The sequence below is a fragment of the uncultured Nostoc sp. genome, from assembly GCF_937863485.1.
In the GTDB taxonomy this organism is placed as follows: Bacteria; Cyanobacteriota; Cyanobacteriia; order Cyanobacteriales; family Nostocaceae; genus Nostoc.
The window spans coordinates 1-97536 of sequence record NZ_CALMFY010000165.1 but is presented as its reverse complement, the minus strand read 5'-3'; the positions used below and the strand labels follow the sequence as shown (position 1 = coordinate 97536).

Annotated in this window: 84 protein-coding genes and 5 pseudogenes; 43 read left to right on the top strand and 46 right to left on the bottom strand. The window is 41.7% G+C overall.

Translation table 11 applies throughout. From position 1 onward, the window contains the following. Positions 1-574 precede the first annotated feature (574 nt). Complete coding sequence (locus tag Q0541_RS21920) at positions 575-1087, bottom strand: DUF6174 domain-containing protein (RefSeq protein ID WP_298915275.1); 513 nt, start codon at positions 1085-1087, stop codon at positions 575-577. Between the two features lie 254 nt (positions 1088-1341). Here Q0541_RS21920 and Q0541_RS21915 point away from each other — a divergent pair, with 254 nt between their 5' ends. Further along, on the top strand, positions 1342-1527 hold the full coding sequence (locus Q0541_RS21915; RefSeq protein ID WP_298915272.1) for a DDE transposase family protein: 186 nt from the start codon (positions 1342-1344) through the stop codon (positions 1525-1527). A 99-nt stretch (positions 1528-1626) separates the two neighbouring features. Here the strand turns inward: Q0541_RS21915 and ctpC are convergent, their stop codons facing one another. From ctpC to Q0541_RS21900, 3 genes are all read right to left on the bottom strand, one after another. Continuing rightward, on the bottom strand, positions 1627-2910 hold the full coding sequence (gene ctpC / locus Q0541_RS21910) for a carboxyl-terminal processing protease CtpC (protein WP_298915270.1): 1284 nt from the start codon (positions 2908-2910) through the stop codon (positions 1627-1629). Positions 2911-3168: 258 nt separating this feature from the next. Further along, positions 3169-4395 carry a (E)-4-hydroxy-3-methylbut-2-enyl-diphosphate synthase gene (gene ispG / locus Q0541_RS21905; RefSeq protein WP_298915267.1) on the bottom strand — a complete coding sequence of 409 codons (1227 nt, stop codon included), beginning with the start codon at positions 4393-4395 and terminating at the stop codon, positions 3169-3171. 256 nt (positions 4396-4651) lie between these two features. Then, positions 4652-5221, bottom strand: a complete 570-nt coding sequence (locus tag Q0541_RS21900) for an SMI1/KNR4 family protein (protein WP_298915264.1) — start codon at positions 5219-5221, stop codon at positions 4652-4654. A gap of 199 nt (positions 5222-5420) precedes the next feature. On the opposite strand from Q0541_RS21900, the gene Q0541_RS21895 reads away from it, so the two are divergent. The 3 genes from Q0541_RS21895 (at position 5421) to Q0541_RS21885 (ending at position 7019) form a co-directional block, all read left to right on the top strand. Further along, entirely contained in the window at positions 5421-5639 is a 219-nt protein-coding gene (locus Q0541_RS21895) for a hypothetical protein (RefSeq protein ID WP_118163017.1), read from the top strand. Further along, positions 5636-5920 carry a type II toxin-antitoxin system YoeB family toxin gene (locus Q0541_RS21890; protein WP_298915253.1) on the top strand — a complete coding sequence of 95 codons (285 nt, stop codon included), beginning with the start codon at positions 5636-5638 and terminating at the stop codon, positions 5918-5920. Before Q0541_RS21895 ends, Q0541_RS21890 begins: the two co-directional genes overlap by 4 nt. Before the next feature lie 61 nt (positions 5921-5981). Next, positions 5982-7019: an isochorismatase gene (locus tag Q0541_RS21885; protein ID WP_298915250.1), complete on the top strand. Its 1038-nt coding sequence runs from the start codon at positions 5982-5984 to the stop codon at positions 7017-7019. A 98-nt stretch (positions 7020-7117) separates the two neighbouring features. On the opposite strand, the gene Q0541_RS21880 is transcribed toward Q0541_RS21885, so the two are convergent. Then, positions 7118-8011 carry a M23 family metallopeptidase gene (locus Q0541_RS21880; protein WP_298915247.1) on the bottom strand — a complete coding sequence of 298 codons (894 nt, stop codon included), beginning with the start codon at positions 8009-8011 and terminating at the stop codon, positions 7118-7120. Positions 8012-8236: 225 nt separating this feature from the next. Here Q0541_RS21880 and Q0541_RS21875 point away from each other — a divergent pair, with 225 nt between their 5' ends. After that, positions 8237-9445, top strand: coding sequence for an HhoA/HhoB/HtrA family serine endopeptidase (locus tag Q0541_RS21875; RefSeq protein WP_298915244.1), 1209 nt, complete (start codon positions 8237-8239; stop codon positions 9443-9445). Between the two features lie 326 nt (positions 9446-9771). Here the strand turns inward: Q0541_RS21875 and Q0541_RS21870 are convergent, their stop codons facing one another. Beyond that, positions 9772-10119 (bottom strand): DUF760 domain-containing protein, encoded by a 348-nt coding sequence (locus Q0541_RS21870; RefSeq protein ID WP_273764562.1) that lies wholly within the window; start codon positions 10117-10119, stop codon positions 9772-9774. A gap of 104 nt (positions 10120-10223) precedes the next feature. Here Q0541_RS21870 and Q0541_RS21865 point away from each other — a divergent pair, with 104 nt between their 5' ends. Further along, positions 10224-10418, top strand: a complete 195-nt coding sequence (locus tag Q0541_RS21865) for a hypothetical protein (RefSeq protein WP_298915242.1) — start codon at positions 10224-10226, stop codon at positions 10416-10418. A 46-nt stretch (positions 10419-10464) separates the two neighbouring features. Here the strand turns inward: Q0541_RS21865 and scpB are convergent, their stop codons facing one another. After that, positions 10465-11007 carry an SMC-Scp complex subunit ScpB gene (scpB, locus tag Q0541_RS21860; protein WP_298915240.1) on the bottom strand — a complete coding sequence of 181 codons (543 nt, stop codon included), beginning with the start codon at positions 11005-11007 and terminating at the stop codon, positions 10465-10467. A 188-nt stretch (positions 11008-11195) separates the two neighbouring features. Further along, the gene (gene ispD, locus Q0541_RS21855) at positions 11196-11879 is read right to left on the bottom strand and encodes a 2-C-methyl-D-erythritol 4-phosphate cytidylyltransferase (RefSeq protein ID WP_298915236.1); all 684 of its coding nucleotides are present in this window, start codon (positions 11877-11879) and stop codon (positions 11196-11198) included. A gap of 69 nt (positions 11880-11948) precedes the next feature. Between ispD and Q0541_RS21850 the strand changes: the two genes are divergently transcribed. After that, positions 11949-12908, top strand: a complete 960-nt coding sequence (locus Q0541_RS21850) for a glycosyltransferase family 9 protein (protein ID WP_298915233.1) — start codon at positions 11949-11951, stop codon at positions 12906-12908. A gap of 425 nt (positions 12909-13333) precedes the next feature. Here Q0541_RS21850 and Q0541_RS21845 read toward each other — a convergent pair whose 3' ends face one another. Together Q0541_RS21845 and Q0541_RS21840 are read right to left on the bottom strand one after the other, a co-directional pair. Next, the gene (locus Q0541_RS21845; RefSeq protein WP_298915231.1) at positions 13334-14248 is read right to left on the bottom strand and encodes an aromatic alcohol reductase; all 915 of its coding nucleotides are present in this window, start codon (positions 14246-14248) and stop codon (positions 13334-13336) included. Between the two features lie 380 nt (positions 14249-14628). Beyond that, positions 14629-15099 carry a CRR6 family NdhI maturation factor gene (locus Q0541_RS21840; protein WP_298915287.1) on the bottom strand — a complete coding sequence of 157 codons (471 nt, stop codon included), beginning with the start codon at positions 15097-15099 and terminating at the stop codon, positions 14629-14631. A gap of 403 nt (positions 15100-15502) precedes the next feature. On the opposite strand from Q0541_RS21840, the gene Q0541_RS21835 reads away from it, so the two are divergent. Further along, complete coding sequence (locus Q0541_RS21835; RefSeq protein WP_298915229.1) at positions 15503-16849, top strand: glutamate-cysteine ligase family protein; 1347 nt, start codon at positions 15503-15505, stop codon at positions 16847-16849. 425 nt (positions 16850-17274) lie between these two features. After that, entirely contained in the window at positions 17275-17721 is a 447-nt protein-coding gene (locus tag Q0541_RS21830) for a Fur family transcriptional regulator (RefSeq protein WP_298915227.1), read from the top strand. 1268 nt (positions 17722-18989) lie between these two features. Here Q0541_RS21830 and Q0541_RS21825 read toward each other — a convergent pair. Together Q0541_RS21825 and Q0541_RS21820 are read right to left on the bottom strand one after the other, a co-directional pair. Next, a pseudogene (locus tag Q0541_RS21825) lies at positions 18990-19378 on the bottom strand (hypothetical protein); the annotation flags it as partial. Continuing rightward, on the bottom strand, positions 19315-19455 hold the full coding sequence (locus Q0541_RS21820) for a hypothetical protein (RefSeq protein ID WP_298915290.1): 141 nt from the start codon (positions 19453-19455) through the stop codon (positions 19315-19317). The gene Q0541_RS21820 and the pseudogene Q0541_RS21825, both read right to left, overlap by 64 nt. Positions 19456-19598: 143 nt before the next feature. Between Q0541_RS21820 and Q0541_RS21815 the strand changes: the two genes are divergently transcribed. From Q0541_RS21815 to Q0541_RS21800, 4 genes and pseudogenes are all read left to right on the top strand, one after another. Continuing rightward, complete coding sequence (locus Q0541_RS21815; protein WP_298915225.1) at positions 19599-21380, top strand: DUF3685 domain-containing protein; 1782 nt, start codon at positions 19599-19601, stop codon at positions 21378-21380. A gap of 57 nt (positions 21381-21437) precedes the next feature. Next, a complete protein-coding gene (locus Q0541_RS21810) occupies positions 21438-22148 on the top strand; it encodes a phosphatidate cytidylyltransferase (RefSeq protein ID WP_298915223.1) in 711 nt (236 codons plus the stop codon). After that, positions 22148-22354, top strand: coding sequence for a hypothetical protein (locus Q0541_RS21805; RefSeq protein WP_298915221.1), 207 nt, complete (start codon positions 22148-22150; stop codon positions 22352-22354). Before Q0541_RS21810 ends, Q0541_RS21805 begins: the two co-directional genes overlap by 1 nt. 21 nt (positions 22355-22375) lie before the next feature. Continuing rightward, positions 22376-22503 (top strand): annotated as a pseudogene (locus tag Q0541_RS21800) (P-loop NTPase); the annotation flags it as partial. Positions 22504-22510: 7 nt separating this feature from the next. Here Q0541_RS21800 and Q0541_RS21795 read toward each other — a convergent pair. From Q0541_RS21795 to Q0541_RS21780, 4 genes and pseudogenes are all read right to left on the bottom strand, one after another. After that, the gene (locus tag Q0541_RS21795) at positions 22511-23965 is read right to left on the bottom strand and encodes an NAD(P)/FAD-dependent oxidoreductase (RefSeq protein ID WP_298915218.1); all 1455 of its coding nucleotides are present in this window, start codon (positions 23963-23965) and stop codon (positions 22511-22513) included. Between the two features lie 286 nt (positions 23966-24251). Further along, positions 24252-25379 carry a threonine-phosphate decarboxylase CobD gene (gene cobD, locus Q0541_RS21790; RefSeq protein WP_298915215.1) on the bottom strand — a complete coding sequence of 376 codons (1128 nt, stop codon included), beginning with the start codon at positions 25377-25379 and terminating at the stop codon, positions 24252-24254. Positions 25380-25405: 26 nt separating this feature from the next. Further along, a complete protein-coding gene (locus Q0541_RS21785) occupies positions 25406-25690 on the bottom strand; it encodes an HU family DNA-binding protein (protein WP_103137906.1) in 285 nt (94 codons plus the stop codon). A 649-nt stretch (positions 25691-26339) separates the two neighbouring features. Continuing rightward, positions 26340-26984: pseudogene (locus tag Q0541_RS21780) on the bottom strand (Uma2 family endonuclease). A gap of 127 nt (positions 26985-27111) precedes the next feature. Between Q0541_RS21780 and Q0541_RS21775 the strand changes: the two are divergent. After that, entirely contained in the window at positions 27112-27789 is a 678-nt protein-coding gene (locus Q0541_RS21775) for a Uma2 family endonuclease (RefSeq protein ID WP_298915204.1), read from the top strand. Between the two features lie 151 nt (positions 27790-27940). Here the strand turns inward: Q0541_RS21775 and Q0541_RS21770 are convergent, their stop codons facing one another. From Q0541_RS21770 to Q0541_RS21755, 4 genes are all read right to left on the bottom strand, one after another. Beyond that, positions 27941-30124, bottom strand: a complete 2184-nt coding sequence (locus tag Q0541_RS21770; protein WP_298915201.1) for a type IV pilus secretin family protein — start codon at positions 30122-30124, stop codon at positions 27941-27943. A gap of 167 nt (positions 30125-30291) precedes the next feature. Then, the gene (locus Q0541_RS21765) at positions 30292-31068 is read right to left on the bottom strand and encodes a pilus assembly protein PilO (RefSeq protein WP_298915197.1); all 777 of its coding nucleotides are present in this window, start codon (positions 31066-31068) and stop codon (positions 30292-30294) included. Beyond that, positions 31065-31841 (bottom strand): PilN domain-containing protein, encoded by a 777-nt coding sequence (locus Q0541_RS21760; RefSeq protein WP_298915284.1) that lies wholly within the window; start codon positions 31839-31841, stop codon positions 31065-31067. Before Q0541_RS21760 ends, Q0541_RS21765 begins: the two co-directional genes overlap by 4 nt. Before the next feature lie 284 nt (positions 31842-32125). Further along, complete coding sequence (locus tag Q0541_RS21755; RefSeq protein ID WP_366941913.1) at positions 32126-33241, bottom strand: type IV pilus biogenesis protein PilM; 1116 nt, start codon at positions 33239-33241, stop codon at positions 32126-32128. Positions 33242-33433: 192 nt separating this feature from the next. Here Q0541_RS21755 and Q0541_RS21750 point away from each other — a divergent pair, with 192 nt between their 5' ends. Then, a complete protein-coding gene (locus tag Q0541_RS21750) occupies positions 33434-34732 on the top strand; it encodes a sugar ABC transporter substrate-binding protein (protein ID WP_298915194.1) in 1299 nt (432 codons plus the stop codon). Between the two features lie 16 nt (positions 34733-34748). Here Q0541_RS21750 and Q0541_RS21745 read toward each other — a convergent pair whose 3' ends face one another. From Q0541_RS21745 to Q0541_RS21735, 3 genes are all read right to left on the bottom strand, one after another. Then, entirely contained in the window at positions 34749-36047 is a 1299-nt protein-coding gene (locus tag Q0541_RS21745; RefSeq protein WP_298915191.1) for a folylpolyglutamate synthase/dihydrofolate synthase family protein, read from the bottom strand. Positions 36048-36374: 327 nt separating this feature from the next. Continuing rightward, positions 36375-36500: a photosystem II protein Y gene (locus Q0541_RS21740; protein WP_273764542.1), complete on the bottom strand. Its 126-nt coding sequence runs from the start codon at positions 36498-36500 to the stop codon at positions 36375-36377. A gap of 211 nt (positions 36501-36711) precedes the next feature. Continuing rightward, the gene (locus Q0541_RS21735; RefSeq protein ID WP_298915185.1) at positions 36712-37239 is read right to left on the bottom strand and encodes a gamma carbonic anhydrase family protein; all 528 of its coding nucleotides are present in this window, start codon (positions 37237-37239) and stop codon (positions 36712-36714) included. Positions 37240-37478: 239 nt separating this feature from the next. On the opposite strand from Q0541_RS21735, the gene Q0541_RS21730 reads away from it, so the two are divergent. The 4 genes from Q0541_RS21730 to map all read left to right on the top strand — a co-directional run bounded on the left by Q0541_RS21730 (position 37479) and on the right by map (position 42486). Continuing rightward, a complete protein-coding gene (locus Q0541_RS21730) occupies positions 37479-37991 on the top strand; it encodes a TIGR02652 family protein (protein WP_273764540.1) in 513 nt (170 codons plus the stop codon). 136 nt (positions 37992-38127) lie between these two features. Beyond that, positions 38128-38571: a VOC family protein gene (locus Q0541_RS21725; protein WP_298915177.1), complete on the top strand. Its 444-nt coding sequence runs from the start codon at positions 38128-38130 to the stop codon at positions 38569-38571. Between the two features lie 142 nt (positions 38572-38713). Continuing rightward, positions 38714-41575 (top strand): pitrilysin family protein, encoded by a 2862-nt coding sequence (locus tag Q0541_RS21720; protein WP_298915174.1) that lies wholly within the window; start codon positions 38714-38716, stop codon positions 41573-41575. 83 nt (positions 41576-41658) lie between these two features. Continuing rightward, a complete protein-coding gene (gene map / locus Q0541_RS21715; protein WP_298915172.1) occupies positions 41659-42486 on the top strand; it encodes a type I methionyl aminopeptidase in 828 nt (275 codons plus the stop codon). A 259-nt stretch (positions 42487-42745) separates the two neighbouring features. Here map and Q0541_RS21710 read toward each other — a convergent pair whose 3' ends face one another. After that, a complete protein-coding gene (locus Q0541_RS21710; protein ID WP_298915170.1) occupies positions 42746-44245 on the bottom strand; it encodes a hypothetical protein in 1500 nt (499 codons plus the stop codon). A gap of 208 nt (positions 44246-44453) precedes the next feature. On the opposite strand from Q0541_RS21710, the gene Q0541_RS21705 reads away from it, so the two are divergent. Beyond that, positions 44454-45857 carry an amidase gene (locus Q0541_RS21705; RefSeq protein ID WP_298915167.1) on the top strand — a complete coding sequence of 468 codons (1404 nt, stop codon included), beginning with the start codon at positions 44454-44456 and terminating at the stop codon, positions 45855-45857. 2 nt (positions 45858-45859) lie between these two features. Continuing rightward, positions 45860-46573, top strand: a complete 714-nt coding sequence (locus tag Q0541_RS21700) for a Crp/Fnr family transcriptional regulator (protein WP_298915160.1) — start codon at positions 45860-45862, stop codon at positions 46571-46573. Between the two features lie 6 nt (positions 46574-46579). Here the strand turns inward: Q0541_RS21700 and Q0541_RS21695 are convergent, their stop codons facing one another. From Q0541_RS21695 to Q0541_RS21675, 5 genes are all read right to left on the bottom strand, one after another. Further along, positions 46580-46771 carry a hypothetical protein gene (locus Q0541_RS21695; protein WP_298915158.1) on the bottom strand — a complete coding sequence of 64 codons (192 nt, stop codon included), beginning with the start codon at positions 46769-46771 and terminating at the stop codon, positions 46580-46582. Further along, a complete protein-coding gene (locus Q0541_RS21690; RefSeq protein WP_298915156.1) occupies positions 46752-46910 on the bottom strand; it encodes a hypothetical protein in 159 nt (52 codons plus the stop codon). The genes Q0541_RS21695 and Q0541_RS21690 overlap by 20 nt, the downstream gene beginning before the upstream one ends. A gap of 437 nt (positions 46911-47347) precedes the next feature. Then, the gene (locus tag Q0541_RS21685; RefSeq protein WP_298915155.1) at positions 47348-47686 is read right to left on the bottom strand and encodes a DUF433 domain-containing protein; all 339 of its coding nucleotides are present in this window, start codon (positions 47684-47686) and stop codon (positions 47348-47350) included. A gap of 73 nt (positions 47687-47759) precedes the next feature. Beyond that, positions 47760-48311 (bottom strand): GNAT family protein, encoded by a 552-nt coding sequence (locus Q0541_RS21680; RefSeq protein WP_298915153.1) that lies wholly within the window; start codon positions 48309-48311, stop codon positions 47760-47762. Positions 48312-48401: 90 nt separating this feature from the next. Then, the gene (locus tag Q0541_RS21675; protein WP_298915150.1) at positions 48402-49268 is read right to left on the bottom strand and encodes an aldo/keto reductase; all 867 of its coding nucleotides are present in this window, start codon (positions 49266-49268) and stop codon (positions 48402-48404) included. A 386-nt stretch (positions 49269-49654) separates the two neighbouring features. On the opposite strand from Q0541_RS21675, the gene Q0541_RS21670 reads away from it, so the two are divergent. Beyond that, the gene (locus Q0541_RS21670) at positions 49655-50191 is read left to right on the top strand and encodes a hypothetical protein (RefSeq protein WP_298915147.1); all 537 of its coding nucleotides are present in this window, start codon (positions 49655-49657) and stop codon (positions 50189-50191) included. A gap of 100 nt (positions 50192-50291) precedes the next feature. Here Q0541_RS21670 and Q0541_RS21665 read toward each other — a convergent pair. Beyond that, positions 50292-50510 (bottom strand): annotated as a pseudogene (locus tag Q0541_RS21665) (RNA-guided endonuclease TnpB family protein); the annotation flags it as partial. A gap of 159 nt (positions 50511-50669) precedes the next feature. Here Q0541_RS21665 and Q0541_RS21660 point away from each other — a divergent pair. Together Q0541_RS21660 and Q0541_RS21655 are read left to right on the top strand one after the other, a co-directional pair. Further along, positions 50670-50933 (top strand): DUF3146 family protein, encoded by a 264-nt coding sequence (locus tag Q0541_RS21660; RefSeq protein ID WP_069070640.1) that lies wholly within the window; start codon positions 50670-50672, stop codon positions 50931-50933. A 131-nt stretch (positions 50934-51064) separates the two neighbouring features. Then, the gene (locus tag Q0541_RS21655; protein WP_298915142.1) at positions 51065-51442 is read left to right on the top strand and encodes a hypothetical protein; all 378 of its coding nucleotides are present in this window, start codon (positions 51065-51067) and stop codon (positions 51440-51442) included. On the opposite strand, the gene Q0541_RS21650 is transcribed toward Q0541_RS21655, so the two are convergent. The 3 genes from Q0541_RS21650 to ntcA form a co-directional block, all read right to left on the bottom strand. After that, on the bottom strand, positions 51422-51874 hold the full coding sequence (locus Q0541_RS21650) for a Holliday junction resolvase RuvX (RefSeq protein ID WP_298915139.1): 453 nt from the start codon (positions 51872-51874) through the stop codon (positions 51422-51424). The genes Q0541_RS21655 and Q0541_RS21650 overlap by 21 nt on opposite strands. Before the next feature lie 146 nt (positions 51875-52020). Next, positions 52021-53508 (bottom strand): DUF3084 domain-containing protein, encoded by a 1488-nt coding sequence (locus Q0541_RS21645; RefSeq protein ID WP_298915136.1) that lies wholly within the window; start codon positions 53506-53508, stop codon positions 52021-52023. Between the two features lie 168 nt (positions 53509-53676). Beyond that, positions 53677-54348: a global nitrogen regulator NtcA gene (gene ntcA, locus Q0541_RS21640; protein ID WP_010998529.1), complete on the bottom strand. Its 672-nt coding sequence runs from the start codon at positions 54346-54348 to the stop codon at positions 53677-53679. Between the two features lie 380 nt (positions 54349-54728). On the opposite strand from ntcA, the gene fabI reads away from it, so the two are divergent. The 5 genes from fabI (at position 54729) to Q0541_RS21615 (ending at position 61801) form a co-directional block, all read left to right on the top strand. Continuing rightward, a complete protein-coding gene (gene fabI / locus Q0541_RS21635) occupies positions 54729-55505 on the top strand; it encodes an enoyl-ACP reductase FabI (RefSeq protein ID WP_298915056.1) in 777 nt (258 codons plus the stop codon). 67 nt (positions 55506-55572) lie between these two features. Further along, positions 55573-56214 (top strand): imidazoleglycerol-phosphate dehydratase HisB, encoded by a 642-nt coding sequence (gene hisB, locus Q0541_RS21630; protein WP_298915053.1) that lies wholly within the window; start codon positions 55573-55575, stop codon positions 56212-56214. A 153-nt stretch (positions 56215-56367) separates the two neighbouring features. Next, complete coding sequence (locus Q0541_RS21625) at positions 56368-57351, top strand: ABC transporter ATP-binding protein (protein ID WP_298915050.1); 984 nt, start codon at positions 56368-56370, stop codon at positions 57349-57351. Between the two features lie 239 nt (positions 57352-57590). Continuing rightward, positions 57591-59069, top strand: a complete 1479-nt coding sequence (locus Q0541_RS21620) for an SLBB domain-containing protein (protein ID WP_298915047.1) — start codon at positions 57591-57593, stop codon at positions 59067-59069. 1307 nt (positions 59070-60376) lie between these two features. Next, positions 60377-61801 (top strand): choice-of-anchor Q domain-containing protein, encoded by a 1425-nt coding sequence (locus Q0541_RS21615; protein WP_298915044.1) that lies wholly within the window; start codon positions 60377-60379, stop codon positions 61799-61801. A gap of 1291 nt (positions 61802-63092) precedes the next feature. On the opposite strand, the gene Q0541_RS21610 is transcribed toward Q0541_RS21615, so the two are convergent. The 7 genes from Q0541_RS21610 to Q0541_RS21580 form a co-directional block, all read right to left on the bottom strand. Then, positions 63093-65300, bottom strand: coding sequence for a polysaccharide biosynthesis tyrosine autokinase (locus Q0541_RS21610; protein ID WP_298915041.1), 2208 nt, complete (start codon positions 65298-65300; stop codon positions 63093-63095). A gap of 536 nt (positions 65301-65836) precedes the next feature. Continuing rightward, positions 65837-67030: a glycosyltransferase family 4 protein gene (locus Q0541_RS21605; protein ID WP_298915038.1), complete on the bottom strand. Its 1194-nt coding sequence runs from the start codon at positions 67028-67030 to the stop codon at positions 65837-65839. A 164-nt stretch (positions 67031-67194) separates the two neighbouring features. Next, on the bottom strand, positions 67195-68283 hold the full coding sequence (locus tag Q0541_RS21600) for a glycosyltransferase family 4 protein (protein ID WP_298915037.1): 1089 nt from the start codon (positions 68281-68283) through the stop codon (positions 67195-67197). A 143-nt stretch (positions 68284-68426) separates the two neighbouring features. Further along, on the bottom strand, positions 68427-69653 hold the full coding sequence (locus tag Q0541_RS21595) for an O-antigen ligase family protein (RefSeq protein ID WP_298915034.1): 1227 nt from the start codon (positions 69651-69653) through the stop codon (positions 68427-68429). 148 nt (positions 69654-69801) lie between these two features. After that, positions 69802-70899 carry a glycosyltransferase family 4 protein gene (locus Q0541_RS21590; RefSeq protein WP_298915031.1) on the bottom strand — a complete coding sequence of 366 codons (1098 nt, stop codon included), beginning with the start codon at positions 70897-70899 and terminating at the stop codon, positions 69802-69804. 290 nt (positions 70900-71189) lie between these two features. After that, on the bottom strand, positions 71190-71372 hold the full coding sequence (locus tag Q0541_RS21585) for a hypothetical protein (RefSeq protein ID WP_298915028.1): 183 nt from the start codon (positions 71370-71372) through the stop codon (positions 71190-71192). A gap of 73 nt (positions 71373-71445) precedes the next feature. Further along, entirely contained in the window at positions 71446-72888 is a 1443-nt protein-coding gene (locus tag Q0541_RS21580) for a sugar transferase (RefSeq protein ID WP_298915025.1), read from the bottom strand. A gap of 1692 nt (positions 72889-74580) precedes the next feature. Here Q0541_RS21580 and Q0541_RS21575 point away from each other — a divergent pair. Beyond that, positions 74581-80496 carry a non-ribosomal peptide synthetase gene (locus Q0541_RS21575; protein ID WP_298915020.1) on the top strand — a complete coding sequence of 1972 codons (5916 nt, stop codon included), beginning with the start codon at positions 74581-74583 and terminating at the stop codon, positions 80494-80496. A gap of 286 nt (positions 80497-80782) precedes the next feature. Beyond that, positions 80783-81964: an aldo/keto reductase gene (locus tag Q0541_RS21570; RefSeq protein ID WP_298915018.1), complete on the top strand. Its 1182-nt coding sequence runs from the start codon at positions 80783-80785 to the stop codon at positions 81962-81964. A gap of 91 nt (positions 81965-82055) precedes the next feature. On the opposite strand, the gene Q0541_RS21565 is transcribed toward Q0541_RS21570, so the two are convergent. Next, positions 82056-83384: a hemolysin family protein gene (locus Q0541_RS21565; protein WP_298915014.1), complete on the bottom strand. Its 1329-nt coding sequence runs from the start codon at positions 83382-83384 to the stop codon at positions 82056-82058. Between the two features lie 240 nt (positions 83385-83624). Here Q0541_RS21565 and mfd point away from each other — a divergent pair, with 240 nt between their 5' ends. From mfd to Q0541_RS21525, 8 genes and pseudogenes are all read left to right on the top strand, one after another. Then, the gene (gene mfd / locus Q0541_RS21560) at positions 83625-87140 is read left to right on the top strand and encodes a transcription-repair coupling factor (protein ID WP_298915011.1); all 3516 of its coding nucleotides are present in this window, start codon (positions 83625-83627) and stop codon (positions 87138-87140) included. A gap of 123 nt (positions 87141-87263) precedes the next feature. Continuing rightward, complete coding sequence (locus Q0541_RS21555; RefSeq protein ID WP_298915008.1) at positions 87264-87527, top strand: hypothetical protein; 264 nt, start codon at positions 87264-87266, stop codon at positions 87525-87527. Further along, on the top strand, positions 87511-87807 hold the full coding sequence (locus Q0541_RS21550) for a type II toxin-antitoxin system RelE/ParE family toxin (RefSeq protein WP_366941911.1): 297 nt from the start codon (positions 87511-87513) through the stop codon (positions 87805-87807). The genes Q0541_RS21555 and Q0541_RS21550 overlap by 17 nt, the downstream gene beginning before the upstream one ends. Before the next feature lie 49 nt (positions 87808-87856). Next, a pseudogene (locus Q0541_RS21545) lies at positions 87857-88151 on the top strand (TRCF domain-containing protein); the annotation flags it as partial. A 292-nt stretch (positions 88152-88443) separates the two neighbouring features. Next, positions 88444-88686 (top strand): hypothetical protein, encoded by a 243-nt coding sequence (locus tag Q0541_RS21540; RefSeq protein ID WP_298915005.1) that lies wholly within the window; start codon positions 88444-88446, stop codon positions 88684-88686. Between the two features lie 102 nt (positions 88687-88788). Then, positions 88789-89409, top strand: a complete 621-nt coding sequence (locus tag Q0541_RS21535) for a restriction endonuclease (RefSeq protein WP_298915002.1) — start codon at positions 88789-88791, stop codon at positions 89407-89409. A gap of 247 nt (positions 89410-89656) precedes the next feature. Continuing rightward, entirely contained in the window at positions 89657-89860 is a 204-nt protein-coding gene (locus Q0541_RS21530) for a type II toxin-antitoxin system HicB family antitoxin (protein WP_298914999.1), read from the top strand. Beyond that, entirely contained in the window at positions 89857-90072 is a 216-nt protein-coding gene (locus Q0541_RS21525; RefSeq protein WP_298914996.1) for a type II toxin-antitoxin system HicA family toxin, read from the top strand. Before Q0541_RS21530 ends, Q0541_RS21525 begins: the two co-directional genes overlap by 4 nt. A gap of 1 nt (position 90073) precedes the next feature. Here the strand turns inward: Q0541_RS21525 and Q0541_RS21520 are convergent, their stop codons facing one another. Continuing rightward, positions 90074-90544: a DUF29 domain-containing protein gene (locus Q0541_RS21520; protein ID WP_298914994.1), complete on the bottom strand. Its 471-nt coding sequence runs from the start codon at positions 90542-90544 to the stop codon at positions 90074-90076. Here Q0541_RS21520 and Q0541_RS21515 point away from each other — a divergent pair. From Q0541_RS21515 to Q0541_RS21505, 3 genes are all read left to right on the top strand, one after another. Next, positions 90543-90974, top strand: a complete 432-nt coding sequence (locus Q0541_RS21515; RefSeq protein ID WP_366941912.1) for a TRCF domain-containing protein — start codon at positions 90543-90545, stop codon at positions 90972-90974. The two genes, Q0541_RS21520 and Q0541_RS21515, sit on opposite strands and share 2 nt — an antisense overlap. 151 nt (positions 90975-91125) lie before the next feature. After that, positions 91126-91575: a hypothetical protein gene (locus Q0541_RS21510; protein ID WP_298914989.1), complete on the top strand. Its 450-nt coding sequence runs from the start codon at positions 91126-91128 to the stop codon at positions 91573-91575. A 142-nt stretch (positions 91576-91717) separates the two neighbouring features. Continuing rightward, positions 91718-92395 (top strand): hypothetical protein, encoded by a 678-nt coding sequence (locus Q0541_RS21505; RefSeq protein WP_298914986.1) that lies wholly within the window; start codon positions 91718-91720, stop codon positions 92393-92395. Positions 92396-92588: 193 nt separating this feature from the next. Here Q0541_RS21505 and Q0541_RS21500 read toward each other — a convergent pair whose 3' ends face one another. Together Q0541_RS21500 and Q0541_RS21495 are read right to left on the bottom strand one after the other, a co-directional pair. Further along, positions 92589-93140, bottom strand: a complete 552-nt coding sequence (locus Q0541_RS21500; protein ID WP_298914983.1) for a hypothetical protein — start codon at positions 93138-93140, stop codon at positions 92589-92591. A gap of 374 nt (positions 93141-93514) precedes the next feature. Next, positions 93515-94492, bottom strand: coding sequence for a cyclase family protein (locus Q0541_RS21495; RefSeq protein WP_298914980.1), 978 nt, complete (start codon positions 94490-94492; stop codon positions 93515-93517). A gap of 526 nt (positions 94493-95018) precedes the next feature. Between Q0541_RS21495 and Q0541_RS21490 the strand changes: the two genes are divergently transcribed. Then, a complete protein-coding gene (locus Q0541_RS21490; protein WP_298914977.1) occupies positions 95019-96008 on the top strand; it encodes a PHB depolymerase family esterase in 990 nt (329 codons plus the stop codon). A 163-nt stretch (positions 96009-96171) separates the two neighbouring features. On the opposite strand, the gene Q0541_RS21485 is transcribed toward Q0541_RS21490, so the two are convergent. Next, a complete protein-coding gene (locus tag Q0541_RS21485; RefSeq protein ID WP_298914974.1) occupies positions 96172-96621 on the bottom strand; it encodes an Hsp20/alpha crystallin family protein in 450 nt (149 codons plus the stop codon). A gap of 628 nt (positions 96622-97249) precedes the next feature. Next, the coding region (locus tag Q0541_RS21480; RefSeq protein WP_298914969.1) for a hypothetical protein at positions 97250-97536 on the bottom strand (287 nt) is incomplete at its 5' end.

Sequence of the window (97536 nt, the reverse complement as noted above, 5' to 3'; positions counted from 1 at the left end):
TGGCTCCCCTACATATACTTAGATTTTTTCACGCAATCAAATCGGATTGCTATAGATGTTCTACTTTCAATACCTGTCTCAAAAAATTAGATAGTTCATTTGATATATGTTGGATCTCGGCTTGTATTTTTATTACTAGTTATTCCCGAATAGGAGTACTGTCCCTGACATTGCTTTTAACTCTGAGACATTCGCACAGCAGCACATAGAAAGGGAGCATCCCAAATGTGCAAAAATCTTGATAGCCCTCATCCCCTAACCCCTTCTCCCATGCTTGGGAGAAGAGCAATTTCTCCCCTCTCCCACGTTTGGGAGAAAGGCTGGGGGAAGAGAGTTAAAGTAGCCTTCATTGGGATGCTCCCCATAGAAACTTGAACGCCAGCAGTCAATAGACCTCTTGCAAAAGTCAAAAAATCAGGAGTGTCATTTTGAGCGGAACGCAGTGGAGAGAAAAATCTCACTACTCTGTTTAACTACGCTCGATATGACAATTTAAGCATTTATGCAAGAGGTCTAATGATGTAGGTAAGCATACCTATTGCCTTAATATCTAATTTTTTGGTTGCAGCGGCGGCTATTTAATTACCTTAAAATTCTCAATTGTGAGATATTTTTCTTCATCAGCTATCTGACTGTTGTAATCGATATCAATTTGGGTTGGAAAGCCGTATTGAGGATTGTACCGCACATTCAGGCTGAAGGCTTTACGGTTGATCGCATCTTGAATCACATCAAACAGCTTAGGAATTGTGTTGTAGTTTTGAAAAAATTCTGGATTAACTGGTTTACCCGTAGCTACAGAAGTAATGGAAATTGTTTGACCATTACGTACTTTAATGACTACTGGTCCCCTAGCGTCGGCTATACAAAAGCAACTATTGCTCAATGTATATTCATAGTTGGAAATATTTCGCCGATTCCAGAAACTGCGATTGAATTCTAATCGCTTTTCTAATCGCTTTAAATTCCAGTTATTACTCGCTGGCGATTGTACTTGTGCTATCTCTATGGGAGATTTGGACATTACTGGTAGGTTCAGTCCGAAAGATAGTAATAACCCCGCACTGATAATGATAGGTAAACGCATATCAATCAATTGAATTTAACAAGTATTACATATGTATTATATATTAATTGATCTACTTATTTAAGTACACTTTATATTTTTATTAAAATTCTTTAGTGGGTAGCCAAGGGCAAATAGCAAATTTCTGGTTGTAAGGAACTGGTTGTAAGTGTAGTCTATAGCTAAATCAGATCCGACACAATCGCATACACGGGAGAATATTTTTTGCATGCCTTAGAATTTTTACTGTAAAAAACAAAGTTTTTATTTCAAGTATGAATGATTCACAAACTTGGTATATTGTCAAACGTTCTGTTGGTAATTGCGAAATCCTCCCCAGCGATAAACTTGGCGACGATAATCTAGAGATTATAGAACAGTGGGGGCCTTTTAGTTCGCAAGAAGAAGCGATCGCTCGGCGTGTCGGACTTATTAGGGCTGGGAAGTGCCAACCAGTTTAAGTTAAAAGTTAGGAGTTTGGAGTTAGAAGTTATGAGTTGACAATCATGGTTTTTATTCCTAACTCCTCACAATTGACTCCTAACTTTATTCCTAACTCTTCATTTTTCTGCTGAAGCTGTGCTCTTAGCAGCAATTTTTTTACCTATCACTTCCACTGCTTTAGCGAATTGGGGATCTGCTAAGGTAGCGAGTTTGTCACGTTCATGGAGCCATAACTCCTCCATCTGCTGTTTGGTCAAATCTACCTTCACATCTGGAGCAATACCTTTATGATTAATATCTGTACCGTTGGGGGTATAGTAATGAGCAATTGTTACCGCTAATCCTGAGCCATCTTCCAAGGGACGCACCGATTGCACTAGTCCCTTACCAAAGGTTTGAGTACCAACCAAAGTAGCACGCTTGTTGTCCTGCAAAGCCCCTGAGAGGATTTCACTTGCACTAGCTGAACCTTTATCTACCAGAACCACCAACGGTTTATTCGTCAAGGCGCGTCCATTTGCCTCTTCTTTTGATGCCTCTCCTTGGCGTTCAACGGTGGAGACTATCTTACCTTTATCTATCCACATTCGGGCAATGTCTACACTGGAGAAGAGTAAGCCACCTGGATTACCACGCAGATCCAGAATATATCCAGCTACCTGCTTGCTTTCTAAATCTTTGATAGCGATTTGCATTTCTTGACCAGCATTAGCGCTGAACTGATTCAAGCGAATGTACCCAAGGTTACCTGCTGGAGTTTTCTTTTGGGAATACTTAACTGAATGGATTTCAATGTCCGCCCGCTTGATGTCAAATTCTTTTGTCTGAGTGTCGCGCTGAATCGTTAGGCTGACTTGCGTTCCTGCTGCACCTCGAATCAGGGATACTGCCTGATTAATATCCATCCCCTTGGTATTTTTGCCGTCGATTTTGAGGATGACATCTTTTGCCAAAATACCAGCTTTAAAGGCTGGTGTATCTTCGATTGGCGCAATTACAACCAGTTGCTTCGTTTTTTCATCCTGACTGATTGTGATCCCAATCCCTGTGAGTTTTCCAGAGGTCTCCACTTGCATACTCTTGAATTCCTCTGGATTCATAAATCGGGTGTAGGGGTCTTCTAGCTTTTTCAGCATTTCCCGAATCGATTTATACGCTTCCTGCGGATTACTGTAGGACTTGCTCAAGTACTCCTTACGAACAGCCTGCCAATCTACCTGATTAAAAGTACCGTCTACATATTGGCGCTGAACAATTTGCCAAACTTCATCTACCAATTCTTTAGGACTTGCTTTAAATAAAGCCTGACCTCGCGAGTGAATGCCAAGGCTAGTAACAGCGATCGTGGAGAGTGTCACTACCGTAGCACCCAAAACAAGCCTACTTTTTGTAATCACCATAATGACAGCTGCGTCAGAGGGAAAATATATAGTCAGTATGCTCAATCTAACACAGGCTACCACTGTACAGATGGAGGATGTATTCCTAATTTCAACAAAATACTTGACAATCCGGTGACCTTGGTAGTTTAAAGATACAAAATTTTTGGGACTGGGATACAAAAGGCAAAGGGTCAGTTCTTGCTGGGGGCAAGGGGGAGAATGAAAATTACCTCTTTACTCTCTGCTCTCCTGTTTCTTCCCCAGTCCCCAGTTACCTTACGGTTCTACCCAGCGATCATCTGCTTTAATTAGGTTAATTAATTCCTCTACACCTTTATCTTCTGAGACTTTTTTAATTTCTTCTCGGCCACGATACAAAGAAATATAACCAGGTGTTTTGCCAACATAGCCATAGTCAGCATCTGCCATTTCTCCGGGGCCATTGACAATGCAACCCATAACTGCCACATCTAATCCAGTCAGGTGTTTAGTGGCTTCCCGGACTTTGTGCAGCACTTCCTCTAGGTTAAACAAAGTGCGTCCACAGGAAGGACAAGCGACGTATTCCACCATCGTTTTTCGCAATCCCAAAGCTTGGAGAATGCTGTAGCAGACAGGAATTTCTTTTTCTGGTGCTTCTGTAAGTGAGACGCGAATTGTATCGCCAATGCCATCAGCAAGTAAGGTAGCAATACCAGCCGTGGATTTAATTCGTCCGTATTCGCCATCACCGGCTTCTGTAACGCCTAAATGTAGCGGATAATCCATACCCAGTTGATCCATGCGCTTGGCCATAAGGCGATAGGCGGCTAGCATCACTGGTACTCGTGAGGCTTTCATGGAAATTACCAAGTTGCGAAAATCCAAAGATTCACAGATGCGGATAAATTCTATTGCAGATTCCACCATGCCTTCTGGGGTGTCACCGTAGGTAAATAGCATCCTTTCAGCGAGGGAACCGTGATTTACCCCAATTCGCATCGATTTACCTTGATCCCGTAACGAAACTACCAGAGGTTCTAAGGTTTCGCGGATTTTATCGCCAATTTCGTCAAATTCGGTTTTAGTATACTCAGTTCGATTAAGGTTTGGCTTTTCAAACACATACAAGCCCGGATTAATCCGTACTTTCTCTATGTGCTTGGAGACTTCCAGAGCGATTTTCAGCCCATTGTGATGGACATCTGCCACAACTGGTATATCTTGGTAAGTTTTAATTAATTTTTGTTTAATTTCTGCTAAAGCTTTAGCATGAGCCATACTCGGAACTGTGACACGGACAATTTCGCAGCCAATTTCGTGCAGACGACGAATAGCAGCCACGGAACCATCAATATCAAGAGTGTCTTCGTTAATCATTGACTGCACCACTACAGGGTAGCCGCCGCCAATGGTGACATTTCCCACCTTTACAGGACGGGTTTTACGCCGCTTGATAGTTGTATCAAAAGTGGGTTGATCTACTGTGGTATTGGAAGTTGTAAGAGTCGGTAGAGTTTGCATAACCCTATCAGGTAAATTTGCTGTAGCTAAAATATCAGGTTTGATAAGTCTCTGTTTCCCAGATTGCCACAGCTAGGGCTTTTTTGGGCAATTAAGTCGAAAAAAAATGGAGAATGAGACAGCAGAAGAAATAATGAGCTATTCAGAGGTTTTGCTCATTTTTAATAATATATTGCTTAAAAATCCTTTTAACTGAGTAGTTTGAGTAGCGATCGCTTTAACCCGCCTAAGTTGCGTTGCTCTAGATTTACAGACATCAGATATCATCCGCTTTGACTATACGTCCGTATTTATGGGAGAAAACATATTGGCCAGATTCTAAACCAGTGGCATATTCCTCTAGCCAGTTCTGAAAACTTGAAGCGACGAGTTCTCGAATATCGTTGTCATGCCACATCTGAATAATTTGTCCAACTTTGCCACCTTTAGCAGGAGCTAAGTCTAGACAATCGTGATTGCCATCACCGTCATAGGTTAGTGGTATCCATAACGGACTCCACCAATCTGTACAAATTCCTATTCCTGGTTCTGGCTGACTTTCACAACCATCGAAATTACCTGCGTCTAGAAGTTCCTTCCAAACTTGCCATTCATCTTGAATACGTTCAAGAGATAGAAATTCTCGTCCATTAATCAGCCCATAATTGTAGCCTGATTGTCCATTATGGATACGGTAAGAACTCTTGACATCATCAGGAAACTGTATCAGCAGAGCGTCTTCTACTGCCTCGATCTGACTTTCTGATGCTCCAGGGTTCAATGTATCAAGAACTTGTGGAGCATTAGCTTTGAGCCAGAATTCTATTCTTGTCCAAATTTCCTGCATACTTGTAGCTGCCTTGAATATAAATATTTTGTCTTATGGTTGGTTTACAGATGAGTGATTAGATCGACGGTTGGTGATGTTGCGAAGTTTGGATGAGAGCGATCACTAAATTTATTTCATAATACAAATATACTATTTAGTAAACAGATTACATACATTACCAGCTAAATTAGACTTATCACCAAATTCTTTGACGCCCATGCTAGAAAAAACATCTACATTCCAGAAAGCCATAGAAGCAGTAGAAGCGTTAGATCCAGAAGCTCAGGCTATTCTTGTAGATATTATCCAAAAGCGCCTCAAACAACAGCGACGGGATGACTTATTAAAAGAAATCGCGCAAGCAGAAAGTGATTATGCTCAAGGCAATGTCCGGCGTGGTTCAGTTGCAGATTTGATGGCGGAGTTAGACGAGTGAACAATTTGGTTTGGAGTCCGACTTTTGTTCGTGCTTTTAAGCGTCTAGTCAAGAAAAATCCAGAATTACGTTCTCAAATTGAGCAAATATTACAACAAATCGCTGAAGACCCATATCAACTCAGTTTACGTAGTCACAAGTTAAAAGGTGATTCATCGGGTAGATACTCATGCTCAATTGATTATCGTAATCGAATTTTATTTAAATTTGTTACAAATCCTGAATCACGAGAGGAAGAAATTTTGTTGCTAACTTTAGGTTCTCATGATGACGTTTACTAAATTCATTCATTATTTTTAAATAAGGCAAGCCTAATAATTAAAAAATAAGTACAGATTTTAAATGAACACCCAAACAACAACCCAACTACCAATTCCCCCACACTTTAACCCTGAAGAAGTGGGCGAAGTCTGGCGTGTACCTTACCAAGAACGTGCCGCCGAAGCTGAAATCTGGGCAAAACAACATGATATCAAACCTGCATCTTTAGATAAAACTCGCATTTGCTTACTATTAATTGATGTCCAAAATACCTTCTGCATCCCCGGCTTTGAATTATTTGTAGGTGGAAAATTTGGGAATGGGGCGGTGGATGATAATGTCAGATTATGTGAGTTTATTTATCGCAACTTGGGAGTAATTACCAAAATTGTACCCACCTTAGACACCCACACAGCAACACAAATTTTTCATCCCATCTTTTGGGTGAACGCCGCCGGAGAACATCCCACCCCAGCAGCAACTAGCATCACACCAGCAGATATTCAACAAGGTATCTGGAAAGTTAACCCAGCAGTTGCTAACAGTGTTACAAATGGGAATTATAAATTATTAGAAAAACACGCTTACCATTACCTTAAACAACTAAGTCAAGATGGGAAATATCCGCTCACTGTTTGGCCTTATCATTCTATGTTGGGCGGTATCGGTCATGCTTTAGTCTCATCGGTAGAAGAAGCGATATTTTTCCACGGCATTGCTCGTCAAAGTCAGACGCAATTTGAAATCAAAGGTGAAAATCCCTTAACAGAAAACTATTCCATCTTACGCCCAGAAGTGTTAGAAGATTTTGAGCAGCGTCCACTTGCTCAAAAGAACACGCAACTGATTAAGCAACTTTTAGAATTTGATGCAGTAATTATTGGTGGTCAAGCCAAAAGTCATTGCGTCGCCTGGACAATTGACGATTTATTAACAGAAATTAAACAGGTAGATGCTAGCCTTGCTCAAAAAATCTATCTCTTAGAAGATTGCACTTCTCCTGTTGTTGTTCCCGGTATTGTGGACTACACAGAACAGGCAGATGCAGCATTTGCAAGGTTTGCAGAGGCAGGAATGCACATCGTAAAATCTAGCGAAAATATAGCATCCTTTTTTTAATGCAAAGGCTCGTAAAGGTTCGGTAGAGGAACACAGAGATTTCTTCTGCGTTCCTACCCTGCAAGAAGGCGAAGCGCCTATGCGTTTCAAAACGAACCTTATTTCTTCAAATAACCCTTTGGATCTTCTGCTACCCAACCCAAAGATGAGCTAGAACGCACTTCAAAATGGAGATGCGGTTGGCTGGAACTTGGTTGTCCACTAGTGCCTACTGTTCCCAGTAAGTCTCCTTTTTTCACTTGCTGACCGACAGTAACTTTGATACTGTCAAGCTGGGCATAGCGGCTTTGGAGTCCGCCACTGTGGTTAATAATAACCAACTTGCCATAAGTACCTTGATCATTAGCAAAGGCTACGGTTCCAGGAGCGATCGCCAGCACATTAGTACCCATTGCTGCTAATAAGTCAACACCACTATGAAAGAAAACTTGACCTGTCGCAGGATTAATTTGCCAGCCATAAGCTAATGCTACAGTTGCCACTTGTGCCAAAGGATATCCAGACAGAGATGCACGGTTTGGCGTTCCTGTATCAGTAGGTAAAGGGGACTTAGTTACAACACCATTGGGCGACCAATTTACCCCCGGAACAAACACAATTCTGGGGTCTTCTTGGCAACCATTCACTTCAAAAAGGCTATCAGCACGAACTTTGTATTTTGCCGCCACTTGTCGCCAAGTTTCACCGCGAGGCACTTCGACTACAACCCCATTGTAGGGAGGAATTTGAAGTACACTACCAACGACTGCAATCGCACCGTTCTGCAAAGCTGGATTCATGCCGATAATAGTTGTGGGAATGAGATTGTAGCGCTGCGCTATGCTCGCCAAAGTTTCGCCACGAACAACTTTATGGCGTTGGAAGCGAGATAGGGCTGGAGTTGGGCAACCACCTACAGCAGCATTAGCACTGTTAGTGTTTGGCACTATGGATACTAGGCCCAAGGCGCTAACTAAGCTACAGAGAAACAGTTGACGAAAGGGTAAAGTCATGTATACAGGTCAGGAGCGCATTAACTTTAGATTTTAGATGGGAAGAGTGGGGAGGGGGGAGATGAAGGAGCAGGGGAAGCAGGGGGAGATGAGGAGGACAATACAGACAGGGAGAATAACTAATGCTCTATGCCCAATTCCTTATAAATTGATCTGTCCACTTGCCGTTAGCTTGACTACACTTAGAAATTAGCAACTGCATTGCTGTCCTTAAGCAGAATGATTATGAAGTTATCTTTAAAGCAACTGGGCGTTTATGTATTTTTACTGGTGTTCGGCTGTGGTGCAGGTTTGTTTGGGAGTCGTTATCTCTTGCTACAAAATCCCTCGTTCCAACAGTTAAGAAATGTGACAATGGCTTTGCCTCCAGAATCCATAGTTCCAAATTCTCCTAATGCAGCTATTGGGGCTACTGGAGGCGAGAATGTGAATTTTATTGCGACGGCAGTACAAAAAGTTGGCCCGGCTGTGGTGCGAATTAATGCCACCCGCAAAGTAGCCAATCCGATCTCTGACGCTTTGAAAAATCCCCTCTTGCGGCGATTCTTTGGAGAGGATGAGCAACCAATTCCTCAAGAGCGTATTGAGCGCGGTACAGGATCGGGATTTATTTTGAGCGAAGATGGAGAATTACTCACCAACGCTCATGTGGTAGCAGATACAGATACAGTACTAGTAACCCTCAAAGATGGTCGGAGTCTAGAGGGGAAGGTGGTAGGAGTTGATCCTGTGACAGATGTCGCAGTGGTGAAAATAAAAGCGAATCATTTACCGACAGTGAAGCTGGGCAATTCGCAAAACTTAATACCAGGAGAATGGGCGATCGCTATTGGCAATCCTCTAGGTTTAGATAATACTGTCACTATTGGCATCATCAGCGCTACAGATCGCACCAGCACTCAGGTAGGTATCCCAGATAAGCGAGTCAGCTTTATCCAAACTGATGCCGCAATTAACCCTGGTAATTCTGGTGGCCCCTTGTTAAACGCCCAAGGCGAAGTGATTGGTGTTAACACTGCCATCCGCGCTGATGCTCAAGGACTCGGTTTCGCTATCCCCATTGAAACCGCCGCCCGCATCGCCAATGAACTTTTTACCAAAGGGCGTGTGGAACATCCCTTCTTGGGTATTGAAATGGCAGACCTTTCTCCGATCAAAAAACAGCAGATTAATCAAGAAAATCAATTGAACATTCAGCAGGACGCTGGAATTGTGATTAGAGGAGTCACAGACGATTCCCCAGCCAAGCGCGGAGGACTGTTTCCTGGAGACGTGATTCAAAAAGTTAACGGTAAACCAGTCAAAACCTCAGCCCAAGTTCAGAAGTTGGTAGAGGCCAGCAAAGTTGGGGACATTTTAGTGATCGAAGTCAACCGCAGCGGTAAAATTCAAACCTTTAAAGTGCAATCAGGTGCTTATCCTGAAAGGAAGTAGTCAAGGTAATTCGTAATTGATAACTAACGCTCGTTCCGACGCTCAATTACTCGCTCTAAGCGAACGGCGTCTCTAAGAGTTGCCATGCCGTTGGCGAACGTCAACAGCGTCTCGCCTTAGGAGAAGAGAAGGCTTTACGCTGCGCTATTGCTACCGCAATGCTTTCGTAATTCGTAGTTTTGATCAGTGCTTGCTCTGCACCCTCACTGTGTTGTAGACCACCAAATTAGAGATTTTGGTGGTAGCTGTGTACCCTCTTAATTACGAATTACGAATTAGTAATTATTTGGTCAATAGTCTCAGAATATTTGACTACTGACTATTGATTATTGACCATTAGACAAATGCTCTAACTGCATTCTTTGTTCCATCTGGCGCAGAAAATACCCTGTCATCATGGCCGACGCTAAAAGCCCAGCTAAATTCTCCCGATCTGTAGTGATTTGCACGTTGAAATTTTCTACAGGGAGCATTCCCACTAGCCCTTGGACATTTTGGGAGATGATTTGTTTAATTTCGGGGCTGGCGGACTGAGCAATCCTCGCTAAAACATCAGGAGACTGATGCTGTAGATATTTGAGTAACTGATTGGGGTATTCCTCAGAGTGGTCGGAAAGAAGTTGATTAGGGTGTTCCTCAGAGTTGTCATTCAAAAAGTCAGGATTAAACACCATTGGCAGTTTTATTTAGCTTAATTGCTAACTCTACTTTAAACCATTGTACAAGGGTAGTGCATTCACTACGGGTATAAGCCTTTAAAAGCAGAGGGCAGAGGGCATTGGGGAGCCAGTGCGTTGCAGAGGTTCCCTCCGTTGTACCCCTACGGGGAAGCAAGCTTGGCGCAGCGTCTCCGACAGGAGAAGCAACTGGCGTCATTGGGCATTGGGCAATTCAATTTTGGATAATGGAATTGACGATAGCGCAGCGTAAAGCCTGCGGCATGGCAACTCTTAGAGAGCGTCTTTTGGATTAAATTTCAATTCTTTAATCTAAAATCCAAAATCTAAAATCTAAAATTCTTACTCCCCACTTTCTACTCCCTTCAGTTCTAGTTCTAGTTCTAGTTGTTCTTCCTTCTGGCTGGTGGAAAGTATTTGCGGGAGTTGTTCGATTTGGAAATACTGGTGAAATTTCGGCGTTACTTGGAGCGAGTAGGAGCGAGAATCGCTGTCTCGGCGCTTTCGGATGAAACCAAGTTCGACGAGTTCTGGAACGTGCTGATATACTCCTGAACCGCGCAGGTTAATCAAGTCGCTCTGGAGGATGGGACTATTGAGGGCGATCGCTGCCAAAGTCCGCAATGCCCCTACTCCCAATTCTACTGGTATCATCGTTTGCACTAAATCATGAAAATCAGACCGTAGTTGCAAACTGTAACCATCTGGGGTTTCTATTACTTCTAAAGCGCTATCTCGGTGGGCATAGTTGTCCATTAGTTCAATTATGCCTTCTTTGACAGTGGCGCGATCGCACGCGGCATACTCGGCGATTTCGCCGAGCGACAAGGGTTTACCCTTTAAATAGAGAATTGCTTCTATCTTCGTCGCTGTGGCTGTAATCATTTAATCATCAGTCATTGGTCATTAGTTACTAGTTATTAGTTACTAGTCATTAGCAGATGACAACTAACAATCAACAAGTGTGTGGCATTATATCCTAAATTTTCAAAATTATTGTTGAAACTCTCAAATTGGGCATGGGGCATGGGAAAAAACCTAGAGAAAGTTTCCCCTCTACCTGTTCATTTTCATCAAAAGCCTCTACTTGTAAGAATAAATTCTGCGATCGCTAAATCTTGTCGAGTGGTCACTTTTAAATTTGTCTCCTCTCCCTCGACAATTCGGACTTCAATACCGCACCTTTCAAACAAAGCGGCATCGTCAGTTACTTCCCAACCTTGACGGACACCTTCAGCATGGCACTGTTTCAACAACTTGACATCAAATCCTTGGGGAGTTTGTGCCGCCCACAATTGTCGTCTATCGGGTGTTTCTTGAATTATGCCTTGTTGATCAACAACTTTGATGGTGTCTTTGACGGGTACACCAGCAATTAAACCGGGACAGTGGCGAATCGCCTCGGCACAAGAGTTAAATAAATCTGAAGTGACAAGGCATCTGGCCCCATCATGAATCAATACTTGTTCTGCGGCTACTGGGAGGGACTGCAAGCCATTGTAAACAGATTCTTGACGGGTGGAGCCACCTTGAATCAATTCCACTGGTTTAGTCAGCTTGAGATCGGCGATAATTGCTTTCAAGTCAGACCAATCAGCAGGCTGGTAAATAATTCCGATCCAATTAATTGTACTTGCGGCTTCTGCGGCTAATAGAGTCCAAGCAATAATTGGTTGCGATCGCAGTTTCAGTAGGAGTTTATTGCGGTTACTCCCCATTCTTTTTCCGATTCCCGCAGCTGGAATTAGTAAATACACAGAATTCCTCAATCTTTAAGCTATATATTTTCCCCTAAAATAGGGAGCGAGTAAGCGTCAATAAATATTATGCGAGTAGTAGCCCTTGTACCAGGCGGAATTGGCGACCAAATTCTCTTCTTTCCGACTCTAGATGACCTGAAGCGCCATTACCCTAATGCTCAGATAGATGTCGTTGTTGAACCGCGGTCAAAGGCTGCCTACCGAGTGAGCAAGTCAGTTCACGAGGTGCTGAACTTTGATTTTCAAGACCGTAACAGTCTGGCAGATTGGGGTAACTTAGTAGGTGTAATTCGCGATCGCGAATACGATGTTGTCATTGCTGTGAAGCAAAGTTGGTTGCTGGGTCTTTTGCTCTGGTTGACAGGAATTCCCATACGCATTGGCTACCAAGGCAAAGGTTCGGTTTTTCTGAGCCACACTGTGCCATTCAAACCATCCCAGTATGCGGCGGCAGTTTATCATGATTTGCTCCAACCATTGGAAATAAATAGCCCTGTCCCAGAGTTAGCAGTAAATGTGCCAAAACCAGATATTGAGTGGGCACAAAAGGAACAAAAACGCTTAGGGGTGCATGAAACAGGGTATATCTTGATTCATGGCGGTTCTGGCCAGTTATCCCAGGCTAAAGAACCGGATAAAATCTACCCTGTCGAGAAGTGGCATCAAATTATTCAAGCCTTCCAACATAAGCAGCCGGATCTGCCTGTGGTGGTTATTAAGGGACTTGATGATCAGCAGTTTATGCGATCGCTTCTGGAGTCTTCTCCAGATATCAAGGTGACTGCCCCAGATGATATTGGCAAGTTAACTGCTATAATCGCCGGGGCTAATTTGATGTTGTCTACTGATAGTGCGGCACTACAACTGAGCGTTGCAGTCCAAACCTATACTATCGCCCTATTTGGCCCCAGCGATCCAGCTAAGTTGTTGCCGAAAAACGATAAATTCCTGGCCATTGAATCCCCAACGGGAAAAACGGCGGATGTTTCACCAAACGCAGTTTTGGAGAAAATTTTGGGTGGCTAAACCAGCAGTTTGTCCCAATTTCTGCAATCAGTCTATTGGATATCCAATGTAGTTATGCGTTTATTAAATGACCGCAAAACCTGGACATGACGGCTAGATTTTGCGGTCATTCAGTATTAAAAAATACGCTAGAAAACTAGATTTTTCTCTGCATTTATGCTGGAGAGGACTAAATCCATGTGCCATTAGTAGTTTGTAAAGAAATAATTGATGGTTAAGGATTGTTCGTAGTTTGCGTTTTAGCGAAGACAGCGCAAACTACGAACTTATCAAATCAAAGTTGACTGTGCCAATACTAGTAATCGAATATAAGGTAAATAAGATAATAAGTTTATGACTAAAAGTAATAATCATTTCTTCAAGAGGCTCCCAGGTTTTTGACTGTCTCCGTATTTCGGACAGTGGAATTGACCGTAATCATGCACTCATCTCTTCAAATTCTCCCTTAACCACCTCTCAACATCCACAACCTCCTTCCCATTTTTCCAATTAAAGCTTTTCTCCAAATCCCAACTCACACCCCTCCCTTCTGCAAACACGACCCTATACTTCTTAAGCGAATTCTCTGGATCTTTCGCCAACTCCCTCTTTAAAAACTCCACACTCCACTTTTCCCTCCTCACCTCCCTACCCAGAAGGCTCTCCACAATATCCGCCACCCGCCCATACGTCACTGTATCCCCAGCCGTAAACACTACCTCATTCCTGAACCTCGGATTCTCCATAAAGACAATTTCCGCTGTCAGTGTCCCAATATCCTCCGGTGTTGTCACCGTTACAGCCGTCTCCCAGCTTCCTAGCGCTCGTACAACGGATTCATCTAAATCAACAACCCCAAAGAATCTCTCAAAGAGAAAACTCGTAAACATCCCCGTAGACACTATCACCCATTCCGTTTTGCTTTGGCCTCGCAATAAATCTCTTACGTCTAATTGCACGTCGAATAAATCTTGGGCTGAACCTCGGCCAATAACATCATAATCCACCCCAAATTGCCACGGTAAATACCTCGCCACGCCCGCATTTAGGACTGCATAAGCGATTTTCAGTTGGATACTACTTCCAGCTACAAAGCCCACACAACTAATGACAGTATGATAGGGTCTGAAAAGGGCAGATAGGTCGGAACTAGAGCTGTTAACAATATCTCCAGGGAGAAACCTGATGCCAAGAGCTTTCAGTTTGTCTAATTCGGTCTGCTTTGTCGGTGTGCTGGGAAAGTTTATTGTGCTTTGGCGGAGGAGAACGGTGATGGTTGTGTCTGTTGGGGCGAGTCGTGCGAGATTGTGCAGCATAGAGAGGCCAAGTTCGCCTGCGCCGAGGACGAGGATGGAGGTCATGATTAATGAATACGAGGGTAACGTTTTATCTCAAGCAATCCACGATTTAAATACAGTAGTCGTTGCACTTAGTACAGTTTTGCGTAAAAACGTAGCGTTTTTAATGCAGGAGAACGCATTAACATTTTAAGGGAATACATTGGCATTGTATGGAGATGCATTAACAAAGCAAGCCAACGCATTAACAATGTAAGCCGACGCATTAACAATGTAAGCCGACGCATTAACAATGTAAGCCGACGCATTAACAAAGCAAGCCGACGCATTAACAAAGCAAGCCAACGCATTAACAAAGCAAGCCAACGCATTGGTATTGCAGAATATTGCTAAATTTAATTCGCTACGAATTAATGAAATGCTGTACTTAACGATTTAGCGATTTAAAATATCTCAAAAAAAGCATCATCTAATTCATAACCCAGCATTTGGGCCATAGACTTCAGCCGCGATAGGCTGGGGATGCCCTGTTGTTTGAGCCAATCACCTAAAATAAAGATTTTATGCATCAAAAATATTTCTAAGGCTTCAGGATTGTACTGAATGCCTTCTTGAGAACTGAACTGGTGTGGTACAAGCATGGCAGCATACCGAACAAACTCTCCAGCTTTCCAATCTAGTAAAAATGCTAACCAGGGGTATTTCGCATCTAGGCGCACAAACCACAGCCGCACCTCTGGAATTTCTGAGAGTTCCCGTGGATCGCCAGGTTCGAGATCGTATTTGATATCAAAACATAGCTGCTGTTCATGGGATGCTACCCCAGCTTGCAGCAGTTGTTCAATCACCGTTGACGCAGGCGACAGATCCAGATTGTTAATGAAGTCATTATTGAGTGCGATCGCGATTGTCATTGATTCAGCAGCCACTTTCTTGATGCTCAACTGTAGGATCGACAATCTACAGTAGCAGCTTTCAGGGATTGACGCTAGATTGACCTTTAATTGCACAAACCAAAGTTGGCAGTCTCAACGCTTTGGCTGTGCATAATTGCCTCGCTGGGGATGCTTCTCGATTTTGGCTTACCCTTACAAGACCTGGATACCAGTTGGTGTTTTGCTTCGATGTTCTAGGTAGCCTTCAAGACGAGCGACAGGAACCAAGCGCCCAACTAAACTGTTAGCACCTTGGGTGGTTTAGGAGATTTAGCTTTCAAAATCCGAATTGGGATGTATAGACGGGGAATTAGAAGAGGTAAAAACACTTTATGATCCGTGATGACAGCAGGTAAAATATTATGCTCTTGTGGAGGTCTAGATGAATGTATTAAAGCGTCGTATTGGTCTTGAGCAAGAATTTTTTCTGGTAGATGAGACTGGTTATCTGAGTGAGCGCGCCGATGAGTTTTTGGAAGCTTGTCACTTAATGGCGGAAACACAAGGTTTAAACCCAAAGTACTTTGTGCCAGAATTCGTCAAAAGCATGGTAGAAATTAACACACCTCCTGCCGACACTGGTACAGAACTAGCAAGAGTTTATCTCAAAAATCTCAAATTGGCGCTTTCTGTGGTGCAACAGATGGGTTTACGCCTTTACCCTCTGTCTAGCTACCCTTTGCACATTACACCAGTTATGCGCGATCAGCCTAATTACCATATCCAAGCGCGGACTGTCGGCTATGAGAAATTTTTACACGCCGGCAAATGTACAGGTACACACCTGCATTTGGAAGTCCCGCCTGGGGTAATTGACCCTGATGTTGCAGTATCCTACAACTCGACATCGAAAGAGCGAGAAGAACTACTAAATATCTATAATTTAGCTACAGCTTGCGACTCAGCACTCATTTCTCTGACGCGGGCGTGTCCCTTTTATGAAGGACAGGCGATCGGATTAGCCGCGCACACAACTCGTTATCGAGGTAGTGAAACCTTTGGCTGGGAAGGAGTTTACACTGATTTACAGCCAGTCGGCGGACTCATGCCTTATGCATTGAGTGTGGAGGGTTTAGTTGAACAGCAATTTGCTCGTTATTATACTTGGTTGCAAGCGATGGAAAAAGCTGGAATTGAACCGAACCTGTTCAAAGAAGCAGGAGTCAGCTTACTCAAGTCATCTTGGAATCCAGTTAGACTCAACAATCTTGGCACAGTGGAAATCAGATGTATAGATAGTAACTATCCTTCAGTAATTTTAGCTGTAATTACACTGCTTGAAAAGGCGGCTGATCGAGTCAGGCGTGAGAAATTAACAGTTAGACCAGCGAAAGAAATGCAGATATTTGAAGTAGTTGGCGATCGCCTATATGTACCAGATTTTGAATATCTATCAGGTGAATTGCTCTATACTTCAGCTACAGAGGGAGTTAAAAACCCCAAAGTTAAGGCTTATGTCGATTCAATTTTGCAGTTTGCGAGCGCTGCGGGTGGCGAAGGAGCAAATTTTCTGGCGAAATTGAGCAAACACCTCGATCACTATCAGACGATAGAAGCTGGAATATTGCAAGAGTTTACCCCAACAACTGCTCAACTTCCATTAGATGACGGTTTGCGTTTAGTGCGTGAATGTTGTGACAAGCTAGAGGCACAAGTTTCATGGATAGACACAGAAAATCCCTTAGCAGCGTTGGATGCTGATGAAGGATTGTTACTACAGCAGCATTAATCGAAACAGAGTGCAAAGTTTTTCATAAATACTTGAGGGTGTAAGAGGTAGTTGCCGTTACAACTACCTCTTACACCCTTACAATGATTATATTACAATAATTACTTATATTTAAATAGAAATTGCTACACCATCAACATAGTATGTGATTAGAATTAGCCTACTTGGAAAAGGCAACGCCTGTCCCAAGGTGGACATTTATAGCAATTTTAAGTTAAAGTTGTAATGAGTTTGTTTTAGATAAAGGTTTAACAAAGTAGCCGTCAACAACCAAAAAAATCATTATCGCCACCTGTTACTTCCGCAGCATCAAAAGCCAAAACACAAGTACAGGTAAAAAAGCGCTGTGCAATATGATTGCATATATTAAATAACCAATAAACGTTGAAATGGGAAAATTCTCCTAACAGTTAAGAAGCTGTAATATGCAAAAACAAACAATTCCTACAAAACAAATTCGTTCTCTAGAAGATGCCCTTGAGCAGTGTCAAATCCTGGGTATGCGCGTTAGTCGTCAGCGTCGCTTTATTCTGGAATTACTTTGGCAAGCAAATGAACATCTTTCTGCTAGAGAGATTTACGATCGCTTGAACCAACAAGGCAAAGAAATCGGTCATACCTCTGTTTATCAAAATTTAGAAGCATTATCTAGTCAGAGCATCATTGAGTGTATTGAACGTTGTGATGGGCGTTTATACGGCAATATCAGTGACTCTCACAGTCATGTCAACTGTATAGATACAAATCAAATTCTTGATGTTCATGTGGAACTCCCAGAAGATTTTATCCGCAAAATTGAAGAACAAACAGGAGTACGGATTACTGACTACAGTATTAACTTTTTTGGCTACCGCAACCCGCAAGAAAGCTGATGAGAGTTAGGAAGTGGGAGACGCGAAAAATCTTTGTCTGTACAGGAGTTAGGAGTTAAAAGTCTAGATTTTAGCTTTCCTAGCTAATAAAACCTAATAACCATTAATCTCATCAATGGGGTTATTGCCAAAAACTGTCTCGTGATCATCGGCATGATCATCTAAATCTACTGGTAATAATTGTGCCTTCGCAGCTTTCAATTAGTTTGCTTGTAGGGAGTTTGTTCGTCTGCTCAAAATTGTTTTCTAAATCCTGAAATTTGAAATAAAACCCTGGTAAAGTATTATAGCGGTGGTCAATTGCATAGAATACACACCTAATAAGAACAGCCCATTAAGCGCTTATGATCGCACTTGCGGTAGAATCGCTAAGACTATTGTATAGTAAGCATTTCGCCTTTACTGATAAGTCTATAAGCTACCCAAGTTAAAAAAGAATTGAAGAAATCGCTTTTTTAACTTCATAGCAGTGAAACTTCTAGGAAACGCTGGAGAGTGGCAAAATATATACCAGATATGCTTATGTGAGTCAGAGCAGTGTGAGTCTTTACTGAGGTGCTCCAGATGGGATACTACTTTTTATTAATCGAACTTGACTTATATGGATGTAACCTTCTTGATGATGACCGCAAGTATAAGTATGATACCACTTTCCCTCAGGATAAATATCTATAGTCTTTACTGAGGTTATCCTACAAAGAACTCTACTATTGGTATTGGGTTTCACCCTGACATTTGATGGTGGGTCGAAAACAACACCCTTTGCAAATTTTTGGGCGTTAGCTAAAGGTGTTTTGAGAAACAAGGACATGGCACTTATTAAAGTAATACTAGTACCAGAAAATACTATGTTTTGAATTTTTTTCTTCATATGTTTACCAATTTTTTAAGGTGATTGACAGCGCATTTTATCTCTAACTTGAGAAACAATCTAGAACTTACACATTAACAAAGATTTACCTTGAAGCTAAATTAGTGCCCTGGCGGTGAATTGTTTATTGAGTTTCAGCATTATTTTAGCTTTTACAAATAACTTGTTTACGTTGTTTAACTATCAATACTTTATGTGTTAACAATCAGAAATCTGGAATGCTGATACCAAGCTTTACATCATTAATTATACTATTGATTTACTGACTTAAGCACTGCAACTACCGCCCAACACAGTGGCTCCTCCTTTTAGGAGAAAGGAATGGAAGTGAGATCAGAGTGTATTGCATCCAAACAAGCGAGCGCTATAGATTCCTCAGCCAAATTAATTTTATCACTTGCGAGTGCAAGATTTTGAGAGCGTAATCTTGCATCTGCTCAAGTAGATGTTGGGGATGATGACCAGCGAGTAAATTAGCGATCGCACTTTTGGAGTCCGGTGGATATGAGCCGATCCTGAGCGCAGTAGCATCGTCTTGATCCCACCAATTAGCAAATAGCCCAACAACCATCGACTCAGGCGATGATAAATTTCCCATAACAGATAAGACTTTTAAGTATTAGCAGCTAACTGCAATAGTTCATCATCTTGCAGTCCGTCGCAGTACAAAATGCTCAACAAATGCAGCATTAGGGGTTAATGGACAAGGGCAGATAATTCTTTTAACTTCGATTGGCTGGCAAATAAGCCTGTGTATTTTCAGAATGTAAAGAAATTTTGAGCGATCGCCGCGCTGAAAATCCTCTGATTTGATTGATTGCGATATAGGGTTCTGTCAACCAGTGCCAAATACTCAGGTTCATTTAATTACACAGTGACGGCTACCTATGCCAACTATGATCGATTTATCAGTTTGCGAAAACAGGTAACAATCGGGAAGACAAAGTTTTGTATCAAAGCTGTTTTCTGATTGGTAAAAAACAGTGCTTGGGTAATTGAGTAGAGTATGAGCGATCGCCCTCTAAAATTATTGTTAATCGACCAAGACCCAATTTTTCGTCTGGGATTACGGGTAGCTCTGGAAGCAATTACTAACCTGCAAGTTACAGGAGTGGTAGAAACTGATACTGCTGCCTTGCAAATTTTAGCAGAAATTGCCCAACAGAACCCTAACCAGGTAAATTTGGTGGTTTTAGAATTCGGTAATGGTCGCTCCATCACCAGTCAGCAGCTAGGTTTACAATTCTGTCGGCAACTCAGAGCCTTATATCCCAACCTGCCAATTTTACTCCTCAGTTCTGTTCAAGAACAAGGACTACTCTTAGCTGCGAAATCTGTTGGTATTAATGGCTACTGCCCCAAAGGCACACCACTTCCTGAGTTAGTCGCCGCCATGCAAGAAGTTGCAGATGGTGGTTCCTATTGGTTTCAGGACACGGAAGCAATAATCATTCCTAATTCCTCACTCCCCATTGCCCCTAATCCCCAGAGGGGGCCGCGAGTTCCCCACTCCCCACTTCCCTTTTTTAGACTGCGAAATAATTTACGTTTGTCAGGAATTGCTTACATTGACGCTACCCTAGCCGCAGTAACAGCACAATTACAAGTTCCCGGACTACCAGTACTAGATCGAGCAATTCTGGCTGGACAGCGGCGAGAACTGCTAGCGGCTCGTTGGTTAATAAATCGGTTGTTGGTTTCATCACAAGAAAGGCAAGAGGAAGGTATCCCCGTTGCTGATCAGCCGCCTCTGGTTCCTTCATTGAGTAGTGCCATTCAACAAAGACAAACTGTGTCACCTTTACTTAGTCCGGGAACACTACAATCTGAGTTGTTTGCATCTTGCGTTACCAAACTTCAATTTTCTTTACGAAATATCACAGATATCCCTTTAGAAATTGACATCTTTCGTGAAGAGAAAAAACGGGAATTACTTTATCTTATCCTGCAAAAATTGGCTGAACAGTTGGATGAACTGCGTACTTCTCAAATAGAGATAAATCAATTATATGAGGTAAAATTTATCCTATTACGTGATTTATGGCAAGTAGCAATTACAGATTTTTTTGGAAAATTTTCTCGAATAAAATTAGGAAATCAAAATATAGAAATTGTTAATTTTTTGCTCCAAAACACAGAGGTTGTGCAAAGAGATATTCTCAATAGAATTCCCCTATATTGTGAGTTTTATTCTTATCTGCTATTTCAAACAGAATTAAACATTGATAATACTTCTTATCCAGTAGTGAGCGCTGAAGCCAAGTCCCAAGCATTAATGATTTTAGAGAACTTGTTGATTCAGGTAGCGAATGGAGTAGTGCAACCACTACTAAACTCTTTAGCAGATGTAGAAGCGATTAAAAAAAATTTTTATGGACGCCAATTAATTTCCACACGAGAGATTGAACGATTTAGAAATGATTTATCGTGGAAATATCGTTTAGCTAATTATATAAATGAGCCAAAAGCAGTTTTTGAAAGTCGATATGAGCTATTTGTAATTACGTCTCGCGGCATTGCCAATACTTCAGTTTATGCTCCTCGAAATCAGGAGTTAGGAAAACTTTCTAATATTCCTTTAGTAGTAACGTTACTTTTAGAATTTAGTGATGCGATCGCACCGCGTTTAAAATCACTAATAGCTTTTTTAGGTAGTGGTATAGTCTTCATCCTCACCCAAGTAATTGGTCAGGGTTTAGGTTTAATCGGTCGTGGTATTCTTCAAGGTATTGGTAGTGTTTCGTTAGTAGAAAAGAACTTTAAACGAAATAGCGATCGGTCTAAATGAAGAAGCAGGGGAAGAAGTACTATTGATAATTGACCAATGCCCTATGACAAATGGCAAATGACTAACAATGATTTTATCGGGCTAGCAATTTCTTATGTTTACGCGATTAGTCTGCTTGTGATTGGCGAGGGACTGCGTAGGCTGTTTGCTGTGAAGCCGGATTTGACTCGCAAAGTGATCCATATTGGTGCAGGGATGTGGGTCTTTGGCGTCCTGCTGCTGTTTAAGCATTGGGAAATCGGAATTATACCTTTTGCTACCTTTATCGGACTTAACTACCTGTTTTACCGCTACCGAATCATCGGCGCAATGGATACCCAGGATAGCTCACCCGGCACAGTTTATTTCGCTATCTCAGTGACACTGCTTTTCGGGCTACTGTGGCGACCAGACGGGCCAGTAGATAGCGCCCCAATCGCTGTAGCCGGGATAATGGCGATGACCTGGGGGGATGCACTAGCAGCATTAATCGGTAAGCGCTTCGGACAGCATAAATACCAAGTGGGAAATTCTGTGCGTTCCTGGGAAGGTTCGGCAGCAATGTTTGTAGCGAGTACAGTGGTCATTTTCTTAGTGCTGTTGCTGCTACCTGGTTCGTCACTGAGTCCCCTAGCAAAACCTTTTAGTTTGGCATGGGTCTTGTTGACCGCAATAATAACTGCTACTTTCGCCACCCTAGCAGAGGCAGTCTCACCCCACGGTACAGATAACCTCAGTGTGCCTCTGGTAGCTGCGGGGATAGTGTGGGTAGTGATGCAGGGATTTTAATGCACTCACAATTACCTCGTTCCCAGTCTCCAGCTGGAATTTCAGTCACTAATAATACTAATAATATACATATAACTACACTAGCCATTGACACCACCTCACAGTTAGCCCCCAGAGATGGTGTCATTGCTATTACCATCAGCGATCGCGTCATCACCTGGAGTGCCAGAAATAGTATCGTTTTGGTTAGTAACAGTGATGTATAGCACCAACTGCGATCGCAACCCTACCAGTAGATGTGGAATGGGGCGAATTGGATTATTTATTAATAGATTTACCTCCCGGTAGAGGTAATGCTCAAATAACAATTATCCAAGAAAACCCAGTTTGTGGAGTTGTTCTAACGACAACTCCCACCCCACTTACAAATTCCAATTGCGGCGAAAATGGAAGAAGCTTTCTAAAAACTCTTGCAAAGCAATATTGCTATTTAACCTCTGCTTACTCCACTCTCTTGCAGTTTGTTCCAGAATTTCTGAGAAGCTGGGATAGACAGGGGATAGATTTGCTAAATCTTTGACTTTAATTTTTTGGGACATTGCCAAAGCAATCAAATTAATCAACTCTCCAGCTTCTGTCCCCAATATCGAAGCTCCCAAAATTTCACCGTTGCGTAGCACAATTAATTTATACATACCAGTGGTTTCGTCCCTAAGTTGGGCTGCTGCCACTGTTTTAAAATATTGTCGCAAAACTAAAATTTCATCTCGACCAAATTGGCGTTTTGCCTGCACCTCTGTCAAACCCACTTGCGCCACCATCGGTACAGAAAACATTGCCCAAGGAATGGAGTGATAATTTACTTTTAACCTGGGGAAAAAGAGTGCATTGTTCAGGGCAATTTTTGCTTCATAATTAGCGATATTGGCAAAGTCGTAACCACCAATTACATCACCACAGGCGTAAATGCGGTGGTTAGTAGTTTGCAGTTTATTATTCACTACTAAGCTACGCCGATGCCATTTCACGCCTACCGTTGCCAAATTTAGGGATTCAAAATTCGGCTGTTGTCCAGTCGCCACTAGAATTTCATCAGTTTCAATGGCTTTATCTCCTGCTTGAATCCACTTTTTATCCTCAATTAGCCTCACCTGAGTTACTGGTTTATCAGTGAGGACGCACACACCTTCAACTTCCAATTGTGCCTGAAGTAGTATGGCTATCTCAGGGTCAAGATGGGGTAGAACATAGGGATGCTTGACTACCAGCGTCACACTGCAACCAAACCGGGCTAAAGTTTGAGCGATTTCAATGCTTTGGGGAATCCCGCCAATAATTACCCAATTTTTGGGTAATATCGCTCCCTTTAAGGATTGCCAAATATTAAATAGGGTAAAGTAGCCAGTGGCTTGCAATCCTTCAATCTCTGGAATTTCTGGACGCGAACCACTGGCCAGCAAATAGGTACGGGCGCGTAGTAGGCGATTGTTAACAGCAAAAGCGAGTTGGGGTGAAGATTGAAATTGACCACTACCAACGATGACATCTACCCCCAGCGCGGCTAGGATGCCTGGAGAATGCTGTTCTTTGAGGTTTGAGGCGATGCATTGAGCATACAGCATCGCCTCTTGCCATGCCATAGATATGTGGCATTCTTCTGAGGTATCAGTGTGTGTGGTATGAATACCAAAACTAGCGGCATCATTCAACTTCTGCGCCAGTTTACCGATTTCGGTAAGAGCATGGTGATCAGTAAACCCGTAGTCTACTTTGGGTTCCACCAGGGCAACTGTAGCACGTAGTTGGGTGGCAGCAAGGGCAGCGTAGTATCCAGCAAGACTACCACCAATAATTACAACATCATAGTCAACGGTCACGCGAATTTAAAGTTAGGAGTTAGGAATTAGGAGTTAGGAGTAGAGACGCGATTAATCGCGTCTGTACAGGAGTTAGAAGTTAGGAGTTAAAACCCTTTTTACAGGGCTTCTGGATTGAGTTTAATATAGACCTAACGAAAACAGCCCCTTCCCTGCAAGAAAAGGGGAGTAAGATTCAAAGCCTTTCTCGTTTTAGGAGAGAGGAATGGAAGTGAAATCAGAGTATATTGCATACAAACGATCGCTTGCTATAAACTCATAACTCATAACTTATAACTTATAACTCCTAACTCTCTTTTAACGCTGTTAGTAAGCGTTGGTTATCGAACTCTTGACGTACAGCAACCCGGAAAAAGCGATCGCCTAGTTCTTTAAAACTAAGGCAATCGCGAATTAAAATCTGGTGATGCTGGAGTAATTGTTGCTGTAAGTGCGAAGTAGACTGTTGGGACTCAACTAGTAAAAAGTTAGCAGCACTTGCTTGGGGTTGCAATCCTGGTGTTTCAGCTAAACCCTGAAAGAGTTGGTTTCGTGCAGGTGATAGCCATGCCCAGGTTTGCTGTTGAAACTCCGTATCCTGGAGGGCTGCAATTGCTGCCGCTGCCGCTAGCGTATTTACGGGCCAGGGGTCACGCCATAGCTGCCATTTAGCCAGCCAGTCGGGGTGTGCGATCGCATATCCCAATCGCAGTCCTGGGAGACTGTAAAATTTGGTCAGCGATCGCAATACTACTAAATTTGCATATTCCTGCACCACCGGAATTAGGCTTTGTTCCTCATTGGGCGGCACAAAATCCATAAATGCTTCATCCACCACAACCAAAGCAAATTGCTCCAGGTAGGGCAAAATAGAGTCCCGCGAAAATAGTTTTCCGGTTGGGTTGTGGGGGTTGTTTAGCAGTAAGGCGCAGTCAGTAGAACCAAGTCCTGAGTGCTGAGTCTTGAGTAGAGCTTTTAACTCAGCAACACCAGTTGCTACAACTTTAGGAAAGTTAGCAACGCACTGGCTTTTCAGGACTGGTTGTTCAGAACTAATCAGCGGACACTCCAGCACTTTAGCGTTATATGCCCTCAGGGTTCGGTAATAGTCGCCAAAGGCTGGAGTGATTAAAATTGTCGCGGCTAATTGAGCTAATTCCCTACCTACTAAAGTGAGTAATTCTGCGGAGCCGTTACCCGGCAGAATCCACTCAGGTGGCAATTGATGGAAGTGACTGAGAGCTAGTCTCAGTTCACTATAGTTTGGGTCTGGATAGTGCTTAAGATTACCAATTTGGGACAGGATAGCAGCGATCGCGCTGTTTGGAGGCCCCAACGGGCTGATACTAGCAGAAAAATCCAGAATAGCGTTAGGGGGACAGCCAGCCAGTGCTGCTGCCCAGGCTAAATTTCCCCCGTGTGCAGGTTGCCGCATTAAAAAAGGGTTCCAGAAGATAGAACCTATGATTTTGGGGGTGCTACCTTTTCTCTAAACAGTTTTCCTGCCGAGAAAGCAGGAACCCTCGTCGCTGGAATTTCCATTTTTTCATTTGTTTTCGGGTTGCGACCTTCGCGGGCTTTACGTTCCCGTGATTCAAATGAGCCAAATCCTACCAGCGTTACCTTATCACCAGAGGAAACTGCTTCAATAATCGTTTCCAAAGCGGCAGTTAAGACTGCATCCGCTTGTTTCTTAGTAACACTAGCCTTTTCAGCTACGGCATCAACTAATTCACCTTTGTTCATGTCAAACTCCTGAAGGTTTACTTGAGATTCTTTACAGATGCACCCTGGTGCATCTGTACTAAAATCTTTGTTCGTAGAAATACAAAAATCATCCTTTGGGAGTATTTTTACTCAAAATGGCTGTACATCCCATCGGCTCGACTTTTCAATGAATCATTCTAAGGTGTTGTAGCCTGATGTGGATAGATGAAAGCATTAATTTATATAGATTTCAGGATGTTTTGTCATTTTAGGGTACTTGTTTCACTAAAAACCACCCAAAAACTAGGAATAAATACTTATAAAAACTGCGATCGCTAAGGGAACAGGGGAGTGAGAATGTGGGAGATGGTTAGTATTTGTTGAGATTAATTAAGGATTTGAAGAGTTATTGAAAATCGAAGCCTCAGATCCCGGACTTGTTTAAGAAGTTGGGGATCTTGTTAACTTTTCACCTGATCTGGAAAAATCAAAGCCTGTCCCTGTCCTGACTTTAATCCCTCTCCTTAGTAAGGAGAGGGACAGGTTTTGTGTAGCATAACCTTTCTTGAGGTTTTCTTGAGCTATTCGATAAACCATAAATTACGTCCAGAGAGACTTGTGTGTATACAGTAGGTATTACTAGAGGAGAGGTTTGGCGATAATTATGGTCAATTTGCTGGACATGGTTTTATTTTTCCCTAGCAGAAATTTTCTGTTGCATCCAAGCCCGAAAAGCACGGGTAGTAGCAATTTCCCCATTCTTCTTCGCTTCTTGCATAAACTGAGGAATCTCCTTGACCGACACAGGCGCAAAAGTAGGGCTGGTTTCGACTTCTCAGTATTGCCCACCTGCAAGTGTGTAGACTCGCAACACACTGCTGTCATAACGCCAAAATTCCGGGACTCCCATCGCAGCATAAACCTTAAGCTTGTCTATTGCAGACCTGGAATATTCCACTTCCAGCACAAGGTCAGGGGGCGGATCGGTGGCGAGGTTAATATTTTCTTTATTCCGAACTAACGCTTCATTTTGGATGTAGTAGCTACTATCTGGTTCGGCTCCCCGCTGCAAATCATCCCGCGTTAAAGTTAGCGAACCAGCGCGTTTAATTTCCGAACCCAACTGTTCGCACAAGACACCAACAAAACCTTCAATTACACGGTTTGAGTTTTCGTGCGGCATCAGTGGGATTATAATTTCTACGGTTCCATTGTGATAAGCGAGTCGGGAATTACGCTCTGAACCTATTTCAGCCAGCATGGTTTTAAAAGTTTGCCAGCTAATGTTTTGGAGTAAAACCCTATTTTCTGTGGGTATTGTTATCGCCACCATAGTTCAGTTCTCCGCAACAAACCTTTTTCCAGTACTGTACCCCTTAATATTACAGTTAAGGCTGAACGTGAATCGAGCCAAGGCAAGGAAGCGGTATGACCGAAACGACTACTAGGGAGGATAAATTATGACTCAAGCCATACCCAAACTAGTAACTTTTGAAGATTTTGCAGCGTGGCGGCCCGAGGGTGGAAGGTACGAATTACATGATGGCGTGATTGTTGAAATGGCACAACCAGTCGGAGACCATGAAGATGTTGTTGGTTTTGTAGCAAGAAAACTAACAGTAGAATTTGACCGATTAAATTTACCTTATGTAATCCCCAAAACTGCGCTGGTAAAACCAACTAAGTCGGAATCTGGCTACTCCCCAGATGTGCTATTACTCAATCGCCCTAATTTGATAAATGAGCCGCTATGGAAAAAAGAATCAACTGTAAGCCTTGCAGCATCAATTCCCTTGGTAGTTGAGGTAGTGAGTCAGTGCGTTGCGCGGGTTCCCCGCGTTGAAGCAACTGACGAACCCGTAAGGGTTAGTACCAACTGGGATGATGACTACTACACAAAACAGGGTAAGTATGAGGGTATTGGAATTCCTGAATACTGGGTTGTAGATTATCTCGGTCTAGGCGCTAAAAAGTTCACTGGCAACCCCAAACAGCCTACTATATCTATTTATCAATTAATCGATGGTGAATACCAAGTTACTCAATTTAGAGGCAACAATCGTATCGTCTCGCCTACTTTCCCGGAATTGAATTTAACAGCCGAACAGATTTTTCAAGCTGGAGGTCTACCAACGTAGCCACAACCCCATTTGCTGTTTTATAAGTATGTGATAACTTAGAATGACATTTAAATTTAATCCGACTCGTGAACAACAAGATCCCCGACTTCTTAAAGAAGTCGGGGATCTGAGTTTTTGCCAGAGGTAACTCACCTGCTCATTATCTTTATTACCTCGCCGGAACTTTCAACCCCCGACGCTCAAGGATTTGCCGCACTTCTGGGCTGGGGGTGTAGTTATAGCCGTAGGAGGAGTTATCAGAGTCATCCATAATCTGAGGTGTGAGTAACACAATCACCTCATTGCGCTGATTATTTCTGTTTGTACTTCTAAACAGCGCACCAATCAACGGAAGATCACCCAAAATAGGAATCTTGGAAACAGTTGTCCTGTCTGCATCTTGAATGATGCCACTCAGGATTAGTGTCTGACCATCTCGTAAGCGAATTAAGCCAGAAGTAAGGGAGCGCTGAGCCACTAAAGTAATAGTTCCATTTCCTGTATCTTGTGAGCCTGAAGGAGCGCTGACAGTAGGAGCAACCGATAGAGAAACGAAACCATTATCGTCAATGCGCTCAATTTTCACATTCAAGGTTAAGCCAACGTTTTGTTTAACAATATTTCTTTCTGTCCTAGAACCACCAGAAGTATCCGTTGTTTGGAGGGTTATATTTCCCACTACTTCTTGAGTCAGGTTGATAAGAGCCTGCTGACCTTCTTGCACAATCAAGGTTGGGTCAGTCAAAATCTTGGCATTGCCATTTGTGACTTGAGCTTGCAAGCTAGTGAGAAGAGACTTGGTGAACCTGTATGGAGAAGTGAAATTAGATGTTGGATTCTGAATCGTTGGTGGACCTAGACCTCCAGGAGTTAGTGCATTAGGAGCATTTGGAACGCTACTTCTTACTTCAGAACTAGTAGGTGTTCTGGAACCGCCAAAATTTAGAGTTGCTGCACCACCATCATTTGAAAAGAAGCTGTTGCCAAGCCCAAAAGAAAAGCTAGTGTTGTAGTCCTGGGTGTTCAAGAGATTAACATCGACAATCTTGACGTTGACTACCACTTGACGACGGCGGATATCAAGCTGAGTTAGTTGAGCCATAGCCATCTCAACTAGCCGGGGAGCGCCAATTAAGGTAATGGCATTGGTGCGCTCATCTCCTAATGCCTGTAAACCTCTCAGTAATGGGTTAGAGTCTGTAAAATTAACACGTTGAGTTTCAACTCTGGTTTCTGTAGTTGTCTGAGTTTGGGTGATAGGCGCAACTCCAGTACCCACGGGTACGGCATTAACGCTGGTAACTTGTCGTTCGCGGCTGACAGCACTTTCTGCACCCAAGCCGACTAAAAAGTTCAGGGCGACTCCCACTGATACCTGATTGAGTCGCAGGCTACGCATAACCATGTCACGGGTGGAATTAGGTAGTTTAGGCCCAACAAAAACTGTACGATTACTGCGGTTAGCTTCCAAACCACTCAAGCGCAAGACGTAGTTAAATACATCTTGCACTGGCTCGTTTTCTATATCCAGGGAGATTGTTTGAGAAGTTGCTTGACCTCCAGCACCAGCAGCTTGCTCACCTCCAACATAAGCCAGGTTCAAATTAGCCGCACGGGCAAGCAATGACAAAACCTCACGCACCGGCGCATCTCGCAGTACCAGGCGGGGTACACGTTCCTGAGTTCCTAAGTCAATGGCGCTAGGAGAAGCATCAGTATTGGAGATGGCAATATCTCCCACAGGTGGGGCAACGGCTCTCGGTAAGAAAGGTGGAGCCTGACTTACAGGTTGACCTGGACCAGCAGCTTGTGCAGGTTTTCCGTCAATGGTGATTTCCGGGTTGGGAACCAGAACACTTGGCTTTTGACCCGGTTGGGCTGGAGTAGTAACAGGCGGTGCTGTGGATGTTGGCACTGTTGGCGTTGGTGTTGATGCTATAGTGCCTGCGGATGGGCTAAACCTGAGTGTAATTCCATTTGGCGATCGCACCACCGGTTGACTGCTAGGTACGTTGTTGCTGCCAGTTACCGTCACCCGGATGCTATTGGCATCAAGCTGACTAACCTCCACAGAGGCGATTCCTGGTGCTGGGCTATCTTGACGAAAACTATTGCCTTGTGGTAATCGTAATTGAGTATTGATAACATCTGCGACTAAAGTCTTACCTCTTTTTGTCGTGAAAACTTGGGGGCGTGACCCTGAAGAAGTTTTCAAAGCAACGCTAATTCCACCATTAACTGGATTTAACTGTACATTAGTAACTTGACTAATTTGTGCCCAAACTGGTTGAGCTGCCAAAAATACAAAAGCGGCAGTACCTAATATAAAACTATTACCGTGAAGCTGTTTCACAGTTCATTCCTCACTTAATAAAACCTTGTTTACAAACAATTTTGAATAGTTAGGAGTGAATAGTCAGGAATGATAACTCATAATTCCTAACTCCTGTACAGACAAAGATTTTTCGCGTTTCCTAACTCCTGTACAGACAAAGATTTTTCGCGTCTCCTAACTCATAACTACTTTTTCGGGGCAGTTTTAGCAGCGGCTGCGGCTGCGGCTGCTATTTCTTCTGGACTAAGTGGCATCAATATCTGTAACTGGAATGATGTATTAATCGCTGCTGGACCTACCTGCACAGGCGTTTTATCTAATGGGGATCTTGACTCTGCTGGAGCCAAAGTTGCTTGATAATCTTTAATTATTAACAAAGGCTGTAAACGCTCAATGTTACGGATTATTGATTGCGTTTGTTCATAAGTACCGGTAATTTCGGCATTGATGCTGCTACGTTGCAGCTTGCCGTCAACCAGTAGTCCTAGACTTCCATCGATAATCGGTTCTGGTTTTTGAGAAACTGGCACAAATTTCTTCAGTTTGGCTCTTACTGCATTTATAGAAGTTGGGGTATTGCCAGACTCAACTAAACGGTTCATATCCAACAGCAATGTATCCGAAGTTTTTTCGTTAGCAAATAAACCTAAAACTTGAACTTTTTGCTGTTTTGCCTGTGCTAGTTCGTCTTTAACTTTGTCAATCTGTTTGATATTGGCTTTTTTCTGGGCAACTTGCGCTTGCAGTTCTAAGCTTTTTGCTTGCTGCTGCTGATAGCTTTCCCAAGCTGGCATCAGCAGGTTTAACAATATGTAAGCTGCTCCCGCTAAACCAATTACCCCTACCAAGATCCCAATGATTTTTGGTGTGAAGGCAATGCCAAATACCACAGGGTAGGCTGGCGTTGCAGAATCAAATTCCCCACCATGTTCGGCAAAATTTAAATCATCACTCAGCGTCATTTTGAAATGACTCCTGTTTGTTGCATACTACGAATTCGAGTCACTAACCCCACTGTGCCTTTTTTTTCTAACTCCCGGATTAATTCCGAAGCTGGAACATCGTTCATGCTCGATTGAATAGTGTATTTCACTAGTTGGGGCGGCTTAATTATTACACTACTAATAGGTTGACCCACACCTGGTGTTAAGGGAGCATCTACTAACGTTGCCGTCAGAATTCTGCTTTCTGTGGACTTCAAGAACTGAGACTGTTGTAAAGTCAATAAGAAATCATTGACATCGTTAAAAGAACGAGCCAATCCAGTAATTTCTAATCCCCCGGCGGGATTGTTTGCTGGCTGACCTACCGCTGCCGCAATTGGTGGGATTTGCTTGATATTCTCGATTTGCACTGCCGCTGGGGTGCGATCGCGCAAATCTTGCAGCATTGCTGACCAAGGTCGAATTTGGTCAAATACAGTGACCAAAGCTTGGGTTTCCCCTTTTATTGCATTCGTCTCGGCTTTGATTTTGTTAATATTTCCTATTTCTGTATCTAATCTCTTGCTTTCTTGGTCAAGTTGTGCAATCTGACCATCTAATTCAACAATCTTCCCTTGCAAAAACCACCAACTAACTCCCAATAAAGCTGGAAGACCTACACCCACTGCAACTCCCACATATACTGGTGTTAAATTCCCCGTAGGCAGGTTTAGGGATATACCTCCCTTTCTCTTAGGCTTTTCCTGGTATGCTGGGCGGTCTTTAAGAAAGTTAACATCCAAACTGTACATTTTCTCACACCAACTAGGAATAAATATTATGGTTTGAGAATTCTCAAACAGCGTCACTGTCAAAACAGACAATCCCTTCGGCTTGGTGCAGTCGCTCATGAGGAGCCACTGCGGTGGACGGGTTAAGAGGCATAAAGGAGGCAGTGCGCCCTTCTCACATTGGGAGAGGCTAGCGCCCGGCGTAGGATGCCCGTTCGCCGCAAGGTGTCCCGGCAAGGGTTGGGCTGTAGGGAGAGGACTGCGCTGCTTCACCAAAATTTAAAATCCAAAATCTAAAATTGGTATTACACCTCCCGCATTCCTAGACCAAGTACAATCGCCAAGCCAGAGCGTTGCACCTGTGGATATTTATCAGTGTCAACTTCCAAGGACAAAGCCCCGATTGGATCTATTTGGGTAGTTGGCAAGCTCAATCGTTGGGTAAAGAATTCATCTAGCTGTTGGAGTCCACCTCCTGGGCCAGCTAATAAAATCTGCGCTACCTCCAAATTTTCACTTTGATTGAGGTAAAAATCGATGGAACGGCGCAGTTCATCCGTTAGTTCTCCCAATACTCTCAATATGGCTGCCATCCCAGGATCGAGTTCGGTAACGCCGGTTTTCCCGCCGTCTATGGGAGTTGGGGGAATAATCATTCCGTGTAAGAGTTCCATATCTCGTGATGTGGGTAAGCTCATTGTCCTTGCTAAGGCAGTTTGCATTTGATAAGTCCCAATTGGGACTGTGCGCGAAAATTGCGGCACTCCATTAATGATGATGGCGATTTCTGTACTATCGAACTCTATATCAACTAGTACTGCTGCTTCTTGCGGCCCAAATTGTCGCAGTTGATCGCGAATAGTCCGAATCAGAGCAAAACTGTTAATTTCTAAAACATCGATTTGTAATCCTGCCTGCTCGAATGTATTTATATAGGTATCCGTTATCTCCTTGCGGGTGGCAACTAGGAGTACATGTACTTTTTCAATGCCATCTTCATCTACAAAATACCCAAGTTTCTGATAATCTACATCAGCCTCTTCACGAGGATAGGGTAAATACAAACCTGCTTCATGGTTCAGCACCATTTCTCGCAGTTCTTTGTCGTCTAACTCTGCTGGCACTGGTATAATCCGAACGATGGAATCTCGCCCCGGTACACCAGTGGCAACACGAGAAGTTTTGATTTTGCTCTCAGCTAGCCCCTGCTGGATTAATTGCGCCATTGCTGCGGGGTCGTTAATTTGACCATCGGTAACTATGCCTTCTGGAACTGCTACCGATGTAAAGGTTTCTAGTTTCAAGCCTTGACCCTGCTTGCGTAACTGAACTATATTTACCCGTTCGGGAGCAAGTTCAATGCCAACCCCTTTATTCGATTTGCCAAACAGACCACTGAAGCTTTTTACTACAAGTTCAATGCCGACCCCTTTATTCGATTTGCCAAACAGACTAGTGAAGCTTTTTACCACAGTTGTGCCCGCTGGACTGCTAAATTGAAAATTTAAATGATGCTAAAAAACTGACTTTGTGCTAGGTAATTTATTTAGCCGATGACCTCGACAATTCTGCCTAAGCTTTTCACACTGAGCAAGCGTAAAAATACTGGGAAAATGATTCAATTGCGAAAATTTAGACAACTTGTTGCTTTTGTACTGCTTGGCTTATTAACCAGTTGGATTGTAAGTTGCAGCACAGGTAATGTTGGTACAGGTACAAAACAAGCTAGTTCAGGAGCGGGAACTGTTGAGTTTTGGACGATGCAACTCCAACCTCAATTTACCGACTACTTCAAAAGCCTAATTGCGAGTTTTGAATCGCAAAATCCTGGTATAAAGATTAACTGGGTTGATGTACCTTGGGCGGCGATGGAGAACAAAATTTTAACTGCTGTCTCAGCAAAAACACCACCTGATGTAGTTAACCTCAATCCGGGTTTTGCTTCCCAACTTGCGGGACGAAATGCCTGGTTAGATTTAGATGCGAAAGTCTCAAACGATGTACGTTCCTCCTATCTACCAAATATCTGGAAAGCAAGCACGCTTAATGGCAAGAGTTTTGGGATTCCCTGGTATCTCACCACACGGTTAACCATTTATAACACCGATTTATTAAAACAGGCAGGTATCAATAAACCACCTGCAACCTACAGAGAATTGGCACAAGCAGCTCAACAAATTAAAGATAAGACTGGCAAATATGCCTTTTTTGTGACTTTTGTACCGCAAGATTCTGGTGAAGTGCTGGAATCTTTTGTGCAAATGGGAGTCACCCTAGTAGATGCTGAGGGGAAAGCAGCGTTTAATTCAGCACAAGGTAAAGCAGCGTTTCAGTATTGGGTAGACTTGTATAAAAAAGGGTTGCTTCCAAAAGAAGCTTTGACGCAAGGACATCGCCACGCGATCGATTTATACCAATCTGGAGAGACTGTGTTTCTTGCTTCTGGGCCAGAGTTTCTGAAAACGATCGCTAATAACGCCCCAAAAATTGCTCAAGATTCGGGAATAGCCCCTCAACTCACTGGTGACACAGGCAAGAAAAATGTCGCAGTGATGAACATAGTTATTCCCCGCGACACTAAACAACCAGATGGCGCTGTGAAGTTTGCTTTATTTATTACCAATGACGAAAATCAGTTAGCCTTTGCTAAAGCTGCAAATGTCCTACCTTCTACAGTCAAAGCATTGTCTGATAGTTACTTTAAAGATATTCCAGCTAATGCTTCAACAGTAGAAAAAGCGCGAGTTATTAGTGCTAAAGAACTACAACAAGCAGAAATATTAACCCCGACTTTGAAGGATTTCAACCTTTTACAAAAAGCAGTTTATGAAAACTTGCAAGCAGCAATGTTAGGTGAGAAGAGTGTGGATAAAGCTGTAGAAGATGCGGCACAACAGTGGAATCAAAGATAAATTTTGTAATTCGTAATTATGATTTACGAATTATATTGGTTGTAGATAAAAAATCGCCTACTAAATAAAGGGAACCACACAAAACGATTAAATCGTCTGTGGTAGCAGTTGAGGTTGCGGCTTCTAATGCTGTGAATAAATCTGGATAAATTTGGCGATCGCCTAATTCTGGACAAAGGCTGTAAGCTAGGTTTGCTAAGTAGTCTAAATCAGTAGAAGTTCTACCCGGCCAAGGTTCTATTGATATTGGTACTAAATAAAGGCGATCGCCTGGTTGCAGCAGGGCGGCAAAAATATCTGCATGATCCTTATCGGAAAACATTCCGATAACCCAATTGACTGGCTCATGGTTAACTGCGTCTAAGCTATCAACATACTGACGAAGAACTTGGGCAGCAGCTGTATTATGAGCACCATCAATTAATAATTTATGGTTGTTCCAGGTAGTCCATTGCATCCGTCCCGGCCACTTAGTTTTTGCCATGCCGTTAATTATGGCTTCGTCTGAAATCTGCCAACCCTGTTGTTGGAGAATTTCTAAAGCAGTTAAAGCCAAAACTGAATTAGTTAATTGAATTTGTCCGGCTAATGGTAAAGGATATTTAATTGATTTAGAATTTTGAATAGTTTGATATTCTGCCCATCCTGACGCTAGTTGACGGGCGGGTTGAGGCGTAAAGATCGGACATTGTAATTCTAAAGCACGCGATCGCACAACTTTCTCTGCATCCGGTGGCAATGGCCCAACCACAACGGGACATCCAGGTTTGAGAATACCTGCTTTTTCTCTAGCAATATCAGCGAGGGTGGGGCCAAGTTGCTGCCAGTGTTCCCGGCTGATGGAAGTGATGATCGTAACCAGGGGTTCTAAGCAAACGTTGGTAGCATCCAAGCGCCCTCCTAGTCCGACTTCTACCACAGCCACATCCACTTGCTGCTGGGCAAAATACAACCAAGCGGCGGCGGTAATTACCTCAAACTGAGTTGCCGATTCGTCCTCAGGATGAATCGCAGCTTGGACTTTTTCTAATAATTGGCTGAATTCCTCAGAGGAAATTGGCTGTTCATTTAAACAAATACGTTCCGTCCAATCAACTAAATGGGGGGAAATGTAGCGTCCTGTCCGATAACCAGCCTCAGTAAGTACTGAGGAAATATAGGCACAAACCGAACCTTTGCCATTGGTGCCAGCAACGTGAATTACTGGGATTTGGTGATGAGGATTACCGAGACTTGCCAATAGGTTGACAATACGATCAAGTCCCAAATGGACACCAAAGCGTTGAAGGGGTTGTATTACAGAATCGATATTCAAGGAAGGGGGAGTGGGGAGTCGGGAATTTTACTTGTTTAGGACTTACGCAAGAATTGCTAAAAAGCTTAATTTCTCGTAGACATGTAGTGGCTTGCCGCAGGCTACCGCCAACTCTGCTATGACATCTACATGAACGCCTCTAGTTTCCAAGAATTGACGCCAAAAGAGCCAACTCTACCAGACACTTTGCGATCGCACAGCGTCTGGTAGAGAAGAATTCGGAGAGTCTGCCTAAGTCCTATTCTTTACTCAGAACTCGCAAAAGAGGAACTGACTGCCCCTGTGAAGAGAAACAGTCGGTTGAAGAGTGATAATATTCAGCCGAATTTAAGCTTCCCGATCAAAAAAGCCTTGAATTTGTCTTAAAGCCGCAGCGCCAATATTAAACACTGCCCAGCCAGCGGCAATGGCAATTGGTGCTAAAACGATCGCTATACGGAAATCGATATCCATATCTAGAACCCCTCTTTTAAGTAGAAATTAAAGTTTTGTCAACTGCTCTCATTTTTATTTTTAGCTGAAGTGGGCAACTTTTCCCAACCTATATGTAAAGAATCTTTAAATTATGGGGCATTTGGCAATTCAATTTTGGATTTTGGATTTTAGATTAAATTTCAATTCTTTAATCCAAAATCTAAAATCTAAAATTCTTACTCCCCACTCCTTAAGACTTATTAAACCCGATATCAGTACCCTTGCCAGCATGAACTAAAGCTAACTTTTGGTAACGTTTAGCGTGTTCAATGAGTTCTGCGGCTTTAGCTTCTGTTACTTGCCGTAACACTTTGCCAGGAATGCCCATAACTAGGGACAACGGAGGTACATCCTTAGTCACGACTGCGCCAGCACCGATAATGCTACCAGCACCCACTCGTACCCCGTCTAAAATCACCGCGCCAATGCCAATCAAACTTCCACGCTCAATGTAAGCGGAATGTATCACAGCGCGATGCCCTACAGTAACATGATCTTCTAAAATTGTCGGAAAACCAGGATCACCATGTAGAATTGCCCCATCTTGAATATTTGTACATTCGCCAATTTCAATCCGTTCAACATCTCCTCTAACCACTGCTCCATACCAGATGCTCGCCCCTGCTGCTATATTTACCGAACCCATAACAACAGCATTGGCTGCGATAAAGGCAGCTTGAGAAAAATCGACAGATGTCCAGTAAGAAGCGGTAGACACGATAGAATATGAATATGGTACCCAGGAATACTGGAGAAAATCCAACTTTTGAGGCTAGTTTCACTACCAGGATATCACAGCGTCAAGCCTCTACGCTGAGGAAAACACTAGTTAGCAATGTTACTTCTGCAAGTCCGTGTCTTTGCAGAAGTGAGCAAGTAACCCAAAGTGGCGAAGCCGAAGTGTATAATCCAACCTACTAGTGCTGGTGAAGACAAAATTATGTTTGTACGCACTTCATGATGAATCCAGGCTTGCAGTACCCGATGTTTGGACCTGAAATACAGTGTCCCCATTGTCGCCAGACTATTCCGGCGCTGACATTAACAGATACCTATTTGTGTCCGCGTCATGGCGCGTTTGAAGCTAATCCTAAAAATGGAGAGTTAATCCATTTGCAATCGGGACGTCATTGGCGAAGGTGGAATAATGAATGGTATAGACAGCATACTCATCCCGATGGTATTCGCTTTGAAATTCACGAAGCATTAGACAAGCTTTATACCCAAGGCTATCGAGCAACAAAAGTGATAATTGCTCAACGCTATCAGGAATTGATGAGTGGCTACTTGGAACGCAGTACACCTTGGCGTTCTGGACAACCGGAAGCTACTGCTGCTCGACTATACGGCTTACCCGTGGAGTTTAGCCCTGATACCTCAGAAGATGCCTGTTGGGAAGTGATTAATTTTGACTTGGAAAAAGAGCCTGGCGTCCCTGTACGCTACCCCTATTTCAGGTTATTTGAGTAAAGTTAGAAGTAGAGACGCGACGCCAGTCGCTACAACGGGGGGAACCCCCGCAACGCGCTGGCTCATTAATCGCGTCTGTACAGTTAGGAGTTAAATTCAATTTATAACTCATAATTTACAACTCCTAACTTTTGTTATGCACCACGTTTCTATTCGGACTGCAAATATTCATCGAGCGATCGCTTTCTACGAACATTTGGGGTTTACAATTTCGGAACGCTTTACTACAGGCTACACTCTAGCTTGCTGGATGCAAGGATTGGGCGGCAGAATTGAACTGATCCAAATACCCGAACCAAAGCCAGCCCCAGATGCTTTTGCTGACGAACATTATGTGGGATACTATCATCTCTCGTTCGATTTAACTGAGATTACACCAGATTTACCTAGCTGGTTAACAAATTTACAAGAACGTGTTGCACTAACCGCTGAGAGTCAACCCGAAGTATTACAACCGTTGAAGGTACTTTTAGAACCGACACAACAGCAAATAGGCGATCGCATTTACGAAGTGGCTTTCATCGCCGATACCGATGGCTTACCTCTGGAATTCATTCGGGTTTTAGCAAAACTCCCATAATTTAGCTTTTTTATTACCTTTGTTGCTAATATATTGTTTTTCTGTATTGTTACCGAAGTAACAGATTTTGTTGTCAGATTAAACTATGGTCACTCTCCAAAATAATTATGTAACTTAATTTACAGATATATCTGCTAAATAAATGTATGGATTTTCCAGATTTTATAAATATCCCTTGCCGTTATTACTTTTAAGCTTATGGCTAGTAGCGGTTTTTTTGTTAAGCGATCAACCTGCTCATAGTCAACATGCAGCCGTATCTAATAAAGAAAAATACCACTCAACCTTGCTAGCAAAAACAATAATGCCCTCAACACTGACAGAAAACGTCCGCAAGACAGTGCTGGAGAATGGTTTAACTGTTCTGACAAAGGAAGTACATACTGCACCAGTGGTGACGGTGCAGGTGTGGTACAAGGTTGGCTCACGCAACGAAGAACCAGGCGTGAATGGCATTGCCCACCAGTTAGAACACATGATGTTTAAAGGTACAAAAAATCGTCCGATTCAATTTGGCCGTTTGTTTAGTGCTTTAGGTAGTGATTCTAATGCTTTCACCAGCTATGACCAAACTGCATATTACGGTACTGTGGAACGAAATAAGCTGAAAGCGCTCTTGGTGCTAGAAGCAGACAGAATGCAAAATTCCCAGATTGAGCCAGAACAACTAGCGAGTGAAAAGCGGGTAGTAATTTCCGAGTTGCAGGGTTACGAAAATAGCCCAGAATATCGCCTCAACCGCGCCGTCATGCAGGCAGTGTTTCCCAATCATGCCTATGGGTTGCCTGTAGGTGGTACCAAAGCTGATGTTGAGAAATTTGAAGTTGAGCAGGTACAAAAATATTACCGCAATTTTTACAGTCCCGATAATGCCGTCTTAGTGATTGTTGGAGATTTTCAAACCGCAAATACCCTGGAAACAATTAAAGAGGTGTTTGGGAAATTAGCAAACAACAGTGCTGAGTCAAAAGCCTCACTCAACACTCAACACTCAACATTCCCAACACTTAGCACTCAGCACAGGCTAAACCATAGCTATCCGCTAACAGCAAGCACTCCCATAGTATTGCGAGAACCGGGAGCAGGGCGGCTGTTACAAGTTGTGTATCCGCTACCGGATGCAAATCAACCGGATGTGCCGGCGCTGGATGTGATGGATTACATCTTGACAGAGGGACGGAATTCTCGGCTTTATCAGGTATTAGTGGAATCAGGTTTAGCTAGTGAAGTCACAGCATCCGTTACCAGTTTGCGAGAATCTGGCTGGTATGAGGTGTTGGTGACGGCTGGATCTAAACAAGATTTGAAAAAAATTGACTCAGTGTTGAGTAGTGCGATCGCCAATGTAGCAGAAAAAGGTGTGACATCTGAGGAAGTAGAACGAGCTAAAACTCAATTAACAGCAGATGTAATTTTGAGTAACCGTGATATCACCTCTCAAGCAATGCGATTGGGTAATGATCAGACAACTGCTGGTGATTATCGCTACACAGACCGTTATTTGGCAGCTGTCCGTCTGGTGAAGCCGACGGATGTTGTTACTGTTATTAACAAATACCTGACAAAAGAAGCTCGGATAGCAGGCTTTTTTGAACCAACCCAGAAGCGGATAACAGGAGTTGGTGACAAACCAGACTCAGCCCAAACTACAGAGAATTTCTCTCCTGGCGTACCCGTGCTTCCTTCTGAGGTAGCGAAATACTTACCACCTGTGGATTTGGCTAGAGATGCAATCGCACGAGTATTACCACAGGAATTCAAATTTACTAACGGACTGCGGATATTACTGTTACCCGATAATAGTACTCCCACCGTTACCCTGAGCGGATACATTCAAGCTGGGACGGAATTTGATCCAGATGATCAAGCTGGACTAGCTGCTTTTGTCGCAGATAATTTGCTCAATGGTACTAAGAGCAAGGATGTCTTAACTATTGCCAAAGTCCTGGCAGAACGAGGAGTGAGTCTAAACTTTCAAACCTACCGCGAAGGTGTACATATCGAAGGTGATAGTTTAGCAGAGGATTTGCCGATAATCCTGGAGATATTGGCTGATGTTGTAAAAAATAGTACCTTTCCAGTCAAAGAATTGGAATTGCATCGCCAACAAACTTTAACTGATCTGCAACAGGAATTAGATGAGCCATCAGAAGTAGCCCGAAGAATATTTGTTCAGTCAATTTACCCGAAAAAACATCCTTTACACACCTTTCCCACAGAGGAGAGTTTACAGCAGATTCAGCGTCAGGATGTGATTGATTTCAAAGCCAAACATTATCGTCCAGACACGACAGTGCTAGCGCTGGTGGGAGATTTTGATCTAGACATTGTGCGATCGCTGATTAAAAATGAGTTTGGTGATTGGGAAGTTAGTGGCCAAGCACCAAGATTAAAATATCCTGCGGTATTAATGCCGGAGAAAATAGTCAGTGTCAACCCAGTTTTACCAGGTAAAACCCAAGCTGTTACTTATATGGGTTACACAGGTATTAACCGTTATGATCCTCGGTTTCACGCAGCCTTAGTATTGAACCAGATTTTAGGAGGCGATACCCTATCTAGTAGACTGGGTGCAGAAGTGCGCGATCGCCAAGGTTTGAGTTATGGAATTTATAGCTCCTTCCAAGCCGGGAAAAATGCAGGGACATTTGTGATTGAGATGCAAACTAGTCCAGGAGATAGCACCAAAGCGATCGCTAGTAGCCGCCAAATATTACAGCAAATCCATCAACAAGGCGTCACTCCATTAGAGGTAGAAACAGCTAAACGCACCTTGATCAGCAACTACAACGTTTCCCTGGCAAACCCAGAGGAATTAACAGATAGAATTCTGATGAATGAGGTGTATGGACTAGATAAAGGAGAATTACACTCCTTTACCGATAAAATCCAGAAAGTCACCCTTACCCAAGTTAATCAAGCGGCTCGTGAGTTACTTCACCCAGATAAAATCGTAGTCGTTACTGCTGGCCCATCTGTGTTAACAGAGAAAAGCATTAGGTAGAGATGGGTACTAAGCATGGATAATAAAGAAAGAGAAAGCATTGATACTTCAGCGGCAAAGCCACCAGTAATTATTAATTTCCTATGAACATTTTCAGTAACTTACTTCCTCAAACAACTCAGCCGACAACATCGAAAAAACAGCGCCGAGGAATTGAAATTAAATCGCCGCGTGAAATTGAAATCATGCGGCAATCAGCGACAATTGTGGCAACTGTCCTCAAAGAAATTTCTGAGCTAGTAAAGCCAGGAATGACCACGGCTGATTTAGATGCTTATGCAGAAAAACGCATCCGCCAAATGGGTGCAACACCGAGCTTTAAAGGATATCACGGTTTTCCAGGTTCTATCTGCTCCAGCATTAACAATGAAGCAGTACATGGCATTCCTAGTCCCAAGAAAGTGATTCGCGTAGGAGATGTATTAAAAGTAGATACGGGCGCTTATTACCAAGGCTTTCATGGTGATTCTTGCATTTCAATTGCTGTTGGTGAAGTGACGCAAGAAGCTGCTAAATTAATTCGCGTAGCAGAAGAAGCTTTATATAAGGGCATTGAACAAGTAAAGGCTGGTGTCTACCTGCTTCACCTAGCTGGAGCAATTGAAGACCATGTGAAACTTAACGGCTTTAGTATAGTCGAAGAGTTCACTGGACACGGTGTCGGTCGTAACCTGCACGAAGAACCTTCAGTATTCAACTACCGTACCCGCGAGATGCCAAATGTTAAACTCCGTGCGGGGATGACGCTGGCAATTGAGCCAATTTTAAATGCGGGTTCTAGACACACCCGGACATTATCTGACCGTTGGACAGCAGTCACTGTGGATAATTCTTTATCGGCTCAGTTTGAGCATACAGTGTTGGTAACAGAGACTGGTTATGAGATTTTGACTGACCGTTCTAAGGTGTAGTCGTGTCAGGACTACGAGAAACTAGATCCCCGACAACTTTTACGAAGTCGGGGATCTGCAACTTGCAATTCTTACAAATAAAATAAGATTACTATAGTCTATTTTTTAATTTTGGATTAAGTAGATAAGCACAAATAAACCTAACTATGTAACAAAATGTAAAAAGCTAGAAGTTCTTGTGATTGCTTCACTTCATTTCATAACGTACCCGACGGGAAGGCTTACGCCAACGCAATCACATAGTTATAAATTTTCCCGCCTACCTACTTATTTGACTGATAGCTACATAGTTAGTTTTATAAATAGTAAGTGTTTCTTTAGCTTGTATAGAGACAGACGTATTCTCTGGAATAGCTTCTAATAAATTGATTGCTTGTTGCCATTTATCTTGTGCTTGCTGCCGAATTAGTAGCGAATGAGATGAATTTTGTCCAAATAAATTAGCTTCTATTGCTAGTTTTTGGGCTGATTCTAAGTTTGCTAAGGCTTTCTTTTCAATTAAGACTCTTTGACTGATAAATTTATAGTTAATCCTATAATAAGCCAACTTATTCTTTGCCTGGTCATAAACTGATGTTTCATTAGAAATACTATCTAACAAATTTATTGCCTGACGCCATTTGTTTTGTGCTTGTTGCCAGACTTGTAGAGGATGCGGTGGATTTTGAACTAGAGAAGCAGCCTCCATACCGAGTTTTTGAGCAGATTTAAACTTGGCGATCGCTCCGCCATCGTCTGGGGCGATCGCACTTCTTTCTTGAGTTAAACTTAGACTCACCTGCTGTAATTGTGGACTTTGCTCTTGAATTTTCCAACTACCAAAACCTAAGATTAATAAACTTGAGACGATCAGCAAAGCCGAACGGACTATTTTTTGTGTCGAAGATGGTACTATTTCTACATGCTGGCTAATAATTGCTTCTTTACTACTTTCCTGTTCAATCTTTTTTAGGGCTTGTTCTGCCTGTTCCCTTAAAGTGTCACCCTGAATAATTAAAGCAACAATTTGTTCTTGGAAAAAATCACAATCATTCAGAATATCTGTCAATTCTTTAAATTTGCCATCACTCGATATAATTAATTCGTGGTCATCATCTAACCATTCTAAGACGAAGCCCGATTTGCCACAAAAAGCAGACACTCCTAATAAAATATTTAATAAGCTACGACTATTTTTAATCGTATTAAAAATATAATTTAATTTCTGTTGCAACTGTAATAATTCATTTTGAGAATTGCTGATATTTTGAATTTGATGCTCTAACAGATGATAATTTTCCAAATATAAGTTAATCTTTAAGCTTTCAGCAATTACCTGAAAATTGGTGCAGAGGCTGAGATGATTAATATCAGAATTTAGTTGATTGACTAACTGAACATCAGTGAGAATATCAGTAGCTATTGCCTGCAAAAAATAACCCCATTCAATCCAACCATCAATTTTTGATTGTAAATCAGTTAATGAAATTTTAGTTTTTGAGTTGCCAAATTTTTCTGCTATAGCTGGATCTACTAACCCAATACTAGGTATAAACAAACTAGCTACAGTACCGATTCGAGGAAGTGTAGCGATCGCAGAATTTTTGATGTTCTCAAATTTCAATTCCTGAGCAATTAATTTTTTAAGATTCCGTAGTTGTTCCTGAGCATTATTAATCAGGATAATTTGCTCCATTATTTCATTAGAATCACCAATAGTCAGTTTGAGACTCTGAATCAGTGTTGGCAATTCACTAACAAGTATTTCTAGATTAGCCATAAATACCCCTTAGGGATTTGTCGAAAGTTTATACGAAATAATTAAAATGGCTTAAGTAAGAACATAACCATGCCTGTTGCATCTGAGCATCCTGAGTGAGTGACATATCTCAGGAGCTATAAAATGTATAGTTCCCAGAAATCCTGCTAAAGTAACAATTGAAGTTTAAAAATTCCAGATCAAGCCAAAATTACCCATTCACTAACTTATGAATGAAGTTGATTTAGCGTTTACCCCAGCACTAGAGTTGGCGCAATTAATTCGTCGCCGGGAAGTATCACCGCTAGAGTTGGTGGAAATATATTTAGAACGGATTGGGCAGTTAAATCCCCAATTAGGAAGTTATTTTACGGTGACGGCAGAATTAGCGATCACAGATGCCAAAGCCAAAACAGAATTATTGACAACTACCTCAGAACTACCGCCATTTTTTGGGGTGCCGATTTCCATTAAAGACCTCAATGCTGTAGCAGGTGTTACCTGTACTTTTGGAAATCCGGCATTACTGAACAATATCCCTAACTATGATGATGGGGTTGTGACGCGGATTAAGCAAGCTGGGTTTACTATTCTCGGTAAAACAGCCACTTCTGAATTAGGTTCATTTCCATACAGTGAACCTACTGGTTTTCCCCCAGCTAGAAATCCGTGGAATTTAGAATACACCCCTGGCGGTTCCAGTGGTGGCGCAGCGGCAGCAGTAGCAGCGGGATTGTGTGCGATCGCTCAAGGTTCTGATGGCGGTGGTTCGATTCGGGGGCCTGCGGCTTGTTGTGGTTTGGTGGGACTAAAACCATCCAGGGGCAGGGTGAGTAAAGCACCCGTAGGCGAACGCCTGGCTGGAATTGCCGCCAACGGCCCAATCGCCCGGACTGTCGCTGATGCTGCTGCCCTTTTGGATGCTATATCTGGCTATGTCACAGGCGATCCTTACTGGTTACCCGATCCCGAACCATCATTTCTCGCCGCCACTCAAACAAAACTCGGTGCTTTGCGAATTGCCTTTGACACTAGCATTTCTCCTTTGGGAGAAGCTGACGCCAACTGTCAGCAAGGTGTCCGCCAAACAGTCGAGTTATTAGAACAACTTGGTCACCAAGTTGAACAGAAATCCCCGGATTTTAGTGGTTTAGTTGAACCATTTCAAATCGTTTGGCAAGCTGGGGTGGCTGCGTCAGGACTTCCTGTTGAAGCCTTGCAGCCAGTGAATCGATGGCTATTTGCCCGTACAGGTTCTGTTGCAGAATACCTGCAAGCAGTTTCCCAAATGCAGATAGTGGTACGGCAGATTGTGGCGTTTTTTGATACCGTGGATGTGCTGGTATTGCCAGTTTATCTACATTCACCTATCCGCGTTGGGGAATGGGCTTCGCTGAGTCCAGAAGAGACATTCCAAAATATTATTGAATGGGTTGCCCCTTGTCCACCTGCTAATGCAACTGGACAACCTGCGATCGCAATTCCTGTAGGCTTTGATAGTAAAGGTTTACCCATCAGTGTGCAGCTAATTGGCAAACCTGCGGCTGAAGCTACCCTGATCAGCCTAGCAGCACAATTAGAAGCGGCTAACCCTTGGATTGATCATCGTCCAGCCTTTGCAATCTCAGGCTAATTATGCAGGCATCCCTGGAACAACTTTCACAAATTATTGTGTTTTCAGGTTTAGAAACAGCAGACAAAGTAAATTTGCAACCTTACACTCAAGTGCAACGCTATCGCAAAGGAGAGATTATTCTACATGAGAATGATGTCTTACCAGGAAAACTATATGCTGTTGTCAGTGGATCAATTCAAATTACCAAAACAGCAATAACGGGAAAAGAAACTATTTTACGCGCCTTAGCTGCTGGAGAAATTTTTGCGGCTCCTGCTTTATTAGGAAATGGAATTTCTCCGGCAACTGTGACTGCTGAATCTGATTGTGAGATTCTGACTGTAGAGCGAGATGCTTTATTAAAAGCTATTAGGCAAAATCCTGAAATTGCATTACGAATGCTGATGGTTTTTAACAGTCGGATTCAGCAATTGCATGAAACAGTCCACGGATTAGTTTCTGAAAGAGCTATTGTTCGTCTTGCCAGATTAATTCAATATTTTGCTGCTGAATCAGGAACTGAATCAAGTCCACAAGGCGAGTGTTTAAAAGTTAAATTATCTTATTATCGCATGGCTCGGAGTAGCGGCATTACTTACGAAGAATGTGTGCGGTTAATTAAAAGTCTGAAGTCAGTAATTGCCTATCGTCGGGGTGGGACGATTATAATCCTTGATGCTGAGAAATTGGATGCGATCGCTTCTGGTACAATACCACCTGAAGATATTAGCTAATTATTTTTATTCAACTTTTTTTTGTTTAACATAGTTACAAAAGTCATTTATTGTGAGTTGATCGAGCCATTGATGATGTTCTTTAGTATAGTCACCATAGCCCACTTCTAACTGCTGTAAAAATCTCAGCGTTCCTGCTACACCTAAAGCATCAATTAGGGCTTTATATCCTTGCTGTCTAATTTCCGTCAGTTTCATTATTTTCTTCCTCTGGTTGCAAAATATTCATTAACCAAATCGTCGGATTTTCGACTTCTATTTTTAAAATATTTTGAAATTGCTTTGCTTTCCTGAAAAGGCGATCGTCAGCCGTCAAAAATATATCTGCTTCTCCCACTTCTGCAAAAGCTAAATATAACGAATCGTGAAACTTGAACGCTAACTTATATTTTTATCTCAAAAGCTTCTTATAGAGCATCTTTCCTATCCAATTCACAGCATGAAATACATAAAGTAATTTGATTATCTCCTAAACGTTTCATGTCTTCTGGTGAAAATGACATATTACACTGTTCATCATATTCGTAATACATCCAAACGGATATATCATCTTTGTAAACCCCTAGCAGACAAAGCTTCTAATATTTGTCTTCTAGAAGATTTAAAAATCTATCTACAAAATTTACTGAATAGTTCAAAGCTTCTTCAATAAGTATTTGCTCCCAATAACAATTGTTAGAGTTAGTATCAACACCCAAAATATCGTTGACTATTTTTATTTTGTCTTTCCCACAATCAATTCTCAAAATATACGTATATCTCACGGTGTGGCTCTTACTTACGAAGAATGTGTACGATATTTCGGTCGATGGCTAGTTCGATTTCATCGGGATAAGCTTCTGCATATCCCCAAGCATTAGTTAAATCTCTAGCTGTAATGGTTGGATAACTCGTCAAAAGGTCAGCATAACTATATCCAAGACGACGAGCTTCCACAAGTACCCAGACGGGAATACGAGTTTTAGCAATGCGAGCATCTTCACCACAGACTCTGGGGGCTTTCTCAATTCCTGGCCAATTGCTACCGAGACTTTGAGCAAGTAACTGAATAGCCTGCACTTTTTCACCAGGACTGAGGGCAAGAAGTTGTTGTTCTAAGTCTTTGAGTGTCACGGATGTAAATCCTCTAATGTTTTCTCAGGCTACATTTACAATTTTATTTGTTCCCGTGCAGTGACAACTAAAACTAAACATAAAGCCGCGATGCTTTCCACTCGTGGTCAAGAATAGCGTAAAGAAAGTTGTCGTACCATCTACCTTTGATTAACTCTTTTTCCCGCAGATGACCCTCACGAAGCATACCAATTTTTTCTAATACCCTTACAGAAGCAACATTCTCTGCAACACACCAAGACCAGATACGATGCATTCCCAGTTCTTCAAAGCCGAACTTTAAAATTGCCTGTGCTGCTTCTGCTGCATAACCTTGTCCCCAATACTGAGTATTTAGTTCATAGCCGATATTTGCTTCCCGCATTTCCCGGTCGTTTACACGAATACCACAATTGCCAATAAGCCGATTTTCTTCTTTGAGGACAACAGCTAACTGAAACTTTGTCCGTGGTTGCTCTTTTTGCTGATCAATAAACATCTGGATAAACTCGCAAACATCCTTTTGTGTTCGCTGCGTCCAATCGTTGTAACGCAAGTACAAAGGATCAGATTGATATGCAAAAACCGCCTGCCAGTCTGCCTCTATAAAGTCACGCATTAGCAAGCGGTGTGTTTCTAAGATCATGTCTTTTCTCTATGCGCTGAGTGCAGGCAATCTAGGAATTTTAACTTTTACATTTGCACCCTGCTAAATCTACGTAAGCTAGTGGAATGATTAAGTTGCCTGATCAATCTTTTGCACTTCTTGATCAGATAGTTTCACATTTATAGCTTGTGCTGAGTCTTCAATGCTAGAAATCTTGCTAGCACCAGGAATTGGCAAAATAGTGGGCGACTTGGAACGCAACCACGCCAAAACGATATTATACACAGACACGCCTTTTTCTTTAGCTAACTGAGCGATCGCGGGGATATCTTGCAAGTCCTGATGGCGACGCCTACCACCAAAGGGACTCCAAGGCAAAAAGGTCAATCCTTGCTGTTCGCAATACTTCAACACGCCATCTTTTTCTGGCTGTCGTTGCCAAGGGCTGTATTGATTCTGCACCGAGATAATATCTACCACATCCTGCGCCCGCTTAATTTGTTCAACGGAAAAGTTAGAAACTCCTACAAACCGAATTAAACCAGCCTCCACTGCTTCTTTAACTGCTGCAAGGGATTCTTCAATGGTGTAATTAGTATCGGGAGAATGGTATTGCCAAACATCGATGGGTTTAGCACCACCCAACGCCTCAAAACTGACTCTAATTGTTTGGCGCAAATGTTCTGGGTTGCCGTTGCTTGTCCAGTTGCCATTGGGACGCATCAAACCACCCTTAGTTGCCACAATTACTTGGCTAACATCGCCTTTGTAACTACTAAGTGCTTTGTGAATTAATTGCTCGTTGTGGTGCTTTTCTGACTCATCTTTGCAGTAAGAGTCGGCAGTATCAATAAATGTAATACCCAGATCCAAGGCCTGATGAATAACTTGGATTGATTGCGATTCGGGAGGGCGATTAGAAATTGACATGGGCATACCACCCAAACCGATCGCACTCACAAAGATACCACTTTTTCCTAGCTGTTTGGTTTCCATGCTTCTAGCTATAGCTTTCTGCCCCAATTATCTACCAGCCAGCCAAAGATTTTTTAGGGATTCATCGGAAATCTTCCCTAGTACTTAGACTTGGCGATAAGTGAATGGGCTACGAGGGGAATAATCTACTCAGGGCTTAAGTATTCTATACACAAATACCGATGAAAATTGTAGAGGAAACCCGTACTAGATTGCAGCTAAAACATCGACCACTCAGATATTGGTTCAGCGGGGGGTGCATTTTTACTATCTGTTTAAGCTTTTTGATTTACTGCTTAGTTTTTGATTCTGCTTCAGTTAGTCTCAATTGCACTCGACCTTCACCAAACCAAATAAACTGTGAATTGAAGCGGTTTAATTTGCTGGGAAGTATGGAGAAACTCAAAATGTTTGATCTCCAGGAAGCATACATTCTTACAAAGACTGGTAGCAAAGGAGCGAAAACTTATCAAGTTATGATTGTGACTCCATTTGGAGACTTTGCCCTGCTGTCACATGTTAGCTATCAACAGAATCAGGAAGTTGCCTTTCAAATCAACGATTTTATCAACTCTGGGCAAACTTCCCTATTAGTGCAGCAGAATCAGCGGAATTATCTATTTTTCTTAAATTTATTTACATTAATTATTATGGCAATCGCTGCTTATTTTGCAACATCACCTGTAACTACCTGCACATTCTATAAGAGTATCGATCAGGTATTTATCGAACGTAAAAGTCTGCGTGGTAACAAAATTATCGAACATCCATTAAAATATATTCTGCGTTTTGATATTCAAGAAAAGCAATATAAATACTCCAAACTTTATCGGGCTGTAATTGTGCTGAAATCATTCAAGGAAATACCAATTAATCCACAATACACTGATGAAAATAGCATCAAATATGCAGTTTCTAGAATATATTCATTCTTGAAATATTAACCAAGATTATTTTCATGACGTGCCGCTGTGGCCTGAAACTGAAGTCACAGATAACCGACTTCTTTGAGATGTCTATTTAAGCTATGTTTGGTAATTGACAAGCAACAGACTGTCGAGCCATTAAATTAAGTTCATTAGCGAAAAGTAATTTCTGAGCTAATACTGCACAGTATTTCTTGAGGTCGCATCTGCCCACATTTTTGTTATCTATCCAGTAACGTTAGCACTTATTTGGGATAAATTGTGATGTCCGAATAGCATCGTCAATCGCGCTATACTGCTTGTCTTTCCCTTTGCATTTAAACTCGTAAACTATTATGGCTCGACCTTTGTTTAGCACAATATTATGTTACCGTAGATTACATAATATGTGTGATCAGGGTAAGATAAATCAGACGAATAAATTTGCTATTGGTGCTACATCCCCCGTCTTTTCAAACCAAAGATGTAGCCCTATTGAAAGTTCTTATAAAGCATTGTGAGTGCAAAACGTCTGCCAGAAACCATTGCCCATGTCAGAATTACTCGCCAATCCTGGCAACACGGCTTCCTTGAGGGTGAAGTGAGTGCAGGTGAGTTTGAGTGGCATTTCCAGTGGCATTTTCGCCGGGGAGAACTTGCCGTCAAGCCTTCCCAAGGCCGCGCCTTAATCAAAGAACCCCTCGGTCGATTTTTGGAGCAACAAGATTATCAGTTAGAGCCTGGAGGAGATTATGCTTTTACTATTCGGGCGGAACTTTAAAAGTTAGGAGCCATTCAATTTTGGATTTTAGATTTTAGATTTTAGATTTTTTCTTCAATCCCTTCCGGTTGGTGCAGTCGCTCATGGGGAGCCACTGCGGTGGACGGGTTCCCCGGCATAAAGCAAGTGGCGTGGAGACCCCCAGACGCTCTCTACCAGACGCGCAAGGGACGCAGGCTCGCTACCCAACGGGAAGGGCAGTTCGCAACCGACGGGAAGCGGAGCCAATGCGTTGGGCGGGTTTCCCGACTTGTTCGCGCAGCGTCTCCCTTAGGAGAAGCAAGTGGCGTCCAGGACTGCGACTGCCTTACCGCTGCGCTATGCGCGGCATCGTCTCCCTTCTCACATTAGGAGAGGCTAACGCCTGCCGTCGGATGCCCGTTCGCCGCAAGGCGTCCCGGCAAGGGTTGGGCTGTAGCGAGAAGAACGCGCTGCTTCACCAAAATCCGGCGTTGCGCTGTCAGCGCACCTTTGGTGCGACGCAAAATCTAAAATTGGTTGAGTGCTGATTCTGTGAGGCGATTTAAGTATCTTTCGATTAGGAGGATGGCAACAATGTCATCTATCGGCCTTGGTGGCTGTCGCAGACCCTGTGGCAATAGCTTTATTAACCCTTTGGGCGGGAACATTTGCCAATAGCGATCGCGTGCTTCTAAGCTTGTGTAGCGCTCATCCACTAAAATAATATTCAGCGGTTCTGTCAATTCCTGATATAATTGCTGTCTCCACTGCTTGGCTGTAGTTTGGTCGCCCATCACCATCAAGGAGATTGGAAACTTTTGACGCAGTGTCTCAATGGTAGCGATCGCCTCTTTTGCTAGCACGACCTGATGATAATGCAGTTGCCGATCTAGTCCGATCACCGCTAAACCACACTTATCTCGACCTGGATCAAACCCCAAAATGACTGGTTGCGTTGGTGAAAATTCACGGAAAATCATAATAAATTAAAAATTAAAAATTAAGAATTAGAAATGTTCGCATAGCATCTCGTAGAGAAGAAATGCAATTGCAGCAAGTATTTTAGCTGCTGTTCAAATATGTTTAAATCTTACTAATAACAGTGTGCAAATATTTTTTTTATTTTTTAAGTACTAAAAATGATTTGTCCGTTTACTATTGCCACTAATTTTACTCTCAATGGCCCGGCTGTATAAGTGTCCTCTGCTGCGATCGCTTTGACTTCCAATGGTTGATTATACTGTCTTAATTGGGTGACAAAGCGCAGAAAAGTCCCGTCTACTTGGACATCTTCGACAATTCCAGCGTTACGGGCCCGAAATTGGGAAGCAGAAATCAGTATTTCCAGCCGCTGCTGTAACTCATAAGATGTCATGGTTTGGGAGTCGGCAGTGGTTGTGGCCAGGACTGCGCCTCCGGAAAATACTAATTGATTTCGGGCTGTATCGGCGAAAAATTCTATCTGCTTTTCTCCCCTGACGTAATTACCAGCCGAAAATATTCGCATCACATATTCTTGACCATCCTCAATCTGCTTGCTCAATTGCTCAACTCTATCCTGGGTCACACGCAGTAACTCTACATTGGCAGGAGCACCAGGCTCACTTAATTTCTGGTTGGCGTTGCGATTGGCTTCTTGTAATAGTTGTACTACTGCCTGGTGAGCAGCAGCAGGTTGGGTAACACGAACTACACCAGCAGACAGAACTTGACCGCGAACTAAGGCTAGCTTACCTAGACGCAGGTCGCGGTAGGACTGATAATATTTTTCCAGCCTTGCAACTTCCAGTTCTAGTTGCTCCTGTTGCGCTTCCAATTCTTTGAGGCGCGATTCCCGTTTGGCAATCACTTGCTCTCGCGCCGTAATTTCTACATTCCGCTTTTGAATTAGTTGATCGAGCTGGACGATTTTTTGATCGCGCACTTCTATCGCTTCTTGACGATTAGCAAGTTCGCGATCGCGTTTTTCAATCGCTGTTTTGGCTTCGTCAATGGCTTTTTTAGCTTCAGCGTACAGTCGTTGACGTTCTGTCTTCAGTAGTTCTACTGCCGCCTGTAGCTCCTTTCTCTGATTGTAAACGCTTTGGAGTTCAGTTATGGCTTTTTGGTACTGAGTTACAACTTGTTCTAGCTGACCTTGAGTCCGTTGGAGTTGAGTTTGGGTTTGAGCTTGTTGATTAATGGTGCGATTCAACTGAGCTTGTGTTTGGCGTTGTTTGGCATTCGCCGCCTGCAAATATTGATTGATTACCTGCAAGTCTTGTTGTGCTTTTGCTTGGTTAATTCTTGCTTGGTTTAGCTCACTCTCTACCTGACTTTTCTGAGTTTCTGCGGTTTTTAGCTGTTCCCGCTTCTGCCTGAGGTCTGTTTGAATATCCTCTAATTCAAAGACTCCCTTTCGCAAGCCTTCGTCAGCAGTGAATAAAATCCCTAAAGTTGATGCTGAAATCAAACCACCCGTAAAAATTGTTACTAGTACAGCGGTATTTTTCGGACGAAGATTAAAAAGTGAGAGGCGGGCTTTGCCAACTCGTGTGCCGATGCGATCGCCCACGGTTGCAATTACGCCTCCCAGAATTAAAATTGCTGCGATGAGGATGTATCCGGTGGTCATCTTTAGCTACCGAAATCCTTCCAGATACAGCCTACTACTTTTAACCATTGTCTGGAAATAAGTGGAAATTGGCAATAGCAGAAATTACTCAATTTTAGATTTACCTCTAGCTATTAGTGTCATTTTTCAAAATACAACACGCGCCAATTCCCCTTTCTCCAATTGCATTTATGTGAATTGCCTACTTAAGGTAACAGGTTTGTGCACAGTAATCTTCTTTTTGTGGATAGAAATCATCTTTTTTTCACGCAAATCCCCCAGTAGCCTAGTGACAGTAACACGAGTTGAACCAATTGCCTCTGCGATCGCTTGATGAGATAACTTCAGATCAATCGTGATCCCATCTGCACAAGGAACCCCAAAATCCCGACAAAGAATTAATAAAAAACTCACCAACCTGGAACCCATATCTCGGTGAGCGAGAGTTTCAATCATCATCTCTGTCTGTAAAATGCGCGAAGACAGACCTCGCAGCATTAACATTGATAATTCGGGATTTTCCTTGAGTGCTTGCTCCACTTGTTCAATTGGTGCTGACAGTAATTCCACAGGGGTAAATGCAACTGCATGGTAAAATCTATCCGACTTATTTCCTGTCAGCAATGACAATACACCAAAAACACTATTTTCTCGCAGCAGTGCTACCGTTATTTCCTCTCCTGCCTCGTACACCCTGGAAAGTTTAACAGCACCTTTCAAAAGAAAATAAACTCGTTCGGCAGGATCGCCAGGAAAAAAGATCGTTTTATTGCGTTCAAACGTTTCCACAACTGGCGGAAACGCCCCGGTCGCCATCTGACGAAATACATTTGCTAGGGCTTTATCTTGTGTCACGATCATCTCCCTTCCCCTACCCAATGCCGGAAAAACAAAAACTGATTACCTAAGAATACACCTGAAAAATGAATAAAGCACCGTCAACCTTTCTGTACTTTCCTATACTCAAACTAATCGCTTCATAACTCTTTGTTTATAATGATACATAATTGTTGATCCTTTCAGCTACTAGTTCTTGATAAGTAGTTCCAATAGCAGTATTAAAAAGGGTTTTTTAAAGAACAAATAAAGATATCTTGAGAATATCTTTAGGAAAAATCAAGAATTTTGTCACAGGAAACACCCTTACCAATATTCATTTTTGCAAATCCTATGTAAAACAAAGACAAAACGTGCCTCAGATTCTAGTATGCTCCTAATGATCGATCGCATTAATAATTTCTATGCTGAATCTGACTGGAAAAAATGCTCTTGTTACAGGTATTGCCAATAACCGCTCGATCGCCTGGGGCATCGCCCAACAGCTGCATAAAGCCGGAGCAAACTTGGGTATTACCTACCTGCCGGATGAACGCGGCAAGATGGAGAAAAAAGTTGCGGAATTGGTAGAACCCCTCAACCCCAGCTTATTTCTTCCCTGTAATGTCCAAAATGATCAACAGATTCAATCTACCTTTGAGACGATTCGTGATCAGTGGGGGAAGCTAGACATCCTCATCCATTGTCTTGCCTTTGCTAGCAAAGATGATTTGAGTGGAGATTTTAGCCAAACCTCTCGTTCAGGCTTCAACACCGCCTTAGAAATCAGTACCTACTCGCTGGTGCAGTTAAGTGGTGCAGCTAAACCTTTGATGACAGAGGGAGGTAGTATCGTTACCCTGACATATTTAGGCGGTGTCAGGGCAATCCCTAACTATAACGTTATGGGAGTTGCCAAGGCGGGGTTAGAAATTAGTGTGCGTTACCTAGCCGCTGAACTAGGGCCGCAAAATATCCGCGTCAATGCCATCTCCGCAGGCCCCATCCGCACTTTGGCATCTTCAGCGGTAGGCGGGATTTTGGATATGATTCATCATGTAGAAGAACTAGCTCCCCTACGACGTACCGTTACTCAGTTAGAAGTGGGCAATGCTGCGGCTTTCTTGTGTAGTGATTTATCCAGCGGCATTACCGGACAAATTCTATATGTAGATGCAGGATATGAAATTATGGGAATGTGACGCGATAAAGTGAGGAGTTAAGAGTTAAAAATTCATAACTCCTAACTTCTAACTCTTTCCACTCCCCATGCAAACAACCAATCGCCAAGTTAATTCAAACTACGACCAGTCAACTAAAACCCCTCGGATTGCCACTGTTCACCGCACCACTGGTGAAACCGATGTGCAAGTTACCATCAACCTCGATGGTAGAGGAACTTGCACCGCAGCAACTGGCATTCCGTTTTTGGATCATATGTTGCATCAAATTGCCTCCCACGGGCTGATTGATATAGATGTTCAAGCCAAGGGAGACTGGGAAATTGATGACCACCACACTAACGAAGATGTAGGCATTACCTTAGGGCAAGCTTTGAACCAAGCACTGGGCGACAGAAAAGGCATTGTCCGCTTTGGTAATTTTCTTGCACCACTGGATGAAGCCTTAGTTCAGGTAGCACTAGACTTTTCCGGACGTCCTCACCTTAGCTACGGCTTGCAAATTCCTAGCCAGCGGCTAGGAACCTATGATACCCAACTGGTGCGCGAATTCTTTGTGGCACTGGTGAACCATAGCCAAATGACACTGCATATTCGGCAACTGGATGGCATTAATTCCCATCACATTATTGAAGCAACATTTAAGGCGTTTGCGAGGGCAACCCGGTTGGCAGTGGAAATTGACCCCCGTCGGGCTGGTGTCATTCCCAGTTCTAAAGGCGTTTTGTAAAGCTAGCCAGAATTACTTACCAGGATAGACATTTATAGTATTAATTCAGCTACTCTGTTTGCGATAATTGACACACTGCTTGGTGATGGTTATTATCAGCCTATCGGGTAACTTGTAATTAATACCAAGCTGGTAAATAGCGATTTAATCGAGATGAAGTCTGTTGCAGATGACCCTGATTCTCAACTTAATCCGACAGACACTCCGCCAGTAGTCCTAACTTCTGAGTTGCGAAAAGTCTATCGCACTGGTTTTTGGCTAAATCAAAAAGTCGTATCTCTCAAAAATTGTTCTTTAACAGTTTACAAAGGGGAAACCTTTGGGTTACTGGGGCCAAACGGTGCGGGTAAAACCACCCTTTTAAAATTGTTGCTGGGAATTATTCGTCCTACCTCTGGACGGGGATTATTATTGGGTGAGCCACTAGGCGATCGCAATGTTAAGCAACATATCGGCTATCTGCCGGAAAATCCCTATTTGTATGACTATCTCACTGGCTGGGAATTTTTGCAGCTAGCAGCTGGGCTATTCCAAATTCCCAAAAGTGAACAACGCCAACGCATTCCCCAACTACTGGAATTAGTGGGTTTATCCCAAGCCGATGCCCGCCAAAAGCTGCTGCGCCGCTATTCCAAAGGAATGCTACAGCGTGTTGGCATGGCACAGGCGCTAATTAACGAGCCAGATTTGGTTTTTCTTGATGAACCGATGTCTGGTCTTGATCCGGTGGGACGCTACCAAATGCGGGAAATTATCCTGGCGCTAAAAGCCGCTGGTAAGACGATTTTTTTCAACAGCCACATTCTTAGTAAAGTAGAACAGATTTGCGATCGCATTGCCATCCTCGCTGAAGGTGAATTAATTTGCTCTGGTTCCCTTAATGAACTCTTAGGCACAAAAAACACATATCACGTCAAAGGCCAAGGTGGTGACTGGGAAATTCTCAAAAAATGGATACCTACTCTCAGATTTGAACCAGATGGTTCCTGGCAAGGTACACTACAAGACGATTACTATGATTTTCTCGCCAGTCTTCGTCTCATGGAGGGTAAAATTATTGCCATGAACTTGTCGCGTTACTCCCTTGAAGAGTTTTTTATTCAACAAATCGAAACAAAAAATAACTCACTGAATTAATCTTGTTATTTATTGCCAAATAGGAAATTTTGGGTGTTTAAAATTGCTATATCCATCAAGCAGGGTTAACTTTAAATTAACTTCACTAAAAATTCAAATTCAATCAACAAATTTCCTCCGGAAAATCACACTTTTCGAGGAAAATAAGAGTGTCGGGGAACTTGAATACTTAGGTATAGTCCAAATAAAAATGTTTAGACAGTACATTATTGATCGTAGTTTCAGAGTCTCAAGTAAATATGCTTAACAGAAGTTTGTTTAAATTCCTAACTCAGCCAGTTGTGGGTGTGGCTTTGTTAACTGCTGTCAATGCCGCTATGCCATGTATCAGTCTAGCTCAGGGACAACCATTACCACCAACTACACTTTCACCAACCACACAAACACAAATAGATACTAATTATTCATTAGGAGGCGGCGATCGCATCCGTGTAAATGTATTTGAAGTACCTGAATATACAGGTGAATACCAAATTCCCCCAGGTGGAGCAATCAACCTGCCTTTAATTGGCAGCGTGTCAGTCCTCGGTCTAACAACTGAACAGGCTGCTGACGAAATTGCTAGAAGATATGCTCGCTTCCTCAAACGTCCCTTAATCTCAATCAATTTGTTATCCCCTCGTCCTATCAATGTTTTCGTTGCTGGAGAGGTGACACGTCCAGGAGCTTACACTCTCAGCTTGAGCGGAGGCGCGGGAGATAATCCAGGCGTACAATACCCCACAGTATTAACTGCATTGACAACAGCACAGGGGGTAACCCTGGCTGCGGATGTGACTCAAGTTCAATTACGGCGTAAAATAGGACGCTCCTCAGAGCAAACCGTCAGTGTCAATTTGAAGGAACTCATTCAAACAGGCAGATTATCACAGGATGTTACCTTGCGGGATGGAGACACCATAGTTGTCCCAACAGCAACCAACTTCAACGTGGCAGAATCCCGCAATCTGTTTGCATCTAACTTTGCCGCTAGCCAAACCACACCCCGCACAGTAACAATTATTGGTGAAGTTAACCGTCCCGGTTCCTATCTTGTCACCCCAGGTAATACAGATGCCCAGGGGAACGCAACCCCTAACACCGTTAACAGTGGCACTGCCAATCCCGCTGGTCTACCAAATGTGACGCGGGTAATTCAACTAGCTGGGGGAATTACAGCACAGGCTGATGTTCGTAATCTCAGGCTACGCCGACCTACACGATCTGGTTCAGAACAAGCTATAGATATTAATCTTTGGCAATTATTGCAGAGTGGTGACGCCAATCAAGACATCATTGTGCAAGACGGAGATACAATTGTTATTCCCACGGCTACTGAAATCAACCCCGCAGAAGCTACTCAATTAGCTACCACTACTCTGTCTCCTACACGCATTCAAGTTGGTGTGGTAGGCGAAGTTAAAAGACCAGGCTTAACAGACGTTCAGCCGAATAGCTCTTTAAATCAAGCTATACTCGCTGCTGGCGGATTTAATGATGCCAGAGCTAGTAGTAGTGCTGTTGATTTGATTCGCCTTAACCCTAATGGTTCTGTCACTAAACGCATAGTAAAAGTGGATTTCTCAGCTGGGATTAATGAGCAAACTAATCCTATACTCCGTAATAATGATGTTGTGGTAGTCAACCGATCTGGTTCAGCTAAGACTGGCGATACCATAAGCACTATAACTGGACCTCTAGGTATTATCTTTAGTCTTCTGAATTTGGTCGGACTTTAGTTTAAAGTACAGATGTGAATTGGGGGCGTTGGTCAACCCCCTCTGTCCCTCAAATTACACTATCTATCAGTCAAAGCTTAATAGTCAAGAGTTAATATAACCCTACTTAATCATTGATGAGAGAGAAAAAAGCTGAAAAGTTTATAGCTACGTACTTTTAACAAGAAAGAATTCAGGAGTCAAAAGTCAGGAGCCAAAATTCAGAATCAAATTCTGTGCGACTGGTGAGGTAGCGCGGTCTTCTCCCTACAGCCCTTCTCCTAAAGAAGACACTCTTGCGTTCGGGCATCCTACGGCAGGCGTTAGCGTCTCCGTCAGAAGAAAGGTGGATAAATAAACGGGTTAAGTCTGCCACCAAATTTTCTTGTTTTGTGGTCAACTTTCGTAGTAGTGGGTCTGAATCCCCCACGCTCATTGATTCTGCATTCAGAATCAATCTCCGTATTTTCTCAAGATTTAATTTGGATTGCTATAAAAAATAACTTTCTTATTCATAATGGGACTATTAAATTAACTCTTGTACTGCCTTTTGAGGGCAAGAATAAACGATAGAGCCGTACTCTTGTACAGAAGCAAGCTACACAAAGCGTCTCTTATTCCAAAGAAAAAGTTTTTGGTTTACTGAGAATAGCCGTTCTTGTACTCCTACAGACAAGCAAGCTACGCGCCGCCTCGACCACAAAAGAAGACAAGACTAGGGTACAGAACTGGCTTTCCTCTCGGATCGCTTACTCAAAAATTATATTTTCTATCCACATTTGAGGATAGTTTTAGGTACTATTACTCATTTACAAATCCTGTAGACCTAAAGTCATCACTGAAAATTATTAATTTGCCATTGATAGGCTATTTCAAACTTTGTTTTAGTTACTCTAATTTTTTATGATAATGAGAATCTTTTAGAAGCTAACGGCGATAGTTATACTCTATATATTTATCTCAGGCATTTTGTGATTATTATTATCATAAGAATTATTTAAGTAAATTAACTAATTGATGACAGATATACTATCTTAACCATAGATACCGCGTATACACAGTACAATGATGTCGAATTGGAAATGATGGCATTTGTACAGTTGCTTCGTGTCCATTTATTGAGTATCTCTGGATACTGATAATTTTCCTTCAGTACTTTTACCAGATATGTGCCAGTTTTTGGAAAACGAGCTAAAAAGGCTTTTCAGCCATATTTACGTGGAAATTCTCAGGTGGTAACCTAATAAACCATGTGTAAACTTAACAAACGGCAGTTACACGACCAGATCCAATATTGAGTTATTTACTTAGGCTAGAGCTACTGACCGTTGACGATTCAGTTTTTGCAACATACCTATTTTTTCCCTATGATGATTCATGGTTTCGGTTTTCTCAGTTTGAGCGCATCTCTTGTACTTCCCTGGGCATTAACAGGTCTGGCTGCAGGAGAGAGAATAACAGAGTCTTTAGCTAAAGATGTTCGTCAGTCATTCACTGATCAGGAAATCCCACTACCAAGCCGCAAGCTGATCAGTGCTATTTCAACTAAGACAACATACTATGTTAGTAGTAACGGAAACGATAAAAATAGCGGACTCTCTACCTCATCCGCGTTTAAGACACTTGAAAGGGCAGCAGACCTGACTGACCCTGGGGATACAGTACTCATTATGAATGGAGTATACAAGAATACAAGCAAAGTTGGAGCAGTACTAAATATTAAACGCTCTGGAAGGGCAAATGCATGGATTACGTATAAAGCATATCCTGGACATCGGCCCAGACTTCAGAGCAATGGATGGCAGGGAGTTTCGATTTCCAATGGAGTGTCATATATTGAGGTAAACGGGCTGGAGGTTGTAGGGAATAATAGCAATATAACCCTTGGTTATGCTCGAAATCAGCAGAATAACAAATCAAACCCGCTGACGAATGGAAACTGCATTGTCATAGATGGAAAAAAACGTCTCACCCACCATATACGTATTCTTAATAACAAGGTACACGATTGTGGAGGTGGAGGTATTGGAATGATGGAATCAGACTATGTGACAGTGGATAATAACGAGGTGTTTAATAATGCTTGGTACTCAGTCTTCGCCTGTAGTGGTATTGGGGTGGTCACCTCTCGGAATTATGACAACAGCCGAGATTACAAGATAGTTGTGACCAGAAACAAAGTCCATAACAATCAAATGTTGATTCCCTGGTATCAGAACAAAAAGTTCCAAGACGGTAATGGCATTATTGTTGATAGTAACAGAAGGTTTGGGTATAAAGGACGTACTTTGATTGCAAACAATATCTCATATAAAAATGGTGGTTCGGGCATTCATACTTATGAAAGCGAACATGTAGATATTGTTCACAACACAACTTATCTGAATAACCAGACTCCGGTAATTAATTACGGGCAAATCATGAGTAATCATTCAAGTGATATCAAAGTTTACAATAACATCCTTTATTCTGCGCGTAACAGACCAATAGGCTCAATAAATCAAAGTCCCAACAGCACTTTTAACTATAATCTCTACAACAACAATGGTTCTCGTCTAAATGCTGTCGGACCTAATGATATTATGGCAGATCCACAGTTTATTAATGCCTCGACTGGTGACTTTAGACTGAAACGGAAGAGTCCGGCAATCAATAAAGGTTTTAGGTGGAATAATTTAAAAACTGATGCTCTAGGCAACCCTCGTGTGTATGGTCCAGCCTCCGATACAGGGGCATACGAAATGCAGTATTAGTGAACAATGACCTTTGCCAATTTACGAAGATTGACATAAAACAAAACTGGATGATGCGTACCTATTGTTGCCATCAGGTAAAAAACTGATTCAATAAAACCCTGTATGGTTTTTGTGGAAGGAATTTTTACTGTCGTATCTGCATGCACTGCGGCTCTATATTTTGCTTAACACTCAAGCACACACTTACCTTGGGTCGTTTCGGCAAAAGTTAAACCTACTTTTCTTTTTGGCAAAGGTATTGGGTAAATAGTAGTATGGCATAGGGTTGTATGGCAAAATCCTGATTTCTAGAAAGTTTTTGTCTACAACCCGTTGTTGTAACCCACATTCCGAACCTGATATAAAACCTTGATTTTAATGACCAGAAACAAAAAGGTACAAGCCCCTAAATTTATTTATGGAAAATAAAAAAAATGTATTTTGAGATACGTAGTACAATAAATACTACGTCAGTTAACTCAGAGCAACTAAATTTATTTATAGGGTTCAAAATGTTTGAATGAGTGACTTTTGACTTTTGACTTCCCCGTTCGCGTAGCGTCTCCAAGAGTTGGGGCTGACATAGCATAAATACAGCACTTCCCGCTATTGTGAGGTAGATATTTAGTGCTGAAACGGTCGAAAAGGAGTGAGTGTGGAGGAGGAAAGACTGTACTTCATAACAGCAGGAACCGCTGTAATGGGGCGGTAGAACCAAATTAGATATAGTCTCTTTATAGGACTTAGACAAAAAATACCCAAGAATTGAGCCTTAAATCTATATATAGATAGACTTTGACATCGTTTTGCTTAGTTTATTGATATATCTGGGTTTGGGCTATTATTGAGCATTTGGTGTTTTTCCCTTACCCTGCATGGGTTTGAGGCTTGTTTTTTCCTCAAAAATGTTTAAGTCCTGTTAATTGCTATTTAAAAAGTTACGTTTTTCCATAACAGATATTAATAAATCAATTACCTAGATGCTTGTAGGATAATTTATTTGCTGGAAGTCCCTTAGCTTGACTTTATCCATTTTTCGGAATTGCAATGCCTATGGCAAGCTGATAAAAAGTGTCTAATTATCCTTTGAAACCTTCATCCATCTGTAACTATGACTTTATCAATGTCACCCAAATTAGTCACATTGGAAAAAATCTTGTGTGACAAGCTAGAATTTTTGTCAAATAACAAGGCGACGTTATTTGATTTGGATAAAGTAGAGATAAACAATCTGGGGTCAGAGGAACTACGAAATTCTAGTCAATGGTTTATTGATATGTCTTTTAGTAACCCCTAAACTTTGGATATTTTACTTTTTTGCAAGTCCCTTAAGTTCTTTTGTCAACTCCCTTGGTTTAAAATATTCATGCTCATGATATAAATAAATACTAGAATCATTTTTATCAATGATTCCATTTACGACTAAACCCAAGACGTTGTAATTGGATCTCTCTAATATCTCTTGAGCAGCGTTAGCACTATTAGAATCAATTACCCCAGGTCTAGCTACTAACAAAATCCCATCAGTCATTTGGCTTAAAGTCAAAGCATCGGCTGCCAAAAGGAGGGGAGGAGCATCAATAATTACAAAATCATAGTTATTTTGAGATGAGAAATTATCAATTAATGATGCCATCCGTTTTGAGTCGAGCAAAGCAAGTGGGTTGGGAGGTCTAACTCCGGCAGTTAAGACATCAAGATTATCCATTACCTTAGATACAGTAATGTCAAATTCAGCCTGACCTACAAGAACCTCGCTCAAACCAACTGCATTGGTTAATTGCCAGAGATGATGCTGAGAAGGAACTCGCATATCTGCATCAATTAGTAAAACTTTACGTCCTAGTTGAGCGATCGCTGCTGCCAAATTAGCTGAAACTGTAGATTTGCCTTCTTTAGGAACTGCGCTAGTTACCACGATAGTTTTGAGCACTTTATCTGAACTCAAGAATTTCAGATTGGCTTGAATCATCCGGTACATTTCGCTCGTTAAAGAGTGGGGCGTATCTCTGACGGCAATTGTTTGAACTGTTGATTCTGAATTTGAGGAGCGAATTTTTTTAACAGACAAAGGAACAATTCCCAGCAAAGTATATCCAAATACATCTCTGACTTCCTTAAGTGTTTTCAGAGATCTATCTCTCATTCCTAGAAAGAGAACGGTTGTAGTGGCCAAAAATAAACCGAACATCACTCCTAGCACTAAAACCACAACTTTTTTGCCTTCTACTGGCTTATTGGGGACTAAGGCCTGAGCAATAATCCGCGAGCTGGCTGTATTTGTATTCTCAACTAACTGTAATTCTTGAACCTTTTTCAATAGAGTTTGATATGTCGATTCTGCAACATCAACTTTCCGTTGTAACTCCCCCTGATTTTGTGCTAACTGGGGTATGATTTTCACTCGCTGTTCGTAGGTAGAACGAGAATTATTTAGAGAGGAAAGTCTTTTGATTAAGCCAAAGCGCTGTATTTCTGACTGGAGAAAATTTTCGATCAGGTTTTGTCTGAGTTCTCCAATCTGCAATAGGTTCTGCGGAATTTGTGTTTGATTGCCAACAGTCTGACCAATTTGCTGTTGCAGGAGAGATTTTAAGCTAGCTTTTTTTGCTACTAAGTTAATAATTACAGGGTTGTCATCTAGGAAACGGCTACGCTCAATCGCTAGCTGTTGGTCGGTTTCTTGAAGTTGTGTAAGAATTCCCTGCACTGCAGGTGACTGACTGAGGGCACTCACAGCGATCGCTTGCTGAGAATTTAGCTCTACTTTCTGGCGCAGTTCACTGTTTTGGGCGTTTACCTCATCCAGTTGAGCCTTAACAGTATCCATCTCATTGTCTAGATTTCCAATAGTCGTAACGGCTGACTTTGTCTCCTCTGATAGATCTGCTATCCGATGCTTCTGTTTAAATATACGAAGTGCTACTTCTGCATTATTAACAGCCTCTTGAGTTTTAGGAAGCTGCTTGGCAATAAATTGACGAGTTGCTGCTGCCTCAGAGCGATTTGTTAGAATATCATTTTCTAAATAAAGCCTCATGATTGTGTTGACCACTGCCGCTGATTGTTCGGGATCACGGCTGGTATAGCTAATTCGCAATACATCTGTGCCGCCAACAATTTTCATGACCACAGATTTTCGTAGTTTTTCTACTTCCAGAGGTTTACCTTCTTGGTCTTTTAGTCGTAGTTTGTCTATTACTTGCTGCAATAAAGTAGGTGAAGAAATAACTTCAATTTGAGTGTTTATCGGATTTTGATTTGCTAGTAGGGATTTTAAATCTCCTGCATCTCCTCCTTCACCGTTACTAGGCAAAAGATTAGATCCTACTACTTTAAAAGAAGGAATTCTAAATAACAGCTTTCCTTCAGCTTCATAGGATGGCTTCATAAATTGTGTAGCTATAACACTGAGCATAACTGTAGCTGCAAATATTGCAGTAGCAGGTAGCCACCATCGTTTCAAGATCAATAAGTAACGACTAAGGTCTAAATCAATAGATTCTCTAGATTCCATAGATTTTTCCAACATAAATCTTCCAAAGTACAGATCTTAAGCAAGAAACTAAAAATTGACTTAGACAATGCACAAACCACTGCAATTGACAAGACTGAACTAATGCGGTTTGACAATATGACAATAGTATAGACTATCTAAGTTACAAATTTAGTTCCGATTTTGGCACCATAGTGCCATAGTGTTGATAGGATGCTAATCAGCAAAAAACTTGGGAAATTCTAGATTTGAGGCGAGTTAAAGGTGTCATAACTCTCTGCCGCACCATAAATCAACCCTTTAGCGCCACTACATTCATTTAAAGTTTTTTTGCCATTAGCCATTATTCTTAAAATTTATTTCTCGATTATCAAGGGATTGATTTTTTTCCTCGAAGATTATTTATATGGTTCTCCCCCTTGTCAAATCACCCATGCAGTCCAAAGTTACTCAGCCCAGGAAAAAACTCACCGTCTAGTCAGTTTGCGATTTTTGACCATAAATATCTACCATTACTCAGCCTCACTTAATAGTGATTCCTGAATTTCAAGTAAGTATTAACTTTGCCAAATTTTATCATAAGCCTCTAACAGTTTCGGAGCTTGATATTGCCACTCAAGGATCTTCTCCATTCTGCGTCGCCCCTCGGCTCCTATCTTTTCTCTACGTTCAGGAGAATCTAGAAGCTCTAGAATTTTATCGGCAAATTCCACCTCATTATTAGGCTTGGCATAAAGAGATGCTTCCTGTGCAGAACGTCTTCCCTCTCGCAAATCAAACTGGACAATTGCTTTTCCCATTGCCATGTATTCAAGGATTTTATTCATGGTACAGTTTTCGTTATAAGCAGATGTTGGAGAGGGTTCTACACACACGTCGCAACTAGAAAGCCGCTCTAAAAGTTCCTCCCCTTGCTTAAACCCTGTAAATTCTACAAACTCACTCACTTCTAGCTCTTTAGATAAAACTTTAAGTTTTTCGGCTGCTGGTCCACTACCAATTAACATAAAGTGAATATCTTGGCGATTTTTTTTGCGGACAATGTAATATACCATTCTTAAGAGATAATCAATTCCCTCTGGTTCACCCATGACACCCATGTACCCTATCAAGTAGTTCTTACCTCTACGGTAATTGAGATTTGGGGACATTCGGCAAAAACGGGAAAGGTCGGGTGCACTACGAACTACAAAGATTTTCTCTGGTTTCTTGTGCCCTCGGGTAAGAGCTACCTCTCGGTGCGACTCGTTCGTTGAAATTACTATATCTGCTGTGGCATAGGTCAAGCGTTCAGCCCAGCGTAATCCATGATAAAAAATATCCCGCCGTTGATACTTAGCTTCATACATCTCCGGACTGAGGTCATGATGATCGAAGATAACCCATGTACCATAAAATAATTTAAACCATCCTGCTACTAAAAAAAGTAAATCCGGCGGATTACAAATATGGATGACATCGAAACCACGCTCTTGCCATACCCGTTGAGCTAGACGGAATTGCCAGTTAATTGCCCAACTATACTCTCGAAGATACCCAATGACAGAACTTTCTTCTGGTGGTAGAGGATGACGGTAGACGTGAATCTGCTCAATAACCTCGTAGTCTTTTTCAAAACCATTACCTGTGGGTGAAATTACAGTAACTTCATACCCAGCTTTTTGCAAAGTAGTTGCTTCCATCCATACCCGCCGATCAAAGGGAACTGGCAGATTTTCAACGATAATTAGTACTTTTCTAGGTAATGCCATAATCTCAATTCTTAATGAGTTTAGTAAAAGACTGACTTGTCAATTCTAAAATCTGCCTTTTTTGGGGAAATTTTAGTCATACCTGGCGAAACTGGACTCAATAACCTGCATATCTGCATCCTCATAGCTTTCAGTCTTGCAATTGCTAGCTGTTTACACTCACATTATTGATCATTTGAATTTAATAGTGAACGATATAAATCAAGAAAAGAAACCCAGTGATTTTTGATATCAAGAGCAAAAACACTTGTTCTCGCTTTAGAACCTAAAGAAAGCCTCAAAGCCTCATTTCCAATTAAAGACTTCATAGCATCTGATAACTGCTCAACATTACCTGAATTAACAATTAATCCATTATCAGATTGAGTAACTATTTCAGGTATGCCTCCTACTGGTGTAACTATGACTGGTAACTCCCAAGCCATTGCTTCCAGCATTGCTAATGGAAGACCTTCGTTGTAAGAGGGCAACACAAAAACATCTGCTTTAGTTAAAAGAATATCACGTTCATCTGACCCGATCCAGCCAGGCAATTGTATATAATTTTCTAGATTTAAAGTCGTAACTAAATTACGTGCTTGTTCTATATCTCCATCTCCTGCCATAATCATACTTGATCTGGCTTGATATTCAGTAGGCAAAAAAGAAAAAGCTTTGATCAAATCAAATGCTCCTTTCCGTTGACCGATTCGTCCTAAAAAAAGTAAGTTCACTTTTTTAGAAACTGAACGGTCTGGAACTTCAGCAGGAATTTTTACTGGATTGTAAAAAACTACAACTTGTTCAGGTTTCAGACCAAGGTTTTCTATGTAGAAGCTTTTCCAGCTTTCAGATAAGACAATTAAGCGTTGACACTTGCTAAATACCCAACTTAGTAATTTCTGAATCCATTTTGCAAGTCCAGCGTAGAAAAGATGAAATTGACTACCATGAGCATGTAAAATTATCGGCTTGTGAAATCCCCAAGCTAAAAGTATCATAATTGCTTGTCGGAAAACACTGCCGCGCTGTGAAATTTGAATTTGAACAATATCAACTTCTTCCTTTATTAACATCCATAAAAATTTCCATATAGCTTTCAAAAAAACCATGACTTTGAGTGCTATAGATCCTTCCTCATGAGTAATAATATGACATATTTGGACTTCCGAAGGAGCATACGCCAAAAAAAGTTTCTCGTAACCGGAAATACCACCCTGCTGGAGTAAACTAGGGCCTAGCATGATAATCTTGAGAGTATTAGTTCGATACATAAGCTGTAATTTTTTAATAGTTTGGTCTATCTTTAATTAATGTATCAACGAAAGAATCACAAGTTATCGTTTGATTTATTTTCCCAGATTCAAAGCGCTGCCAAGCCTTTTTATAAAACAGGGAAAGTCTATTGATTCTATTTTTACAGATTTGCGCGTGTAGAAAGTTTGTTTGATAATATTGCTGATACATAAAATATCCATTGCACACTATTTTGCTCTAAGAATGTAGTTTCAGCAAGATTTGTAAGAATAATAACGGTAAAATAGACTAAGAGCCATAAACTTTCAGATGTTTGATTCCACCGGATTAAATATATTGCTTTTAATAAATTAATAACGAACCCAATTAAAAAAACCGAGAATCCTAGTAGACCTAACTCTAGCCAGAGATCCAGAAAACCATTGTGAGCATTAGGAGCATTCCATTGTATCGTTTGTTGAACAATAGTAGACTCACTATTATTCTCTATCCAGAATGCTCCATAGCCATATCCTAGTAACGGTTTTTTTGCAATCATTTCCAACACAGCAGACCATATTTCTGAACGTCCAGTAAGTGTTGTGTCCTTACCTACTGAGCCTAAAATTGTATCCGCTTCTGATATAAACCAGGTATAAAAAGCTATGGCAATGGTTGATATGAAGGTCAAAATAGGTATCATTACTTTATACTTTAAATGTAAAATTCGATAATATATAACAACAGCTGCTGTAATGATTATAAAATTAACTATAGATGTTGTTGATTTTGAGAAGAATATAAGTACTCCAGAAGCAACATAGCCAAGCCATGAAACCCAGCGATTTTCTTGATTAGTCATGGCTTGGAAGAAAAATATTGCTGCACTCACCACAAATGTCTCGCCAAGACTATTCTTGCTTGGGTATATTCCTCGCCAACCAGCTCCATCAACAGCGTTTCCAAGACCATATTGTGGTAGAAATATAACAAATAAGAAGCACATTACTGCTGAGATGCCAAACATGTATGCACATAACTTCAGTTGCTCCTTTAAGGTGTAGCGTGAAGCTAAATAAAGTCCAAAGATAGTTGTTGCTGCCAGAGCAAAAACGCGACGTACAGTAGTGTCTGGATCTAAAGACCAAAAACTAGAAAGTGCACAAACTCCAATCAATGCCCAAATAAACTTATCCCTGCTAAAAACGTAAGTAACCTTCTTCCAGCGTAAAGCAATTAACGAAAGGCTAACTATATATGTAAAAGTAAAAAAGAATCGAAATATACTTCTATCAGCGTCTTTTACGGTAAAGCCATCCGTCAGAAGAGGGATTAGCGGAGTTCCTGAGTAGATCATCAAGCAAGTTACTGTAAGTATTTGTTCAGCAGAAATTAAAAATTTCCTCATTTTTTATGATTATGTATACATATAGAAAACAGATTAAGCAAATCAGGGATTCGTGGTTGGTAGTCTAAATCGATTTTGAGAAATACTTTGTTTATTAGATTTGTAATTATTATTTTCGTTAAATGCCAAAGTAATAAGTACAGTTGTATCAATGTCTCATTCTTATAGTTTTTTGATAAACTTCCACAGTTTGACCAGCAATATTTGACCAATTTAAATCTTCCTGAGAGCGAGCTAGTGCCGCTGTTTGCATACCTTGTTGCAAGTTGCGATCCTTTAGCAAACAAATGATAGCATCAGCTAGAGCTGAAACGTCACGGGGTGGAACTAATAACCCATCTTTTTTATGTTGAACTATCTCACTCAATCCCCCCACCTCAGAAGCTACAACCAGCGTTCCCATTCCATAAGACAAAGCTGCCACACCACTTTGAGAAGCTTCGATATATGGCAGAACTGTTGCCGTGCTGCGTTTAAATAGATTACATACTTCTTCAAAGGGGATAAAGTCATTGATAATCTTGTAGCGTTTCTGATCATAACCATTAGGGAAATACTGCCTTATATTTTCTCCCTTTCCAGCAATAATCAGCTTGACTTCAGGTATACATTCAGCAATTAAGGGCATAGCTTCAAGCAAATATTTCAATCCCTTGTAGGGCAAGATCCGTCCAAAAAATAGCAAGGTACATGGCTCACGGACTTGAATATTTTGATTACTTCGACGCTGATACAAACTACCAAGTTCCCCATGAGGTAAAACATTGACTCGCTCTTGAGGTATACGAAATTGCTCAATTAGAATCTTTTTTAGTTGATTAGTATGGACAATCAATTGTTGGGAACGGTAGAAGCCAATACGTCTGGTATACTCGGAACCAAATGCAGTGCTGTTATCCCCTGGGTGACGGAATATATCGTGGATAGTTGTCACTAATGGTGGCATTTTGTTGAGTAACAAAGTCCAATCGTACCAAGGATCATTAGTTTCTTGCACATGTAAAATATCTGGCTGTATGTTTTTGATAATATGCATCATACTGCCCATAGACAATAGGTTGCGCGGGTCGCGAATCCGTGGTTTTTTAAAGCTAACGACGCGGATATTGGAATCAAGAACCTTGCTACAGACATCTGAGATTTTTTCGGGATGAATTAGCGTTAAATCAACATATTTAACCAAACTGTTTGCTAATTCGATAGTGTAGTCTTCAAAGCCAAAATGTAATAGAGCAACCTTAATCATAATTAAAATTATATTCTCATTTAAATTATTTCTTTAATCAACAAATTTAGATGCATTACTAGCAGGATTTTTTATTAAACAATTTACTAAACTCTTAAAAGTTTTATCCACAAAAAATGAAACCCACTAAACGCACGAATACCTAGATAACTCACAAATAAACCATAGGTACAAATTGCAATAATTAGAGTGAACATAAAATCTAAGCTAATTTTTTGTAATAAGACGAATACAAGTAGCATTAAAATGCTTATCATTAAGGGTCTGATCATAATTCGCCATAAGTTTAATCAAAATAGGCGAGTATAGGTGAAATAAATAAACTGGCTAAAACCAAGAATAGTCATTAATAATACCATTAAAGCTGCACCAATTAACTTATATTGCGAAACTAATGCAACACCTCCCAAGCTTCCCAATGTAGTGCTAATAACTACTTCACGCAGGTTAATTATCTCAAAACCATATGTCATAACTTGACTTTTTCAGATATATATAGTTAGAAATTGTTCTAGCTGTTCTATACATACCTGGTTTTGTTTTTCCTTAGTAAGCACCTTCTTTTTTCAAAACTACCATAACTGTTTTGAGCAGAATTTCAAAGTCTAACCCAAGCGACCAATTTTCAATGTAGCTAAGATCAAGATTAATCACTTGTTCAAAATCTAAAATATCCGAGCGACCTGAGACTTGCCAGAGACCTGTAATACCAGGTAAAACTTCATGTCGGATAAAATGATGTTCAGAAAACTTATCAACATCTCTAGTAGGTAAAGGGCGAGGTCCTACTATACTCATTTCTCCAAAGATAACATTAAAAAGTTGAGGTAATTCGTCTAAGCTGTAACGACGAAGAAATTTTCCAACACGGGTAATGCGAGGATCGTCTTTAATTTTAAAGATAATCCCATCTTTCGCTTCATTTAATGCTTCTAATTCTTTCTGTAATTTTTCTGCATCAGACCTCATAGTTCTGAATTTCCATACTTTAAACTGTTGCCCATGTAAACCTATACGGGTTTGCCTGTAAAATATTGTGCCGGGAGAGTCCAGTTTGATAGCTATAGCTATAGTTATATAAATAGGGAATGATAACATTACAAATAAAGCCGCGAAGCAAAAATCACAACTGCGCTTTATCCAAAAATCTTTACCTGTAATTATCGGACAATCTAAGCTGAGACAAGGCATTCCTCCTATTCTATTAAATTCTACATTCTTATAAATTGGTTTTAATTCCATTGGCAAAATATGCACTTGGATGCCAGATGCTTGAAATAACCAGCATAAAAACATTCTGTTTTTTAGAGCATCCCAAGATATAAAAACTTCTGTTACAGCTAATTGATTAAGTTGATTCAAGGTTTGCTGACGTTGATATCTGTCTAATGAATTAGCATTCGCCGTTCCAGATACGATGTAATGTTTTTCTTTTTTTATAAAACTAGCAATCTGTTCATGATCTTGAGGATCACAAATAATGAATACAGAAGAACGAACTATTTTTCTCTGCTTACGGAGATATTCAAGAGTAATATTTACAGCATATCTACCAGTACAAATAAATAATATACTTAGCACCCAAGATAATAAAATTAATCTTGGACGTGTAATATCAACAACTGGTTTATACAAAGAACAAACAAGAAGTATTAATCCATGAGCAAAAGTTAGTGATTTGATGATATTGAAATAGTCATAACGTTTTTGACCTTCTCGATAAATACCTTGGACAGCTAGTGATCCTATTTGAATCCCAATAGTTATTAAAATCGGTAAATAATGACTCGGTATATACCAAGTAAAATGTCCATAAGAAGATTGATATCCAGCTAAAACCCAAGCTAAGAATAAAAGAGTATAGTCTACTAAAAACAGTGTTGTTAATCTCAACCACCACGAACCCTTGCGTACCCGGACAAATGCAGATGCACGTAGATCCAAAGGCACCTCACTGAATTTATTTGTTGTAATGCTTTGATTACTCATAGTTAGGAACACTTAATGTAGTTATTTGATGGAAATTTATATAAGACAAGTAGAGTATCTCACATTTTTCTTTCAAAGAAACTTGGCCTTTGTAGTCTACTATTAACCATTTTGTTTGGAGTAACTTTAAGTTCTTAAGCAAAAGCATTTTCCAGGGTCGGTTTGAGTGCGGTTACTACCCAGATATTTAGCTTTTGTTGCAGGGTAAAATCTAGTTTAGTCTGGAAATTTTGAGCTTTGATGCCAAAAATTTGTTGGTGAGTTAATTTAATAGTTGAATAAAATTCCTAACCTTAATAATCAAGTAGGTTAGGTATAAATATTAGGATTTTTAAGGTGCGTAATAGTTGAACTGAATTACTACAGTTACATTGCAGAGTTGCACTTCTATGAAACAATAATAATGATATTCCTTCCTAAATTACTGTAGCATGTTTAGCTAGACTAATTTAGCCTTGCTTAGAAGTTCTCTCTTTATTTACGCATAATTACTGATTAACAAAACTTACAACCATAAGTTATAACAAAATGCATCAAAAATTTGATTATTGTTACAAAAATTTACATATAGAATATTGTGGTTATTGGGTCAGTCTCATGGGCATTGCTAGACAATTGGTCACAGATTAATGAAAATAAATTCTAATAACTGGAAATAATATCAACAAAGCTTCATCTTTGTAAATCTTGTCATATCTAGGTTATAGACATTTTTTCCTCCTGACAGAGAGCCAATTTTTTTGTGCCTGTAACATTGCATTTTGAACCGTTGTAATTTTGAACTATCAAAAATTGAGGGATTGGGCACGGTAGCATCACCATAAAAAATTAACATAGGATTTGCTTGCTGCAAGTCTTGGCTTGTAGCCAAAGGGCTTGAATGGGTGTTCGCTGCGAGAAAAAACTGAAGATTTTATTTGTATCTTACGTCACATTGATATATATGTTAAGTCCATGTGCAAAATTTTAGCTTCATATATGCTTTATCTATAGTGACATCAAACCCACCTGATGAGGGTTTCACTGAGTCTTGCATAAGTAGGAAAGCACAAATTAAAGATAACTATCTAAAGAAAAATGAACGAGGCTAAAACCCTCTTTTTTCCAGCCTCCTGCATTATTCCAATGATAACTTTTTACACTGACCTACTTAATTATTTTAGCCAATTATGATTATAGCTTTACATTATTTTTACATATCAAGAAACATAATGAAGATTCGGTAATAATTATTTTTTCATTTAGCAAATTGTTATAAAAAACGATAAAGTCTTTTCAGTGTTGTATTTAGTCTATCTAAGTACGTAAAAAAATATTTGCCAAAAAAAGGTAAAGTCGCAAATCAAATGCTTTTGTTTGACTGGATCTTAACAATGTAATAGTGGATTTTTTGATTTTAATCTTATTTAAAAGTTTTAATTAGAGAGTTACGAATAAAAATATGGGAATTATTATGTTAAGTAGAAATCGATTAGCTAGAGCTTGAAATACAAGTTCGGCTTTGCCATTGCCATTCACGCAGCGTCCCGCTCTTAAAGCAAGGTAGGCTTTACGTGTATAAATTTAGACTTTTATATTGCTAGCGTTAATATGCAGCATTACATATAATAAATAATTTGTTATAAACACACCATACATATTAATAAACAAATTAAAAAAATGCTATTTCCTGATGGAGTTGATATATAGAAAATGCAGATAAATAGCCAGACTTCAGAATATAAACAAAATATTCCGTTAGATACCTTAAGTCAGATCATTGGCACTCAAGTTTTACAGGAATGGAATGAAACCCAAGCAGTTCATCATCACGATCTGTGCATCCATCAAATGTTTGAGATGCAAGTAGAGCGATCGCCCCAAGCCATTGCTGTAGTATTTGAAAATACACAACTTACCTATCGGCAGTTAAACCACCGGGCCAATCAACTAGCGCACTACCTACGTGCTTTAGGGGTTGGGCCTGAAGTACTTGTAGGCATTTGCCTAGAGCGCTCCTTGGAGATGATTGTAGGACTGCTGGGAATTCTTAAAGCTGGAGGTGCTTATGTACCTTTAGACCCGGCATATCCTTCAGAGCGTTTAGCCTTCATTTTGGAAGACACGCAGACACCAGTATTGTTAACCCAAGAAAAATTTGTCAAGAATTTACCACCGCATCAAGCACAAGTAATTTGTCTGGACTCAAACTGGCAAGGGAATATCCGAAACAGTCAAGAAAATCCTGTAAATGAGACAACGGCTGATCATCTCATCTACGTAATCTACACATCAGGGTCTACAGGACAGCCCAAGGGTGTAATGATCCCTCATCGGGGGATTTGCAATCAACTCTACTGGAAGCAAACAACTTTTGGATTAACTCAGGCTGACAAAGTTTTACTGACTATTTCTTTTAGCTTCGACCCTTCAGTATGGCAGATATTCTGGCCATTGTGCTTCGGAGGGCAATTGATCATGGCTCGCCCTGGTGGACATCAAGATACTGCCTACCTTGTGAAGGTGATTACTGAGCAACAAATCACAGTCCTGGCCTTAGTCCCTTCTATACTGCGTGTCTTATTGGAAGAGAAGGGAATTGAGAATTGCCGATTCATCAGGCATATTACCTGCGGTGGTGAAGCTTTACCTAGCGAACTCATAGAACGCTTTTTTGCTCAACTGAATTTGGACAATGTTCTCCATAATTGCTATGGTCCGACAGAAGCTTCCATTGATACCACTTTCTGGACTTGCCAGCGCGGCACTAATTATGCGATTGCTCCCATTGGTCGCCCGATTACTAATGCAGAGATTCACATCCTCGATGAAAATTTGCAGCCTGTGCCTTTTGGTGAATCAGGTGAACTGCACATTGGCGGTATTGGTCTAGCGCGAGCCTATCTTAATCGTCCAGAATTGACCATAGATAAGTTCATTTTCGACCCTTTTAGTTCTAAAAGAGGGGCATATCTTTACAAAACTGGGGATTTAGCACGTTATTTGAGCGATGGTAACATCGAGTTCCTTGGTCGTATTGACCACCAAGTGAAAATACGTGGCTTCCGAATTGAATTAGGAGAAATTGAAACCATATTAGTTCAACATCCAGCACTGACACAGACTCTAGTCATAGCTAGAGAGGATGTTCCTGGTGACAAGCAACTCGTGGCATATGTTGTTGCCAGTCCAGAGCAAATCCCTAGCCAGTCTGAATTGCGTCGCTTTTTGGAAACTCGGCTACCTGAATACATGGTGCCTAGTTTCTTTGTATTTTTGGACACCCTACCATTAAATCCCAACGGTAAAATAGACCGCCACGCCTTGCCTGCACCGGATACATTTACTTTTAGGCTCTCAACTAACTTTGTTCCACCTGAGAATTCGACAGAAGAAGTTTTAGCTACCATCTGGGCGAAAGTTTTGCGTCTGGAACAAGTAGGCATCCACGACAATTTTTTTGAATTGGGAGGTCATTCACTGCTGGCTACTCAAGTGATGTCTCGGGTTCGCCAAGCCTTTCGGATAGAAATACCGTTGCAAATCTTATTTGAGAATCCAACGATCGCTACTTTAGCTCAAGCGATCGCCCAAAATGAGAGTCAAGAAAATGATCCCCAAAATCAAACTATTCCCCAAATAGCCAAGCGGGAGTCAGCCCCTTTATCCTTTGCCCAGCAGCGAGTGTGGTTTTTGCAACAGTTGCAACCCAACAGCCGAGCATATATCCTCTCGAATGCACAGCGCTTAATGGGCAAGTTAAATGCCCGTGTCTTACAACAGTCACTAGATGCGATCATTGTCCATCACCAGACACTGCGAACAAACTTTATTAAATCACTTGATGGTAGCCCCATACAAGTAATTGGCACGCCTCGGCCAGTGGAATTCAAAATAATTAAGGTAGCACCGGAGCAAGTGGAATGTCTCCTAAATCAAGAGGCGCAACGCCCTTTCAACTTAGAATCTGACTTGATGCTCAGAGCTACTTTGCTCCAGGTAGATGAACAGGAGCATATACTCTTATTGGTTATGCACCACATCGCCTCAGATGGTTGGTCAATAGGCATTATCGAGCAGCAGTTAGCAGACGTTTATCAAGCCTTTTTGAGCGATAAGCCTTCCCCTTTGGCAAAATTGCCCATTCAGTATGCAGATTTTGCTGTGTGGCAGCACCAATGGCTATCAGGTGAAATACTCTCTAGCCAAATTAATTATTGGAAAACTCAGTTAGCAGGTGCTAATACTGTATTAGAATTACCAACCGACCGACCACGCCCACCAGTCCAAACTTACCAGGGAGCAGTGCAATCCCTGATCTTACCCCAGAAGCTGAGTGCATCCCTAAAAGAACTCTCGCATCAGCAGGGTGTCACCCTATTCATGACATTGCTGGCGGCTTTTGGGATAATATTGCACCGCTACACTGGGCAAGAAGACATTCTCATCGGTTCTCCTATTGCTGGTCGTAACCAAGTTGAAACCGAAGGGTTGATTGGGTTCTTTGTCAATACCCTAGCTATACGCACTAACCTTTCAGGCAACCCAAGTTTCCAACAGTTACTTAGTCAAGTTCGAGAAGTAACACTAGGAGCTTATGCCCACCAAGACCTGCCCTTCGAGAAGCTAGTAGAAGAACTACAGCCAGAACGAGATTTGAGCCACTCGCCGTTGTTTCAGGTAATGTTTGCCTTCCACAATACTCCAAGCGAACTCTGGGAGCTTCCGGGATTGACCATTACCCCTCTAGAAGTCCATAATGATACCGCAAAGTTCGAGCTTACCCTCGATATTAAAGAAACTTCAGAGGGGATCAAAGGTGGAATTGAATACAACACAGACTTATTCGATGCTACAACGATCGCTCGAATGCTGGGGCATTTCCAAACTTTACTTGAAGGTATCGTCGCCAACCCAGAACAGCATATTTCAAATTTACCTCTGTTAACAGCAGCCGAACAGCATCAGCTACTAATAGAGTGGAATAATACTCAAACTGACTACCCCAAAAATACCTGCATCCATCAGTTATTTGAAGCTCAAACCGAAAGAACTCCCAACGCGATTGCTGTTATCTTTGGGAACCAGCAACTAACTTACCAGCAACTCAATCACCGTGCTAATCAGCTAGCGCATTACTTGATATCACTGGGGGTCAAACCAGAGATGTCGGTGGGGATTTGTGTGGAGCGATCGCTAAATCTAATAGTTGGAATTTTAGGTATCCTGAAAGCAGGTGCAGCCTACGTCCCCCTAGACCCGGCCTATCCCCAAGAGCGCTTGGCGTTCATGTTGCAAGACTCGCAAATTTCCATTTTATTAACCCAGCAAGATTTATTAAAAACTCTTCCATCCCATCAAGCCGAAATTATCTGTTTAGATAGCGACAGGGATTGCATCGCTGCACATCAGCAAAATTCGCCACAAAGGTACATTGATCCCGATAATTTAATTTACACAATTTATACTTCTGGCTCCACAGGAAAACCCAAAGGTGTACAAATTACCCATCGCAGCGTCCTCAACTTCCTCACGGGGATGCAACAGCACCTACAATTAACCAACCTTGATAGTCTGTTGTCAGTTACTTCCCTATCTTTTGATATTGCGGTTTTAGAAATTTTTCTTCCCCTAACACTAGGAGCCAAGGTAATTTTAGTCAGTCGGGAAGTTACTGCCGACGGTTTACAGTTATTACAACAACTCAATAACTCTGCTGCAACTGTTATGCAAGCCACTCCTGTGACTTGGCAAATGTTACTAGAAGCGGGATGGAAAGGAAATGCCCAACTGAAAATTCTCTGTGGTGGTGAAGCCTTACCTGAAAATTTAGCTAACCACTTACGTCAAAGAGGTGCTGAAGTTTGGAACTTATACGGACCGACAGAAACAACTGTTTGGTCTACAATTCATCGAATTGAGCAGGAAGAAGCTTTAGTGAGCATTGGCCGTCCTATAGCCAACACCCAGATTTACATTTTAGATAAATATTTGCAACCCGTCCCTGTGGGTGTTCCAGGACAACTATATATTGGTGGTGCAGGGTTATCACGGGGTTATTTGCATCAGCCTAAATTAACAACAGAAAAATTTATTCCTAATCCATTCAGTTGCGACTTTGAAAGCCGTCTTTACAAAACAGGTGACTTAGCCCGTTACCTAAGTGATGGTAATATCGAATATCTCGGTCGCCTTGATCATCAAGTAAAAATTCGTGGTTTCCGCATCGAACTTGGAGAAATTGAAGCTTTATTAGCACAACACCCCAATATACAGCAAACTGTCGTCACAGCTAGAGTTGATAATCCAGAAAACCAGCGACTAGTCGCCTACATCGTTCCTCACCCAGAACAGACACCAACCACAGACGAACTACGCCATTTCCTCAAACAGAAACTGCCAGAATATATGGTGCCTAGTGCTTTCGTTTTACTAGACACCTTACCCCTAACCCCCAACGGCAAAATCGACCGCCGCGCTTTACCAGCACCAGACTCAACAAGGCTTGATTCAGAAAACACCTATCTGGCTCCCCGTGATGAATTAGAATTCCAACTGACCAAAATTTGGGAACAAGTTCTGGGCATTCAGCCTATCGGTGTCAGGGACAACTTCTTTGAGCTAGGAGGACACTCCATATTAGCAGTAAAACTGTTTTGGCAAATTGAAAAGACATTTAGTAAAAATCTGCCTCTTGCCATTCTGTTCCAGTCAGGTACTGTAGAGGCTCTAGCCCAAATAATCTCCCAACAAGAAAAAGATATAGCAAGAAACTTGGCTTTAGTAAATATCTTAGACCAATCAAAATCTACCTGGTCATCCCTGGTAGAAATTCAACCCAATGGTTCAAAACCACCTTTTTTCTGTATTCACGGACTAGGTGGAGAAGTCTTGTCTTTCCGTGAATTGGCGCTGCATCTGGGATCAGATCAACCATTCTACGCACTACAGCCACAAGGGCTAGATGGAAAACAGCCTTTGCATACGCGGATTGAAGACATGGCAACTCACTACATTCAAGAAATCCAGACGCTTCAGCCCAATGGCCCTTATTTTCTGGGAGGTTATTCTTTTGGGGGTATAGTTGCTTTCGAGATGGCTCAACAACTCCAAAAGCAAGGTGAACAAGTTGGTATTTTAGTTATGGTTGATAGTTGTCGTCCAGGTTATAGCTGGCGGACGTCATTTCTGAAGCGAGTTTTTTTGCATTTAAATAAAATTGTTCAACAAGGATCTACCTACCTTTGGCAAATGGCTGTGAGATGGAGTTATTGGCGTAAGCGCCGTCTGAAAAATAGATATAATCGTTACTTGCAAGAGGTAGTTCATTTACCTGAAACTGACAAGCACTTAAAAATTATAGATGCTAACACTCAAGCCATCAGTGAATATATCTTTTCACCTTACGTTGGTGAAGCTATCCTCTTGCGAACAGAGGATGAAAGTCGGGACGAAGCTATAGGCACAGAATACGATCCTCAATTCGGCTGGGGCGACGTAGTTGCTGGAGAATTAGATGTCCATTACGTTCCCGGATCTCATCATGGGCTACTTAATGAGCCGCAGGTACAAGTGTTAGCCGAAACATTGAGAAATTGCTTAATCCAAGCGCAGTCTCCAAAAAATTAATTTGACAACCTGCTACCTTCGCAAAAGAAGTCAACTGTCCGATAAACAATTCATAATTATTTGTTGATTCCTGGAAGAGTTGCTCAGTCTATAGGAGTAATTTTAGCGGTGATTAGAACACTCGCTCAAATCCCGTGGAAAATCTCCTCGCTACTTCTGACGGATTTAATAATCTGATAAATCTTGCTAAGATCACAGATTGAACAGAGGTAATTATTGTCGCACAGTAGGCTTGAATGACTATCGTTTTTAGATTTTAAGTTGGTAAAAAATCCACAATTCACTGATGCTATATAGACGATTTGGACGCACAGAATTACAGATGCCAGTGTTTTCCTGCGGTGGCATGAGATATCAGTTTAAATGGGAGGATGTTCCCAATAATGAAATTCCTGCTGATAACCAGGCGAATCTAGAAGCGACTATTAGAAGGGCAGTTGAGGTTGGGATTAATCATATTGAAACTGCCCGTGGTTATGGCAGTTCCGAAATGCAATTGGGGAGAATATTGCCCCAGTTTCCCCGCGAAAAGTTGATTGTTCAGACCAAAGTCAACCCAGGGGCAGATGCGAAAGAATTCCGTAATAAATTTGAACAATCATTGAAAAATCTCCAACTAGATTATGTTGACCTTTTAGGCTTGCACGGCATCAACCATCCTGAGTCATTCGACTACAGTATCCCTCCTGGTGGCTGTTTGGAAGTAGCGCAGCAATTGCAAGCTGAGGGAAAAGTTAGATTTATTGGCTTTTCTACACATGGCTCAACAGATATGATTGTGCAGACAATTAATACCAATAAATTTGATTACGTGAACCTGCACTGGTACTACATTAATCAATGGAATTGGGAGGCAATTGAAGCAGCTAAACGCCACGATATGGGGGTGTTTATTATTAGCCCATCTGATAAAGGAGGTTTGTTATATAAACCTCCACAGAAGTTAGTAAATCTTTGCGCCCCTTTGAGTCCAATGGTGTTTAATGATTTGTTTTGTTTGAGTCATCAAGAGGTGCATACCCTGAGTTTAGGAGCAGCAAAACCAGAAGATTTTGATGAACACCTGAAAACTTTAGAATTAGTAGACCGGGCATGGTCAATTTTGCCACCAATTTTAGCAAGGTTGGAATCAGAAGCGATCGCTACTTTGGGAGAAGATTGGGTAAAATCCTGGCAGACAAATCTACCAACCTTTGACCAAACCCCTGGTGAGGTAAACATTTGGGTGATTTTGTGGCTGCGGAATCTAGCGATCGCCTACGATCTGGTAGAGTACGCTAAAATGCGCTACAACCTGCTTGGCAATGCCAGCCACTGGTTTCCTGGCAACAAAGCTGATCGGTTAGAGGAATTAGACTTGCGGCAATGTCTCGCCCGCAATCCCCACGCCGATAAAATCCCCCAAGTTTTGGAACAAGCCCATCAGTTGTTAGCGGGTGAAGCTGTCAAACGTCTATCTAAGACTTGACAAATTGCATAAATAGGGCATTGGGCATGGGAAATAGTAAACAATAATTATTAATGCCCGATCCCCAATGCCCGATCCCCAATGCCCAACACTAATCAGATTTTGTCGTATCCAATGATTTATTTCCTTTCGGTACGACTAGCACCTTATCAACGCGGTTACCATCCATATCCATCACTTCAATTCGCATACTTTGCCATTCAAAATAATCTGCTGCGGCAGGAATACGACCTAAATTGGTGATCACAAAACCGCCTAAGGTTTGATAACTGCCGCGTTCCTCAGATTGCCACTCTTCCATACCGAAAAGTTCCAAAAAATCCTCTACAGGCAACATCCCATCCAAAAGCCAGGAACCATCTTCGCGTTGCACAGCTTGTGGTTGATCCTGCCCATCTGTTGAAGGAACATCACCCACGATTTCGCTCATGATATCGTTGAGAGTGACTAATCCTTGAATCACGCCGTATTCATCGACTACTAGCGCCATATGAGTGATAGTTTGCTTGAACAATTCCAAAACTTTCAAACCACGGGTGCTTTCTGGCACGAATACTGGCTGTCGCAATCCCACCGTCAAGTCTAGCGGTTCTCCTCGGAAACTCCTGGCTAATAAGTCGGTAACTGGGATAACACCCAGCACATTGTCAAGTCCCTCCTGACAAACTGGATACCGAGAATAGGCACTATCAACCATTTTTTGGCGATTTTCTTCGGCAGTGTCCTCTAAGTCCAGCCAGACAATATCGGGACGGGGTGTCATTAAGTAGCTGACAGGGCGATCGCCTAAACGAAAAACTCGCTCCACCATATCCTGTTCGGCTTCCTCAAAGGTTCCCGCCTCGGTGCCTTGCTCAATTAAGATTTTAATTTCTTCTTCGGTGACTTGCGGCTCGGTAGAAGCTGTAATTCCTAGCACTCGCAGGATCAAATCTGTAGAAGCACTTAAGAGATAGACTACTGGAGAAGCGATCGCCGCCAAAGCTTGCATCGGAATAGCTACAATCGATGCAATCCTTTCTGGGTTATTTAATGCCAGACGCTTCGGTACCAATTCGCCAACAATGAGTGAAAAATAGGTAATGATCAAAACCACTATTCCGAAAGAAAGCGGGTCACTATAAGGTGCTAATAAGGGGACACGTTTTATATAGACTGCCACTCGGTTGGCAATTGTTGCTCCTCCAAAAGCACCAGTCAGGATACCGATTAGGGAAATACCCACTTGAACGGTTGACAAGAAATGATTTGGAGACTCAGCTAGTTTTAATGCTGCCTTTGCCTTGGGATCTCCTTGATTGGCAAGCTGTTGTAGTCTAACTTTCCGGGCTGAGACAATTGCCATCTCAGACATAGAAAACACGCCGTTGGCAATAATTAGCACCAAAATGATTAAAATTTCAAAAGTTGTGGAGGACATGTTTAAAATTGCCGCTTATCAGAGCGAACCTAGCTCAATTTTTAGTATCTAGTATTAAAGGTGCATCTATAAATGCTTTAACTGTACACAAAGTAGTAGTTATAGTTCTTAAGTCTATTAGTCGCTGTGCATTATTCTTCCACCGAAAGAATAAGAAGACTGTTAACACTTTTAAAATAGTTGACATAAACTGCTTCAAGATTTTCTGACCCACAAAGACTCCCACCGCAAGTAGTACTTATGTCATTTTCTTCTATTGTGCGTGCCTTAGCGCGATCGCCGCTCACCACTGAATTTATTTCTAAGCTAAACCGACAACAAGAATTGCGGTTAAATGGCATTCCCAGGCTGCCCAAGGCTCTGGTAGCTTCGGCATTAGCGCGGGCTACGGGCAAGGATTTGTTTGTGGTTTGTGCCACTCTGGAAGAAGCTGGACGCGTTTACGCGCAACTTGAGGCAATGGGATGGCAAACAGTACATTTTTACCCCACCTCCGAGGCTTCTCCCTACGAACCTTTTGACCCGGAAACTGAAATGAGTTGGGGACAAATGCAGGTACTGGCAGATTTGAGTATGGGGCATGGGGAAGAAAATCAGATTCCCAATCCCTCACAATTACCCAAGATGGCGATTGTGGCTACCCAAGGAGCGTTGCAACCCCACTTACCACCACCAGCAGTTTTTCAACAATTCTGTCTTACCTTGAAGCGGGGGATGGAATTAGACTTGAATAACTTCAGTGAGAAAATAACCATTCTGGGGTACGAACGAGTCCCTCTGGTGGAAACGGAAGGACAGTGGAGCCGGCGGGGCGATATTGTTGATGTGTTCCCAGTTTCATCTGAGTTTCCAGTCCGGCTGGAATGGTTTGGCGATGAAATCGAGCAAATGCGGGAATTTGACCCAGCAACTCAACGTTCCGCCCTAGACAAAGTTAACCAGTTAATTCTTACCCCCACTAGCTTTTCTCCCGTGGTGATGGCGGCACTCAAGAATACTTCTGAGTTAGGAGTTAGGAGTTATGAGTTAAATTCTGACTCAGAACTTAGCACTCAGAACTCATCACTCTTAGAGGGTAGTCGTCGCTTTTTGGGGTTAGCTTTCGAGCAACCAGCATCTCTGCTAAACTACTTAGCGGAAAATACCCTGATTGCCATTGATGAGCCAGAACAGTGTCATGCTCATAGCGATCGCTGGGTGGAAAATGCTGAGGAACAGTGGATAATGGCGCATGGGGAATCTACTCCCCTAACATTGCCGAAAATTCATCGGTCTTTTGATCAGTGTCTGGCTGACGTTGCCAAATTTAAAACATTATATTTATCGGAACTGTCAGAGGAAAATAGTGGGATCAATCTTGCCTGCCGACCTGTTCCAGTCACGCCGCACCAGTTTGCTAAACTAGCTGAAACAATCCGTCAAGAACGCGATCGCAATTTCTCTATCTGGCTGCTTTCTGCTCAACCTTCGCGTTCTGTCTCGCTTTTGCAAGAACATGACTGTCCGGCTCAGTTTATCCCGAATCCCCGCGACTACCAAGCGATAGATAAGCTCCAAATTAACCATACTCCCATAGCCCTAAAATATTCTGGTCTTGCCGAACTAGAAGGTTTTATCCTGCCTACATACCGATTAGTAATCGTTACAGATCGGGAATTTTTTGGGCAACATTCCTTGGCAACTCCCGGCTATATCCGCAAGCGCCACAAAGCTACTTCTAAACAAGTTGATCCCAATAAGCTGCGTCCAGGCGATTATGTGGTTCACAGAAATCATGGTGTTGGCAAATTTGTCAAGCTGGAAAGTTTGACGATTAATAACGAAACCCGTGATTATTTAGTCGTGCAATATGCTGACGGGTTACTCAGAGTCGCAGCCGATCAAGTAGGTGCTCTATCCCGGTTCCGCGCCGCAGGTGATAAAGCACCGGAACTCAACCGGATGACTGGTAAAGCTTGGGAAAATACCAAGAATAAAGTCCGCAAAGCAATCAAAAAATTGGCGGTGGACTTGTTGAAACTGTATGCAGCGCGATCGCAACAACAAGGTTTTAGCTTCCCTGGCGATATGCCTTGGCAGGAAGAATTAGAAGATTCCTTCCCCTACCAACCCACAACGGATCAGCTCAAAGCTGTCCAAGATGTGAAACGAGACATGGAAAGCGATCGCCCAATGGATCGCTTAGTTTGTGGCGATGTCGGTTTCGGGAAAACGGAAGTGGCGATTCGTGCTATTTTCAAAGCAGTCATCGCCGGTAAACAAGTGGCACTCCTTGCGCCAACGACTATTTTAACACAGCAGCATTACCATACACTCAAAGAACGTTTTGCTCCCTACCCGGTAAATGTTGGCTTACTCAACCGCTTTCGTTCCGCTGAAGAACGCCGCGATATTCAAAAGCGATTGGCAACAGGCGAATTAGATGTAGTAATTGGTACGCACCAACTTTTAGGTAAAGGCGTGATATTTCGGGATTTAGGACTGTTGGTAGTGGATGAAGAACAGCGGTTTGGGGTGAACCAAAAAGAGAAAATTAAAAGCTTGAAAACTCAGGTGGACGTGCTTACCCTCTCAGCCACTCCCATTCCCCGGACATTGTATATGTCCTTGTCGGGAATTCGGGAAATGAGTTTGATAACTACACCACCGCCAACTAGACGAGCAATTAAAACCCATCTGTCACCGATTAATTCCGAAAGTATCCGCAGTGCAATTCGTCAAGAATTAGACAGAGGCGGACAGGTGTTTTATGTAGTTCCACGAGTGGACGGAATTGAAGAGACAACAGCCAATTTACGAGAAGTGATACCGGGGGGTAGGTTTGCGATCGCTCACGGTCAAATGGATGAAAGCGAGTTAGAATCAACCATGCTCACCTTTAGTAATGGCGATGCAGACATCCTCGTTTGTACGACAATTATTGAATCTGGCTTAGATATTCCGCGAGTAAATACAATTTTGATTGAAGATGCTCATCGCTTTGGATTGGCACAGTTGTATCAATTACGCGGTCGTGTGGGACGTGCAGGTATCCAAGCTCATGCTTGGTTATTTTATCCGAAGCAGCGGACATTATCTGATGCGGCCCGGCAACGATTACGAGCAATTCAGGAATTTACTCAGCTAGGTTCTGGGTATCAACTGGCGATGCGCGATATGGAAATCAGGGGTGTAGGTAACTTGCTAGGTGCAGAACAATCCGGCCAAATGGATGCCATCGGTTTTGATTTATATATGGAAATGCTGGAAGAAGCAATTCGAGAAATCCGAGGCCAAGAAATTCCGAAAGTGGAGGATACGCAGATTGATCTCAACCTCACAGCATTTATCCCAGCAGATTACATTACCGATTTGGATCAAAAGATGAGTGCATACCGGGCGGTGGCGACAGCGAAATCTAAATCAGAATTAAAGCAGATTGCTGCTGAGTGGAGCGATCGCTATGGTAGTTTACCAGTCTCTGCAAATCAACTTTTGCGAGTCATGGAACTCAAACAGCTAGCGAAAAAACTTGGATTTAGCCGGATTAAACCAGAAAACAAGCAGCACGTCGTTTTAGAAACGCCAATGGAGGAACCAGCTTGGAATTTGTTGGCGGCGAATTTACCAGAAAATCTCAAGACGCGCTTTGTGTTTTCTCCTGGTAAAGTGACGGTGCGCGGATTAGGAGTTTTTAAAGCAGATCAACAATTGCAGAATTTGATTGATGCTTTCGGGAGAATGCAGGGTGCAATTCCAGAGGCGGCTGTTGTTTGATCGGTAGAAAAAGATTAGTCATCAAGTGAAAACCTATGCCATTTTGAGCAGGTGGGAATTCCAAACCCAGCCCTTTGAGACTAGTTAGTAGAATTAAAGGAAATACCAACCCAACTTCAACTCATGATAAAAACTATCGAAGGCATTTATCAGGATGGGGAAATTCACCTCACCCAGCTACCGCAAGATGTTAGCGATCGCTCTCAAGTCCTTGTCACCTTTCTAGATCCTGGCAAAATCGACCCCACCAAATTACGCCAACTGATTGATCAGTTAGAGACAATTGCAGGTATTGGACAAGGTTTCGAGGAACTCAACGCTGGTAAAACTCGCCCCATAGGGGATTTCGCCCAAGAAATGCAGCAAAAGTATGGCATTTCAGGTTGAGATTACCCCAATTGCGGAAACTCAAATTGAGCAAGCTTATCGCTGGTATCGAGAGCGGAATCCTGAATTTGCTGATCGTTGGTTTCGAGGATTGATGAATGCTATTGCTACCCTACAAGAGAAACCCCAACGTTGTGCCTTAGCAATCGAACATGAAATTTTTCCAGAAGAAGTACGCCAACTCCTTTATGGGAAAGCCAAAAACGTATACCGAGTACTTTTTACGGAGGTACTACAGTTGATGTGTTGTATGTGCGCTACAGTGGCCAAGCACCACTGACAGTAGATGACCTAGAAGAGTTTGAAGGTGGAGTTTAGGATTTTAAGGCGATCGCTATGGTAATTTACCAGTATCGACGAATCAACTTTTGCGAGTCATGGAACTTAAACAGCTAGCGAAAAAACTTGGATTTAGTTAGCCGGATTAAGCCAGAGAACAAGCAGCACGTTGTTTTAGAAACGCCGATGGAAGAACCCGCTTGGAATTTACTTGCAGAGAATTTACCAGAAAATCTCAAGACGCGCTTTGTGTATTCTCCAGGTAAAGTTACGGTGCATGGGTTAGGAGTTTTTAAGGCAGATCAACAATTGCAGAATTTGATTGATGCTTTCGCGAGAATGTAGGATGCAATTCCAGAAGTAGCTATTGTTTGATCAGTAGTTTGAACTTATACCTCTTATAACAGTGCAAGGACATAAATAAAGATGAGCAGCTTATCCAGTTAATCTTGCTTTACCTGTAAAAAACATTGTAAGCATAGGTTTCAGCAGTCTTGGTATTTAATTAGTTAGCTAAGGTATAATTAGTAATAGTAATCGGCTAATCTCTGTGGTTTCGCTTAGAAATACAAATTGAGGATTCTCTAAGTATATTCAAATTTACGGCAATCTCATTTCCCTACGCTAGAAATCAAACATGGGTGGTCAAATATTTCATTTTTTACCGGATTTTTTGAATCTGCTAGTAGATACAATTCCAAAACTTTGTAAAAGCAAGAAAGATGTTCTAATCTTTTTTGAAAGTGCAGGAGTTAGCAAAAAAGATTTGGCAGATGTCAGCGAAAAGGTTGATAAAGATACAAACAGTATTAACAAATATGAAATCGCGAGAACGGTCTTAGTTAGGCTTAATAAAGGTAGAGATGATGTACTTCGCTAAAGAAGAGAAATTGTCAAACGAGTTGCTGAATTTGAAGATTTCTCTAGGTGCTGGCCTAATGACCAAATAGCAGCTAGGGGATTAGTTGCTAAGGTGAGAGAGATGATCAATTATAAAGACTCTTTCACCAGAATGCAGCAATATTTTGACTTAAAAGTTGAGGAGGATAATAAAAAACGTCAATCCCAAGAACAAGCAAGAGTGGATGATTTAAAACATAAGAGACAAAAGCGACAGGAACTTAGGTCTGAATTAATAGCGCTTTATCAGGAAACTGATCCTTATAAACGAGGCAAAAAGCTAGAGCCTATATTGAATAGCTTCTTTAAAAGTGAGAATGTTTTGCTTAGAGAATCTTTCACCATAACAGGCGAAAACAGCGAAGGTATAATACAGCAAATTGATGGAGCAATTGAAGTTAACAATCATCTCTACTTAGTCGAGATGAAATGGTGGAAAGAAGCATTAAGTCCCAAAGATGTAGCACAGCATATGATGCGAATATTTTTGAGGAGTGATGCCCGTGGCATTTTCATTTCTGAGTCAGGTTATACTGAAGCAGCGATTATTGATATTAAAAAAGCACTTAGCCAAAAGCTTATCATACTTTTTACTTTGAAAGAACTTGTACTCCTCTTAGAAGGCGATGATAGTTTTGAGTCTCTTTTAAGATCGAAAGTTGAAGCTGTACAGCTTGACGGAAGACTCCTGTATGTTCTTTAAGTATATCTTTATGTAACTTATTTCTGTATTTTACACTTGTTGACTTTCCTCGGTTATGTGCGATCGCCTTGGCCGTAGTTTAGAAAACCCAACACTTGCTTACACTCAAACTCTACTACTTCTGCTATTGAGAGCAATCGCAGAATTACTTAGGTTTGAATCGTAGCAACATTAATTTGAGTAGCCAGAGTTAAGAGCAAACAGTTATGTTTATTAGTATATTCTCACAAACTAGCTCAACAGGTTTATGAAAATTAGAGCAATTATTCATCCAGCAGAAGAAGGCGGCTATTGGGCAGAGGTTCCCGCGCTTCCTGGTTGTATTACCGAAGGAGACACTATAGAAGAGGTAATAGCTAATTTAAAGGATGCTATTGAAGGTTGGCTTGAAGTAGCCAACAGTCGTAATGCAATTGAGTCAACAGATCAAGTTGTCGAAATTGCTGTATGAAATCGATTTCTGGCAAGCAACTTTGTAAGATTGTGGAACAAAAAGGTTGGGTTTTACAAAGAGTTACTGGCAGTCATCATATTTATGAAAACCCTGAAGTAGAAAAAATCCTGTCAATTCCTGTTCACCGCAATCAAGATTTAAAAGTTGGAACCTTGAAAGCCTTGATGAAAATAGCCCAGCTATCTGAAGAAGATTTACTTGAATTGTAAATTACTGCTCTAATTCATCCACTAACTTGCTTGGTTCACCGGGGTAAAAATCATAGTCCACAATCTCTGACAAACTGTAAGGACACTCCACCGGAAAAGTTCGCTTGGGCAAATCTGTTTCTCCAACAGCTAATTCGACACCTTTAAGGTAGGCTTTGCGAAGTGCTTCTTCAAGGTAGGGCTTTAGGCTAGGATTGTCTTCAAGCAGTTCAGCAATATCTAAGCGTTGAATCCGAAGTGTTGCTAACCAGCTACGGCTACGGCGCCCTGACTGGTAGTGCCATTTTAGTAAATGTCCAATCAACACACTCAGACGGTTTCGCAGTTCTTGACGTTGCTGTTTACCCAAAGATTGAATCTCCTCAATCAGATTTTGTAAATCAATCTGACTCCACTGCTGATCACGAAGTAAAGTTGCTTGTTCCTGTGTCCAAGCGTAAAAATCAGTTTCGTAGAGGCTTGGTGAAGGCATTGGTATCTTTGGGTTTGTTTCAGGTACACGCATTAGGTTAGTTGAACCTCAACGTCTTTACCTTTATTGTATAACTGTCTCAAACTCTACTAATTCTACTATTGAGAGCGATCGCTATCGTACTTTACCAGTGTCGGCGAATCAATTTTTGCGAGTCATGGAACTCAAACAGCTAGCGAAAAAACTTGGATTCAGCCGGATTAAACTAGAAAACAAGCAGCACGTCGTCTTAGAAACACCGATGAAAGAACCCGCTTGGAATTTATTGGCGGCTAATTTACCAGAGAATTTCAAGACGTGGTTTGTCTATTCTCCTGGTAAAGTTACAGTGCGCGGTTTAGGAGTTTTTAAAGCAGATCAACAATTGCAGAATTTGATTGATGCTTTCGGGAGAATGCAGAGTGCGATTCCAGAGGCAGCTATTGTTTGATCAGTTTTGCTCAAGTTTCTATAATAGTACCCTCAAGGGTACTATTAGATACATTTTTTAGTTGATATCGTAGCTTTTAAGTACAGCGATGGAAGCAATCTTTCTTTCCTCTAGCTGGCATTAAAAATTACAGGTTCAACAAAAAATGATTATGAATTCACTCAAAAAGTCCATGCGCTTGACCAAGATTTTAGCATTTGCTCTATCATTTCTGGTTTTCTGTTTTTCTACAGAGGCGATCGCAGCGCCAAGCACCCTTGCTACGTTAATTATCACGGAAAAAGCGCCAATTACTGAAGGAAAGTTCAGTATCGACACAACAACAGATCCTTTGCCTGATAAAACAGTTATTCGCTCTGCTAAACTTTTTTTACCGGCTGGTGAAACTGGAACAATTAATAAGATTAAAATTACTGGCCCAAATGGACTTGAATTTGGTTGTCAGGATATTAAGGTGAAGAACGGTGTTGATTTAATTAAAGCCTGTGGTGGCCCTGCTGTTTTAGAAGCTGGAGGAGCAATTACTTATGTAGCTGAAGGAAGTGGTTTTGCACCAAAACTTAACACCAAGCTAAAAGTGGTTTTATCAGATGATTTTTAGACACCAGTTTCAACCATAATTACAGCCACAAGTTTAGTGAATAAGTCGCTCTAACTTTTATTCCAGGCACAAATTAGCCTTATCGGCTTATGCAGTCAGTATTTGTGCTTGGAATACATTTTGCTATGTGAATACATTACTTATGTTAATAATTTATCCCGTAACACATTTCAGTCTTGCCTTGATCGAATGGGTGTTAATAAGCTGGGCGATTCGTTTGCGGCAGCAATCAACCAGCCTCGCAATGATTGTATTGCCTATAGTGCTAGTGAGCATTAGCTATGACAATCTCATTCTTTCAGTAGGAAGTCTAATTGGTGAAGGAGAGCTTTTGAAAACTCTCAGTATGCTACGCTTTCTATTACATTATTTTGTTGTACCGCTATTCATTGTGATTGGTGTCGAACTCGCTCACCGCGCCGGAGCTAGTTGGGCTAATAGAGTAGTGCGGGTTTTATCTTGGCTAATTGCATTCGGACTGACAGCGATAGATGTTGCCACTCACTATTTAGGGTTGGAACTAGTTTCAATAGAGTTTGCGGGAATCCTGCGCTATCATGTTGCCAATTTGAGCGGCCCGCCAATTATCACGATTGTAGTTAATCTATTTGTTCTGCTAATTGGCATTGGTATTTGGTTCCGACTGAAATGGCCGTGGTTATTTTTGGGAACATTGGTTTCCCTTGTTGGTAATGCTTTGCCCTCCTTAGCAGTAGGTACACTTGCTGGTAGTGCATCTGAATTTGTTATGGCTGTAAGTTTGCTCTTAACTGAGGAGTTTTCCCAAAGAACAAGACAAAGTATAAGCATTTATTCGTGAAATAGATGCGATCGCCCTACCCATTCAAGCGAACGCATTGAGCGTCTACTAGAGAGGAAACCAAGCGTAGGCGTAGCCCGTCGCAGACATCGCCCCTCAATAAAGAGAGGAAAAGTTAAGGATGTGTAGTTTACCACCATAGGCATCGCTTATCAAAGTTTACCAATCATGTGCAAGCCTAAAAATAAGCAATTTAACCAAGATAAGGATATTGTGATGGTTTAATTTTCAATAATTCAGCCCAGTATTTTATAGCGTTATGTTTGGTGGTTTCTCTGTCACGCGATTTGTGAACTCTACCTATCTCGATTATAAAAGATGTAAGTTTAATAGCAGTAAGTAAGTTAATCAATCCCACTGCTTTAACATTTTGTAAAAATAAATGTAGCAAGACTTGTAGTTTCTGTCTGTGACGAAAATATATCCACCATTTCATTTGATGTATGGCAATGCTGGTTTGATAACCTAATATGGTTTCTACTTGGGTTAATTTATTTTTAACCTGATGATAAAACTGTATTTCTTTATCAAAATTACCTGCTTCTTGGGCTAAAACAGCATCATCAGATAATTGATAAGCTTCACTAATTAATTTACCTGCCGTTTCTGCCTGCTGTTGAGTATAACCAAGTTTCATATATATGGTAGCTGCTGCTGATGCCAATTGGGCAAACTTTTGGGCATCATGTAACCAATATATTTGTGCTTGTAATTCCCCTAATGTGGCTGCTAAACTTTCATTCATGTTAAATCTAATCTTTTCTCTAAGGTATTGACCACAGCAGTATTTTAGATGTTAAGCGATGCCTGCCGAAAGTGGGCGGGTACACGATCGCAGATTTAGTATATGTTTTCTAGTAGATTATTAGCCAGTTGTGACGTTCGCGCAACGTCTCCAAGAGTTGCGATGACCGAGCGCTTTTTGTTGCCTGAGAAGTTATTCTATAGCGTTGGGTCAACAACTGGCGATTTGTGGCTGTTGCGTTCTGTTGATATCTCAATTTAAGCTGCAAAACAGAAATTTGTTATGCCAAATTGCCAGAACCTTTAAACAGCGATAAAAGCTATGAGCGATCGCTGATCATTCAAGTCAGGAAGCAATGACTGAATTGCTTCATCTCACCGTACCCGTACACCCAATTTTGTATCCCAGTGGAGGGGTTTATCTGCTTTTTGCAGGGGAGATTCCGGTATTTTACCTATAGAAACGCCGTATTTCCAGTTTGGCGGACAGATGGCAATGTAACGTGCATAACCTCCTAAACCACCTTTGAATTTAGGATATCCAATAGAGATCAAGGCGCCTGTTTCTGGCACCTGATCTAGATTTGCAACACCCTCTGCTTGTGTATATCCATTTTTCAACAGCCAAGCTTCTCCTTCCAACGTTGGGGTGCTGTCTGTATCAAGGGGTTCGTGTCCGTGGAAAAGAATTTGACGCTGAAGGTGGAGAAACTGCAAAGCTTCTAGCTTCACCCCAGGAAACTTAGTTCTTGTAGCTAATTCGGGGTTTGGCCATGATGAAGACCAATCAGAGCGAACAAACACAACAGAGCCTTTTGGAATCCTGCCATGTTTGCGTTCCCAATCCTGAATATCTTTGACACTCAAATGGTAATTGGGGTCTTTGGCAACTTTATCCTGGATCGGAATTATTACTAGAGGACGAACGGCAAAAGTAGCTGGCAATTCATCAATAGCTGGATAGTCAGGGTTCCAGTGAGCAGGGGGATCTAGTTGGGTTCCTAGCTGATCGGTGGATAAATCGTAATCAGTTGCTTCAAACCCATCTTTTTGATAGGTGTATGACTCACCTGTTTTTGGGTTGATGGCAGGCGCAAACTTGGATGAACCAAAACCTGACCATACAGGAATTAAAGGAGCGATTGCATGAGTCAAGTCAACATATTTTGCTGATTTGAGTGAGTGCTGATAAACTTGCCACAGAGAAGGCTTACGTAATGGCTGTACAGCGTTGGCAGACATAAAACCAGCACTAAACAGAACTATTAAACAAACAATTCCCCAGAAAGTTTTTTGAAATATTTGACGCCAAAATCTATCTAGTTTCTGCTTCAAATGTGAATGGTTTATCATTTTTTATTACTTTTGAAGGCTCTAATTGTTTTACCACAAATTGCTGCATTGTTTATGCTGTAGATATTTCAAGGTATTTTGTCGTATTTGCAAGGCTGCTATCTCATAAGGCTAATGTTCTAATAGTCATTCCTGTTTTATTGATTCCCTTAACCCTTAGATGTACCCAAATACGTGTATTCGGGAGAATGAAAACCACCGACTTGATCGCCATCATTCCCCCCGACACCCCAGATGATAGACTAAAGACAAACTACCGGAATGTACCGCCCTTCATTCAAGCAAACGCGTTGAGCGTCTGGAAGAGAGGAAAATGGGAGAGCGTCGCACCCACCCCAACCCCCCATGAGTACTAGATTATATCTGTAGTTAGAGTTTTACTATCTATAGTTAGAGTTTTACTAGTTGTAATTGAGCGATTATTCAACCATTTGTATGAGGTAAACAGTAAGTGAATAGATGTACTTTGTTATTCATAACAGCATGAAAAACAAAATACTTATACTTTTACCAAATTTTATTTACCGTGAATATTCATCTAAGTTTTCAGTTGTTGAAGCGAGTATTTATTTTTTTCACGTTAATTGGTTTAGTAACAGCTTGCGAATCAATTCAAGCACAGCAAATAACTGCTCGGCAATCCCAAGTTATTTTTGGTGCTAGTGATGGCGAATTAACTGAGCAAGGTTCTCTGCGTACTTACTATATTTATACACCCAAGTCTTATTCTTCTAGTCGTCCTATGCCATTAGTTTTAGTATTTCATGGGGACGATGGTAGCGGGCGATCAATTAGTAATGTCTCAGGGTTTAATGAATTAGCAGAACAAAAAGGGTTTATTGTAGTTTATCCTGATGGAATTGACCATACATGGAGCTTGAGAAAGAAGGGCAAAAGGAAGATTGATGATATCTCTTTTGTGAAGAATTTAATTAATCACCTACAGCAAGTTAGAAATATTGATAAGCATAGAATCTACGCTACTGGCTTTTCTAAAGGTGGAATATTAACTCAGGCTTTGACTTGTCAACTATCTGATCAGATAGCTGCTTTTGCTTCGGTTGCTGGTTCTCTGCCAATGCGACTTGAACAAACATGCCAACCGCTTCTTCCTGTGTCAATGTTGATGATTAACGGCACAAATGACCAATCTGTACATTATCAGGGCGACGAAAAAACTCAAAAAGGAGCGCTCGTTTCCATTCCGAAAGTAGTAAATTTTTGGCGCGATCATAACCAATGTCCCACCTATGCTGCAAACGATGTAGCATTTGCCCTTGACAATGCTGGCAGTAGTGATAGAGTTAAAACCTATTCCTACTCCGGTTGTAGTGCTGGTTCCGAGGTTTTACAATTGGCTGTAGTTAATGGGGGGCATCTTTGGTACGGTGGTACTTCTAATGATAAAAATATTAACAAGTTTAATAAAAACCTGGGTTTAGACTCAACTCAGATGATTTGGAATTTCTTTGAGCGTCATACTCTACCTCCAGTTCCAAGCAAAAGCATCTCGTAGAGAGGAAAACCTAATTTTCAAACTTCCTCTAAGAGTTGGCGGACAGATACGCCATCGCTCCCTCACAGACAATTACTACAAAAAAAGAGCTTGGTCATCTCATAACCAAGCTCTTAGCTATCTTAATCAATTATTGTCGGTAGAGTCGTCTCATCAGAAGCCATTAGGCAGCAGGTTGCTCTAGATTAACCTTGACAACTTTGTTCTTTTCTTGCTCAGACTTGGGCAGTGTCAAATTCAAGATCCCGTCTTTATAATCTGCGGTGACATTGGTATTTTGAATCCGAGCAGATAGAGGAATTACACGTTGGAATTTACCATAGTAGAATTCGCTCTTGGTAGTGCCATTGTTTTCGGTTTTAGTTTCAGACTTGCGCTCACCGCTAATGTGAACAGCATCTTCAGTGACTTGAATATCTAGGTCTTTAGCTTCTAGTCCTGGCAGTTCTAACTTGAGATGAATCGCATCAGCAGTTTCGTGCAACTCAGCAGCCGGAACTCTGATAAAGCCTTTTTCAATCCGTGCCGAGGGGACTCTGGTATCTCCAAATAAGCCGTTGATGTGACGTTCTAAAGTGTTCAATTCTTGCCAGGGGTTGTAACGAACTAGCATATTAATTTCTCCCTTGTAACAGTAGTAGTTTTTTGCTCAAAACTTTGGATTGACTTCCTTGCTTTGATTACCATAATATTCAAAAGTAACAAGCTGATGAATTCGGTTCTCTCACCTAAGAAATGATGATTACCGCACCAAATTATGCAGTTAAAAAGATTACGGTTTACTCGAATTTATCGGTTCGGTAAACCCGAATAATAACTAGGAATATGAATACATGAGTTTAGATTAAGCCATGACAAAATGACTCAGCAGCACTGAATTAGCAAGCGACACAGCTAAAAATATAAAAACTAAAAGTTAAAGCTGACTTAGCTGGTTCTTTCTTTTGCCTGACAGTACTTTTTTAATAATTAAGTAGCTAATTATAATAATTCATGATTCTCCAGTAGTCCAGCCAGGAGACTTTCCACGGGGTTTGGGTTTAGCAATTGATTGGCTGTCCACCAAGTTCCGCTATGGTTCAGCTTGAATCCCTACCAGTAAATCCGCTTGCAGCGTCACCACGCAAAGGCTTCTTTTAATATGTCCTCAGCCTCATCAACTATTTGCTATTTGGCAGTTGGCAGCATTTAATTGACTTCATGCTTAAGGACTCAGTACTCTCTCCAGCGACTGAGTGCTCTTAAACTTTTGAATTTAGAATTGCTATATCATACAAGAGACAAAAATTAGCTAAACCCCGAAAGCCATGCTTTGTCGTCTCTGCCGTTATGATCACATTTTGTGCTTCATTAAGATGCGTTTGTCTTACCTTTCGTTTTGTGTATTGGGTGCAGGACTTCTGGGCATTCCCAATTCTCAAATAAGCGCTCAGAACCAGATCGCTGTGCCAGCTTTCGACTTCCAAGGTCGATACGGGAGCAACGCGATTTTGTGAGGTGCTGCAACCTGGGACGTATATAGCTTGTT

What these genes read in the sequence shown, in the direction of transcription:
- Q0541_RS21750 (WP_298915194.1), top strand. Translation starts at nt 33,434, where the DNA reads ATGATTCAATTGCGAAAATTTAGACAACTTGTTGCTTTTGTACTGCTT.
- Q0541_RS21505 (WP_298914986.1), top strand. Translation starts at nt 91,718, where the DNA reads ATGTTAATAATTTATCCCGTAACACATTTCAGTCTTGCCTTGATCGAA.
- Q0541_RS21785 (WP_103137906.1), bottom strand. Translation starts at nt 25,690, where the DNA reads ATGAACAAAGGTGAATTAGTTGATGCCGTAGCTGAAAAGGCTAGTGTT.
- Q0541_RS21720 (WP_298915174.1), top strand. Translation starts at nt 38,714, where the DNA reads ATGTATGGATTTTCCAGATTTTATAAATATCCCTTGCCGTTATTACTT.
- hisB (WP_298915053.1), top strand. Translation starts at nt 55,573, where the DNA reads ATGCAAACAACCAATCGCCAAGTTAATTCAAACTACGACCAGTCAACT.
- Q0541_RS21530 (WP_298914999.1), top strand. Translation starts at nt 89,657, where the DNA reads ATGAAAATTAGAGCAATTATTCATCCAGCAGAAGAAGGCGGCTATTGG.
- Q0541_RS21840 (WP_298915287.1), bottom strand. Translation starts at nt 15,099, where the DNA reads ATGACAATCGCGATCGCACTCAATAATGACTTCATTAACAATCTGGAT.
- Q0541_RS21710 (WP_298915170.1), bottom strand. Translation starts at nt 44,245, where the DNA reads ATGGCTAATCTAGAAATACTTGTTAGTGAATTGCCAACACTGATTCAG.
- Q0541_RS21730 (WP_273764540.1), top strand. Translation starts at nt 37,479, where the DNA reads ATGATGAATCCAGGCTTGCAGTACCCGATGTTTGGACCTGAAATACAG.
- Q0541_RS21700 (WP_298915160.1), top strand. Translation starts at nt 45,860, where the DNA reads ATGCAGGCATCCCTGGAACAACTTTCACAAATTATTGTGTTTTCAGGT.
- Q0541_RS21775 (WP_298915204.1), top strand. Translation starts at nt 27,112, where the DNA reads ATGACTCAAGCCATACCCAAACTAGTAACTTTTGAAGATTTTGCAGCG.
- Q0541_RS21595 (WP_298915034.1), bottom strand. Translation starts at nt 69,653, where the DNA reads ATGAGGAAATTTTTAATTTCTGCTGAACAAATACTTACAGTAACTTGC.
- Q0541_RS21610 (WP_298915041.1), bottom strand. Translation starts at nt 65,300, where the DNA reads ATGGAATCTAGAGAATCTATTGATTTAGACCTTAGTCGTTACTTATTG.
- Q0541_RS21705 (WP_298915167.1), top strand. Translation starts at nt 44,454, where the DNA reads ATGAATGAAGTTGATTTAGCGTTTACCCCAGCACTAGAGTTGGCGCAA.
- Q0541_RS21875 (WP_298915244.1), top strand. Translation starts at nt 8,237, where the DNA reads ATGAAGTTATCTTTAAAGCAACTGGGCGTTTATGTATTTTTACTGGTG.
- cobD (WP_298915215.1), bottom strand. Translation starts at nt 25,379, where the DNA reads ATGCGGCAACCTGCACACGGGGGAAATTTAGCCTGGGCAGCAGCACTG.
- Q0541_RS21525 (WP_298914996.1), top strand. Translation starts at nt 89,857, where the DNA reads ATGAAATCGATTTCTGGCAAGCAACTTTGTAAGATTGTGGAACAAAAA.
- Q0541_RS21590 (WP_298915031.1), bottom strand. Translation starts at nt 70,899, where the DNA reads ATGATTAAGGTTGCTCTATTACATTTTGGCTTTGAAGACTACACTATC.
- Q0541_RS21575 (WP_298915020.1), top strand. Translation starts at nt 74,581, where the DNA reads ATGCAGATAAATAGCCAGACTTCAGAATATAAACAAAATATTCCGTTA.
- Q0541_RS21830 (WP_298915227.1), top strand. Translation starts at nt 17,275, where the DNA reads ATGCAAAAACAAACAATTCCTACAAAACAAATTCGTTCTCTAGAAGAT.
- Q0541_RS21585 (WP_298915028.1), bottom strand. Translation starts at nt 71,372, where the DNA reads ATGACATATGGTTTTGAGATAATTAACCTGCGTGAAGTAGTTATTAGC.
- Q0541_RS21740 (WP_273764542.1), bottom strand. Translation starts at nt 36,500, where the DNA reads ATGGATATCGATTTCCGTATAGCGATCGTTTTAGCACCAATTGCCATT.
- scpB (WP_298915240.1), bottom strand. Translation starts at nt 11,007, where the DNA reads ATGATTACAGCCACAGCGACGAAGATAGAAGCAATTCTCTATTTAAAG.
- Q0541_RS21495 (WP_298914980.1), bottom strand. Translation starts at nt 94,492, where the DNA reads ATGATAAACCATTCACATTTGAAGCAGAAACTAGATAGATTTTGGCGT.
- Q0541_RS21880 (WP_298915247.1), bottom strand. Translation starts at nt 8,011, where the DNA reads ATGACTTTACCCTTTCGTCAACTGTTTCTCTGTAGCTTAGTTAGCGCC.
- map (WP_298915172.1), top strand. Translation starts at nt 41,659, where the DNA reads ATGAACATTTTCAGTAACTTACTTCCTCAAACAACTCAGCCGACAACA.
- Q0541_RS21695 (WP_298915158.1), bottom strand. Translation starts at nt 46,771, where the DNA reads ATGAAACTGACGGAAATTAGACAGCAAGGATATAAAGCCCTAATTGAT.
- Q0541_RS21885 (WP_298915250.1), top strand. Translation starts at nt 5,982, where the DNA reads ATGAACACCCAAACAACAACCCAACTACCAATTCCCCCACACTTTAAC.
- ntcA (WP_010998529.1), bottom strand. Translation starts at nt 54,348, where the DNA reads ATGATCGTGACACAAGATAAAGCCCTAGCAAATGTATTTCGTCAGATG.
- Q0541_RS21835 (WP_298915229.1), top strand. Translation starts at nt 15,503, where the DNA reads ATGAATGTATTAAAGCGTCGTATTGGTCTTGAGCAAGAATTTTTTCTG.
- Q0541_RS21600 (WP_298915037.1), bottom strand. Translation starts at nt 68,283, where the DNA reads ATGTATCGAACTAATACTCTCAAGATTATCATGCTAGGCCCTAGTTTA.
- Q0541_RS21535 (WP_298915002.1), top strand. Translation starts at nt 88,789, where the DNA reads ATGATCAATTATAAAGACTCTTTCACCAGAATGCAGCAATATTTTGAC.
- ctpC (WP_298915270.1), bottom strand. Translation starts at nt 2,910, where the DNA reads ATGGTGATTACAAAAAGTAGGCTTGTTTTGGGTGCTACGGTAGTGACA.
- Q0541_RS21650 (WP_298915139.1), bottom strand. Translation starts at nt 51,874, where the DNA reads ATGATTTTCCGTGAATTTTCACCAACGCAACCAGTCATTTTGGGGTTT.
- Q0541_RS21620 (WP_298915047.1), top strand. Translation starts at nt 57,591, where the DNA reads ATGCTTAACAGAAGTTTGTTTAAATTCCTAACTCAGCCAGTTGTGGGT.
- Q0541_RS21675 (WP_298915150.1), bottom strand. Translation starts at nt 49,268, where the DNA reads ATGGAAACCAAACAGCTAGGAAAAAGTGGTATCTTTGTGAGTGCGATC.
- Q0541_RS21670 (WP_298915147.1), top strand. Translation starts at nt 49,655, where the DNA reads ATGTTTGATCTCCAGGAAGCATACATTCTTACAAAGACTGGTAGCAAA.
- Q0541_RS21605 (WP_298915038.1), bottom strand. Translation starts at nt 67,030, where the DNA reads ATGGCATTACCTAGAAAAGTACTAATTATCGTTGAAAATCTGCCAGTT.
- Q0541_RS21555 (WP_298915008.1), top strand. Translation starts at nt 87,264, where the DNA reads ATGATAAAAACTATCGAAGGCATTTATCAGGATGGGGAAATTCACCTC.
- Q0541_RS21810 (WP_298915223.1), top strand. Translation starts at nt 21,438, where the DNA reads ATGACTAACAATGATTTTATCGGGCTAGCAATTTCTTATGTTTACGCG.
- Q0541_RS21645 (WP_298915136.1), bottom strand. Translation starts at nt 53,508, where the DNA reads ATGACCACCGGATACATCCTCATCGCAGCAATTTTAATTCTGGGAGGC.
- Q0541_RS21625 (WP_298915050.1), top strand. Translation starts at nt 56,368, where the DNA reads ATGAAGTCTGTTGCAGATGACCCTGATTCTCAACTTAATCCGACAGAC.
- mfd (WP_298915011.1), top strand. Translation starts at nt 83,625, where the DNA reads ATGTCATTTTCTTCTATTGTGCGTGCCTTAGCGCGATCGCCGCTCACC.
- Q0541_RS21815 (WP_298915225.1), top strand. Translation starts at nt 19,599, where the DNA reads ATGAGCGATCGCCCTCTAAAATTATTGTTAATCGACCAAGACCCAATT.
- ispG (WP_298915267.1), bottom strand. Translation starts at nt 4,395, where the DNA reads ATGCAAACTCTACCGACTCTTACAACTTCCAATACCACAGTAGATCAA.
- Q0541_RS21895 (WP_118163017.1), top strand. Translation starts at nt 5,421, where the DNA reads ATGCTAGAAAAAACATCTACATTCCAGAAAGCCATAGAAGCAGTAGAA.
- Q0541_RS21510 (WP_298914989.1), top strand. Translation starts at nt 91,126, where the DNA reads ATGAATTCACTCAAAAAGTCCATGCGCTTGACCAAGATTTTAGCATTT.
- Q0541_RS21500 (WP_298914983.1), bottom strand. Translation starts at nt 93,140, where the DNA reads ATGAATGAAAGTTTAGCAGCCACATTAGGGGAATTACAAGCACAAATA.
- Q0541_RS21570 (WP_298915018.1), top strand. Translation starts at nt 80,783, where the DNA reads ATGCTATATAGACGATTTGGACGCACAGAATTACAGATGCCAGTGTTT.
- Q0541_RS21845 (WP_298915231.1), bottom strand. Translation starts at nt 14,248, where the DNA reads ATGACCTCCATCCTCGTCCTCGGCGCAGGCGAACTTGGCCTCTCTATG.
- Q0541_RS21920 (WP_298915275.1), bottom strand. Translation starts at nt 1,087, where the DNA reads ATGCGTTTACCTATCATTATCAGTGCGGGGTTATTACTATCTTTCGGA.
- Q0541_RS21485 (WP_298914974.1), bottom strand. Translation starts at nt 96,621, where the DNA reads ATGCTAGTTCGTTACAACCCCTGGCAAGAATTGAACACTTTAGAACGT.
- Q0541_RS21850 (WP_298915233.1), top strand. Translation starts at nt 11,949, where the DNA reads ATGCGAGTAGTAGCCCTTGTACCAGGCGGAATTGGCGACCAAATTCTC.
- Q0541_RS21915 (WP_298915272.1), top strand. Translation starts at nt 1,342, where the DNA reads ATGAATGATTCACAAACTTGGTATATTGTCAAACGTTCTGTTGGTAAT.
- Q0541_RS21520 (WP_298914994.1), bottom strand. Translation starts at nt 90,544, where the DNA reads ATGCCTTCACCAAGCCTCTACGAAACTGATTTTTACGCTTGGACACAG.
- Q0541_RS21540 (WP_298915005.1), top strand. Translation starts at nt 88,444, where the DNA reads ATGGGTGGTCAAATATTTCATTTTTTACCGGATTTTTTGAATCTGCTA.
- Q0541_RS21870 (WP_273764562.1), bottom strand. Translation starts at nt 10,119, where the DNA reads ATGGTGTTTAATCCTGACTTTTTGAATGACAACTCTGAGGAACACCCT.
- Q0541_RS21565 (WP_298915014.1), bottom strand. Translation starts at nt 83,384, where the DNA reads ATGTCCTCCACAACTTTTGAAATTTTAATCATTTTGGTGCTAATTATT.
- Q0541_RS21725 (WP_298915177.1), top strand. Translation starts at nt 38,128, where the DNA reads ATGCACCACGTTTCTATTCGGACTGCAAATATTCATCGAGCGATCGCT.
- Q0541_RS21760 (WP_298915284.1), bottom strand. Translation starts at nt 31,841, where the DNA reads ATGTACAGTTTGGATGTTAACTTTCTTAAAGACCGCCCAGCATACCAG.
- Q0541_RS21550 (WP_366941911.1), top strand. Translation starts at nt 87,511, where the DNA reads ATGGCATTTCAGGTTGAGATTACCCCAATTGCGGAAACTCAAATTGAG.
- Q0541_RS21900 (WP_298915264.1), bottom strand. Translation starts at nt 5,221, where the DNA reads ATGCAGGAAATTTGGACAAGAATAGAATTCTGGCTCAAAGCTAATGCT.
- Q0541_RS21580 (WP_298915025.1), bottom strand. Translation starts at nt 72,888, where the DNA reads ATGAGTAATCAAAGCATTACAACAAATAAATTCAGTGAGGTGCCTTTG.
- Q0541_RS21820 (WP_298915290.1), bottom strand. Translation starts at nt 19,455, where the DNA reads ATGAACCTGAGTATTTGGCACTGGTTGACAGAACCCTATATCGCAATC.
- fabI (WP_298915056.1), top strand. Translation starts at nt 54,729, where the DNA reads ATGCTGAATCTGACTGGAAAAAATGCTCTTGTTACAGGTATTGCCAAT.
- Q0541_RS21765 (WP_298915197.1), bottom strand. Translation starts at nt 31,068, where the DNA reads ATGACGCTGAGTGATGATTTAAATTTTGCCGAACATGGTGGGGAATTT.
- Q0541_RS21680 (WP_298915153.1), bottom strand. Translation starts at nt 48,311, where the DNA reads ATGATCTTAGAAACACACCGCTTGCTAATGCGTGACTTTATAGAGGCA.
- Q0541_RS21805 (WP_298915221.1), top strand. Translation starts at nt 22,148, where the DNA reads ATGCACTCACAATTACCTCGTTCCCAGTCTCCAGCTGGAATTTCAGTC.